Origin of the sequence: Paenibacillus elgii NBRC 100335 (assembly GCF_004000865.1) — a bacterium.
Lineage (GTDB): Bacteria > Bacillota > Bacilli > Paenibacillales > NBRC-103111 > Paenibacillus_G > Paenibacillus_G elgii.
This window is the reverse complement of the sequence record NZ_BIMB01000013.1, coordinates 57,672-146,857: the sequence shown is the minus strand read 5'-3', so window position 1 is coordinate 146,857 and position 89,186 is coordinate 57,672. Positions and strand designations below refer to the sequence as shown.

Annotated in this window: 68 protein-coding genes, 1 pseudogene and 2 riboswitches (1 of these 71 only partly in view); of the genes and pseudogenes, 47 read left to right on the top strand and 22 right to left on the bottom strand. The window is 55.2% G+C overall.

Annotation, left to right across the window (positions count from 1 at the left end):
• The first annotated feature begins 340 nt into the window (after positions 1–340).
• The gene (locus PEL01S_RS12710; protein WP_063186138.1) at positions 341–1,258 is read left to right on the top strand and encodes a PadR family transcriptional regulator; all 918 of its coding nucleotides are present in this window, start codon (positions 341–343) and stop codon (positions 1,256–1,258) included.
• A 331-nt stretch (positions 1,259–1,589) separates the two neighbouring features.
• Here PEL01S_RS12710 and PEL01S_RS35260 read toward each other — a convergent pair whose 3' ends face one another.
• From PEL01S_RS35260 to PEL01S_RS12695, 3 genes are all read right to left on the bottom strand, one after another.
• Entirely contained in the window at positions 1,590–2,969 is a 1,380-nt protein-coding gene (locus PEL01S_RS35260; RefSeq protein ID WP_239551578.1) for a sensor histidine kinase, read from the bottom strand.
• Positions 2,966–3,643, bottom strand: a complete 678-nt coding sequence (locus PEL01S_RS12700; protein ID WP_063186142.1) for a response regulator transcription factor — start codon at positions 3,641–3,643, stop codon at positions 2,966–2,968. The genes PEL01S_RS35260 and PEL01S_RS12700 overlap by 4 nt, the downstream gene beginning before the upstream one ends.
• An 85-nt stretch (positions 3,644–3,728) precedes the next feature.
• Positions 3,729–5,300 carry an MDR family MFS transporter gene (locus PEL01S_RS12695; RefSeq protein WP_063186144.1) on the bottom strand — a complete coding sequence of 524 codons (1,572 nt, stop codon included), beginning with the start codon at positions 5,298–5,300 and terminating at the stop codon, positions 3,729–3,731.
• 173 nt (positions 5,301–5,473) lie between these two features.
• On the opposite strand from PEL01S_RS12695, the gene PEL01S_RS35700 reads away from it, so the two are divergent.
• Entirely contained in the window at positions 5,474–5,722 is a 249-nt protein-coding gene (locus PEL01S_RS35700; RefSeq protein ID WP_082867172.1) for a heterocycloanthracin/sonorensin family bacteriocin, read from the top strand.
• A 142-nt stretch (positions 5,723–5,864) separates the two neighbouring features.
• Here the strand turns inward: PEL01S_RS35700 and PEL01S_RS12685 are convergent, their stop codons facing one another.
• Complete coding sequence (locus tag PEL01S_RS12685) at positions 5,865–6,200, bottom strand: hypothetical protein (protein WP_063186146.1); 336 nt, start codon at positions 6,198–6,200, stop codon at positions 5,865–5,867.
• Between the two features lie 224 nt (positions 6,201–6,424).
• Between PEL01S_RS12685 and PEL01S_RS12680 the strand changes: the two genes are divergently transcribed.
• From PEL01S_RS12680 to fba, 13 genes are all read left to right on the top strand, one after another.
• The gene (locus PEL01S_RS12680) at positions 6,425–8,107 is read left to right on the top strand and encodes a methyl-accepting chemotaxis protein (RefSeq protein WP_063186148.1); all 1,683 of its coding nucleotides are present in this window, start codon (positions 6,425–6,427) and stop codon (positions 8,105–8,107) included.
• A 324-nt stretch (positions 8,108–8,431) separates the two neighbouring features.
• On the top strand, positions 8,432–10,297 hold the full coding sequence (iolD, locus tag PEL01S_RS12675; protein WP_063186150.1) for a 3D-(3,5/4)-trihydroxycyclohexane-1,2-dione acylhydrolase (decyclizing): 1,866 nt from the start codon (positions 8,432–8,434) through the stop codon (positions 10,295–10,297).
• A gap of 24 nt (positions 10,298–10,321) precedes the next feature.
• Positions 10,322–11,242, top strand: a complete 921-nt coding sequence (gene iolE / locus PEL01S_RS12670; protein ID WP_063186152.1) for a myo-inosose-2 dehydratase — start codon at positions 10,322–10,324, stop codon at positions 11,240–11,242.
• A 22-nt stretch (positions 11,243–11,264) separates the two neighbouring features.
• Positions 11,265–12,080, top strand: a complete 816-nt coding sequence (iolB, locus tag PEL01S_RS12665; protein WP_063186154.1) for a 5-deoxy-glucuronate isomerase — start codon at positions 11,265–11,267, stop codon at positions 12,078–12,080.
• 36 nt (positions 12,081–12,116) lie between these two features.
• Positions 12,117–13,124, top strand: coding sequence for a 5-dehydro-2-deoxygluconokinase (gene iolC, locus PEL01S_RS12660; RefSeq protein ID WP_063186156.1), 1,008 nt, complete (start codon positions 12,117–12,119; stop codon positions 13,122–13,124).
• Positions 13,125–13,332: 208 nt separating this feature from the next.
• Positions 13,333–14,784, top strand: a complete 1,452-nt coding sequence (locus PEL01S_RS12655; RefSeq protein WP_063186158.1) for a CoA-acylating methylmalonate-semialdehyde dehydrogenase — start codon at positions 13,333–13,335, stop codon at positions 14,782–14,784.
• A gap of 336 nt (positions 14,785–15,120) precedes the next feature.
• Positions 15,121–16,623: a sugar ABC transporter ATP-binding protein gene (locus PEL01S_RS12650; protein WP_063186160.1), complete on the top strand. Its 1,503-nt coding sequence runs from the start codon at positions 15,121–15,123 to the stop codon at positions 16,621–16,623.
• A gap of 1 nt (position 16,624) precedes the next feature.
• Complete coding sequence (locus PEL01S_RS12645; protein WP_010492903.1) at positions 16,625–17,608, top strand: ABC transporter permease; 984 nt, start codon at positions 16,625–16,627, stop codon at positions 17,606–17,608.
• Positions 17,609–17,636: 28 nt separating this feature from the next.
• Positions 17,637–18,638 carry an inositol 2-dehydrogenase gene (iolG, locus tag PEL01S_RS12640; protein WP_127460542.1) on the top strand — a complete coding sequence of 334 codons (1,002 nt, stop codon included), beginning with the start codon at positions 17,637–17,639 and terminating at the stop codon, positions 18,636–18,638.
• 51 nt (positions 18,639–18,689) lie between these two features.
• Positions 18,690–19,688 (top strand): sugar ABC transporter substrate-binding protein, encoded by a 999-nt coding sequence (locus tag PEL01S_RS12635; protein WP_063186164.1) that lies wholly within the window; start codon positions 18,690–18,692, stop codon positions 19,686–19,688.
• A gap of 31 nt (positions 19,689–19,719) precedes the next feature.
• Positions 19,720–20,748: an inositol 2-dehydrogenase gene (iolG, locus tag PEL01S_RS12630; RefSeq protein ID WP_063186166.1), complete on the top strand. Its 1,029-nt coding sequence runs from the start codon at positions 19,720–19,722 to the stop codon at positions 20,746–20,748.
• A 39-nt stretch (positions 20,749–20,787) separates the two neighbouring features.
• Complete coding sequence (locus tag PEL01S_RS12625) at positions 20,788–21,807, top strand: LacI family DNA-binding transcriptional regulator (RefSeq protein ID WP_063186167.1); 1,020 nt, start codon at positions 20,788–20,790, stop codon at positions 21,805–21,807.
• Between the two features lie 21 nt (positions 21,808–21,828).
• Entirely contained in the window at positions 21,829–22,692 is an 864-nt protein-coding gene (fba, locus tag PEL01S_RS12620) for a class II fructose-1,6-bisphosphate aldolase (RefSeq protein WP_063186169.1), read from the top strand.
• A gap of 152 nt (positions 22,693–22,844) precedes the next feature.
• On the opposite strand, the gene PEL01S_RS12615 is transcribed toward fba, so the two are convergent.
• Together PEL01S_RS12615 and PEL01S_RS12610 are read right to left on the bottom strand one after the other, a co-directional pair.
• Positions 22,845–23,039 (bottom strand): tautomerase family protein, encoded by a 195-nt coding sequence (locus PEL01S_RS12615; RefSeq protein WP_007430441.1) that lies wholly within the window; start codon positions 23,037–23,039, stop codon positions 22,845–22,847.
• A gap of 22 nt (positions 23,040–23,061) precedes the next feature.
• The gene (locus PEL01S_RS12610; protein ID WP_082867174.1) at positions 23,062–23,559 is read right to left on the bottom strand and encodes an NAD(P)H-dependent oxidoreductase; all 498 of its coding nucleotides are present in this window, start codon (positions 23,557–23,559) and stop codon (positions 23,062–23,064) included.
• On the opposite strand from PEL01S_RS12610, the gene PEL01S_RS12605 reads away from it, so the two are divergent.
• Positions 23,505–23,810: a winged helix-turn-helix transcriptional regulator gene (locus tag PEL01S_RS12605; protein WP_082867175.1), complete on the top strand. Its 306-nt coding sequence runs from the start codon at positions 23,505–23,507 to the stop codon at positions 23,808–23,810. The genes PEL01S_RS12610 and PEL01S_RS12605 overlap by 55 nt on opposite strands.
• A gap of 171 nt (positions 23,811–23,981) precedes the next feature.
• Here the strand turns inward: PEL01S_RS12605 and PEL01S_RS12600 are convergent, their stop codons facing one another.
• On the bottom strand, positions 23,982–28,319 hold the full coding sequence (locus PEL01S_RS12600; protein ID WP_239551576.1) for a discoidin domain-containing protein: 4,338 nt from the start codon (positions 28,317–28,319) through the stop codon (positions 23,982–23,984).
• Between the two features lie 155 nt (positions 28,320–28,474).
• Positions 28,475–29,332: pseudogene (locus PEL01S_RS12595) on the bottom strand (AraC family transcriptional regulator).
• 476 nt (positions 29,333–29,808) lie between these two features.
• Between PEL01S_RS12595 and PEL01S_RS12590 the strand changes: the two are divergent.
• On the top strand, positions 29,809–31,167 hold the full coding sequence (locus PEL01S_RS12590; protein WP_063186174.1) for a S41 family peptidase: 1,359 nt from the start codon (positions 29,809–29,811) through the stop codon (positions 31,165–31,167).
• A gap of 19 nt (positions 31,168–31,186) precedes the next feature.
• Here PEL01S_RS12590 and PEL01S_RS12585 read toward each other — a convergent pair whose 3' ends face one another.
• A complete protein-coding gene (locus PEL01S_RS12585) occupies positions 31,187–32,533 on the bottom strand; it encodes a TrkH family potassium uptake protein (RefSeq protein WP_063186176.1) in 1,347 nt (448 codons plus the stop codon).
• Between the two features lie 219 nt (positions 32,534–32,752).
• Positions 32,753–33,673: a type I pantothenate kinase gene (gene coaA / locus PEL01S_RS12580; protein ID WP_063186178.1), complete on the bottom strand. Its 921-nt coding sequence runs from the start codon at positions 33,671–33,673 to the stop codon at positions 32,753–32,755.
• A 258-nt stretch (positions 33,674–33,931) separates the two neighbouring features.
• Between coaA and PEL01S_RS12575 the strand changes: the two genes are divergently transcribed.
• The 9 genes from PEL01S_RS12575 to PEL01S_RS12535 all read left to right on the top strand — a co-directional run bounded on the left by PEL01S_RS12575 (position 33,932) and on the right by PEL01S_RS12535 (position 45,337).
• Positions 33,932–34,504, top strand: a complete 573-nt coding sequence (locus tag PEL01S_RS12575) for a TetR/AcrR family transcriptional regulator (RefSeq protein WP_108532473.1) — start codon at positions 33,932–33,934, stop codon at positions 34,502–34,504.
• A 52-nt stretch (positions 34,505–34,556) separates the two neighbouring features.
• Positions 34,557–37,778 carry a bifunctional cytochrome P450/NADPH--P450 reductase gene (locus PEL01S_RS12570; protein WP_127460540.1) on the top strand — a complete coding sequence of 1,074 codons (3,222 nt, stop codon included), beginning with the start codon at positions 34,557–34,559 and terminating at the stop codon, positions 37,776–37,778.
• Positions 37,779–37,913: 135 nt separating this feature from the next.
• Entirely contained in the window at positions 37,914–38,456 is a 543-nt protein-coding gene (locus tag PEL01S_RS12565) for an AAA family ATPase (protein WP_127460539.1), read from the top strand.
• A 184-nt stretch (positions 38,457–38,640) separates the two neighbouring features.
• Positions 38,641–40,392: an ABC transporter ATP-binding protein gene (locus PEL01S_RS12560; RefSeq protein WP_127460538.1), complete on the top strand. Its 1,752-nt coding sequence runs from the start codon at positions 38,641–38,643 to the stop codon at positions 40,390–40,392.
• A 26-nt stretch (positions 40,393–40,418) separates the two neighbouring features.
• On the top strand, positions 40,419–41,519 hold the full coding sequence (locus PEL01S_RS12555) for a sensor histidine kinase (protein ID WP_127460537.1): 1,101 nt from the start codon (positions 40,419–40,421) through the stop codon (positions 41,517–41,519).
• 245 nt (positions 41,520–41,764) lie between these two features.
• Positions 41,765–42,769 (top strand): LacI family DNA-binding transcriptional regulator, encoded by a 1,005-nt coding sequence (locus PEL01S_RS12550; RefSeq protein WP_239551575.1) that lies wholly within the window; start codon positions 41,765–41,767, stop codon positions 42,767–42,769.
• Positions 42,770–42,820: 51 nt separating this feature from the next.
• On the top strand, positions 42,821–43,585 hold the full coding sequence (locus PEL01S_RS12545; protein ID WP_127460536.1) for a glucosamine-6-phosphate deaminase: 765 nt from the start codon (positions 42,821–42,823) through the stop codon (positions 43,583–43,585).
• Between the two features lie 19 nt (positions 43,586–43,604).
• The gene (locus PEL01S_RS12540) at positions 43,605–44,807 is read left to right on the top strand and encodes an N-acetylglucosamine-6-phosphate deacetylase (RefSeq protein WP_127460535.1); all 1,203 of its coding nucleotides are present in this window, start codon (positions 43,605–43,607) and stop codon (positions 44,805–44,807) included.
• Between the two features lie 125 nt (positions 44,808–44,932).
• Complete coding sequence (locus PEL01S_RS12535) at positions 44,933–45,337, top strand: hypothetical protein (RefSeq protein WP_127460534.1); 405 nt, start codon at positions 44,933–44,935, stop codon at positions 45,335–45,337.
• A 90-nt stretch (positions 45,338–45,427) separates the two neighbouring features.
• Here PEL01S_RS12535 and PEL01S_RS12530 read toward each other — a convergent pair whose 3' ends face one another.
• Together PEL01S_RS12530 and PEL01S_RS12525 are read right to left on the bottom strand one after the other, a co-directional pair.
• A complete protein-coding gene (locus tag PEL01S_RS12530; protein WP_063186194.1) occupies positions 45,428–45,790 on the bottom strand; it encodes a response regulator in 363 nt (120 codons plus the stop codon).
• 98 nt (positions 45,791–45,888) lie between these two features.
• Positions 45,889–47,022 (bottom strand): response regulator, encoded by a 1,134-nt coding sequence (locus tag PEL01S_RS12525; protein WP_127460533.1) that lies wholly within the window; start codon positions 47,020–47,022, stop codon positions 45,889–45,891.
• Between the two features lie 486 nt (positions 47,023–47,508).
• Between PEL01S_RS12525 and PEL01S_RS12520 the strand changes: the two genes are divergently transcribed.
• Entirely contained in the window at positions 47,509–51,990 is a 4,482-nt protein-coding gene (locus PEL01S_RS12520; protein WP_127460532.1) for an S-layer homology domain-containing protein, read from the top strand.
• 78 nt (positions 51,991–52,068) lie between these two features.
• Here the strand turns inward: PEL01S_RS12520 and PEL01S_RS12515 are convergent, their stop codons facing one another.
• From PEL01S_RS12515 to PEL01S_RS12490, 6 genes are all read right to left on the bottom strand, one after another.
• Positions 52,069–52,416: a DoxX family protein gene (locus tag PEL01S_RS12515; protein WP_127460531.1), complete on the bottom strand. Its 348-nt coding sequence runs from the start codon at positions 52,414–52,416 to the stop codon at positions 52,069–52,071.
• A 157-nt stretch (positions 52,417–52,573) separates the two neighbouring features.
• Complete coding sequence (locus tag PEL01S_RS35695) at positions 52,574–52,753, bottom strand: type II toxin-antitoxin system RelE/ParE family toxin (RefSeq protein WP_371860699.1); 180 nt, start codon at positions 52,751–52,753, stop codon at positions 52,574–52,576.
• A gap of 22 nt (positions 52,754–52,775) precedes the next feature.
• On the bottom strand, positions 52,776–52,958 hold the full coding sequence (locus PEL01S_RS12505) for a hypothetical protein (protein ID WP_063186202.1): 183 nt from the start codon (positions 52,956–52,958) through the stop codon (positions 52,776–52,778).
• Positions 52,959–53,121: 163 nt separating this feature from the next.
• Positions 53,122–54,264: a GNAT family N-acetyltransferase gene (locus PEL01S_RS12500; RefSeq protein ID WP_127460529.1), complete on the bottom strand. Its 1,143-nt coding sequence runs from the start codon at positions 54,262–54,264 to the stop codon at positions 53,122–53,124.
• A 33-nt stretch (positions 54,265–54,297) separates the two neighbouring features.
• Positions 54,298–55,209, bottom strand: a complete 912-nt coding sequence (gene murQ / locus PEL01S_RS12495) for an N-acetylmuramic acid 6-phosphate etherase (protein WP_127460528.1) — start codon at positions 55,207–55,209, stop codon at positions 54,298–54,300.
• Positions 55,210–55,223: 14 nt separating this feature from the next.
• A complete protein-coding gene (locus PEL01S_RS12490) occupies positions 55,224–56,165 on the bottom strand; it encodes a BadF/BadG/BcrA/BcrD ATPase family protein (RefSeq protein ID WP_127460527.1) in 942 nt (313 codons plus the stop codon).
• 209 nt (positions 56,166–56,374) lie between these two features.
• On the opposite strand from PEL01S_RS12490, the gene PEL01S_RS12485 reads away from it, so the two are divergent.
• The 13 genes from PEL01S_RS12485 (at position 56,375) to PEL01S_RS12425 (ending at position 71,222) form a co-directional block, all read left to right on the top strand.
• Positions 56,375–57,247, top strand: coding sequence for a MurR/RpiR family transcriptional regulator (locus PEL01S_RS12485; RefSeq protein WP_063186210.1), 873 nt, complete (start codon positions 56,375–56,377; stop codon positions 57,245–57,247).
• Positions 57,248–57,263: 16 nt separating this feature from the next.
• On the top strand, positions 57,264–58,640 hold the full coding sequence (locus PEL01S_RS12480; protein WP_127460526.1) for an ABC transporter substrate-binding protein: 1,377 nt from the start codon (positions 57,264–57,266) through the stop codon (positions 58,638–58,640).
• 97 nt (positions 58,641–58,737) lie between these two features.
• Complete coding sequence (locus tag PEL01S_RS12475) at positions 58,738–59,682, top strand: carbohydrate ABC transporter permease (protein ID WP_204343792.1); 945 nt, start codon at positions 58,738–58,740, stop codon at positions 59,680–59,682.
• Positions 59,683–59,694: 12 nt separating this feature from the next.
• On the top strand, positions 59,695–60,528 hold the full coding sequence (locus PEL01S_RS12470) for a carbohydrate ABC transporter permease (RefSeq protein ID WP_010498490.1): 834 nt from the start codon (positions 59,695–59,697) through the stop codon (positions 60,526–60,528).
• A gap of 17 nt (positions 60,529–60,545) precedes the next feature.
• Positions 60,546–61,658: an ABC transporter ATP-binding protein gene (locus PEL01S_RS12465; protein WP_127460525.1), complete on the top strand. Its 1,113-nt coding sequence runs from the start codon at positions 60,546–60,548 to the stop codon at positions 61,656–61,658.
• A 209-nt stretch (positions 61,659–61,867) separates the two neighbouring features.
• A complete protein-coding gene (locus PEL01S_RS12460; protein WP_127460524.1) occupies positions 61,868–62,587 on the top strand; it encodes a DUF2189 domain-containing protein in 720 nt (239 codons plus the stop codon).
• Between the two features lie 3 nt (positions 62,588–62,590).
• Entirely contained in the window at positions 62,591–63,766 is a 1,176-nt protein-coding gene (locus PEL01S_RS12455; RefSeq protein WP_127460523.1) for an exo-beta-N-acetylmuramidase NamZ family protein, read from the top strand.
• Positions 63,766–65,382 carry a beta-N-acetylhexosaminidase gene (nagZ, locus tag PEL01S_RS12450; RefSeq protein ID WP_127460544.1) on the top strand — a complete coding sequence of 539 codons (1,617 nt, stop codon included), beginning with the start codon at positions 63,766–63,768 and terminating at the stop codon, positions 65,380–65,382. Before PEL01S_RS12455 ends, nagZ begins: the two co-directional genes overlap by 1 nt.
• Positions 65,376–66,566: an anhydro-N-acetylmuramic acid kinase gene (locus PEL01S_RS12445; RefSeq protein WP_127460522.1), complete on the top strand. Its 1,191-nt coding sequence runs from the start codon at positions 65,376–65,378 to the stop codon at positions 66,564–66,566. The genes nagZ and PEL01S_RS12445 overlap by 7 nt, the downstream gene beginning before the upstream one ends.
• A 166-nt stretch (positions 66,567–66,732) precedes the next feature.
• Positions 66,733–67,833, top strand: a complete 1,101-nt coding sequence (locus PEL01S_RS12440) for a PAS domain-containing sensor histidine kinase (RefSeq protein WP_127460521.1) — start codon at positions 66,733–66,735, stop codon at positions 67,831–67,833.
• Positions 67,757–68,401, top strand: coding sequence for a response regulator (locus PEL01S_RS12435; RefSeq protein ID WP_127460520.1), 645 nt, complete (start codon positions 67,757–67,759; stop codon positions 68,399–68,401). The genes PEL01S_RS12440 and PEL01S_RS12435 overlap by 77 nt, the downstream gene beginning before the upstream one ends.
• Positions 68,402–68,534: 133 nt before the next feature.
• A complete protein-coding gene (locus PEL01S_RS12430; RefSeq protein ID WP_127460519.1) occupies positions 68,535–69,734 on the top strand; it encodes an NAD(P)/FAD-dependent oxidoreductase in 1,200 nt (399 codons plus the stop codon).
• Positions 69,735–69,776: 42 nt separating this feature from the next.
• Positions 69,777–71,222 carry an MBL fold metallo-hydrolase gene (locus PEL01S_RS12425; protein WP_063186234.1) on the top strand — a complete coding sequence of 482 codons (1,446 nt, stop codon included), beginning with the start codon at positions 69,777–69,779 and terminating at the stop codon, positions 71,220–71,222.
• 77 nt (positions 71,223–71,299) lie between these two features.
• Here PEL01S_RS12425 and PEL01S_RS12420 read toward each other — a convergent pair whose 3' ends face one another.
• The 4 genes from PEL01S_RS12420 to PEL01S_RS12405 all read right to left on the bottom strand — a co-directional run bounded on the left by PEL01S_RS12420 (position 71,300) and on the right by PEL01S_RS12405 (position 78,586).
• Positions 71,300–72,709, bottom strand: coding sequence for a hypothetical protein (locus PEL01S_RS12420; RefSeq protein WP_063186236.1), 1,410 nt, complete (start codon positions 72,707–72,709; stop codon positions 71,300–71,302).
• Positions 72,710–72,881: 172 nt separating this feature from the next.
• A complete protein-coding gene (locus PEL01S_RS12415; protein ID WP_063186238.1) occupies positions 72,882–73,679 on the bottom strand; it encodes a transglutaminase-like domain-containing protein in 798 nt (265 codons plus the stop codon).
• 14 nt (positions 73,680–73,693) lie between these two features.
• Positions 73,694–73,784, bottom strand: a riboswitch (cyclic di-GMP riboswitch).
• Between the two features lie 42 nt (positions 73,785–73,826).
• On the bottom strand, positions 73,827–74,507 hold the full coding sequence (locus PEL01S_RS12410; protein WP_127460518.1) for a class D sortase: 681 nt from the start codon (positions 74,505–74,507) through the stop codon (positions 73,827–73,829).
• Between the two features lie 71 nt (positions 74,508–74,578).
• On the bottom strand, positions 74,579–78,586 hold the full coding sequence (locus tag PEL01S_RS12405; protein ID WP_127460517.1) for a collagen binding domain-containing protein: 4,008 nt from the start codon (positions 78,584–78,586) through the stop codon (positions 74,579–74,581).
• A 56-nt stretch (positions 78,587–78,642) separates the two neighbouring features.
• A riboswitch (cyclic di-GMP riboswitch) is annotated at positions 78,643–78,726 on the bottom strand.
• 301 nt (positions 78,727–79,027) lie between these two features.
• Between PEL01S_RS12405 and PEL01S_RS12400 the strand changes: the two genes are divergently transcribed.
• The 7 genes from PEL01S_RS12400 to argH all read left to right on the top strand — a co-directional run.
• Positions 79,028–80,206, top strand: a complete 1,179-nt coding sequence (locus PEL01S_RS12400; RefSeq protein WP_127460516.1) for an ROK family transcriptional regulator — start codon at positions 79,028–79,030, stop codon at positions 80,204–80,206.
• Between the two features lie 77 nt (positions 80,207–80,283).
• Positions 80,284–81,378, top strand: a complete 1,095-nt coding sequence (locus tag PEL01S_RS12395) for an extracellular solute-binding protein (RefSeq protein WP_127460515.1) — start codon at positions 80,284–80,286, stop codon at positions 81,376–81,378.
• Between the two features lie 57 nt (positions 81,379–81,435).
• Positions 81,436–82,515, top strand: a complete 1,080-nt coding sequence (locus tag PEL01S_RS12390) for an ABC transporter ATP-binding protein (RefSeq protein WP_127460514.1) — start codon at positions 81,436–81,438, stop codon at positions 82,513–82,515.
• Between the two features lie 15 nt (positions 82,516–82,530).
• Positions 82,531–84,246 (top strand): ABC transporter permease, encoded by a 1,716-nt coding sequence (locus tag PEL01S_RS12385; RefSeq protein WP_010498458.1) that lies wholly within the window; start codon positions 82,531–82,533, stop codon positions 84,244–84,246.
• A gap of 328 nt (positions 84,247–84,574) precedes the next feature.
• Entirely contained in the window at positions 84,575–87,082 is a 2,508-nt protein-coding gene (locus PEL01S_RS12380) for an NEW3 domain-containing protein (protein WP_371860698.1), read from the top strand.
• An 89-nt stretch (positions 87,083–87,171) separates the two neighbouring features.
• Positions 87,172–87,936, top strand: coding sequence for a creatininase family protein (locus PEL01S_RS12375; protein ID WP_127460512.1), 765 nt, complete (start codon positions 87,172–87,174; stop codon positions 87,934–87,936).
• Between the two features lie 4 nt (positions 87,937–87,940).
• Positions 87,941–89,186, top strand: the 5' portion of a protein-coding gene (gene argH, locus PEL01S_RS12370; RefSeq protein ID WP_108533071.1) for an argininosuccinate lyase. Its footprint extends 263 nt past the window's final position; only the first 1,246 of its 1,509 coding nucleotides appear in the window; it begins with the start codon at positions 87,941–87,943; its stop codon lies off the right edge, out of view.

The following is an 89,186-nucleotide window of genomic DNA, read 5'->3' as shown; positions in this document are numbered from 1 at the left end:
CGCCATTAGCGCAGGTGGTGGGAGTGTTCAATGCCTTTCAATATTCGCTGCAGATGAAACGCGCGCTACAGCAAAAGTTCGTTCTGGAAAAAATAGCGTTCGTTCCGTGGAACGTGCCGCCGGCGTTCGTGTACGTATGCCGCAAAAAATAGACCGGAAGGTGACTTATGCGCGTATTCGCGACAGGCACCTGTCCTGATCATAACCAGTAATACGTAGAGCCGAAGCCGGCTCTATTTTTTTGTTTGTCGGGAGCGAGCCTTCGTCGTCCTAAGGTTGCAATATAGAATATCATATGTTACTGTTAACATATGATACTTAGTAAGGAGAAACAACTGCCATGTCCATTACGCACGCCATTCTGGGGATTTTAAGCTGGAAATCTGTCACAGGCTATGATTTGAAAAAAATCATCCAGGAATCCCCCTTCATGTACTGGTCGGCCAACAACAATCAGATTTACAAATCGCTGGTGCAGCTGCTGGACGAAGGCTTCGCTACATGCGAAGTTCAGCATCAGGAAAGCTCGCCCTCGAAGAAGATTTATACGATCACGGAAGAAGGGTTGGCCGAGCTGAAGAATTGGGTGATTTCCACGCCCGAACCACCGGATTTGAAAAAATCGTTTCTGATTCAGCTTGCTTGGGCCGATCAGCTGAACAGTGACGAATTGAACGCCCTGCTCACAAAATATGAAGAGGAAGTCCAGACACAGATTTTATTGCAGCAAGAACAAAAGCTCAGAGGCCCGTTTTCTCCTGGCAGAACCGCCAGAGAGATCTACTTATGGGATATGATCTACGACAATTTAATCCAATTCTACAAGCGCGAATGGGAATGGATTCAGAAGCTGCGCAGCGAATTGCGCATTCCCATAGAGAAGGAGGCAAATCAAATGAACGTTCAAATTATCGAAAGAGGTACGAAAAAATACGTGGAATGCGCTTCTGCCGAAACGCCGCTGAGCACAAGACAAGATGCGTTGGATCTTATTGCAAGATGCTTTGAACATGACACCAATCTGTTAGTGCTTCACGCGGAAGCCCTTTCCGGCGATTTCTTCAATCTTAAAACGGGACTGGCTGGAGAAATGCTGCAAAAATTCATAAACTATCGCGTAAAGGCAGCCCTTATCATAACGAACGAACAGGTGGTGAAGGGGAGATTTAAAGAGCTGCTGGCCGAAGCCAACAAAGGAAATGATTTCAGAGTATTCGGCAGCGTCGGGGAAGCGGAAGCGTGGCTTCTAGACTTGTAACGAAATGGGGCGCAGTCCGGTGAAAGTTAACGTTGCGTTTAAATCCGCAGAAGGGAAAAACGAGGTCTACAGCATGTACGATTCGCTGCTCCAGCAGTGGGCGTCGCCGCATGAAACAGGGTACGTTCCTACCCGTTATGGGGATACGTTCGTGATAGCGAGCGGCGAAAAGACCGCTCCGCCCCTGCTATTGCTTCACGGAGCCGGGATGAATTCGGCCATGTGGCTCGGAGAGGCGGGAGTATTCCCGCAGCTTCCGGGTATATGCCGTAGATATCCCCGGAGATCCGGGGAGAAGCGACGAGCGCCAACTGCCGTTAAAGGGCAGGCTCTAGGAGAGCGGCAGCGATACAGTGAAGGCCGCGCCTTTGCCGGGTTCGCTGTGTACGGTTATCGTGCCTTGATGCATATCGACGATCTTTTTGACGATGGATAATCCGAGTCCGCTGCCACCGCTTGAGCGGCTGCGTGATTTGTCGGCTTTGAAAAACCGGTCGAAGACAAAAGGAAGATCCTCTTCGGCGATGCCACAGCCGTTGTCCCGGACGGTAACTACGGCGCGGTCGTCCAACTGCTGCAGCCGGATGGCAATCACGCCGCCTTCCGGGGCGAATTTGATGCCGTTGCTCAGCAAGTTGAGCCACACCTGGCTCAAGGTGTCTTCGTCGGCTGTTACGGTGACGTGGTCCAATTCGACGTCCATCTCCAGATGTTTCGCGACCCACTGCGGCTCGCAGGCAAGAACGATCTTCCGCAGCTGATTGTCCAGCCGATAGCGTTTCGGTTCGAACGGATGATGGTCGGATTCGAGCGACGTCAGCTTGAGCAAGTTGTCGCTCAGCTTGGATAGCCGCCTGCTTTCCGTCTCGATAATCCCCAGTATTTCTATCCGCTCTTCCTTGCTGACGTTATCGTTCTGAAGCTCGCGCGAGAAACCGCTGATTGACGTCAGCGGCGACTGGATTTCGTGGGAGACGTTGGCGATAAACTCCTGCCGCATTCGCTCCATCTGACCGAGTTCTCCGGCCATCCGGTTAATACCAGACGCCAGCGGCTCGTATGGGCCGATCCGTTTCGGATCCGCGTCCAGCTTGATATTAAAATCCCCTTTAGCCATCCGGTTCAGGGTACCGACCATAAGGTGGAAAAACTCCCGGCGCGACGTCCGGCCGAGGCGGATGAAGGCGAGCAAAGCCGCCATCTGCAGCAGACCGCCGACGAGCAGCGCGAAGAGCTGCCAGCCGTAATGACGGAGCGGCGACGGCGTGTCCGTGCGGATAAACAAGGCCGCCTCCCGTCCATTCGCCGCAAACAGCTGCCCTATCGTCGCTTCGCCGGGACCGAGCAGGTCCGACCGTTCGAACGAACGGAGCGTACCGCCGTTGAACACGTTCGCCGCAGCCTCTCGGCTGATCTCCCCGGAGAACGACTCCGCCTGCTCACCGTAGGCGATATGCCGTCCGTCCGCCTCCACCAGCACGATGCGCGCCGGAAGAAGCAGAGCGAGCTGGCGCAGCACATCGTCTGCCCGGGCCGGGTCCTTCGCCATAAGCGCTGTGGTCGCTGCGCCGCTAGCGAGCATTCGTTCCCAGGTATGCTGCTTGGCATAGCTGCTCTCCAGCCCCGATGCGACCGCAAAGCCGATGCTCCAGAAAAATAAGATGGAGAGCGCGAATGCGGCGACTCGCCACGCTTTCGGCCAGAGCATCATGGCAGCAGCACCTCCAGCCGGTAACCGAGCCCGCGGAGCGTACGGATGCGGAATCCACAGCGTTCCGGGGGAAAACGATCCCGCAGCCGGTTCACATGCACGTCGACCGTCCGTTCGTTGCCTTCGAAATTGCAGCCCCAGATGAGCTCGATGAGCTGCTCCCGCGAGAACGTCTGGCCCGGATAGCTCGCCAGCCGGAACAGCAGCTCGAACTCCTTGAGCGGTAAGGTTTGCCCGATGCCGTCCTCTGTTACTTCATATGCTTTTTGGTTAAGCTGCACCCGTCCGACCTGCACGATCTGGGAAGCGGCGATCCGGTACCGCTTGAGCAGCGCCTTCACCCGGGCGACGAGCTCGCGGGACTCAAACGGCTTCACGAGGTAGTCGTCGGTGCCGAGGTCGAAGCCCTTCACTTTTTGCTCCGTATCCCCCAGAGCGGTAAGCATGAGCAGGGGAAGGTCGTAATGCTCCCGCAGCTCGCGGCACAGCTCCCAGCCGTCCATCCCCGGCATCATAATGTCCAGAATGACCAGATCAGCTTTTATCGCTTCGAGCGTTCGCATCGCTTTGGCGCCGTCGGCGGCTTCAAGCACCTCGAAGCCTTCGCCCCGCATGATCATCTTGATCAGCCTGCGGATATGCGGATCGTCGTCCACGACGAGAATTTTTGCCATGGGAACCGCAGCCTCCTTTTCGAATCTTGCTTCTATTATACAGCAGATGCCGTGACAGGACTGTACGGTTTTCGTTCAAACGCGCTTACGTTCGTTTCGCGTCGGCGGTTGCCGAGGCTGCGGGGGGAGCGGCCGGTTGGATCATTCTCGCATTGCCCATCAAGAGCGCGGCGACGAGCCCGATGGCGGCGATGACCGTTCCCGCAAGGAATACGCCGTCGACCGCATGGGTCAACACGTTCTGCAGCTCCGCGAGCAGATCAGCCGGAAGCAGCGTGCGGACTGCCGGATCAAGCAGCGCCTGCGGGTCGGTGAACTTGTCCAGTTGATCCGCAGGGAGGGAGGCGAAACGCTCGCCCAATCCCGCCGTGCCGGAAGCCATCCGGCCGGTCATCAGGGCGCCCAAGACGCTGACTCCGATCGTTCCGCCAATCGACCGGAAAAACTGTACCAGCGACGTGGCGGTACCGCGCCGTTCTCTGCCGATGGCGCCGATGACCGAAGTGTTGAGCGTCGGGATAATCAAGCCGATCCCGAACCCGGTGACAATCATATAGACAATGACCTGCAGCTTTGTGGTGTCCGCATCCATCGTGGCGAACAGACTGAAGCCCAGTCCCATCAGCACCATGCCGAGCACGTTGAACGTGCGGTAAGCGAATCGATCCATCAGACGTCCGCCGAGCGTCACGGCAGCGGCGACCGCCAGCATCAGCGGAGTCAAAATGTAGCCGGCAAGTAAAGGGCTTACCCCGATGACGCCCTGGACATACAGCGGAATATAGGTCACCGCGCCGAACATGCCCGCACTCATCAGGAAAGCGACGATAGAGGTGACGGAAATGATACGATTGCGGAACAGCGGCAAAGGGATGATTGGTTCTTTTGCCTTCGTTTCGATCCACAGGAACAAAGCGAGCAGCACAGCCCCGAGCAGAAACAAGCCTGCAACCTGCGGCGAGCTCCAAGAATTATGCTGCCCCGAGCCGAGTCCGGATTCCCCTCCGCCCAAGACGAGAGCAAGCAGGATCGCGACGACCGACCCGCACATCGTTAGCGCGCCGAGCCAGTCAATGGACGGCTTTCCATGGTTTTTGGTTTCCTTCAAAGCCGGGATGAGAATGAGGATTGCGGCAAGGCCGATGGGGAGGTTAATATAAAACACCCACTGCCAGCTCAAATATTCCACGAACATTCCGCCGATGGCGGGGCCGATGACGCTTGCCAGCGTCATGACGCCGGCGAACATTCCCTGCATCCTGCCCCGCTTCTCCAGCGGCACAAGATCGCCGATGATCGTCACGGCAAGCGGCATCAGCGCCCCGGCCCCAAGGCCTTGCAACCCGCGGAAAACGATCAATTCCATCATGCCCCCCGCTAAGCTGCAAAGTACCGAGCCGAGCATAAACAGCGTCATACCGGCAATGTAGAGCTTTTTTCGGCCGTACAAGTCGGCAAGCTTGCCGTAAATGGGCATGCTGGCGGTTGATGTCAGCATATAGATCGAGAAAATCCAGCTGTACAAAGACAGTCCGCCCAATTCTTGCACAACGGTAGGCATCGCCGTCGCCATAATCGTCTGGTCGAGAGCGCTGATCAGCATGCCAAGCAGCAGGCCGACGATGACCAAAGTCACATTCGTTTTTTCGTTCGTCATGGTGATTTCTCCTTTAGCTTCGGTTTGTCGATGCTGCTTAGCATAAGGGAGATTTATAAATCGAAAATAAACGGAGTGTAAGAAAAAGAAGCTTGCCAACCGTAACAAGAGCGGAGTTCAATTCATAAATTAAAGTATGTTTTATCGAGGTCTATAAAACGGAGGTAAAAAAAATGGACGATTTCAAACGAGAGCTTCAGGGATTGAGCGTTTCCGATTTTCAAGCAGGCCCGCCGGTGCCACTTCACTTTCAAGGCTCACCTAGTGAAGCTCGTCTATGCTTCTTCACCTGTTTCGGTTTCGGTTTCGGCTGCTTTGGTTGCGGTGGTTGCAGCTGCTTTGGTTGCGGTGGTTTCCGCTGCTTTGGCTGCGGTGGTTTCCGTTGCGGGTTCCGCTGTGGCCGTTGCGGTCGGTGCTTTTAACGTTTCAGTGATATAGAGATACGTTCTTAATTTTCTTCCCCGCTGCTATTGGTGGCGGGGATATTTTCGCGGAAAGCTGGCCCCGGAATAACAAAAAGGCTGACGCACGTTGGTTCATAGCGCCAGCCGCCGGTCCACAAGGTTACCCGTTCAATTGATACAGCGAAGCCATGCAGTCGACAAACATCTTGTTGTACTCCTCGCGGGACAAGTCCTTGCTGCAGTAAATATCCCGGCCTAAATAGTGATACCAGGTAATTTCGGTCCCGTCCTTTTTGTAAATAAAATTAGGGATACGCTCGTCAGAGATGTCGCCGTTATTCGCATGGCGGATCAAAAACGTCTCGTTCTCAAACGAGGGCACCTTCTCATAGTCCAGTTCCATCCCTTGCTGCTCGGCGACAAGATTCAGCAGCACGATCAGCATTTTGAACGGATCGCGGAACATTTCGAATTGAGCCGGTTCATTCGTCGTCATAATAGGTCGCTCCTTCATCACGCGGGAATGTTGAGATCATAATAAGACGTGCACAAAAGGATTGAAAATCGCGGGGGAATCCGTTATTTTAAAATTAATAAAGCGCTTAACCATCTGTCGAGCTTAATTATATCCAGTCAGCCTCAGAAAAGCAACGAGAAAATGGTAAACGCTTTCAAAAGAGATTTCAGCACAATGACAAAATGGGGGTCATCCGGGTGAGAATGAGCATCGGTAAAAAGTTGGCGGGCGGTTTTTTGGCTTTGGCGGTCATTTCCGGCATTTCCAGCGCTTTGTTTTACAGTTCGCTGCAGCAAATGAACCGGTCGTATGCCAACTTGATCGAAAGGCAGGGAGAGCTGAAGACGATCGCGGGCCAGATCAAGTTTCATACGGCCGTGCAGAACGGCAGCCTGAACACGTACCTTTTGACGCAGGATTCCGCTTATATTGCCGAGCTGAATCAGGCGAACGAGCTGATCGAGAAGGAGCTGACGCAGTCCAAGGCGCTGCTCGCCGATTCCGGCGAGGAAGAGAAGCTTGGTTACATCATGGAGCTGAACCGGCAGTACCGTACGAAAGCGGAACAAGTATTTCAGTTGGCCGGCAAAGATACCGAAAGTGCGCGCCAGGAAGCGAGAACCGGCATTGTTCCGTTGGGGGCGGTCATTACGAAGTTCGCGCAGGATTTGTCCGACCGGCAGGACAGGACAATGGCCGCAGAGATGGAAGCGAACCGGAGTCTCGTGCATAACATAACGATGTTCACCCTATGGGTGAGTCTTGGCAATTTTGCCGTGGCTGTCCTCATCGGCTTTGCTTTTGCGCGATACTTGTCAAGACCGCTCGTAACCCTCAGCAAAGCGGCCGATTGGATCGCCGAGGGGAATCTCGGGGTTAAGGATGTGCGTGTCCGGCGGCAGGATGAAATCGGGGATTTGGCGAATTCCTTTCACCGCATGGCCGACAGCTTGCGGCGACTGGTCCGGCAAATCAACGATAGCTCGGGCCAGGTCGTAGGAATTTCCAGGGAGCTGCGGTCAAGCTCGGAACAAACGGGGACCGCCGCCGAGCATATCACGGAAATTATGCAGCAGCTGGCGGATGGCTCGGAGAAGCAGGTGCAAGCTGTGGAGCGAAGCAGGGAGTCGATCGGTGGCATGCTGGAGGGGATTCGGCGCATTGCTGATAACGGCAGGCAGGCCGGTTCGTTGTCCGGGCTTGCGTTGGACAAGGCATCGGCCGGAGACAAGGAGATCGGCGTTGTCATCCGCCAGATGGATTCGATCCAGGCGACGATGAACAACTTGGACCACGTCATTGGGAACATGAGCCGGCGTTCCGCCGAAATCGGACAGTTGAACAAAGTGATATCGGATATCGCCACGCAGACCAATTTGCTGGCATTGAATGCGGCCGTGGAAGCGGCAAGAGCAGGCACGCACGGGCGGGGCTTTGCGGTCGTTGCGGCGGAAGTCCGCAAGCTGGCCGAACAGACCGGGCAGTCCGCCAAGCAAGTCGCGGCGCTGGTGCATAATATTCAAGCGGAGACGGGGCACGTCGTCGGCTCGGTTGCTGCGGCGTCCCATGAGGTGGCGGACGGAATCCGGGTGGCTGGCGCTGCGGGACGCATATTCGAAGGGATCAAGCAGCTGGTCGACGAGGCGACGCAGCAGGTGCAAGCCGTGTCTGCCGATGCCAGCCGATTGTCTGCCGGGGCTAACGAGATCGTCCGGTCAATGGAATCGATCGCCTCTTTATCCGAGACGATGGCGGCGGGGACCCAGCATGTGTCGGCAGCGACCGAGCAGCAATTGGCTTCGGTACAGGAGCTGTCGGCGAATACCTCGGTACTATCGACCATGGCCGAAGAGCTGCAGGGGACGGTTCAACGATTCAAATTATAGGGACTTTCGTCGCACATTTTAAATTGATTATTGCCAACGAAGGAAAGCGTGAGTTATAATAATCACACATGCAAGGTAAAGCGCTTACTCTAAGCTCGAAATAAAACACTCTGGTTTCAAACGGTCTGCTCAAAGCTTTTTGTTGAAATGTAAGCGGTTTTATTAACGAAACGGTGATTGCGAGACCATGTAAAATCCTAAATTCACCGGATAAAGGAAGCTGCTTCAAAGGAATCGCGAAAAAATGAAAACGTTTTTTTGCCAAGTATCGTTCTTTATTCATGAATATAGGGTAAGCGCATACTCATAAAAGGGAGGACCTGTATGAAAACGATTCGTTTAACGATGGCGCAGGCATTGCTGAAATTTTTGGATAACCAGTACATCCAGATCGATGGGGAAGAACGCAAATTTGTCAAAGGCGTCATGGGGATTTTCGGGCACGGGAACGTTACAGGTCTCGGCGAGGCGCTGGAGCAGGACAAAGGCGCACTCCAGTTCATCCAAGGCAAAAACGAGCAGGGCATGGCGCATGCGGCCATGGCTTACGCGAAGCAGAAAAACCGGCTTGAAATCTTCGCGTGCACCTCTTCCATCGGCCCGGGCGCGTTGAATATGGTAACGGCGGCGGGGACCGCGACGGTGAACCGCATTCCGGTGCTGTTCCTGCCCGGAGATATTTTCGCTTGCCGACAGCCGGACCCTGTATTGCAGCAAATCGAAGATCCGACCGATTACACGATTTCAGCCAACGATGCGTTTAAGCCGGTCAGCAAATATTGGGACCGCATCTCCCGGCCCGAGCAGTTGATCACGGCGGCGCTGAACGCGATGCGCGTGCTGACCGATCCTGTCGATACGGGCGCGGTGACGCTGTCGCTTCCGCAGGACGTGCAGTGCGAGGCGTACGATTATCCGGTCGAATTTTTCGCGAAGCGGGTCCATTACATCGAGCGCCGTACCTTGTCGCAGGGCGCGTTGGAACGGGCGGTTCAAGCGATTCACGGTAAGAAGCGGCCGCTGATCATCGCCGGGGGCGGCGTTCATTACTCGCTGGCGGTGAAGGAACTGATCGCCTTTGCTGAAACGTTCCAGATTCCGTTGACCGAGACGCAAGCCGGCAAAAGCGCAATGCCGTGGAATCACCCGCTGTATATGGGCGCGGTTGGCGTAACCGGATCGCTTGCCGCGAACCGGTTGGCGAAGGAAGCCGATCTGATCATTTCCGTGGGAACGCGTCTGGCCGATTTTCCGACCGCATCGAAGAGCGCGTTCCAGCATCCGGACGTATCGTTCCTGAACATTAATGTCAGCTCCTTCGACGCGATGAAGCTGAATGCGCACATGGTCGTCGCCGATGCGAAGGAAGCGCTCATCTCCTTGCAGGACGCCTTGGGGAAGGCCGGCTATGAAAGCGCATACGCTGCCGACGAGCTGAAGGCGGAGAAGCAGGCTTGGGACCAAGAGGTCGACCGCTTGTACGCTATGGAGCTGCCGGACGGTTTGTCGCAGACGAGAGTCATCGGCGAAATCAACGCATCGCTTGATCCGAACGATGTGGTCGTATGTGCTGCTGGCAGCCTGCCTGGCGACCTTCACCGGCTGTGGAGATGCGACCATCCGAACACGTACCATATGGAATACGGCTTTTCCTGCATGGGCTACGAGGTGTCGGGAGCGTTTGGGGTGAAGCTGGCCGATCCCGGGCGCGAGGTGTATGCGTTCGTCGGCGACGGCAGCTTCCTGATGCTTCATTCCGAGCTGCTAACCAGCATCCAGGAAGGGCGGAAAATCAACGTGCTGCTCCTGGATAACCATGGCTATCAGTGCATTCATAATCTCCAGCGCGGACACGGCAGCCAAGGCTTCGGCAACGAATTCCGCTACCGCTCCGCCGATACGAACAGGCTGACAGGCGACTATGTGCCGGTCGACTTCTCGCTCTATGCGCGGGCGCTCGGTGTGAAGACGTACTCGGTGCGCACGATTGACGAGCTGAAGGAAGCGCTCAAGAGCGCCAAGGAGCAAACCGTCTCCACCTTGATCGAAATCAAGGTGCTTCCGGGCACGAACACGGACGGCTACGAATCGTGGTGGCGCGTCGGCGTGGCGGAAGTATCGGAGAGCGGGAAGGTGCTTCAAGCCTACGATACGATGCGGCAAAAGCTCGAAGTTGTGAAGGAAATTTAATTTTTATTATGAAGGGGCCTGCATATGAACATCGATCGCTTGAAGCTGGGAATTTCCCCGATTAACTGGGTGAATGAAGATGTGCTTGAGCTAGGGGATCACTATACGTTCGAAGATCTGTTAGCCGATTTCTCGGCTCTCGGCTTCGCCGCAACGGAGAATTGCCGTAAATTCCCGAAAGATCCGGACGTGCTGCGGGAAGCTTTGGCGGAGAAAGGAATCCTGCTCACTTCGCAGTGGAAAGGCGTGCTTTTTTCGGACCCGAGCTATCGGGAAGCGGAGCTGGAGGCTTACCGCAAGCATGTGCAATTTTTGCAAAAAATGGGCAGCAAGCACGTCGTCACCTGCGAGCTCGGCGGGTCGATCATCGGCGATCCGAGGCGGTCGCCTGCGGAGCGGAACGTCATTCCTTTTACCGATGAAGAATGGAATCATATGGTGGACGGCCTGCATCAAGCCGGTGAAATTTGCCGCGAGCATGGCATGAAGCTGGTGTACCACTATCACATCGGCACAAATGTCGAGCGTCCGGAGGAAATCGACCGCTTGATGGCCACGACCGACCCGGAGCTGGTTCATATGCTGTACGATACGGGCCACGCCTACTACGGCGGCGCCGACCCGCTTGCGCTGCTGCAGCGGTACGCCGACCGGATCGCGTATGTGCATTTGAAAGACGTGCGTCAGGACGTGCTCGACCGGGTAAGGCGGGAAAATATCCCGTTCCAGTCGGCGGTGATTCAGGGCGTTTATACGGTGCCGGGGGACGGCTGCATCGATTTTGCGCCAATTTTCCGGGAACTGTTCGCCCGCGGATACGACGGCTGGATGATCATCGAAGCGGAGCAGGACCCGTCCGTGGCCAATCCGGTCGAATACGCGCGGAAGTCGAAGGAATACATTGCTGCCATCGTCAGCGATTTAACGACCAATATATCCGGATAACGGGGAAGGGGAATGGTTTCAGATGGCGGATCTTATTGTGCCGAGCCGTAAGACGGCGGACGAGCAAGGGAACGTACTCACGATTACGCCGGAATCGGCGGGTTGGACATATGTCGGCTTCGAAGTGTACCGGTTGAGCCAGGGACAGCGCTTGAAGAAGGAAACGGGCGACCAAGAGGTGTGTCTGGTGCTGCTGTCAGGCAAGGCGAATGTGGCGACCTCCGAGCTTAAGCTGGACAACATCGGGCAGCGCATGAGCGTCTTCGAGCAAATCCCTCCGTACAGCGTCTATGTCCCGAACGGCGACTTCTTCGAAGTGACGGCGACAACGGAGCTGGAGCTGGCCGTATGTGCGGCGCCGGGCTACGGCAGTCATCCGGCGAGACTGATCGCTCCCGATCAGGTCGGAGTGGAAACGAGAGGCTATGGGAATATCGAGCGGCATATCCATAACATTTTGCCGGAACAGTCACCTGCGGACAGCTTGCTGGTGGTCGAGGTGTTTACGCCGAACGGGCATTGGTCCAGCTACCCGCCGCATAAGCATGATCAGGACAATTTGCCGAACGAATCGTACCTGGAAGAAACGTATTACCATAAAATCAACCCGGCTGAAGGCTTTGCCGTGCAAAGGGTGTACACGCTCGACGGAGAGCTGGATGAAACGATGATCGTAAAAAACGGGGACGCCGTGCTGGTGCCCAAAGGCTTCCATCCTGTTTCCGCGCCGCCGGGGTATGATGTGTACTATTTGAACGTGATGGCGGGGCCGGTGCGCACCTGGCGGTTTTATAACGATCCGGCGCACGAATGGCTGATGACGAACGCGAAAAAATAAATTTTCCAATCGCATACGATGGAGGTGCGCCGAGAGATGAACCATATCACGTTTCAGCAGGACCGCGAGCTGGATTTTATCGGGCTTGGCCGGCTGTGCATTGACCTGAACGCCAACGAGATTAACCGACCGATGGAGGAAACGCTTACTTTTACGAAATATGTGGGGGGTTCGCCCGCCAACATTACGATTGCGTTAGCCAAATTAGGCGCGCGCACCGGATTTATCGGCAAAGTATCGGACGATCAATTCGGCCGTTTCATCAAAAGCTACCTGCACAAGCTAAACATCGATACGCGCAATGTGGTGACCGATCATACCGGTGCGGTGACGGGGCTTGCTTTTACCGAAATCAAGTCGCCGACCGATTGCAGCATTCTGATGTACCGTAACAACGTCGCCGATCTGAAGCTGGAAGCGGGTGAGGTGCAGGAGGATTTCATCAAGCGGGCGAAGGCGATCTTGATCTCCGGTACGGCGCTGGCGTCAAGCCCTTCCAGAGAAGCCGTATTCCAGGCGATCGAATATGCGCGGAAGCATCAAGTGGTCATTATTTTCGACGTCGATTACCGCCGCTGGACGTGGAAGTCGAAGGAAGAGACGGCCATTTACTGCAATCTGGTTGCGGAGCAGTGCGATGTCATTATTGCCGGCAGGGAAGAGTTCGATGTCATGGAAATCGTGACCGGGCCGGAAGTCAAAGACGATTCCGCCACGGCGCAGCGCTGGTTCGAGCGGCAGGCGAAAATCGTCGTCGTCAAGCACGGCGGAGACGGCTCCATCGTGTTTACGAAGGACGGGGGCAGCAGCCAGGGCGGCATTTTCCCGGCGAAGCAGGTGATCAAAACGTTCGGTGCGGGAGATTCGTTCGCAGGCGCGTTCATTTACGGCCTGCTGCAGGGCTGGCCGGTCGAGAAGTGCCAAGAGTTCGGAAGCGCATCGGCTTCCATCGTTGTTTCCAGCCATAGCTGTTCCGATGCGATGCCGACGGTGGAGCAGATTGAGAATTTGATTAGAGAGCACCGGGCGAATAGCAGCATTTAAAAGTACGGTGAATCCCAGCGGAGCGGGCGGAATCGTCTTGAAGAAGCGAAAGCGGTCGCCTTTGTCCCCGGGTTCTAACCGATAAAGAGTTTATAAAATGAAAAGAATCCGGGGGCAAGAGCGATCGGAAGGACGATCCGCACGCGCAGCGGTCTTATATTCACCGTACTTTTAACCACACAACACAAAGAAAAGGGGAACAGATAACATGTCGAACGAAAAGCTTCTGCAAAATTACATTGGCGGGCAATGGGTGGATGCCACTTCGGGCAAAGAAGATATCGTGACGAATCCGGCGACCGGCGAAGTGCTGGCGAGAGTGCCGCTGTCTTCGCGGGAAGATCTCGACCAAGCCGTCCGGACGGCGAAAGAAGCGTTCAAGCAGTGGAGCCGCGTGCCGGTGCCGAGAAGAGCGCGCATCATGTTCAAATACCAGCAGCTGCTCGTGGAGCATTGGGATGAGCTGGCCCGCCTGGTGACGCTGGAGAACGGCAAAAACTACGCCGAGGCTTACGGCGAAGTGCAGCGGGGCATCGAATGCGTCGAATTCGCAGCGGGTGCGCCGACCTTGATGATGGGAAGCGTGCTGCCGGATATCGCGACCGGTCTGGAATCGAACATGTACCGTTACCCGATCGGCGTGGTCGGCGGAATTACGCCGTTCAACTTCCCGATGATGGTGCCTTGCTGGATGTTCCCGCTGGCGATCGCTTGCGGCAACACCTTCGTCCTGAAGCCGTCGGAGAGAACGCCGATTCTGGCGTGCCGCTTGGCGGAATTGCTGCAGGAAGCGGGCCTGCCGGACGGCGTGTTCAATATCGTCCACGGGGCGCACGATGTCGTCAACGGCTTGCTGGAGCATCAGGACGTAGCGGCGATTTCCTTCGTCGGCTCGCAGCCGGTGGCGGAATACGTCTACAAGACGGCGGCTGCCCACGGCAAGCGCGTGCAGGCGCTTGGCGGCGCCAAGAACCACTCCATCGTGCTCCCGGATGCGGATATGGATCTGACCGTCAAAGAAATCATTAATGCGGCTTTCGGCTCGGCGGGCGAACGGTGCATGGCTTGCTCCGTTGTCGTGGCCGTAGGCGATACTGCCGATACGCTGGCCGAGCGTCTGGTTGCGGCGGCTAAGCAGCTCACGATCGGCAACGGCATCGAGAAAGGCAATTTCCTCGGCCCGGTCATCCGCCAATCGCATAAAGAAAGAACGGTCGGTTATATCGAAAAAGGAAGCGAAGAGGGAGCAGCGCTCCTGCTGGACGGACGCGAATGCGAAGCGGCTTCGGGAGACGGCTATTTCGTCGGGCCGACGATCTTCGACCACGCGAAGCCGGGCATGACGATCTGGAACGACGAAATTTTTGCGCCCGTGCTGCAGATCGTACGCGCCGACAGCTTAACGGAGGCGATTGACATCGCCAACCAGTCCGACTTCGCCAATGGCGCCTGCTTGTACACGGACAGCGCCAAGGCTGTGCGCCAGTTCCGCGAAACGATCGACGCCGGCATGCTCGGCATTAATGTAGGAGTACCTGCTCCGATGGCTTTTTTCCCGTTCTCCGGCTACAAAAAGTCGTTCTACGGTGATTTGCACGCCAACGGCAAAGACGGCGTCGAGTTCTACACGCGCAAAAAAATGGTCACCGCCCGTTATTAAGGCGGAAGCGGCTTCGCTTTTTTGGCAACGGCGGAGCCGCTCCGCTACAAAAAAAAGGTGTAAAGAAAATCACAGAAGCATATTGCAATTTCTCAAAACCCTAGATATAATCGCATTAAGGAAAGCGCTTTATTTATCTCGATTGGGGTAGCTCTTCCAAATGACAATGCCGATAAATAAAGGAAAGTCATGGAAAATGGATCGTTATCAAGGTCATGGTAAAGCGGCTGATACAGCGGAAAACGGATTATTTTTTTTAGATTTTGATTAAGCGCTTACTTTCATTCCTCGCGGTACACACGGAGAAAGGCTTTGCTTTTTGAAAGGGGTTACGACATGGGAGAACGCGATGCTTTATTGGAACTGAGGGGAATCAACAAAGGCTTCTCGGGCAACCAGGTGCTGAAGGAGATTCATCTGGACATCCGGCCGGGCGAGGTGCATGTCCTGCTGGGGGAGAACGGAGCGGGCAAATCGACGCTGATCAAGATTATGACCGGCGCGTATACGAAAGATTCCGGCGACATCTTCTGGGAGTCGAACAAGGTGGAAATCAACGGACCGGTCGACGCGATGAATCTCGGGATCGCCACGATCTACCAGGAGCTTAATCTCATTCCTGAGCTGACGGTATACGAGAACATCTTTTTGGGCCGGGAGCTGAAGAAGAACGGCAAATATTCGCTGCTCGACCGCAAGACGATGCGGCTTAAGGCCGAAGAATACTTGAAGCAGCTCGGGCAGGATATTTCCCCGGACGCCAAAGTTTCCACGCTTGGTATCGGACAGCAGCAGCTGGTCGAAATTGCGAAAGCGCTAACCATCAATGCGAAGCTGATCATCATGGACGAACCGTCCTCAAGTTTAAGCGAATCGGAAATCGAGCAACTGCTGACGACCGTGATGGAGCTGCGCAAGCAAGGGATTGCGATCGTCTACATCTCGCACAAGCTGGAAGAAAACAAGCGGATCGGCGACCGGATCTCGATCTTGCGGGACGGCCGGAAAATCGAAACGCTGAGCATGGCGGAGACGGATACCGAGAAGATGATCCAACTGATGGTCGGCCGGAGTCTGGACGAGAAATATCCGAAAATGAACTTCCAGCTCGGCGAAGAAGGCTTGCGAGTCGAAGGTCTGCGGCTGAAGAACTCGAGCAAGGAGATCAGCTTCACGGCGTATCAAGGACAAATTCTTGGTTTTTCCGGTCTTGTCGGCGCTGGGAGAACGGAGCTGGCCCGGGGCATCTTCGGGGTCGATCCGGTCGCTCAGGGCAAGGTGTACGTGTTCGGCAAAGAGGTCAAGATCAAATGCCCGGAGGACGCGATCAAAGCGGGACTCGCTTTTATTACCGAGGACCGAAAAGGCGAAGGCTTGATCCTCGATCAGACGCTCGAATTCAACATCACCATCGCCAACCTGAAGAAGTTGAAGAAAAATAAGTTTTTGTACAAAGACAAGATGAAAGCGCTTGCTAATGATTATTTGAAGGAGCTGCAAGTTCGTCCCGGAGATATTACCGCACAAGCGCGCAAGCTCAGTGGAGGCAATCAGCAGAAGGTTGTCATCGCGAAATGGCTTTGCACGAATGCCAAAGTATTCATCTTCGACGAACCGACAAGGGGGATTGACGTCGGCGCGAAGGTGGAGGTATACCGGCTGATCAATTCCTTGGTGCAGGACGGTGCGGTAGTGATCATTATTTCGTCGGAGCTGCCCGAGATACTGGGCATTTGCGACCGCATTTTGGTTATGAACGAAGGGCAGATCGTGGACGACATGCTCAGGGAACAGGCGGATCAGGAAAAAATCATGAAGTCCGCGACAAGGGGGAATTAAGATGTCTGCTGTCATCGTTGAAAAAAGCGAGGCAAGGAAAATCAAATCCAACGGGTTTATAAGCAAATTCGGCGCACTGATCGGCTTGATTATTTTATGCACGGTCTTGACCATCCTCAGCGATAATTTCTTGACCGTGGACAACGTGATGAACATTGCGCGCCAATCTTCCATCAACGCGCTGCTGGCGATTGGAATGCTGCTGCCGATTTTGACAGCGGGGATCGATTTGTCCGTCGGTTCGATTTTGGCGCTGTCCATCATGATGATGGGGATCGTCTCCGTCAATCACGGGCTTAACCCGTATCTCGGCATTGTCGTATGTCTTGGCGTCGGCGCGCTGCTCGGCTGGACGAACGGCATCATGCTGACGAAGCTGAAGCTGCCGCATCCGTTCATCTCCACGCTGGGTACGATGAATATCGCCCGCGGGATTGCCTTGATTATTACCGGAGCCGCACCGATTGCCGGCTTCGCCGCACCGATACAATTCGCAGGCAACCAGTTTGTCGGTCCCGTGCCGTTCAGTTTTATTTTGGTCATTGTCGTTTACATTCTCTTCGATATTTTCTTGAACCGCACCTCGACAGGACGCTACATCTACGCGATCGGCGGGAATAAGGAAACGGCCCGTTTGTCCGGGATTAACGTGAATAAAATTCTTGTCATCGTCTACACCTTGAGCGGCTTGATGGCCGGTTTGGCCGGGCTGGTTATGGTCGGACGCGTCAATTCGGCGTTTCCGCTGGCCGGGATGGGCTACGAGCTGGATGCGATCGCTGCAGTTATCATTGGCGGCGCAAGCTTCTTCGGCGGCGTCGGCACGGTCTGGGGCACGCTGATTGGCGCCACGATTATCGCGGTGCTCCGCAACGGCTTGAATCTGCTCAACGTCTCCGCCGATTTTCAGATGGCGATCATCGGTCTCGTTATCGTAGCGGCGGTCTATGTAGACGTGCTGCGCCAGCGCTCATTCAAGAAATAGACATCAACTCATACAAGGAGAGAACACAATGGAAAAACCGATTCGCTGCGCGGTACTGGGGCTTGGAAGACTGGGCTACTGGCACGCGGAAAATGTAGCCTCGAAGGTGAAGGGAGCCAAGCTGGTATGCGTGGCCGACCCGCAAGCCGGTCATGCGGCCAAGGTGGCCGGAGAGCTCGGCGTTGACCGGTACACGGGGAACTTGAACGAGGTGTTCGAGGACGACTCGATCGATGCGGTCGTTATCGCGTCCCCGACAAGCACGCATGCCGACATGATCACGCAGGCGGCGCGCAATGGCAAGCATATTTTTGTCGAGAAGCCCCTGACGGTGGATCTGCAGGAAGCTTCGGACGTTCTTCGCGTCCTTGAAGAAACGAAGGTCGTTTGCCAGGTCGGTTTCATGAGAAGATTTGACCCCGCCTATGCTGAGGCGAAGAAAAGAATCGCGCGCGGCGATATCGGCAAGCCGATCTATTACAAGGGCGTATCGCGCGACCCCGGCTCTCCGCCGGCCGAGTTCATCAAAAACAGCGGAGGCATCTTTCTCGACTTAGGTATCCACGACTACGATTTGGCGAGATTCTTGCTAGAGGCCGAGGTAACCTCCGTTGCGGCGCACGGTAGCGTGCTAGTTCACGGCTTTATGGAGGAATTCGGCGACGTGGATCAAGGGATCGCTTACGCCACGTTCGACTCCGGAGCGGCCGCCGATATCGAATGCAGCCGGAACGCTTACTACGGCTACGATATTCGCGGAGAAGTCATCGGCACCGAGGGAACGCTGCTAATCGGTTCTCTCCGACATCGAGACATTTCCGTACTTACGTTTAAAGGCAGCTCCCAAGACATCGTGCCGGACTTTCCGACCCGGTTCGAAAGCGCTTATGTGCTTGAAATGCAGCATTTTATCGATTGCCTGCTGAACGGCCAGAAACCGTCAGTCACAGCAGAGGACGGGAAAAAGGCGCTGGAGATCGCCGTAGCGGCCAAGAAGGCCTTTGAAACCGGAAGCCGGGTACCGTTGTAACGCCAAAAGCTTGACATAAGAAAAGCTTATAAAAAATCGGGAGGTCTTTTCATGAAAAAAAGCGCATTGATGTCTATCGTATTGGCTCTGTCTCTGGCAGTTGTAGCGGGGTGCGCCAGCCAAGGCGGAGGCAGCTCGGCTCCGGCGTCGTCGGACAAAGGGGATAAAGGCGGAAGCTCCGGCCAAAAGCCGAAAGTGCAGGTCGTGCTGAAAACGCTCAGCAGCCCTTACTGGAAATACGTCGAAGCGGGCGCGAAAAAGGCGTTTCAGGATTTGAACGTGGACGGGACCGTCACCGGGCCGGCTTCGGAATCGCAAATTTTGGAGCAGGTCAACATGCTGGAGGACGCGCTGAACAAGAAGCCGGATGCTCTGGTCGTTGCGCCGACGCAGCCTTCTACGGCGATTCCCGTGTTGAAAAAATATAAAGACAAGAACATCCCGGTGCTGCTCGTGGATACGGATACGGCAGACTGGGCGGATAAAACGTCCTTTATCGGCACGGATAACGCGACTGCGGGGAAAAAGGGCGGAGAATACTTGGCTTCACTGCTGAAATCCGGCGACAAAGTGGCGCTCATTGCAGGTGCGCTCGGCAACCCGGCGACCGACGAGCGGATCAAGGGCGCGAAGGAAGCGCTGGAGGCGAAAGGGATGAAAATCGCTGCTAACCAGCCGGCCGACAGCGATAAAGCGAAGGCGATGTCCGTCATGGAAAATATTTTGCAAAACAACCCGGATCTGAAGGGGGTCTTTGCCGCCAACGACGACATGGCGCTCGGCGCTTTGCGTGCGGCGGAAGCAAAAGGCCTGAAAATTCCGATTCTCGGCACGGATGGTACGGTGGAATCCATCGAATCGATTCTGGCCGACAAATTGGGCGGTACGGTCGCGCAGAACCCGTATGAAATGGGCTACAAAGGTGTAGAAAATGCCGTCAAAGCGATCAAAGGCGAAAAAGTGGAGAAGCGGATCGACAGCGGCGTGGAGGTCATCAACAAAGAAAACGCGCAGAAGAAGCTTGATTTCTTGAAAAGCTTGACGAAGTAAGAGGCACTTCATTATAGAGAGGAACATGGGTATGGAGAGAATAAAAATAGGCATTATCGGCGCCGGCCGCATCGGCAAGCTTCATGCGGAAAACTTGAAGCAGCTTCCGCAGGTGGAAATCAAGACGATTTCCGATATCTTCGCCGACAACATCCGCGATTGGGCGGTACAGAACGGCATTGCCAATGTCACGGCCGACTATCAGGACATTATGCGGGACCCGGAAATCGCAGCCGTCTTCATCTGCTCGCCGACGGATACGCACATTGCCATCATCGAAGAAGCGGCCAAGGCCGGGAAGCACATTTTCTGCGAGAAGCCGATCAGCTTCGCCTTGGATAAGACGGTGCAAGCGCTGGAGCTGGTCGAGAAATCGGGCGTCAAGTTCCAAACCGGCTTCAACCGCAGGTTCGACCATAACATGAGCCGGATTCAGGAGTTGGTCCGGGAGGGCAAAATCGGCGACACGCATATTTTGAAAATCACCTCCCGCGACCCGGCGCCGCCGCATAAGGAGTATATCCCCGCCTCCGGAGGCATGTTCATCGACATGACGATTCACGATTTCGACATCGCCCGGTTTATGGTCGGCAGCGATGTGGAAGAGGTGTTCGTGCAAGGTGCGGTTCTCGTCGATCCGGTGTTCGCCGAGTGCGGCGATATCGATACCGCCATCATTTCGCTCAAGTTCAAGAACGGCGCTCTGGGCGTCATCGATAACAGCCGTCAGGCGCATTTCTACGATCAACGGGTTGAAGTGTTCGGCTCGAAGGGCTGCCTGACGATTCAGAACGATTATCCGAGCAGCGCAGAGCTCTATACTGCGGACGGCGTGTACCGGGATAAGCCGCTTTACTTCTTCCTGGAACGGTACAACGAAGCTTATGTGAAGGAAGTCAAGGCGTTTATCGACGCTCTCGTGCACGATACGCCGGTGCCGGTCAGCGCGAACGACGGCTACCAGGCCGAATTGATCGCGCATGCGGCCAAATTGTCCTTGCAAGAAAAGCGTCCGGTCAAGGTGGAGGAAGTATTAACGCAATGGCATATTAGTGTATAATTGTTGATATGTCATTTCGTTGAAAGAAGTGGAAAAGCGATGAAGGCTACAATTTATGACGTTGCCAAGCAGGCAGGCGTATCCATTGCCACCGTCTCCAAAGTGATCAATCAAACGGGACGCATCAGCGAGGAAACGCGGGCCAAGGTCAATCGGATCATGCAGGAGTTGAATTACCAGCCAAGCGTCGTGGCTTCGGCTCTGACGGGAAAGCAAACCTTTACGCTCGGCTTGTTGTTGCCCGATTTGGCCAACCCGTTCTTTGCGGAAATCGCGAGAAGTGTGGAGGATCGTGCGCACGAGCTCGGCTTCAGCGTCATGATTTGCAGCACGGACAACAATCTTTTGAGAGAAGAACGAAATATTTCGTTGCTGAAGCAAAAAAGCGTGGACGGCATTATCATTGCCACCGGCGTACGCAACGATGCGATATTGAAGGACTTGAAAAAACAAAACTTTCCGGTTGCGCTCATTGCACGCGATATGCCTTCCATGGCGATCGATACCGTGCTGGTGGACGATTTCATCGGCGGGCATATGGCGGCCTCGCATCTCATTGAGCAGGGCCATCGGCAAATTGCCGTCATCGCCGAGGACACCTTGGTAATGAGCAGTCAGGAACGGATACGGGGGTACCGGTTCGCGCTGGAGGAAGCGGGCATTGCCTATAATCCGGAGCTGGTGCGGATCAGCGATTTTAAAGTAACGGACGCGAAGCAGGTCGCCGGGGAAATGCTGGACGCCCCGCAACCGCCGACGGCCATCTTTGCCTGTAACGATCTGCTGGCCACCGGCGTGATTCAAGCCGTTCGCGAGCGAGGCTTGTCCGTTCCTGGCGATTTATCCGTCGTCGGATTCGACAACACGCTGCTGGCAACGATCATCGATCCTCCGTTAACGACGGTTGCGCAGCCCATTCAGGAAATGGGGCAGACGGTCGTCGATCTGATCATTCGCATCATCAACGATAAAAATACCACCAAGCAGCGCATCGTAATGCTCCCCGAGTTGGTTATCCGTTCCTCTGTGTCCCGGCCTGGCGAATACCGGAATAAGTGAGGAACAAAGGAGCCGCTAGAAATGACGATTGTTTCCATGAAACACATGCTGGAGCGGGCGCTCGACGGGCGGTATGCAGTCGGACAGTTCAATCTCAATAATCTGGAGTTCACGCAGGCGATTCTGCAGGCGGCGCAAGAGGAGCGGTCGCCGGTCATCCTCGGTGTGAGTGAAGCGTATATCCCATATATGGGCGGTCTGCCGTTCATCGCGGGGATGGTCAAAGCGCTCGTTGCGGAATACGGCATTACGGTGCCGGTCGCGCTGCACTTGGATCACGGTTCCACCTATGAGGTGTGCATTCGGGCGATTCACGCCGGGTTTACTTCCGTCATGATCGATGCGTCGCATCATTCGCTGGAGCACAACATCGAAGTAACCCGCAGCGTGACGCAGGCCGCACATACGCTGGGCGTCAGCGTGGAAGCCGAGCTTGGCCGGATTACGGGCCGGGAGGACGATCTCGTGGTCGACGAGGCGGAAGCGATGTATGCCGTGCCCGAAGAATGCCTGCGGCTGGTCCGGGAAACCGGCATCGATTGTCTGGCGCCGGCGCTCGGCTCCGTGCACGGTCCGTATCGCGGCCAGCCCCAGCTCGGATTTGACCGCATGGTGGAAATTCAGCAGCTGACCGGGCTGCCTCTGGTTCTGCATGGAGGAAGCGGCCTGCCCGAGGAAGAGATTCGCAGGGCGATCTCGCTCGGCACGGCCAAAATCAATGTGAATACGGACAATCAAATGGCCTTCACGGCCACGATCCGAAGCTTCTTGAACGACCATCCGGAAGCATACGATCCGCGAAATTATTTGGTGCCTGCCCGTGAAGCGATTAAAGAGGCGGTCAAAGCTAAAATCCGTCTGTTCGGCAGCGGGAATCGAGCCTAATTGCATACAGAAGAGCGCCTCCGGCCCCGGAATGAGTATGAACTGCTCATTCCGCAAGGCCGGAGGCGCTTTTTTGTTGGGATGTAAGATCGGATCGCCTGACAAAATCGAGATAATAGAGGTATACGAGTGGGGATCTACTTCTTTTGCTTTTATTGCTTTCTAAAATCATCAGTCAAAATTCCTGAAAACCCCCAGTTTTCATCCTCAATTTCTTCGATGACAATATGAATATGTTCTGGTTTTTTGTCAAGAACCCGAACCAGAGTCTCTGTAAACTCTTTAACAACTTGGGCTTTCTGATCACGAGAAGCGCCCTTTGTTATTTGAAGATTAATATAAGGCATAGTTCTTCCCTCCATATATAGGTTACTGTTGATACTTAAAGATATAGCTGATATATTCTTTTGCACTGTGATTGATTTCCCCATTGCTAGCTTGAAATGAAGCTCCGAAGACAGCAAAATAGGGTAATGCCATTGCGCCCACATGTCCTGTACTGGCCTTGAAAGGCGCGATCACTTCATCCACGGTAAAAGAACTAGAGCCCTCTGGCAGATAATTTTCTTTTTTATCGCCGATGGACATGGCAAGCCCTACCTTTTTCCCTTTAAGCTTATCACCTTTTGATCCATATGCCCAGCCGTGAGCAAAAACATCGTCAAACCACTTTTTCAATAGAGGCGGATAACTGTACCAATACAACGGGAGTTGCAAGATAACATGGTTATATGCTTCTAATAGATTTTGCTCTCTAGGAACATCAATGTTCCAGTTAGGGTACTCTTTGTAAATCTCATGAATTGTAATTAATGTCCGGTGAAAGGAGAACAAGCGAATTACAGCGCAATATTCACGGCATTTCACAAAAGGTTCTGATCCAGCAGCTTCGCGAACTTGAAAAGGATGGTCTCGTAAGAAGATATGTGTACCAGCAGATGCCGCCAAAAGTCGAATATAGCCTCACGGAATATGGAGTTACAGCCAATAAGATCGTTGAAGTTATGTGTTCTTGGGGCAAAGAGAATATTAAAATAAGACAACAACAAGGAGAAGATATCGTCTTGCTGGAGGATAGGTCACCGGGGAACTTTGAAGACTCTCTAAATAAAGGATGACACATATGGAGTGTCTAATAGTTCAATGAAACAGCGGCAGTCTAGGACTTTACTTTCTCGTCCTTGACTGTCGCTGTTTCAATTTCTAGAGTCAGTCTAACACTTTATTTTCTGCTGACAGAAGCAGCTTAGTAGCGGGAAAAACACATTCTCGACGCTCTGATGCTTTTCTTACGCGGCCACGTCCTCGCTATCCGGAGAATCGTCGCCGACTTCGAGCTGATCGTCGGTGCTGTCGGTTGAATCCAGATCGTAGGAGTTCCCGGTCCAAGCTTGGATTAACGCGTTGGCATCGGCGATCAATGCGGCTTTTGCCGCTTCGGAAATCACATCCTTCTTGGTCGCCTTGTCGATTTTCTTCTTAAAATCGTTCATCGCTCTGGCGGCCTGTTTCAGCTTGCCTTTATTTTCATGCTTCTGGGCGGTCTTCAAGCTCGCGGACAGATTATTCTTGAGCGGTCCGCTTAACTCTCCGGCAGCATGATAAGATTCCAGCAGCCGCTGCATGGAAGCGATGTTAGTCTTAACGACCATCGAAATCACCGCCTGCGATACGTTGCCCGCCTGATCCGTCGCTGTGATTTGGACCGCGTGGGTTCCCAATTGGCCTGCTAAACGCAGCGGAGTTCCGGGGGCATACGGCTTGCCGTCTACCGTGATCGTTGTCCCGGCAATGCCTGACACCGGATCGGAGGCCTGCACATCCAGCACAAGCGTCTCGCTGTCCGTAAATTCGATCCCGTCCGCCAAGGGGACGCCGTTCGCCGTTGCAGCCAGGGTTGGAGCCGTTGTATCGACTTTGAGGAGGAGGGGCTTCGCCTTTTCCACATTGCCGGCTTTGTCCGTAGAGCGGTACCGCAGCCCGTACATTCCGTCTGTGCTGAATTGGATCGGTTCCACGTACAAAATCCAATTTTTCCCTAAGTCCAAGCTGTATTCCGTTCTGGCGACGCCGGACTGTTCGTCTTGTGCGGACAAGGTGACGGTTACCGGATGGACAAACCATCCATGCTGCCCGTCCGGCCGGGAAGGCGAGACGCTCGCCGTCGTCACCGGCGGCGTTTTATCGTTTTCCCATTCAATCGATTCCTTCAATCGGGCAATCAGCTCCTGAAGCGGGCTTATCGAGCTTTCGTAGTCGTACGGGAATTGGTTAAGCATCTCCTGCAGCTGGCTTCTCAGCCCGCTATCTCCTTTGCCCAAGGCCAGCAAGCCTTCCGCTTGTTTCACCAGCTCCAAATAGCTGTTCAACACCCCCGGTCCGTACACTTCGAACTCCAGAATGGAATAGCCGTATATCGTAGCTCTTTCGATCCCTTGAAGCTTGACGTATCTGGCCTTGACGACGGTGTCGAACTTGATCGTCTCGACTCCGCCTTTGCCGTCGATCACCGCATCGCCCGCTTTTACATTTTGCCATTGCTGGCCGTCGCCGGAAACGAGTATTTTGTACTTCTTGGCGTAAGCGCCTTCCCACTTGATCACGACGCTGTCGAGTTCCTGCTGTTCGCCGAGATCGACGCTGAACCAGTTATCGTCTGCAAAAGAACTCGACCATCTCGTGCCCGTATTTCCGTCGACAGCCTGATCCGGCGACAAATGAGGAGCCTCGCTGGTGGATGCTTCCGCATGCTTGTTTAACGCCAAGTTCATCCCGTCGAAGCTGACCGCCTTATTGTAAACGATCAGATTGTCGATGACGCCTTTAAAGGAATTGGTGGAGCTTCCGATTTTCTCAAGCGGCAGCACCAAGGTATCGATCTGGGGCGATGCGCCGTTCGTTACCCACAATTTTTCCACGTATTCGTTGCCGTTGACATACAGGGATACGCCTTTGTTGTCTCCGGTCAGCAGCAAATGCGTCCATTGTTCCGCCGGAACCTTGTATTGGAACGTGCTGTGATAGTGCTCCTTGGAAAAGCCTAGCAGCCCGGTCTTTCCTTCCTTGAGCTTCACTTGGCCGACAGGCGACTCCAGCAGCACCGCATCGTCCGGGTTGTCGGCATCGGGCTTGATCCACATGGAAACGGTCCATCCGAACCCTAACGCTTCTAGCGGCGTCTTGATGTAGCTTTCGCCGCCGCCGAACCGTACGCCATTGCCGTATTTGCCGTTCGCTGCCGCTACACTTTTGCCGATGCCATTGTAGCCGTTGCCGGAAGCGTCGGCGAACCCGTTTTCGAACGAATACTTGATGACGTTGCTGTCTTTATTCGGGACTTGCAGCTTGTGGGAGATGTTGGCGTTCGGCGCTTCGCCGATCCGTTCTGCTGCGGCTGCATAAGCGTTGTAGTCGCCGTCTTCCCGGCTTCCCGTCCACATTTTTTCGGACAGCACCTGCACGCCGGGGAACAGGCGGTCATGGGAATCGTCCATCGATAATCCGACGGAATCCGAAATGTCGTTCCACAGTGCCAGCATGGCGCCTTTCAGCTTCGGATGGCCGTAGGGCAGCGTCGTATCGCTAAATACGTTCGGTTCCCACATGTTATACATATACTTGGGGTCGATCCGGTCTTTGTACAATCTTGGCACAAGATACATATAGCTGTTCTCCGTGTTCAAGATATCGTATCCAAGATCGATCGCTTGTCGGGCATCGCCGTAAGGCACGTGCCACACATCCATCGTGGCCTCGGTGCTTACCGGGGTGACCCCGTTGTATTCCTTCATGCCGCCCCAAATATGGGGGTGCTTGCCTTTGCCGTTGATATGCTTGACGAGCGTATCCATATACCCACGAAAAACCTCGGTATTGCCCCAATATTCGTCCGTCCCGACATGGACGTCAGGACCGATAAAGGTCGGGTTGTCGCCATCGATATATTCGTCGAGCAGACTTTTGACGAAATCGACCGTTTTCGGCTTCGTAATGTCGAGATGAGGTCCGGTTCCCAGAGAAGGATCGAAGCTTGTAAAAGCTCTGGAATGCCCCGGCGTATCAATCTCCGGGATGACATTCACGCCATAGTCCATGCCGAGCCGCTGAAGATCGCGAAACTCCTCTTTGGTGTAAAAGCCGTTTTTGCTCGCAAGCCCGGGGTACTTCGTACTCTCCAGACGATAGGCCGCAGTCGTGCCGTCTTGGAACGGCGTTCCTACATCGTCGTTCAAATGAATCTGAAATTGATTCATCTTGTACCAAGACAGCAGCTTCACGTAGTCTCTCAGGAACTCAATCGTATAAAACTTTCTGGCAACGTCGATCATCAGCCCGCGCGTTTCATACTTCGGATAATCCCTTGCCGTCCCTTTGGGAATCAGGGTATGAGCTTCATCCTGCTTCAAAATTTGCAGCGCCGATCTCGTCCCGAAAAAGACGCCGGTCACATCGGCCGATGTAATCGCGACATAATCGTTAACGTCGAAGAGGTAGCCTTCTTTTCCGAGCCAGGCTAAGGAATCGTCGATGGACAAATAAAGGTCGCCCGCCTGCGGAGCGCCGTAAATGATGCTCGCGTTGATGCCGGTAATATCCCGCAGGTCTTCCTTCGTTTGCTCTGCGGCTTTTTTCAAAGTCGTTTTATGCGCCGGATTGACCACGATTCGCGAGGTCGGCTTCAAGGTGAAATTTCCGGTCCGGCCATACCATTCGCGCAGCGACGGGATGACCTTCGGCTCCTTGTTCAAATCGTCCGTTTGCGTATACTGCCCCGGTACCGCAGCAAGCACGTTTCCGGTGACAGCCTTCTGACCGGTGCCCGTATGTTCGACTTGAAACAGGAGATTCACTTTCGTGTCCACAAGAGGCGTGTGGATTTTCCCCGCTTGATCGATCACCGGCAGTCTGTCGCTGCCGTATACGGAAACCTTGTAGCCTTCAGGCACCTGAGGCAGAACGATCTCCGTCTGTCCTTTGGCAATAGGCGGGATTTGGGTAATGCCCTTCACGATTTTGGGCAGCTCACCGGCGTTATACACCTCGAATTCGAAGAAGGAATACCCGTAAAGGGTGCCTTCCACCGGGGCCCGCTGCACGCCTTGAAATTTCACGTACCTTGCTTTCACATCGTCAAAATCGGTCGATTCCGTCCCGCCTCTGCATGCGATTTCGCCGTCATTGCCGAGCACGTTCGTCCAATGCTGTGCATCGCTTGAAACCAGCAGCTTGTACTTGCTGGCGGGGGTCTGCCATTTTATGGTCACCCGGTTTATGGTGAACTCCTCGCCGAGGTCCACATAGAACCACTGATCGTCTTGCAGGGCGGACGACCATCGCGTGCTGCCATTGCCGTCAACAGCATTGGCCGGCCCAAGCCAGTCCACTTCGTTCCCCGAAGCGTACACCGCTTGATGTACCGCCAAATTAACGCCGACCGGGGTACTGACAACATTTGCGGGCATGGCTCTGCCGCCGTAAACGGTTTCATAAACAGACCGGGTAACGGGAAGCGTCGGAGAAACGTCGCCTGTCCGCCCCGCCTCAGCGGCTGCTTGCGGCAGGCCTGCGGGGACAAGCGTGGAGAGAAGCACCAGTGACAACAAACTAGAAAGCGTTTTCCTTTTCATGTTCTCCTCCTTGTGCATGTTTGAGAAAAGCACCTCAACTTTTATATTAAGAGGCCGGTTTTTCGATTCAAATAGACAACTTATTACTTTCCATATACATTTGATTACTTTTTACCAAAAAAAGAGAGCCTGCCGCTTGGCAAGCTCTTCGATAATTACTTCTTCACAATCGGTACCCAAGCTTCGCACCGGTAGTCCTCTGCCGTCGTATCGCCAGGCGGATAGACTTCCAGCTCCGGCGCTCCGGAAATTTCATAGCCCGTCGCCGGAAACCATTCTTGAAAGATGCGGCCAAATACGCTCTGGATCGCTCCAGGGAGCGGCCCGACCGAGGTGAAGATCGCCCAGGTGGAAGCAGGGATCGTCTTCACGGCGAATCCTTCCGTTGCGGCTTCGGGGCCGGCTATGCTTGCAATCGTATAAGTCATGGTCTCGTTGTCCGGCTGCATCTCGACGATGCCGAGCAAATCCTCGTCCGCTCCCAGAGAAGCAAGCTTGGCTATCGTGCCGTCACGATGACATTCCTGCCACAGCTTATGGATGTGTTGCGATTGCTCTCCGTTCTGACACGTCACTTGAATGGACTTGCCGACAACCGTAAAAGCCTCTTTTTCCACAATGCGGTAATCCATATCTTTGTCTCCCTTCAGTGATAGATGGAAGGAGATCCGGGGAAACGCTTTAAGGCTAACGCCCGGATTGCGGGCCTCCGACGGCGATATGCCGTGAATTTTGCGGAACGCCTTGGCGAACGACTCCGGAGAGTCGTACCCGTATTTCAGCGCAACGTCCAGCACCTTGGCGGAAGTCGTAGCCAGCTCCTGCGCGGCCAAGGTCAATTTGCGCTTGCGCATATACTCGGCCACGGTCATTCCCGCCAGCATGTGAAACATGCGTTGAAAATGGAACGGGGACACCTAAGCGGCTCTGGCGATTTCCTCGATATCCAGCCTTCCGTCCAACCGCTCTTCCATAAGATCGAGAGCTTCTTTCATCCGATCCAGCCCATCCAACAGTACCCGCCTCCTTCGTACCTTATCGTAACACCGAATAACCGATCGATCCTGTCATTGCGTGCTTTCCGCAGACCGGTTGCCTGTACGTTGATCTTAACAAAAAAACTCGCGGTATCCAAAAAGCGCAGGGTACACGAAACGAAGCTGCTGCTCATCCTGGATATTCTATCGCAAGCGCCCTAACGTCAGCCTTGGGGAAAAATGGGCGCCAACGCGACAGGGAGACGCTGTTCGTGCGCGTACAGTTTTGCATGTCATGGAATATTGTAAGATAAACGTCCGACTGTTTTTGCGATGCTTGAACTGAACGTAATGCTGCACCGATAGATCTCCCAGCTCCTCTCCCGGAGAATTGCCGATTTGCTCCTGGGAGTTTTTGTTTTGCCGGTGCGAAATGATGGTAAGGTATAGTTGTCACAAAAATATGGAGTAAATCCCAAAATTTCGGTTACAGGGAAAAAGGAGGAGAAACGATGTGGAAGAAAATTGCGGTTTCGGTGGGTGTCCTTGTCGTTCTATGCGTTGGAGGCGCGTTTGCCTATTTGAAGGTCAAGACGGGTACGCCTCCGCACATCGATGCATCGAAGCGCGAGCTGTGGCAATCGGAAGGATACAATTACATTCTTGAAATGGATGATAAGAATGTCATCGTTTATAACTTTACGAAGGATAGCTTGCTCCCCTTTGCCTACGGGCAAATCGAGAAGGATGGCGTCATCTATGTTGAGAAGTTTCATGGCAATCCGCTGCTGAATACCACGCTCTGGAAAAGGGCGCCGCTGGGTCATTTTCAGAACGGGATTTTAACGGAAGAAACCGGGGCGGTGAAACAGTATAAGAAAATCGACGAGCTGCCGAAAGTAAAAATCAACGCGTTTACGAAAGATCCGGTCCAAAACTTCGAAACACTCTGGCAAATTTTCGACGAACGCTTCAGTTTGTTCGAGCTGGCCCACGTGGATTGGAAGAAGGTGTACGAGGAGTATCGGCCTAAAGTAACGCAGCAGACGACGGAGGAGGAGCTTCGGCTTTTGTTCAAGGAAATGATCGGAAAGCTGAACGACGGACATACGATGATTCTTTCGGGCACAACAATCACGCCTTCCCGGGAGGAAGGCGAGCGGGAGAAGATTTATAACGAGAACGAAGAGACCATGCGGAAAAATATTCTCGGCTACCTCGGCGGGCCGCTGCAAAAGCGGTTGAACGACCAGCTTCAATACGGCAAAACGAAAGATGGCATCGGTTATATCGACATGAACGGGTTTGGTGAGTTCGACATGAAGAAGATTGACAAGGCACTGGCTGATGCGGCCAAAGAGCTTGCCGGGAATCGCGGGATCGTCATCGATTTGCGTTTTAACGGCGGCGGGTCGGACGCCTTTGCGGTGGCTTTTGCGAACCGGTTTGCCGACAAAAAGAAGCTGGCGTTCTCAAAGCAGGCGAGAAGCGGCGGCTATGAGCAATTTTTCGCGCCGACGCCGATTTATATCAAGCCGCAGGGGGAGAGTATCCCGGCCGACAAGATCGTCGTCATGACCAGTGAGGTCACCGCCAGCGCCGCAGAGATTGCAACGATGTCCCTGAAGGAGATCGACCGGGTGACGGTGATTGGCGAAACGACGAGAGGCATTCATTCCGATGTCTTGATGAATATTTTGCCGAACGAATGGATCGTCATGCTCTCCGCCGAGCAATATAAAGCCGCCGACGGCAACGTTTACGAGCGGGTCGGATTGAAGCCGGACGAAGAAGTGCTGATCCGCAACGAAGATATTCAAGCCGGGAAGGACCCGGTGCTGGCAAGAGCGGTCGAGCTGCTGAAAAAATAGCGAAAGGCGCCGTCCGCCTTCATCCGATGATGATTTTTCCTTCCGGGTACCGGTACAGCTCTTTTTTCGGATTCGGCTGCAAGGCGAACGCCAGCGTCACGAGTCCCACCCTGCCGATAAACATGACGCAAATCATCACAATTTTGCCGGCAAACGTCAAGTCGGCGGTCAACCCCATACTGAGGCCTACCGTGCCGAAGGCCGAGGTCGTCTCGAACAAGATTTTTAGAAAATCCTGGTCCTGTAAGGTGGACAGCAGCATCGTCGCGAAGGAGAGGAACACTACGGCGGTCAGCGTGAACGTGACGGCTTTGTAAATGTCCTTCGCGGGCAGCCGGTGGCGGAACAGCACGACGTCTTCCTTGCCGCGCAGCATCGCAATGAAAGCCCCGACCAGAATGGCGAACGTCGTGAGACGGATGCCTCCTCCGGTGGAGCCGGGGGCCGCGCCAATGAACATCATGACGATCATCAGAAACTGCGTCGCGGTCCGAAGCTCGGCGATGTCAAGCGTGTTGACGCCGGCGGAGCGCAAAGTCATCGACTGGAAGAAGGAGGCGACGAGTTTCGTGTCCCAAGGCATGCTGCCCAGCGTCTTCGCATTGGTGAATTCGAAGATCAGAATGAGCACGGCGCCCGCCAGCACCAGAATGCCGTTTGTCGACAAGACGACCTTGCTGTGTAGGGACAGCTTGCGGGTCTTGGGAAACTCGATCAGCTCCGAGATGACGACAAACCCGATTCCGCCGAAAAAGATCAGCATCATGGAAACGAGATTAATGCCGAGATCGTTGACGTACGGCGTTAAGCTGCGGAATCCGCCGAACAATTCGAAGCCCGCGTTGTTGAAGATCGAAACGGAATGGAAAAGGCCGAAATAGGCGGCCTTCCCGAGAGGCATCTCCTGCGACCAGCGCAGCATGAAATAGAGCGCCGCGATCCCTTCGATCGTTATCGAATACAGGAATACCCGGATGATCAGCCGGACGATGCCGTCAATGTTAGCGTGGTTCATCGACTCTTTCAATAAAAGACGGTCCCGCAGCGAGACTCGGCGCTTCAACGCCAATGTGAACCAGGTGGCCATCGTCATGAAGCCGAGTCCTCCCAATTGCACCATCAGCAGCAGAACGATCTGCCCGAACAATGAAAAATGAACGCCGGTATCGACAATAATCAGCCCCGTGACACAGGTGGCCGACGTTGCCGTAAACAAAGCGTCGATGTATCTCATGGACTGCCCGTCCGCAGAGGCGGCCGGAAGGTTCAGCAGAAAAGAGCCGATAATTATAATAAGAGCGAAGCCCCCCGCCAATACGCGCGGCGGGGTTACTTTGATCAATTTGGATTTGGCCGGAGCACGCACCGGATTCACCTCAAGGTCATATTCCCACGGTTGTTGTCATGGCTTTCCATATCATAGCACGGGATGATGCGAATTTCACTATGCGTAAGGGAAGGAGAATAGGACCCGGAAAGCCGAGCCGGCAGCGGGCCTATGGCCGCACGGCCGTCCGCTTCCTTGGCAGCTGCGTTTTAACGGCGTTGCAGCGCCGCCGCCGGGAAGGGGCGGCTTTTTGCCGTGTCACTTCCGCACGAATACACGCTGTACGGCGTGGCTCGCCCCTTTTTCCAAAATCATCTTCGCGCGTCCTTTGGTCGGCAAAATGTTCTCGTGCAGATTGACCGCGTTGATATCCCGCCAAATTCCGGAAGCGGTTGCGACGAGCTCCTCGCCATGCAGCTCGGCAAAACGGTGGAAGTACGACTTCGGATTGAGAAACGCCGTTTCGCGGAGCATCCGGAACCGTTCGACGTACCACTGCTCGATGTCTTCTTCCTTCGCGTCGACATAGATCGAATAATCGAAAAAGTCGCTGACGAACACTTGGGACTGCTTTCCGACTTGCAGGACGTTGATGCCTTCCACGATCAAAATATCGGGCTGGCGGATCGTCTCCACTTCGTCCGATACAATATCGTACGACAAGTGCGAGTAAACCGGCGCATGGACGACGGGCTTGCCCGCTTTAATATCGCGGATAAACCGCAGAAGCTTCTTGATGTCGTAGCTTTCGGGGAAGCCTTTGCGCTTCATAAGCCCTCGCTCCTCCAGCACGCGGTTCGGGAACAAGAAGCCGTCGGTCGTAATCAGCTCCACGTTCCGGTACTCCGAGCATCGCGACAGCAGCAGTTGCAGCAGCCTCGCCGTCGTACTTTTGCCTACGGCCACGCTCCCGGCGATGCCGATAATGAACGGAACCGGTTCGGCGCCGTTCTGCAGGAACGAAGCGGACGTGCGGTGAAGCGTTCTGGCGTTCTCCACCAGCAGATCGAGAAAACGCGTCAAGGGAAGATAAATTTCTTCGACCTCTTGAAACGGAACTTTATCGTTCAGGCCTTTGAGCTGCTCGAACTCTTCCATCGTAATGCGAAGCGGCGCGGTAGCGGGCAGCCCGGACCATGCCTGACGATCGAATTCATAATAGAGGGAGTACGGATTCATCGGGACCTCGCTGTCCATCAAATGGTTTAGTAGTAACGCATTTTCATATCATAGCATGACCCGGCGGCGATTTCACTAGTTTGTTGCTCCTAAAAAAGGGCCGGTTCAGAGCGAAAGCGGACAAACACCATATGTGGAGCGTGACCTCAGCCGTGAGCGGCACGGCTTTTTTTATTTGAATTTATGTATGTACTGGTTTATAATGGAACCAAATGATAGATTTTTCTATCAAAGTTTTATCGAAAGCGAGGCGGAGAGATGGGGACGGCCAGATCGGCAACAAAGGAGCTCAGGCTTCGTGCCATACTCGATGCGGCTACGGAGCTGCTGGTCGAGAAGCCTACGGCATCACTGAACGAGATTGCCGAATACGCGGGCATCGGCATCGCCACCCTGCATCGGTACGTGGCGAGCAGGGAGCAGCTGATGCTGCAGCTGGGGCTAAGAGCGGCGCAGGTCGTGGAAGAGACGATAAGCCGTATCCCGCTGGACGAGGAATCGAGCGAAACCTACATATCGCAGCTGGTGGAAGCGCTGATTCCGCTAGGAGACAAAATTTATTTTCTTGCACATGAAACCTCGCTGAATTACAACCCCGAGATGTCCGCGGCCGAGGAGAAGCTGAAGGAACCGATGCGCCACATGATCCAATTGCTGCAGCGCAAAGGCCATTTCCGGCAAGATATGAGCAGCGAATGGATTCTGAACGTGCTGTATTCGCTCCTCTTTGTCACCTGGCAGCAGGTTCATGAAGGCCACGTTGCCAAAAAATCTGCGGCGGCGCTAGTTCTGGAGACGCTGTACCACGGGTTTAAAGCAAGCAAGCCGTAAAGCAGGTTTAAAGCGGTTCGGCAAGGCTAATGGAATCGGGAGGATGGTTGTTATGAGTGAAGCGGGAGTCATTCCTCAACCTAAAACTTATGGTCCCCTTGGAAATTTACCTTTGATCGACAGCAAGAAACCGACCCTTTCGCTTTGTAAACTCGCAGAAGAGTACGGCCCTATATACCGGATCACGCTTCCGGGTTATTCCAGCATTATGGTGTCCGGACATGACCTCGTAGCGGAAGTTTGCGACGAATCGCGCTTCGATAAAAGCATAAAGGGCGACTTGGAGAACGTGCGCGCTTTTGGCGGAGACGGATTGTTTACAAGCCGCACGGATGAGCCGAATTGGCAAAAAGCGCACCGGATTCTTCTCCCCACCTTCAGCCAGCAGGCGATGAAAGGGTACCATGCGATGATGGTCGATATCGCTTTGCAGCTGATTCAAAAATGGGCCCGTCTCAACCCCAACGAAAGCATCGATGTTGCGGAAGACATGACCCGGCTTACGCTGGACACGATCGGCTTATGCGGATTCAATTACCGCTTTAACAGTTTTTATCGCGAAACGCCCAGCCCTTTTATTAACAGCATGGTCCGCGCTCTGAACGAAGCGATGCTGCAAGGCAGCCGCCTAAAGATCCAACACCTGCTCATGGTGCGAACGAGACAGCAGTTTAACGAAGACATTCAAACGATGTTTTCCTTGGTGGACAAAATGATCGAGGAACGAAAAGCAAACGGGGACCGGGGGGAAATCGACCTGCTTGCCCGGATGCTGAACGGGAAGGACCCGGAGACAGGCGAGACGCTGGATGACGAAAATATCCGGTATCAGATCATCACGTTCTTGATCGCCGGACATGAGACGACAAGCGGCTTGTTATCGTTTGCTTTATACTTTTTGCTGAAGCATCCGGATGTGCTGCAGAAGGCTTATCTGGAAGCAGACCGGGTGCTGACGGATTCGTTTCCGACGTATTCGCAGGTGCTGCAGCTTCATTACATTCGGATGATTTTAAACGAATCGCTGCGCTTATGGCCAACGGCCCCGGGATTCGAGCTCTATGCGAAGGAAGATACGGTCATTGGCGGCAAGTATCGCATTTGCAAGGGGGAAGGCATCGGAGTGATCCTGCCGCAGCTTCATCGGGACAAAGCCGCTTGGGGCGCGGACGCGGATGAATTCCGCCCCGAACGGTTCGAAGATCCTGGCAAAATTCCCAACCATGCCTACAAGCCGTTCGGCAACGGGCAGCGGGCTTGCATCGGCATGCAGTTTGCGCTTCACGAAGCGACGCTGGTTCTCGGCATGATTGTCCGGCATTTTGAGCTGGTGGATCATACGAACTATCAGTTGGACGTGAAGCAAACTTTGACGCTCAAGCCGGGCGATTTTCATATCCGCGTGCGGCTGCGGCATAAGACGGCTAGCCCGGCGGTTCATGAACAGGCAACAGCAGGCCATGCCAAAGCCGTTGCATCGGATCAAGGGCAGGCGCAGGCGAGCCGTCCGCTTGCAGGGGTGGAAAAGACGTCTCTGCTCGTGCTTTACGGTTCCAATTTGGGCACGGCGGAAGGGATTGCCCGCGAGCTGGCGGATGCCGCTCGGGCGTGGGGCTTCCGAAGCGAGGCTGCGCCGCTGAACGATTGGGTCGGAAGGCTGCCCAGTGACGGGGCGGTGATTATCGTCACCGCGTCCTATAACGGCAAGCCTCCGGGCAATGCGCGCGAGTTCGTGAAATGGCTTGAAGGCGTGCAGCCTGGTGAGCTTCAAGGGGTTCGTTACGCCGTATTCGGGTGCGGGGACCGCAACTGGTCCAATACGTATCAGGATGTGCCGCGGTGGATTGACGAAGAGCTGGCCCGGAAGGGAGCGGCGAGGCTTTCGGCGCGCGGCGAGGCGGATGCCGGCGGCGACTTCGAGAAGCAGCTCGACGAATGGCGGGTCCGCCTATGGTCCGAGCTTAGGCATGTTTTCGGACTGGAACGAAGCGACGCAGCAAAGATGAAAAGCAGTCTTCATATCCAAATGGTCAGCGGATTGGAAACACTTCCGCTTGCCCGGGCCTATGATGCTTTCTATGCTTCGGTGACGGATAACCGCGAGCTCCGAATGGCCGGGAGCGGCCGGAGCACACGGCATCTGGATTTTGCGCTGCCGGATGGGATTACCTACCGGGAGGGCGATCTTCTCGGCGTGCTGCCAAGCAACAGCCTGGCGAACGTCGGCCGGATTTTACGGCGGTACGGCTTGAAGGGGAACGACCAGTTGATTGTCACGGCGGCAAACGGTAATGGCCTCGCGCATCTCCCGCTGGATCGACCGGCCGGTATCCATGAGCTGCTGAGCCGGTGCGTAGAGCTGCAGGAGGTCGTCGCACGCGAGCAGCTTCGTGAGCTTGCGGCCTATACGGTGTGTCCTCCGCACAAGCGTGAAATGGAAGCGATGGCAGAGGAGGGCGTTTACGAAGAGCAGATCCTGAAGAAGCGCATAACCATGCTCGATCTGCTTGAAAAATATGAAGCTTGCCAGCTGCCGTTCGAAAGACTGATCGAGCTGCTGCCGCCTCTGCAACCGAGATATTATTTCATATCCAGCTCTCCGCGGACCAGCCCAAGGCATGTCAGCATTGCCGTAGACGTGGTGCAGGACCCGGCTTGGAACGGGCGCGGCGAATACCGCGGGACTGCTTCGAATCACTTGGCCGAATGCAGGCCCGGAGAAGAGGTCTTGATCTTCATCCGTACGCCCGAAGCCGGATTACGGCTCCCGGAAGATCCGGCGACGCCGATCATTATGGTCGGGACCGGGACGGGGGCGGCGCCTTTCCGGGGCTTTATGCAGGCGCGGGCCGCGATCCGGGAGAAGGGAGCCGCTTTGGGCGAGGCGCATCTTTATATCGGATGCCGGAGCGAAGCGGATTCGATTTATCGCGAGGAGCTTGAGCGCTACGATAGGGAGGATGTCGTTACGCTTCATCAAGCATTTTCCCGTGCGGAAGGGAAAAGCAGCATCCATATACAGCATTTGCTGGAACGCCATGCCTCGAATTTGATGGATATCCTTGATCGGGGAGGACGCATTTACGTATGTGGGGACGACGCAGAAATGTCCCTGGAGGTGGAGTCGGCCTTGCAAAAAGCATACCGGACCGTGCATGGAGCCGGGGAGCGGGAAGCGAAAGCTTGGCTGGATCGCCTTCGAACGGAGGGGCGTTACGCGAAAGCAGAATGGGTGCGCATGCATCCGGAAATTAGCGCCGCCATAGTCAAATAGCAGCTTACCGGCGCTGTTTTGACCTCGGACCGGACCGGAGGAGCAAACCGTTTTATCCAAACTGTCCCTAATGATGATTGCTGCGCGGATGTTACACTGAAAGCAACACGAAGTTCGCGGGAAAGGGGCATTCGCATGAAACACGATGAAGAAACTGCGATTTATCTCATCACCGGGGTGATGGCAAGCGGCAAATCGACGGTCGCGCAGCTGCTGGCCGAGCAATTCGGCCGGGGAGTTCATTTGCGCGGCGACGCGTTCCGCAGGATGATCGTCACAGGCCGGGAAGAGCTGCTTCCCGGCGCTTCCGAGGAAGCGACTCGTCAGCTGCTTTTGCGGCACCGACTGGCTGCCGCCACGGCCGATACGTATGCCGATGCCGGCTTCACCGTCGTCGTGCAGGACGTCGTCATCGGTCCGATGCTGGAAGAGTTCATCTCGTTCGTCCGGCATCGTCCGCTTTATGTCGTCGTGCTTGCGCCGGGCAGCGAGGTGGTTACCGCAAGAGAGGCGGCCCGGGCGAAGAAAGGCTACGGATTGTGGACGGTTGCCGGGTTGAACGGCATTTTGCATAACGAAACGCCGAAAATCGGCCTTTGGCTCGATACGTCCGAGCAGACTCCGGAAGAGACGGTAAGCGAAATCAAGAGACGGTCCGCGGAAGAAGCGGCTGTCTGACTTTTGTTGAGGCTGCGGCTGCGCAGCCGGCCTTGATCCGATGCTTTTGCGCGGATGAAGGCTTTTTTTCTTTTCCCGGAGTTCCAATCTTTTCCGTTAATATTCCGTTTAAAAAAGTATCGTAAAGTACAGATTGTCAAACGGAAGAGAGTTGTAGGAAAATAGAATGGGAGTTGGAACGTACATGTCAAAACCGAAAACATCGGCGAATTGGCGGCAATTGATCCGGCTGGTCCGGGAAACGAAGCCTTCCAAGGGTCTGCTTGCCGCCGCGCTGTTTCTAAGCATCATCTCGACCTTGGTCGGCTTGGCGATTCCGCTGTTTACGAAAAATATGGTCGACAGCTTCTCGCTGACCTCCTTAAGCCTGACGCAGATCGTGCTGATGGGGGTAGCTTTCATCGTTCAAGCGATTGCGGGCGGCGTCGGCGTTTATTTGCTCAACCGGGCGGGGCAGAAGGTCGTTGCGTCCCTGCGGGACCGGTTGTGGAAAAAGCTGCTCGTGCTGCCGGTCTCCTACTACGACAATCATGAGACGGGAGAGACGATCAGCCGGATGACCAACGATACCGGCGTCGTCAAAGGCTTGATCAGCGAGCACTTGACCGGCTTTTTCACCGGCATTCTGGGGGTCGTCGGATCGATCTCGGTACTGCTGTATCTCGATTGGAAAATGACGCTGATGATGCTAATCGTCGTGCCGCTGGCCATCTTGATTTTGGCTCCGCTCGGCAGGCAGATGCATAAGATTTCGGTTGGCCTTCAGGATGAAACGGCCGGCTTCACGGCGGTGATCAGCCGGGTATTGTCGGAGATCCGGCTTGTGAAAGCTTCGAATGCGGAGACGGTTGAATACCGGAACGGGCAGACGGGCATTGAGAAGCTGTTCCGGCTTGGCTTGAAGGAAGGTATCGTTTCGGCGTGGGTCGGGCCGCTTATCTTCTTCATCCTGATGCTGCTGCTTGTGATCATTATCGGGTATGGCGGCGCGCGGGTCGCTTCCGGCACGCTGACGGCGGGAGATCTGGTGGCGTTCATCCTGTATTTGTTCCAATTCGTACTGCCGATTACGCAAATTACGAACTTTTTCACGCAATTTCAAAAGGCGGTCGGCGCGACGGAACGAATTGCAGCGCTGCTGGAGCTCGGGGAAGAGAATCACGCCACCGGCAAGCCCCTTGATAACGCAGGCCGGCCGCTGACGCTCGAACGAGTAACCTTCGCCTATAAAGCTGGCGAAACGATACTGGACGATGTCAGCTTCACCATGCAGCCCGGCAAAGTCACAGCCATCGTCGGACCAAGCGGCAGTGGAAAAACGACGCTGTTTGCGCTGCTCGAGCGGTTCTACCCGCCGACCGGAGGCGCGATCAAGCTCGGGGACGAGCTGATCGACGAGTACTCGCTGCCGTCGTGGCGCAGCCGCATCGGCTATGTCTCCCAGGAAAGCCCGCTCATCGCCGGGACGATCCGGGACAACATCTGTTACGGCTTGCCGCACGACGTGACGGACCAAGAGCTGGAGCAGGCGGCACGCATGGCCTATGCCGATACGTTCATTCACGAGCTTCCGAACGGCTACGAAACGGAAGTCGGGGAACGGGGCGTCAAGCTGTCCGGAGGTCAGCGGCAGCGGATCGCGATTGCGCGGGCGCTGCTGCGCAACCCGCAAATTTTGATGCTGGACGAGGCGACCTCCAGTCTGGACAGCAAGTCGGAAATCGTCGTGCAGCAAGCGCTGAACAATTTGATGCAGGGACGGACGACGCTGGTTATTGCGCATCGGCTGTCGACCGTGGTGGATGCGGACCAAATCGTCTTTCTTGAGAAAGGCAAAGTAACGGGCATCGGCACGCATGAGCAGCTGTTCCAAACGCATGCGCTGTACCGCGAATTCGCCGCACAGCAGCTTCGCATTCAAGAGCAGCAGGTGTAACCTATCGCGGATAAGGAGGGACGGGAATGGAAGTACAGTATCAGGCGAACCGGAAAACGGCTCGCGGATGGAGATTTTTTAAAAGCGTTTGCGGGATTTGCCTATTACTTTTATTTTCGCTGGCGAGCTGGTCGGCCGCTTATTTCTTCATCCGCTATTTGCTGAATGCGCTTGGAAGTCGGCCTTCCGATTATGTCGGCCAGCTATTCACCCAATTGGTTGCCTTTGTTACCAGCATGGGGATTATGGGGACGATCGGAGTCATTTTTCGCGACAAGCGCATGGAAGTGTTCCGGCCGATGATCGATGCGATGAAGCGGATCGCCAAAGGCGATTTCACCGTCAGCATTCCTTCGGACGAGCGCGTCCCGGGGCAGTTCGGCGAGCTCGTCGAAAGCATCAATCATATGGCCGTCGAGCTCAATCAGATGGAAAAAATGCGCCAGGAGTTTATCTCCAACGTCTCCCATGAAATTCAGTCGCCGCTGACATCGATCGGCGGCTTTGCCCGCATTCTGCAAAGCGACGAGCTTAGCCGGGAGGAACGGATGCATTATCTCGGCATCATCGAAAAGGAAAGCGCCCGGCTGTCCAAGCTGAGCGAAAACCTGTTGAAGCTGACCTCCCTCGAATCCGACCATCATCCGTTTGAGCGGAGGCGGTACCGGCTTGACAAGCAGCTGCGCAGTGTGATTTTGGCGTGCGAGCCGCAGTGGAACGATAAAGGAATCGACATGGATGTGTCGTTGGAAGACGTCAGCATCGAGGCTGACGAAGATTTGCTGAGCCAAGTGTGGGTCAATCTTCTGCACAACAGCATCAAATTCACCCCGGCCGGCGGGACGATCGGCGTTCGGCTTAAGCGCAACGGGCAGCAGGCGGTCGTTTTCGTCACCGACACCGGGATCGGTATTCCCGAGAACGATGTGACGCATATATTCGAGCGGTTCTACAAGGCGGATAGGTCCCGCAATCGAAGCACGGGAGGGAGCGGGCTTGGGCTTGCGATCGTTAAGCGGATCGTAGAGATGCATACGGGCTCCGTCGCCGTGCAGAGCGTTCACGGCAAGGGAACGACGCTAACCGTCAGGCTTCCGGCTTTGCCTTCAGCAGTTGCGCCAAAATGAAGCGCGAGGAGAGTACCCATGTAAAATCGAGGGTGCCGCTTCGGCGCATGCTCGATTTTTTACGTCGATGTTCGCAGCGCTAGCCTTGCTGCAGCTTGACAGAACGAGCAAAGCGGGCATATAATACAGGAAAATTGAACCGGTTCAAATTAGTTATGGATCATGATGGGAATGTTTTTATCAAAGCATTTCCTTTTATTAAAAAATAAATTTGAACCGGTTCAAATCGAGGAGGCGCGGATCGATTGAAGCTCACCATTAGCGACTTGGCGAAAATGACCGGTCTCGCCAAAAGCACCATATCGGGCGTGCTGAACAACAAGGACGGATTTTCGGAGAAAACGAGACAGAAGGTGCTGAAGGCAGCCGAGCAGTACGGCTACGTTCCGAATGAGATTGCCCGGGGATTGTCCATGAAATATACGAAAACGCTCGGGCTTGTCATCAAGGACATCACGAATCCGTTTTACAGCAGGCTGACCAAGGGCGTCCAGGAGGTCGCAGGCGAATACGGCTATACGGTATTTCTATGCAGCAGCTTCGAGGATCATCGCACCGAAAAAGAGCAGATTCAAGCGATGCTAAGCAGACGGGTGGACGGCCTGATCGTTGCGCCGCTGCTTGAGGAGGTGACGTTCGACCATTTGTTCGATCTGAAAGCGAAGTCCGTCCCTTTCGTCCTGCTCGGAAGCGTGCCGGGGCTGGACAACTCGTATGTCGAGTTCGATGATTACAACGGCGGGCGGCAGGTGACGGAGCATTTGCTCGAACGGGGCCATCGCAGCATCGGCTTCGCTGCCGGGCTTCCCACGTCTAGGGCCTCGCGGGAGCGCCTTCGGGCATGCCGGGATGTTTTGTCGGCGCGCGGGCTTGCTTTGCGGACGGAGTTTACTTTCGAAGGAGCCCAAGAGCTGGCTGACGGGGTCGAGATCGGTCGGAAGCTGATTGCGATGAAAGAGCGGCCGTCGGCGTTCATATGCTTCGACGACGTGGTTGCGCTGGGGGTCGTCAAAGCTTTTCAAAGTGAAGGGCTTCGGATTCCGGAGGATATGTCCTTGATCGGTTTTGACGATATCGACCTGATGATTTTTCCGCTGACAACCGTCTCCATCCCAACCTATAAGGCGGGCAAAGCGCTGGCGCGTATGCTGTTCGGGCAGATCTTCGGCGGCCCGGACACACCGCCGCAGCGCATCGTCTTCGACGAGAAGCTCGTCGTGCGGCAGTCCGTCCGAACGGTGACGAACTGAAATGAGTCTTGAGACTTGAGCCGAAAACAAACGAATGGAGGATGACGGATAATGAAGCAATGGACGATCGAACAGGTGACCGCCGAAGCGTACGATACCCGGGAAGCCATGGGGCAAGCGGCGGCGCAGCGGCTGGCGGAAGCGATCCGGACGAAGCTGCAGGAGAAGGAGACGATCGCGGTCGTATTTGCTTCCGCTCCGTCGCAGAACGAATTTTTGCGTTCGCTGCGCACAATAGACTCGGTCGCATGGGAGCGCATCCGCTGCTATCATCTGGACGAATATGTCGGTCTGCCGACTGAGGCGCCGCAGAGCTTTGCGACGTATTTACGGTCGGAGCTGTTCGCATTCCGGACGCCGCTCGAATTTCATGCCTTGAACGGCTTGAACGATCCTGCTGAAGAGTGCATTCGCTACACGAAGCTGCTGGAACGGCACCCGATCGATATTGCCTGCATCGGAATCGGCGAGAACGGGCATATCGCCTTCAATGATCCTCATGTGGCGGACTTTGCCGATCCCGTCCGCATTAAGAAGGTCGGGCTGGACGAAACGAGCCGCAGGCAGCAGGTTAACGACGGCTGCTTCCCGCAGCTTGATGCGGTACCGCACGAGGCGCTGACGCTGACGATCCCGTCCATCGTATCGGCTTCGCATATTATTTGCACGGTGCCTGGCGAACGCAAAAGTGATGCGGTACACCGGACGTTGTTCGGCCCGGTCGACTTGTCCTGCCCGGCGTCTATCTTGAGACGCTCGGCCCGCTGCGATATGTTTCTGGATTTCGCCAGCGCTTCCCGCATTGCATCGCAATAACGGCGCATACAAAGGAGGGATGAAAGTGACCGATCCCAATACGACGGTAATTGAAGGACGGCGGGCAGATACGGGGAGCCGGGTTCGCTTGGTTGCATCCGGGGGTATCATTGCGTCGATGGAAGAGATGGAAAGCTTAGGCACTGAGGCGTCAGGACCTGACGAGCTCTGGATTGCTCCGGGCTTCGTCGATCTGCAGATCAACGGGTACGGGGGAGAGGACATCAACCTGACGGGGGCCGATATGCACCGGCGGGTGGAGACCGTGAAGCGGCTGGTCCGAGCGGTACTGACTTCCGGTACGACGTCCTTCTGCCCGACAGTTATTACGGCGAGCTTCGAGCAGATGAGAGACTGCATGACGGCGGTTCGGCTCGCTTGCGAGCAGGATGAGCTGACGGCTTCCGCTGTAGTAGGTATTCATATGGAAGGGCCTTATATATCGGACGAAAACGGACCTCGGGGCGCCCATCCGGCGGAGCATGTGCGGGACCCGGACTGGGCCGAGTTCAATGTATGGCAGGAAGCTTCGGGGGGCCGCATCCGGCTGGTTACGCTGGCGCCGGAACGCCCGGGCGCTGCGGCATTTATCCGCAAGCTGACGGAGGCGGGCATCGTTGCCAGCATCGGCCATACGGCCGCCGATCACGATTACATCGCGGCTGCTGCGGAAGCGGGAGCGCGGATGAGCACGCATCTCGGGAACGGAGCGCATCCGCAGCTTCCGCGCCATCCGCACTATATTTGGTCGCAGCTGGCGGAAGACCGGCTTGCCGCCAGCGTCATCTGCGACGGACATCATCTGCACTCTTCCGTCGTGAACGTGATGCACAAAGTGAAAGGCGACGCCCTGCTGCTTGTCAGCGATGCCGTACATTTGGCGGGCTTGCCGCCCGGCACTTACCGCACGCATGTCGGCGGTCAGGTCGAGCTGCTGCCGTCCGGCCGTCTGCACATGGTGGAGAATCCGAACCTGCTCGCCGGAGCGGCGGTCAGTCTGGCGGACTGCGTAGGACGATTCGCACAGATGACGGGCTCCTCGCTGGCTTCGGCCGTAGCGATGGCGACGGACAGACCGGCGCGCCTGCTTGGCTGCACGGGGATCGGTACGCTGGAAGCCGGGCAGGCTGCGGATATGGTGACATTCCGCTGGAACGCCGAGGCGGGCAAGCTGGCCGTACATAAGGTGTACAAGAGGGGCCGGCTTGTCGGGGCAGGATAGCATGGAGATCTGTTCTCGAGCACATAATTCATATATTTTGCTAAAATTAAGATAATATGATATATTTGGGATTAGATGGAAGTTGGCCAACTTTATATCTACTAAAAAATAGAAGAGGTGAAACCATGCAGAGATTTAAACAAGGTCGTCTTCTAGCTGCTTTTTTTATGGTACTTTTTTTGACTGTCGGGTTGGCCATCTCAGTTTCCGCCGACAGCAAAACTCAAATCGCTTTTCCGCGGAATGGCACTGGATATATTGGGACAATAACTACGGTTCAATGGTATCAGACACCTGACGTTAAAGGTGCTCAATTTACGCTTGCTGCGACGGACGGCAGTTGGTCTTATAATTCCGGCCCCATTTATATGGCGGAAGGCCGAACTTTCTATGAATATCATCTTCCAGCAGACGTTTACAATGCTATGCCAAAAGGAAAACAATATCGTTTGTCCGTTGAAAATTATCATTATTCCGGCGGCAGCTACACGGGATATAGTGGTGATGTGTCGTATTTTAACCTGCAATGACTTTTGTCATTTTCGCAAGGACACCCTATAGATCCACAAAACCCACTGACCTTTATTGTCGGTGGGTTTTGAATTTCATACAGCCTCTTATTAGACCTCAAGCAGCCTGTCCACGGCGTCCAGCACCCGCGAGCCTTGAAGCGGCTTGACGACAAAATCTTTCGCCCCGCTCCGGATCGCCTCAAGAATCATCTCCCGGTGCCCCATCGCCGAGCACATGATGACTTGCGCCGCAGGGTCGCGCTCCATAATCAATTTCAACGCCTCGATGCCGTCCATATCGGGCATGGTAATGTCCATCGTGACGAGGTCCGGACGAAAAGTAACATACTTCTCAATCGCTTCCCTTCCGTTGGCTGCCTCGCATATGACTTGATGCCCCGCAGTTTCCAATATATCCTTCATAAACATCCGCATAAATGCGGCATCGTCTACGACCATAATTTTGGCCAAATGGTATCACCGCCTCAAGAAACTACGGCTCTTGCACGTGCCTGCACCGCACGCGAAGAAGCCGTCTCCTGAGTATAGCCGAAGATTCTGAACATTTTTTAAACAACGCGCTCCCGGTACCACTGCTCAAGCGATCTCGCCGGCTTCGTACCGAATTCGTCGTGCAGCATTTGCGACAGCGTATCGTACTGCCGTTCCACAGACACCCGGTCCCCGATATACGTAAAGAGCTTGATCAGCGCCCAATACACCTCTTCCGTGAACGGGAACCGACGCTGGATGAGAAAATAGAGCTGGAACGCTTCCGCCGCATTGTCCCGTGTTTCCAGAAAAGCCGCGACGCGCATCGCATGCCGGTACCACAGCATACGCAGCCGCTCCCGCTCGTTCTCCGCCCACCAATAACCGCAATCCTCCAGATAGTCGCCGCGATACAGCTCCAGCAGCTGCAAATGCCGCGCGAGCGTATGCTCGCTGAGAGGCGGGACGGTTTGCAGTCCCTCCTCCCAAGTCACCACGTCAACGCCGACTCCGTTCAGCTCGAGCCGGTACCCTTTATCGCCGCTGACGATCCGGATGCCGGGATGGACGGCGTTTGCGGTTTTGCGGATTTGGTAAATGGTCGTGTAGAGTTGCGTGTAGCCTTTCTTCGGATCGATATCGGGCCAGAACATCTCCAGCAGCGCATCTTTGCGTACGGGCTGGTCCCGAAGGTGAACGAAGTAGGCGAACAACTCCTGCGCTTTGTTCGTTCGCCAATGCACGGGCCCGGATTCGCCGGTGTCGACCTCCAGCGTCTGAAAGCAGCGGATCGTAACCTGCTCCTTCGTCCTAGACGTCCCCGCGGGGTGGTCCGGTTCGGTTTTGGCGGCTTTGGCTTGCGACAGCCGGGCTAATGTTTTGGCAAGCCTTTGCGTGGAGACGGGCTTCAGCAAATAGTCGATCGCCGCCAGCTCGAAAGCCTTGAGCGCATATTCCTCGTAAGCCGTCGCGAAGATAATCTCGGTTTCCGGCAAGTGCGACATGATGATCTCGGCCGCTTCCAAGCCGCTGAGCTCCGGCATGTCGATGTCCAAAAAGACAGCTTCCGGCTTCTCGCGCAGCACCGCCTCGACGGCTTCCGCCCCATTCTGATAGGCGCCGACAATGACGCCGCCGTTCAGCTTCTCAAGCTGCTTTTGCAAGCTGAACAGAGCCAGCGCTTCGTCGTCTGCAAGAATGATCCGAATCATCGGCGCACCTCGCTTTGTGTAAACCGTGAAAACCCGACCCCATTGACGTGTTGTTGGGTGGCCAAATTCGCGCCCTCCTCTTTCTGTATACAAGAGTAATCTATTGGTTAAAAAACCTGTTTACCCGGCAAAATTGTTCGTTCCAGCGAACGGCTTAAAACCGCCGTTTTCCTATTCATGATCATATCAAAATTTCGTCCTCTTCTGCATTTTAAAACGAAAAAATGTTAATTATTTCACAAAATAAAAATATGGACGAATTGGGAAAAAGATACGAATTTGAGTTATCTCACCCTTTCCGGCAAGTTTTGCGGCCGGTGCGGACTCGAACGGCTGTTTTTTTCGAAAGGTGTTCAGATTTTGTTCAGAAGCGGTTGGTAAAGTGAACAAAAAATGTTCTTTAAAACGAAGGAGGGTGAGACGCGAAGATACAAAAACGAAAAGTAGAATTGCTATTTCAGGAGAGATGAAAAAGGAGCGGGAACGATGAAATTGCATCGATCGAAATGGATGTCATGGCTGCTCATGATTTCTATGGTGGTAACCCTGCTGCAGCCGGCTTTGCAGGCCCATGCGGCGGAAGACAGCGTGAGGTGGGTTACTTATAAGAATGACGATTTTTCCAATGCAAAACAACTCGCGCTGTTCTCGTTGAACGGCTCTGCCAAAGTAGAAACGGACAACAAAAACCGCCAGGTGTTGCGTTTAACCGAGGCATTAACCAACAAGTTCGGCACGGCTTTTAACAAAAAGCTTATTGCTCCGGGTGACAATTATTCGTTCAGCACGTTTTTTAAATTCCGGTTGAATGAGAATAAGTTAGGTAATCCGGCCGACGGCATTACCTTTACAATTCAAGCTGAATCCAACACTGCGGGATCGGTAGGGGTAGGTATCGGATACGGGGGAATCAAGCCCAGCTTTGCGGTGAAATACGATACGTATAAAAACACCGATATGTCCGATCCGTCGAACAATTACATCGGGCTGGCCGTAAACGGGGACGTTAAAAACTCGACCCCCGGTTGGTATACATCGGCGAACGAGCTTAATTCGCAAGGCATAATTCTTTCAAGCGGCACAGACTATTATTCGTGGATCGATTATGACGGGTCCGGCAATAACGTCAAAGTTTATATCAGCAGCACGGAAGCTCGGCCGATCGATCCTGTATTGAATGTCAACAATATCGATTTGGCCGACACATTCAAAGGGAAGCCGGGGGTTTATGCAGGATTTACTGCGGCAACAGGTGGCGCTTTCGAGAGACACGACATCATTTCGTGGTATTTCACGAACGAGCTGGCTCCGATCGATACGACGAAATATCAATACAAGCAGGCTCCGACGAACGTAACCGTCAATACCGTGCCGACAGGGCAGCCTGGACAATTCCAAGTCATTGCCACGCTCTATGATGTCGACGGAAATCCGGTTTCGGACGCTCCGGTCCGCTTTGCCTCGACACAGGGCAATTTGACGAACAAGGATGCGATTTCGGATGGTAGCGGCCGGGGAACGACGGTTCTGGATTTCGGAAGCGGTACGCCTTCGGGCGAAGTGACGGCCAAGGTGATGGTCGGAGGCGCTTATGCTACCGTTACGATTCCGCCTTCGCCGACGAACCTGAAAGCCGGAACGACGCCGGAGACGGCTAACAAGCTGACCTGGAATACCGTGACCGGCGCCACGTATTACAATCTGTATAAAGACGGGGCGTTGTATGCGACGAATGTCAGCAGCGCCACGTACCAGGTAACCGATCTTGCGCCGGGAGAGTTTGCGACATTCACCGTGACGGCGGTAGTCAAAGGCGAGAACGGCGTGATGGAATCCGCGCCGTCCAACAGCGTAACGCTTCCGACTTCGGCAAACCTTACGTTGGATAGCATCCGCTATACGCTGCCGGTAGGCTCTACACATCAAACGGTCGTTTCTTCCGTTTACTCGAACGGAACCAAAGTCGAAGTAACGAATCAATCCGTGTTCAGCTCCGCTAACAACGCTATAGTCACCATCAGTCCGAGCGGACTCGTTACGGCTGTCGGTGCAGGAACGACGGTGATCTATGCCGTTTATAATGGAACAACATTGCAAGCCTCGATTACGGTGCCTATTGCGGCTCCGACAGGGGTTGCAACGGACAATGTGACATCCACAAGCGCAACGTTGAACTGGAATGCGGTTCCGGGCGCGCAGTCCTATAATATTTACGATAACGGGAAATTGATTGCCTCCGGTATAACCGATACCCGTTATATGGTGACGGGACTTAAACCGGGAACGAACCACAACTTTACCGTAAGCGCGGTAAGCAACGGGATCGAATCGCCGGCTTCCGGCGCTACGGGAACGACTACATCGACGATGCGCGATCTGGTGGTAACTCCGGCTAACTATACGCTTGTACCGGGCGCCACTCATCAGACGCAGGCGATAGCCGTTTATTTGGACGAAAGCATTAAAGATGTAACGAAAAAAGCAACCTACGTTTCCTCGAATCCCGATATCGTGTCGGTCGATGCGAATGGTGTGATTACGGCCAAAGCTCCGGGAACGGCCGTCATTACCGTAACCTACGATGGAAAAACCGCGACGGAAACCATTGTAGTTCAAGAGCAGGTGCCGCCGTTCAACTTAACATTGAAAAAATCGCCTGACTCCATTCCGGGAGACGGCAGCTCCAAAGTGACGTTGAGCGCGGGCGTCGTGTCGACGGACGGAAGCCCGGTTGCCGGCGTGCCGGTGACGTTCCACTTCGGAAATAGTAAGAATGATGTAACGGCAATTACGAATGAGCAAGGGATTGCTTCCATCGAGTACACTGCACCGGCGCTTCAGGGCCTTACGCCTCTGAACGAAGTGGTCACGGTATCGGCGAAAGATCCGAAATCCGGATTGACGAAGCAGGAAAGCATAGAAGTGACTTACATGCCTGCAGCCGTTCGAGGGATCGTGATCGATCAGGTAACAGGAAAGCCGGCGGCGGGAGCCACGGTTTCGATTTCCGCCGATTTTAACGGGGACGGAATCGTCGATTTCATTTCGACTGTAACGACCGCACAAGACGGTTCCTACCAAATCGGGGTACCTCGGGGCAACTTCGCGTATACGATGAATATTCAAACGCCGGTACAGCTCGGAAACCGGACGGTAACCTTGAACAGCACGCAAACGGCAGTTGTGGGCCAATTGAATGCGGCAGGCCAAAAGATTGATTCCGCCAACAAAATCAGCGGTCAACTGTTTATCGCGCCGTCCGCTTCGAACGTGCAGCAGACGCCGGAAAGCTTGTTCGGAAGCGGCAATGTCAGCGCCGTCATCCAAGGCATCAACGGGACCGTTTTCCAATCGACCCTGGCGCTAAAAGCCGATGGAAGCTTCGAATTGGAGAAAGTACCAGGCGGCCAGTACAAAATTTCGTACCAGATTAAAGCGCCGAATGGCGTCGTGTTGGCCGGACCGCCGGCGATCGTGAACGTGAAGCAAAACGGAGAATTGGGCGTTGTCTACTCCTTGATCGATCCTTATGGCACGATTACTGACGAGGCTTCCGGCAAGCCGGTTGACGGGGTTAGCGTGAAGCTGTATTGGGCAGATACGGAGCTGAATAAACAAAACGGCCGTACGCCGCATACGCCTGTCGAACTGCCTGAATTGACCGCTTTTGCGCCAAATAAGAATCACAACCCGCAGCTGTCGGACGCTGCCGGACAGTACGCTTGGATGGTGTATCCGAATGCAGACTATTATATTGTCGCGACAAAAGCGGGGTACTACGATTACAGCACACTTACAGCGAAACCGAACATGCCTGCGGCAGATGGCTCGGACAGCTACATTAAAGACGGCATTATTCATGTCGGGCAAGATATCGTAGCCTTCGATTTCAAGATCCGGCAAATTCCTGCGAGTAACAATTCATCCACTTCGTACGGCGGCGGATTTTACTACGGATCTGCAACGTCCGATGTTACTTTGAATCTGTCTGTGGATAAAAACCTTGTAAAAGAAGGCGAGCAATCGACGATTACGGTCGACTATAAGAACCAGTCGGTCTTCTCGATCGATGCTGGAGTCGTCACCGTCACGATCCCGGCCGGAGCGGAAGTGATCGATGCGGACGGCGGTACCGTGAGCGGAAACACGGTGACGTGGAAAGTCGGCAAGCTGTCGGCCGGTCAAGCGGGAAGCTACAAGCTCAAGCTGAAATGGAAAACGGTCGCCGCAGCGGATGCGGAATTCGACATTCAAGCAAAGTTCACGGTGGAAGGAAATACATCGAGCTCTGCGAAGGCCGACTCTGCGGTCAAGATGAAAGTGTTTTCCGACCGCTTCGGAAATCTGAAGCATCAACGCTATATTTTAGGATATCCGGATGGCAAGTTTCACCCGGAGAACGCTCTGACCCGTGCAGAGCTGGCAGCGATTGTTGCGAGAATGAAGGAAAATGCAAAGGTAACCGACGCTCTTGCTTATAACGATGTTCAAGAGAGCCATTGGGCGGCGAATTACATCAAGATTGCAACGAAATACGGCTACTTTAACGGCTTCGAAGACGGCAGCTTCCGTCCGGAAGCGAAGGTATCCAGAGGTGAGCTGGCCTCCGTTATGGCGCGTTTCCTGAGCCTGAATGTCAGCGCATCCGGCGAGAATCATTTTAAGGATGTCAGCGAACATTGGGCAGGGAATGCGATTGAAGAACTGTACCGCGGCAAATTTCTTGCCGGTTACGAGGACGGAACCTTCAAGCCTGCGGACAGCATCCGCAGGGTCGAAGCGGTAACGATGATTAACCGGATGCTGTATCGCGGTCCGCTGAAAGGGGTTGCCCCTCAGTTCCCGGATGTCGCGGAAAGCCACTGGGGTTTTGGCGACGTGCAGGAAGCTACCGTTTCACACGAATCCGTAAGGAACGCCGACGGAAGCGAAGCTTGGAAGAGCAGCATGACAGACGATGTGCAATAATTGAAACTTAAAAGATAGACCGCTCCGTCCCTAGTGGGATGGGCGGTCTATTTTTTGTTCCGCGAAAGGCGAAGGAGTTTACCGCGCGGTAGCGATCAAGACAACGGACAGCGCAAGCATCAAAGCGGCGTTAGTGGCCATGACAGGCCGGTGCTTCGCCCGGAACAGATGCGCGTGAATCGCTCCCAGCATCAAAGCGACGAAGAACAAACCGACATAAGGCAGCAGCACGGGAAACCGGAAACCGACGAGAAGCGCGACGACGCCTGCAAGCTCTCCGAGGCCCGTAAGGGTCAAAAACCACATTGGGTAACGGTATTCGTTCCAATGCTGAACCATCGACGGCGTCCTCTTGAGTTTCATAAATGAGGACAGCGAAAACATCCCGGCCAGTATAATTTGAATGGCGATAACGAGGGTGGACAAGATAACCGCTCCTTCACACAAATATATTACTTTTAAGTAATGTTACTATAAAGTAATATAAATCTGATGTGAGCGTTTGTCAACGCAAAAAAAAGCGGGCCGAAGCCCGCTTAGAGTGTTGAGATAAAAAAATAACACCCACATCAAATATGGGGAGTTATTGGCCATTCCAATTTGTAGCTCCATGTATGAAGCTTAAAATAATGACTTGATCTTCTTCGATTTTGTAGATCATCCTATATCGGTGTAAAAAAATCTCTCTTACATCCGGGTTGCTGATTTCAGGTACGATTCTCCCTCTATTGGGGAAAAGACTCAACGTCTTGGCTCTTTCCATTGACTTGCGGTTTTTGTCCATACTACTGATTTAGCCATTTAGACATCCGCTTCTCGATTTCTTCATGAGATATAACGTCGCCTTTGTCTATATCATCAAGTCCTTGTTGAATCTTCTTGCGAACATATAATGTATATTGAATATCCTCAAGTGAGCAATCGTCAGGCAAATTGTCAATGATTTGTTTTACTTCGTCTTTAAGCATAATTATCACCTCAGAAGAAGTATAACATATTTTTTAAGTCGACAACTATGAATGGGGGCTTTGAGACACGGAAAACAATAAAAAAATGAGCAGTATTTCTCTGCTCATTATCGAGTTTAGCTTATCTAATCATTTTAGTTATCAACGGAAGGCTAACGCCCGCTCACACATAATTCAACCCCGCCGTAAACGGAAACGGCACCGGGAACAGCTCTTTCAGCCCGCTGCGAAGCACGGAGTGCTCCGCCATACCTTCGTCTCCGCCGAAGACGAGCGAGATGAACGCCTGCGGGTCCAGCTCCGCCGACAAGCCGTCGTATTCGAGCTTGACCCGTCCGTCGCCCGCGGATTGCACGCGAAGCGCTTCATGGCGGCCCGGAGCCGCTTCCGCCCAGAACGGCCGGAGCTGCTCGATCAAGCGCTCGGGCCGGAGCACGTTGACGGTGCCTTGATTCGGCTCCTCTTGGTACGGCACCGATTCGAGCGCATCCAGCCAATCGCTTTCGTGCACGGAAACCGGGAGCTGGATCTGCTCCAGCTCCAGCCGCGTGAGCGCATGCGCGGCCAGCAGCGCAATGGCCGGGCCGTCCCCGGCGGCTTCGATCAGGAACGGAACGCGCTTCGGAACGAGCGGCGGATTCGGCACGGCGGCGACAAGAAACGCCGCTGGCTTCCCGTCCCGCTCGGCGATGAGCACCCGGTGCTTCATCTTAATGCAGCTGACGAGCGCCTCGTTATGGACCAGATTCGCCAGGTCGGTGACGCTGTGCTCGAAGCGGGCCACTCTTGCGCCCGCCAATTCCCGCATATACAGCCAATCGGTCGGTTCCAGATCGCGCACCTGTATTCCTTCCGAAGCGTGTCGGCTTTGCAGCGCCTGCGCCGCAGCGGCATCCACCGTATACCTTCGGACAACACCGAACGGCAGGCAATTGACCCGCGTATACAAGGAACGGCCGCCCGAAATGAGCAGCAGGGACGCGCCCGCCTTGTCGATATGATCAAAAATGCGCTGTAGAATCAGGCTGGCGTAGCCTTTGCCCCGGGCATCCGGATCGGTGCCGACGGAGCCAAGCTGATACGTGCCGAGTGCTGCTTTTCCGATGCGGATCGTAACAGGCACGAGTCCCATAAACGAGACCAGCTTGCCGTCCTCGAACGCCCCGTAAGACTGGCCCAAGGCCGTTGAAAACACGTCGGGAAACGCAGGTTGCATCGAAATCTGCTGCGCATCGCGAAAAATCGAATCCGAAAGCTTAACCGCTTCGGCCATCTCGTCCGGCCGGACGAGCCGTATGTCTGCCACCGTAAATTCTCCTCCTTGGTCCTCGATCCCGTGTTAATTGCCGTTTGCCAGCGCCACCGCCTGGCGTACAAAACCGCCCGAGCGCTCCAGCAGCTCGCGCGCGCCGTCCCGGTCCGTTTTCGCCAAAATCATGACGATCGCGGTTTTGACGTGTCTTCCGGACGCGGTATACGCTTCGCTAATCACATCCTCCGGCGCACCGGTCGCCATGCCGATAATCCGTTTGGCACGGTAGACGAGCTTCTCGTTGGAAGGAAGGACATCCACCATAAGATTCTCGTATACTTTGCCGATGCGGATCATGGAGGCGGTCGTCAGCATGTTCAGGATCAGCTTTTGTGCGGTGCCCGATTTCATCCGGGTCGAGCCTAGCACGGCCTCTGGACCGGCGACGGCTTCCAGCATCAGATCGGCGATGCCGGCCATCGGGGTGTTCTCGTTATTGCAAAGACCGATCACGGTCGCTTGCTTTTCCTTCGCGCGCTTCATGGCGCCGAGCACATATGGGGTGCGGCCGCTGGCGGCGATGCCGACGACTACGTCGCGGTCCGTTACGCCGTGCTCGTCAATATCCTTCGCGCCAAGCTCCTCGCTGTCTTCCGCACCTTCGACCGGGTCTTTGACCGCTTGAAAGCCCCCCGCAATGATGCCCTGCACCATGGACGGGTCCGTTCCATAGGTCGGCGGACATTCGGACGCATCGAGAATGCCGAGCCGCCCGCTGGTGCCGGCGCCGATGTAGAACAGCCGGCCCTGCCGCTGAAAAGCAGCGACGATCCGGTCGACGGCCTGCGCAACTTGCGGCAGGATGCGGCCCACCGCTTCGGTGACCAGACGGTCCTCTGCGTGGATGAGCCGTACGATTTCCTCGGAACTGAGCCGGTCGATTTGCGTCGTATTCGGATTGCGCTGTTCGGTAGTTAATTCGTTCAGCAGGTTATACATAGGGACTGCTCCTTTTATCGCATTCTTTGAAAGAGCTCGAAGCCGAGCAAGGCGGCGCCGTAAGCAGCGGGCTGCTCGGAAGCCGGGTGCAGGCGCAGCCCGGGGAACGTTTCGGAGATCGTCTGCCGGAACGTATCGGCGAACAAAGGAGAATGCTTGAACACCGAGCCCGTCGTTACAAGGTCCGAACCTGAGAACCAGGCGTCCTTGCGGACCAAGGCTGCCACGGCGACGGCTAGCTCCGCAGCCGCGCTTTCAATAATGCGCACGGCAACGGCATCCCCTTGCTTGCTTGCGTTGATGCACAGCTCGGCGAAGGCGGCGACGTCTTTTTTGCGAATGTCCGGTCCGTAGATGTACGTTTTCAGTTCGGTAATTGCGTCAAAGCTATACGTGTGCCGGATCATATCCGTTAAGGCCGTTGCCGGACTGATGTCATCATGACTGCGCATCACGGCTTGCAGCGCGTGAAGTCCGATTTGGTAACCGCTTCCTTCATCGCCCAGCAGATGCCCCCAGCCGCCGACCCGGTAGCGCCGGCCTTCCGGTGTGCAGCCGAAGACGATCGAGCCGGTGCCGGAGACGACGGCGATGCCGTATTCGCGGCGAAGCGAAGCCATCAGGACGATTTCGGCATCGTTGCGCACGAAAATCTCGAACGCGGTACCGGTTCGGGTCTGGTAAGCCCGGAGGACGGCTTCGACCGCTTGCTTTTCCTCCGGCGTATCGGTACCGGCCATGCCGATGCAGACGGCAAGACAGCGTCCGTTTGCGCAGGCTTCATGTTGAAGCACTTCGTCCAACACGGCTTCCAGATGACGGGAGGCCAGCTCGAAGCCAATCGCCTTCGAATTTGTCGATTCGCCCGTACAACCGAAGAGCCGGTTGCCTGAAGTGTCGATGACGAGCGCTTCCGTCTTGGTTCCGCCGCCGTCGATTCCAACGATATAGTCCATCCTTTTCACCCTCTTTGCATAATTCGAGTATAAGACAACGAGGCTTGGTTTGTAAAACAAAATTTCACGTTATAAAAATAATATTGATTTAAAATTTCAAATGAGATATAATGAGTTTGATCATTGGAAACGGTATCAATAACATGAATTTGTTTTAATTAATAACTTTATATGTGATAATATCTTACATATAGGAGGGGGTGAGCGCAATGCATGGAGGTTTGGTTCGGTTAAGAGAGATTTTAGAAGGGCTGAATCCTTCGGAGAAAAAGGTCGCGGAATACGTGCTCGCGCATCCCGAGCGGATGATCGAGCTGTCGGTCGCCCAGTTGGCCGAAGCGAGCGGAGCCAGTCAGGCCGCTATCATCCGGTTGTGCAAATCGATGGGCGTGAAGGGTTACCAGGATTTGAAGCTGAAGGTGGCGGGAGACCTCCGGGAAACGGGGGGCGTGCAGGGCTACCAGGAAATCCGGCCGCAGGATTCGATTGCGACGATCGTGCAGCACGTTTCCAACAATAATATTCAAGCGATCCACGACACCGTGAAAATTCTCGATTTGGAGCAGGTGTCCAAGGCGGTGGAGGCGCTTCATCAGGCGAAGCGGATTTATTTCTTCGGCATCGGCGCTTCCAATCTGATCGGCCAGGACGCGCAGCAGAAGTTTTTGCGCATCAACCGGACGTGCTTCTGCTTCGCCGATCCGCATGTGCAGCTGGCGTCGGCAGTTACCTTGACCGAGGAGGATGTCGCCGTCGGCATCTCGTACTCCGGTGAAACAAAGGAAGTCATCGCCGCCCTGAAGGCCGCTCAGCAGAACGGTGCCGTGACCATCGGCATCACAAAGTACGGCAGCACAACGCTCGCCCAGTACACGGACATTCCGCTCTGCATCTCCTCGACGGAGAACGAGATTCGAAGCGGAGCGATGTCGTCCAGGATTACCCAGCTTAACGTGATCGATATTTTATATCTCGGGGTCGCCAGCAACAACTACGAGCAGTCCGTCATGTACCTCGACCGGAGCCGTCAGGCGATCCGGGAACTTGCGAACGGCATGGCCAAACTTAATCATAAAAGCTAACTAGGGGGATGGATGTATGAAGGTCAGCAAACTGCTTGCCATGACGGTAGCTTTAAGTCTCGTATTTGTTTCCGCCTGCTCCAAAAAAGAGGGGGGAGCCAACGCCCCGGCCGGCGAAGCCGCAAAAGACGACAAGAAGCCCGATACCGTCAGGGTATGGGCCTACCCGGTTCATGGGGATTACGAGAAGGACATCAAGGAACTGATCGCCGATTTCAACAAGCAGTACCCGCATATTAAAGTAGAGTACGAAGTGCTGTCCTGGGCCGAAGGCCCGAAGAAATTCGACATTGCTCTGAACGCGGGCGACCCGCCGGATTTGTATTACCATGCGGTGTCGGGGCACTATGTCAACACGGGGCTTGCTATCCAGCTCGACCAGTTCCTGACCCCGGAAATCAAGGACGATTACTTGCCGGGTATGCTTGATCTGGGCAAAATTCAAGGCAAGCAATACGGGCTGCCGCTGACCGCGGGACAATGGAATTGGGGCGGCAACAAGCGCATTTTGGAAGAAGCGGGTGTCGACTGGAAGAAGATTCAGGAGAAGGGCTGGACCTGGTCCGAATTCAGCGACATCGCCAAGAAGATGACGAAGAAGCTGCCTGACGGCTCGATGCAGTACGGTCTCGCGACGGACGGCACCAGCCTCGATTTCAGCCAGTTGATTGCGCAAAACGCCGGTCTGGTCGACGTATTGGACGAGAAGGGCAAGTTCATTTGGAACGACGACAAAATTCTCGACTCCCTCAAATTCATCGACGGTCTGATGAAGGATGGCGTGATGCCGAAGGAAACGGGCGGGCTCAACCCGCAGCAAAGAACGCAAATGTTCTACGATAGCAAAGCCGCCGTCATCAGCAAAGCGCTGCCTTATTACGATACGATTATCGCCAACCGCAACAAGGATATCGACGCGGGCAAAGTGAAGGGCGAGAAAATCGAATTCGTCCTGCTTCCGGTTCCGCATCATGAGAATGCGCCGGGCAAGACGTACGTGATGGGTGAAGGCTACGTCATGTTCAAGCAGAAGAACGACAAGGGCGAGCAGCACGCGAAGAACGCTTTCCTCGTGATGGAAGCGCTGAGCGGTGCGAAAGCGGGGAACTCCTCCAACGAGCTGAACCTGCCGTTCGTCCGCAAGTCCCAGGCAACAATGTACGAAGGCAAAGGCAAAGCCCAGAAGTACAACTGGGAAGCCGCACAAAATTTCATGAAGAGCACCACGAGATCGGTCGAGAGCAATCTGGACGTCGACAAGTCGACGAAGCTGAAGCAGTTCCAGGAGCAAGTGCAGAAACCGGCCATTCAGGCGCTGTTCGCCGGGGAGAAAACACCGGAGAAAATCGCCGAAGAATTCAAAGCCAAAGGCAAGCAAATGTTCGGCCAGTAATGCAGCAACAAGCCGCGCGAAAAGGTGCCCTGTATGGAGTCATATGGGGCCTTTTTTTTCGGACTCGCCGGCATAGGCATGATGAAGGAGGATCGCCATGAACCATTTACACAACGGGCCGGGCGTGCCGGGCCCAGCCATCCGGCAGAGGAAGGCGAACACTTCCGTCAAGCAGTTCATCCGGGATTACGGCTGGTCGTACTTGTTTATCCTCGTTCCGGTGCTGCTCTTTCTGGTGTTCACCCTGTATCCGGTCATCTCGGCGTTTCTGATGAGCTTTCAGAAGTACACCGTCATGAAAACGGACTGGGTCGGCCTGGATAACTACAAGTTTATGTTTCAGGACGAAGTGTTCTGGAAGTCGATGAAAAATACCGTGATTTTCACCATCGGCACGGTGCCGGTCAACATTATTTTGACATTCGTGCTCGCTTTTCTCATCTTTCAGATGCGCCAGTCGTGGCAGACGTTTTTTAAAGCGGCCTTGTACTTGCCGGGCGTCGTCTCGGGTGTGACGATCTCGCTCGTCTGGCTGGCGATCTTCGATCCGACCCCTTGGGGACCGATGAACACGGTGCTCGGCTGGTTCGGCATCGATCCGGTCATCTGGCTCGGCAAATCGAACAGCGCGTTGTTTTCGCTGATGTTGATGACGTACCTCGGCTCGCACGGGGGCGGCATCATCCTGTACCTTGCGGCGATGGGCGGCATTCCGAAATCGCTGTACGAGGCGGCGGACATCGACCATGCGAGCGGCTGGACGAAGTTCACGAAAATTACGTGGCCGCTGCTCAAGCCGACGACGCTGTACTTGCTGGTGACGGGGGTCATCACCTCGTTTCAGGTGTTCATCAGCGTGTACCTGATGACGCAGGGCGGCCCGAACTTCGCCACGACGACGATTGCCTATCTCATTTACCAGACGGCGTTCGTATTTTACGATTTCGGCCTGGCCTCCGCGCAATCGTTCGTGCTCGCGATCGTCATTATTCTCATCTCGATCATTCAATTCAAATATTTCTCATCGGACATCGAATATTAAGGGGTGAACGCGTTGAGCAACCAATCGAAAGTAATCTTCATCGGAGTTGCAGCGATCATTCTTGCTTTCTGGGCGGTCATCACGGTCATCCCCTTGTACTGGATGATTATCGGCTCGTTCCAAGATTCGCTGGCCTCGGCCGTCTTTAGGCCGCAGATGATTCCGGACATTTGGTCCGTCGCGCCGTACGAGCGCTTTTTCACGAAAAATAACGCCGTCCAATGGCTGTTGAACTCGCTGTTCGTCTCTTCGGTGCTGACCGTCACGAACCTGCTCTTCGCTTCCATGGCAGGCTATGCGTTCGCGAAGCTGAAGTTTCCCGGGAGCAATTCGATCTTCTGGGTGCTGCTTGGCACGATGATGATTCCGGCGCAGGTCACGCTGATTCCGCTGTACGTGCTGGTGATCAACGTTTTCGACCTGGCAGATACGTATACGGCGATGATCGTGCCGACCTTGGTCAGCGTCGGGAATATTTTTCTCATGAAGCAGTATATGTCCACGTTACCGACATCGCTTATTCATGCCGCACGCATCGATGCCTGCAGCGAATTCGGCATTTTTTATAAAATCATCCTGCCGATGGCCAAGCCCGGGCTCGCCGTTCTGGCGATCTTCACGTTCGTGGCGAACTGGAACGATTTTTTCTGGCCGTTCCTCGTGACGCGCTCGAGTGAGATGCGGACGATTCAGGTCGGTCTCGCCAGCTTCAAATTTGCCGAGTCCACGGACTACGGCGCGATCATGGCGGGCGCGACCATCGGGGCTCTGCCGATGATCATCCTGTTCTTCTCGCTGCAAAAATATTTCCTGCAAGGGATCACCATAGGAGCCGTGAAAGGCTAGAAGGAGGAAGCGAAGCGATGGCACGCGTGGTGTTTCAAAATATACGCAAAGAGTATGTGGACGACAAAAAAGGGACTTTCACCGCGGTCGAAAGCTCCAATTTTGTGATCGAAGACCGGGAATTCGTCGTGTTCGTCGGTCCCTCGGGCTGCGGCAAAACGACCTCCCTGCGCATGATCGCGGGGCTGGAGCGGCAGACAAGCGGCGATATTTACATCGGAGACCGCCTCGTCAATCAGATGCACCCAAAGGACCGCGATATTGCAATGGTGTTTCAGGATTATGCCTTGTACCCGCATATGACCATTGAAGAAAACTTGTCCTTCGGCCTCAAAAACCTGAAGCGCCCGAAGGAGGAGATCCAGCGCAAGGTGAAGGAGGCGTCGGCGATTCTGGGGCTGACCGACATGCTGGAACGCAAGCCGCGGGAGCTCAGCGGCGGGCAGCGCCAGCGGGTGGCGGTCGGACGCGCGATCGTGCGCGATCCGCAGGTGTTCCTGTTCGACGAGCCACTCTCGAACCTCGACGCGAAGCTGCGCATTCAGATGCGGGTGGAGCTGGCGGAGCTGCACAAGCGGCTCGGCGCGACCATCGTCTACGTAACCCACGATCAGGTCGAAGCGATGACGCTAGGCGAACGGATCGTCGTCATGAACCAGGGGCGCATTCAGCAGATTGCGTCGCCGACGGAGCTGTACAACCGGCCGAGCAATATGTTCGTCGCCGGATTTATCGGGTCGCCGGCCATGAACTTTATGGACGCGCGCATCGAGCGGGGACACGTGCATGTGGAAGGGGCCTCCTTCGCCCTGACGGATGTCGCTGTCCGGGGATTGAAGGCGTACGAAGGCAAAAGCATCATTCTGGGCGTGCGTCCGGAGCATATATACGGCGAGGAGTTCATGCCGCCGGCCGCATCGGCGTACCGGCTGAATGCCGTCGTGCAAGTCGTGGAAAATCTGGGCGCGGAGAACCTTGTCTACTTCCGAGTCGGCCAGCGGATGGTGACGGCCCGCGTCCATCCGGAGACGGCGGCGCAGGTGGGGCAGTCGAAGCTGTTCGCCTTCGACGGAGGCAAGCTGAGTTTCTTCGATCCGGCTACGGAAGAGCGCATCGTGCTGGAGGCGTAAGCGTAAAAGAAGCCGGAAAGCCCGGTGAATAGCAAACGCTGCGCATCCGAAGCGCTCTTCCGATCGCTCTTGTTCCCGGATTTCATGATCATATAACCCCTTAAAAGGTTGAAATCCGGAAACAAAGGCGAACACTTCGTTTCTACAGAGCGCTTTCGGCTGCTTCGCTCATATTCACCGGACTTTTCTAGAAAAAGGAGGTATGTCCGATGCGAAAGCTTAGTGAAATCATGGTGCGGTCCGGATTGCAAACGTACCGCGAAATCATACATGTCGCCTTGTTCAGCATCGTCAGCTCGCTCGTTTTGTTTCCGGTGCTGCTCTTCCTGCCTGTGCCGCTGGCCCTGCTATTGCTGGTGCTGCTGAACGTGCCTTTGGCGGCGGGTGCGCTCTACGCGTGTCACCGCATCCTGCAAGGGGAGAAGGGGAGCGTACGGACCATGCTCAAAGGAACGTTGGCCCATTACGGCTCTTCGTTCGTCTTTGGGCTCGTCTGCGCTTTGTTTGTGCTGATCCTCGTTTCCTCCTGGTGGTACTACGGCAGCCGGAGTGGGATGATGTCTTTGGCGCTGGCCGTGTTTCAGACTTACTTCGTAGCCCTCTTTTTCATATCGCAAACCTATACGCTGTCTTTGGTCGTTCAGGAGCGGCTCGGCATCTTCAGCGCCATGGGCCGCAGCGTCAAGCTGTTCGTCGCCCGTCCGATGTATACGATCGGCGCTTGCTTTCAGATGCTGTGCTTTGCCGTTCTGCTGGGCGTGACGGTTATCGGCTTCGCCTGCTTGTATATGGGCATGATCGGATTTTTTGCGAACCTGGTGACGGCGAACGTGCTGCGGAAGGATGAGGAGGCATCCCCGTCCGGCAGCGGGGCGGACGAATCGACCGCCGTATCCGGCGACTTTCATCTTGCAGGCAGGGAGAGCTGAACGATGGAGAGGATGGTACAGACCGGAGCAGATCGTCTTTCGCTGCTGGAATCTGAGCTTCATGGATTGCGTTTCGGGCTGCTGACGAACCCGACGGGCATCAACCGGCGGTTCGAATCCGTGATCGACCGGTGCGCCGGGTTCAAGTCGGCGGCTTTGACGGCGCTGTTCGCTTGCGAGCACGGCATTCGCGGCGAGCGGCAGGCGGGGGTACGCTTTGGCGACGAGAAGGACGACAAGACGGGGATTCCCGTCTTTAGTTTATATGGGGACCATAAACGGCCCACGGAAGAAATGATGGCCGGTGTGGACGCCGTCGTTTTCGACATTCAGGATTTGGGCGTGCGCTTTTACACCTATTTAAGCACGCTGGTGTACATGATGGAAGCGTGCGCGGCCTACGGAAAACGGCTAATCGTGCTCGACCGGCCGAATCCGCTCGGCGGGATCGTCAGCGAGGGCGGGATGCTGGAGGCGGGTTACGAATCGATGGTCGGCGCGTGGGTGGTGCCGTTCCGCACGGGGCTGACCATCGGCGAGTTTGCAGAGTACGTGAACAGCCACATGCCTGTGCGGTGCAGCTTGCAGGTCGTGCCGCTGCTCGGCTGGAGGCGGGACATGGAGTATCCCGCGACGGGGCTGCCATGGATCATGCCTTCGCCCAATATACCGACGATGGACACGGTGCGGGTATATGCGGGAAACTGCCTGTTCGAAGGCACGAACGTGTCCGAAGGACGGGGGACGACGCGGCCGTTCGAGCTGCTCGGCGCGCCCTGGATGGACGGACGCGCGGTCGGCGAAGCGGTGAACCGTCTGGGACTGTCGGGCGTGCACGCGCAGCCGGTTCATTTTACGCCGACGTTCTCGAAGTATCAGGGCGAGCTGTGCAGCGGCGTGCAGTTATTCGTGACCGATCCGGCGGCATACCGTTCCGTCGCGACGGCGCTGCATCTGCTGCATACGGTTGCGGTGCTCTACCCGGCGCAGTTCCAATGGACGCCGCCGTTTAAGGAAGGGCGGAAGCCTTTTATCGACTATTTGTCCGGCAGCGATCTGGTCCGGACTTCGATTCATACGGAGACGGGGCTGAACCGGATTTTATCGTTATGGGACGCGCAGGCGAAGGCATGGAACGACGCGAGGCGGCCTTATTTGTTGTACGGAGGGGAAGCGTGATGGAGCTTGCAGGCATGACGTTGGAGGAAAAGGTCGGACAGCTTATCCAGGCAGGCTTCCACAGTTTGGAGCCGGACGAGCATATTTTGGACCTGATCGAACGGCGGCGGATCGGCGGCGTTATTTTGTTCGCGCGCAATGTGCAGAGCACGGCGCAGGTCGCGGCTTTGACCGGGAAGCTGCAGGAGGCGGCGCAGCGGGCGGGGACGGCTCCGCTGTGGATTTCCATCGATCAGGAAGGCGGCATGGTGGCGCGTATAACGGAAGGCGTCGCACTGATGCCGGGAGCGATGGCGATTGCCGCCGGGGGCTCGGTGGAAGCGGCGTACGAAGCGGCACTCGTTGCCGGGCGCGAGCTGCATGCGCTTGGCGTCAACATGAATTTCGCGCCGGATCTGGATATCAACAATAATCCGGCCAATCCGGTGATCGGGGTGCGCTCCTTCGGTGAATCCCCGAAGGCCGTTGCGGAGTACGGAGCGGCTTCGATCCGTGGCTTTCAGGACGCGGGCGTGTCGGCGACGGCGAAGCATTTTCCGGGACATGGCGACACCGCGACGGATTCACATCTCGACCTGCCGACGATCCCGCATTCGCGCGAGCGCATCGAAGCGGTCGAACTGGTGCCGTTCCGGCGTGCCGTTGCCGCAGGCGTCGATGCGGTCATGTCGTCGCACATCGTGTTTGCGGCGTTCGAGCCGGAGCGGCTGCCCGCGACCTTATCCCGCCGCGTGCTGACGGGACTGCTGCGAGAGGAGCTTGGCTTCGACGGCGTCATCGTGACGGATTGCATGGAGATGCAGGCGATTGTCGCTCACTACGGCACGGTTGAAGCGGCAGTCATGGCCGTGGAAGCGGGCGCGGACATCGTCTTGATCAGCCACAGCCGCGAGCTGCAGGAAGGCGCCCTCGACGCGCTGCTGGAGGCGGTCCGCTCCGGGCGGATCAGTGAGGAGCGGATCGACGCGTCGGTTCGCAGGCTGCTTGCGCTGAAGCGGAAGCGGCTGGCCGCCGGGACGGAGCCGCATGAAGCGGCGCTCCGCCTCGTCGGCTGCGAGGCGCACCGGCAGACGGCCCAGCGGATCAGCGAGGCCAGCGTGACGCTGGTCAAAGACGAGGAGCGGCTGCTGCCGCTGCGGCGCGTTCCGACGCTGGTGATCCATACGTCGGCGGTCGCGACCTCGATTGCCGACGAAGCCGTCGATATGCCGCATACGCTCGGAAAAGCGCTGGCCGCGCAAGGGCTGGACGTTATCGAGCGGATCATTCCTGTATCTCCGGACGACGAGGCGCTACAAGCGCTGTTGACGCAGGCCGAGCCGTTCGGGCAGGTCGTCGTGGGCACGTACAACGCATCCTTTTATCCCGGGCAGGTCCGGTTGATCGAAGCGTTGCAATCGCTGGGCAATCGTCCGGTAGTGGTTGCGCTGCGCAATCCGTACGATCTGCGCGAATTTCCAGCCGTATCGGCCTATGTGGCCGTGTACGAATCGAGGTCGCTTGCGCTGGAGAGCGCGGCCAAGGGGCTAACAGGCGCGACTCCGATGAGGGGCAGGCTGCCGGTTACGATCAGCGAAGCTTACCCGGTCGGATGGGGGGCGGACGGATCATGCTAGCGTCCTACTTCCGCAAGCCGCAGCGACTGGTCGTCGGGCTGATGTCCGGCACGTCGCTCGATGGCGTCGATGCCGCGATCGTCCGCATCGAAGGGCAGGGACTCGATACGAAGGTCGAGCTCGTTCATTATACCGCGGTTCCTTACGACGACACGCTGCGCGAGAAGCTGAAGGAGCTGTGCAGCCTGGACCGGTCGAACGTGGCGATGGTGTGCGGCATGAACTTTTACCTCGGCCGCATCTTCGCGGAGGCGGTGCGGCTGGCCGCTGCGGAAGCGGGGCTGCCGATGGACGAGATCGACCTCGTCAGCTCGCACGGCCAGACGGTGTGGCACATTCCCGAAGCCGACCCGAGCGAGTGGCATCAGGTCCGCTCGACGCTGCAAATCGGCGATCTGTCGGTGATCGCCAAGCTTACCGGCAAGCCGGTCGTCGGCGACTACCGGACCGCCGATATGGCGGTTGGCGGGCAAGGCGCGCCACTCGTACCGTACGCCGATTTCATCCTGTTCCGGCAGGCGGACAAGGGCCGCATCGCGCAAAATATCGGCGGCATCGGCAACTGCACCGCCATCCCGGCGGGCGGTCTGCCGGAGGATGTCATCGCCTTCGATACGGGACCGGGCAACATGCTGATCGATGAAGCCGTGTATCAGTTGTCCGGCGGGTCGAAGAGCTATGACGACGGAGGCGCTTGGGCGGCGCAAGGGCGGGCGGACAACTCGCTCGTAGAACGGATGCTGAGCCATCCGTACTTCGCGCTGAAGCCCGTGAAGACGACGGGCCGCGAAATGTTCGGCAAGCCGTACGCCGCAGAATGGATCGGTGAAGCACGGCGTCTGGGGCTCGCAGACGCGGACATCGTCGCCACATTCACGGCCTTCACCGCGCGCTCCATTGCCGCAGGCTACCGCGACTTCGTCTTCCCCGCCTGCCGGGCGGACGAAGTGATCGTGTCTGGCGGCGGGGCGCACAACCGGACGCTGCTGCGCACGCTTGCCGGGCTGCTGCTGGAGCAGCGGGTGCTCACGTCGGATGCGTTCGGCATCTCCGGCGATGCCAAGGAAGCGATCGCGTTCGCCTTGTTCGCGAACAATTTCCTGCACGGTATCCCGAACCAACTGCCGTCTGCGACCGGCGCTTCGCGTCCTGCCGTTATGGGCAAGCTCGCTTTGCCGGAATGACCGGATATTTACCCAAAAATGTACCGCTTGACTTATGCAGCAAACCTTTCTCAAGAGAACGTTCTTGGAAAGGCTTGCTGCTTTTTTTTTTGCCGCCAATTTGACGCATCGCACATAAAAAAGGAAAATAAATAATATTATTTCCATATTTTGCGAGGTTGCTCTTATGGATCAAAACGATTATTTAAAGCAAATTTACACACATTTGCAGGACGGGATCATTGTGATGGATCAAGAGCGAAGAATTCTGATGATGAATCCGTCGGCCGAACGAATTACCGGCTGGAGCGAAGGCGGGCACGTGCCGTACTGCTCCTACTGTCAAACCAGAGCGCTTGAGCCGGGGGAAGAGCGCTGCTATTTGCTGGCCAAACGGGAGGTTCCGTACTTTCTGTCCTCGATGCCGACGTATGAAGGCGGTCTGGTGGAAATGGAAATGAGCACGGCCGTCATTTACGAGAATGCGGCGCAGAAACGGCAGGAAGTGCTGCTGGTTCTGAAGGACTTGACCGCCAAGCGGAAGGAGGAAGAAGCGAGACTATCCAAAATGGTGCTGCAAAAGACGCTGGAAGCCCAGGAAAACGAGCGCAAACGGCTCGCTCAGGAGCTGCACGACGGCGTGGGGCAATCGCTATATTCCGTGTCGGTGGGCCTTCAGGCGATCCGCTCCCGGACGAAGCACCAGGAGGAGGCATGGGGGAATTATATGCAGGAGATCGTGGACGAACTGGAAAAGGTCATCCGGGACGTCAAGCTTTATTCGCTCCAGCTTCGTCCCCACAGTCTGGACCGGCTCGGCCTCATTCCGACGGTGAACCATCTCGTCTCCACCTTGAATAAAGCGCATCCCGACCGGCAGCTGACGTTCAGCTACAGCCAAGTCAGCCACCGGCTGAAGCCGGCTCTGGAAATCCATCTGTACCGGATTATTCAAGAGGCGCTGCACAATGCTTTGAAGTATTCGCAAGCCGCACTCATGGAAGTGATTCTGTACCGCGAAGGGGCCGATCTCGTCTTAACCGTACAGGATAACGGCATCGGATTTATCCGCGACCGGGTGGAGGAAGGACTCGGACTCAAGCATATGGAAGAGCGGGCCGGCCAAATGGAAGGGCGGCTGCACATCCGGTCCTTCCCCGGCGAAGGAACTGTCATTCAAGTGAGAGTACCGTACAAGGAGGCGGAAGAGCATGATACGCGTACTGTTGGTCGACGACCACACGATGGTCCGGAAGGGACTTCGCATGCTGCTGGAAGGCTACCCTGAGCTGGAAATCGTCGGCGAAAGCCAAGACGGCTATGAAGCCGTCGACATGACCGACCGGCTGCTACCGGATGTCGTCGTGATGGACTTGTCGATGCCCAGCGGGCTGGATGGCTTCGCCGCTTGCCGGGAAATCCGCAGGCGGCATCCTTCCGTCAAGACGGTCATGCTGACCATGCATGACGAAGAAATTTTCGTCCGGCAGTCCGTTCAGGTGGAGGCTGACGGGTACATTTTGAAGAACAGTCATGGTGAACTGCTGCATCAGGCGATTGTCGAAGTTGTTCAGGGCAAACGCTTTTATAAAACCTCCGTTTCGGACGATGTCATCAGGCAGTGGATTAATGCTGATGAGGAGCGGCAGCCGTCTCCTCTGACGGCCCGCCAGAAGCAGATCGTCCGCCTGACCGTGCTGGGTTACGCCAACAAAGAAATAGCCGAACAATTGTCCATCAGCGTCAAAACGGTGGAAAACCACAAAACGAACATCATGCAAAAGCTGGAGCTGGATACGAAGCACGAATTAATCCAATATGCGATCAAAAACAACTATCTGGAGCTGGCGCTTTGAACGGCGGCCATAGGGGAGTTCCCCTATGGCGCAAGGAGCGGCACGGCAGTACACTGGCGTTGACGGAAATCGCACCGCAAGAACAGCAGTCAGTATTCGGGGGCAACCCTAACACGTAAGCGGGAGGATGATTATGACAGCTCCAGAGCATTATTCCGTTGTGATCGCAGGGGGCGGAACCGCCGGGATTTCTGTGGCGGCGCGTCTAGCCCGGGCTTCCCGGGCGCTCCGGGGACGAATCGCGCTGATCGATCCGGCGGCGAAGCATTATTATCAGCCTTTGTGGACCTTAGTCGGCGCAGGCGCGGCGAAGAAGGAGGAGACGGAGCGGGACATGGCCTCGCTCATCCCCGAGGGCGTCGACTGGATTCAAGAGGCGGTCGCGTCGTTTGCCCCGGAGGACAACCGGCTCCTGACGCAGCCGGGAAGGGTCGTCAGCTACGATTGCCTTGTGGTGGCGGCAGGGCTGGAAATCGACTGGGGACGGATCAAAGGCTTGAAGGAAGCGCTGGGCCTTGACGGCGTATGCAGCAACTATGCGTACGAGACGGTAGACAGCACGTGGGACGCGATCCGGAATTTTCAAGGCGGGACCGCGATCTTCACGCATCCGAATACGCCGGTCAAATGCGGCGGGGCGCCACAAAAAATCATGTATTTGGCGGACGACTATTTCCGGAAATCGGGGGTGCGCGACCGGTCGAACGTGATTTTTGCCTCGGCCAAGGACGTCATTTTCGACGTTCCCAAATACGCGCGCACGCTGGAGCAAGTCATCCGGCGGAAAAAGATCGAGACGAAGTACCGGACCCATCTGATCGAGCTGCGTCCGGGGGCCAAGCAAGCGGTGTTCGAGCATCTGGGGACGAAAGAGCAGGAAGTCCTCTCCTACGACATGATTCACGTTACGCCGCCAATGCAAGCGCCGGCGTTTATCCGCGAAAGTCCGCTTGCCGACAAGGGAGGCTGGGTCGACGTCGATCCCTCCACTTTGCAGCATAAGGCGTACCCGAATGTGTTCGGTCTGGGGGATTGCTCGAATTTGCCGACGTCCAAAACCGGCGCCGCCATCCGCAAGCAGGCTCCGGTCGTCGAACGAAACGTGCTGGCGTTCCTGCAAGGCGGGCCGCTGACCGCGAGCTATGACGGCTACACGTCCTGCCCGCTGGTTACCGGGTACAACCGGCTGGTGCTGGCCGAGTTCGATTATAAGCTGACTCCGCAGGAAACGTTCCCGTTCGATCAATCGAAGGAACGGCTCAGCATGTACTTGCTGAAGAAAAACGTGCTGCCCGTTATGTACTGGAACGGCATGCTAAAAGGACGGATGTAACGAGGCAAATCCCAATAAGCAAATTTTAAAGGGGGAAGAACTATGCTGCTGCGGTATTTTTACGACGAAAAACTGGCTCACGCCTCTTATCTGGTCGGCTGCCAAAGGACGGGCGAAGCGATCGTGATCGATCCCGGCCGCCATCCGGCACCTTACTTGCGGACCGCTGAAGCGGAAGGGCTACGCATTGTTGCCGCTACGGAAACCCATATTCACGCGGACTTCGTCTCGGGTGCGCGTGAGCTTGGCGTCGCGCATGGCGCAAAGCTGTATCTGTCGGACGAGGGCGGCGACGATTGGCGTTACCGGTACGCGGAAGAGGCGGAGTGCCAGCTTGTAAAGCACGGAGACCGGTTTACGGTTGGCAACCTGTCGTTCGAGGTTTTGCATACGCCGGGCCATACCCCGGAAAGTATCTCGTTGCTGCTAACGGATCTCGGCGGGGGCGCCGACGAACCGATGGGCATTTTCACAGGGGACTTCGTCTTTGTAGGGGATGTCGGTAGGCCGGACCTGCTGGAAAAAGCGGCCGGACTTCGCGGCACGTCCGAGGCCGGAGCCCGGGCGATGTTCCGCTCGCTCCAGCAATTCAAGCGGCTGCCGGATTACCTGCAGGTGTGGCCGGCACACGGAGCAGGCAGCGCGTGCGGCAAGTCGCTCGGAGCGGTACCGTCCTCGACCGTCGGCTACGAGAAGCGGTTTAACCCGGCGCTGTCCTATACGGACGAAGAGGCGTTCGTTCAGGCGCTGCTTGACGGCCAGCCCGAGCCGCCGCGCTATTTTGCCGTGATGAAGCAGGTGAACCGAGAGGGGCCGGAGCTGCTGATCCGCCTTCCGGCGGCGGCGGAATTGGCGTCGCTGGAAGCGTTAACCGCCTTGCGTGAGGCGGGTGCTGCGGTGATGGATACCCGTCCTGCCCAGGAGTTCGCCAAAGGACATTTGGAAGGGACGATCAATATTCCGTATAACAAATCGTTCCCGAACTGGGCCGGCTGGCTGGTGGATTATGAGCGTCCGCTGGCGGTATTGGCGAAGCCGGATCAATGGCCGGACATTTTGACCGCGCTCCGGTCCATCGGCATCGACAACGTGGCCGGCTATATGGATGCGGGCAAGCTTCACGCGGACGGTTCCTTGCACCTGGAGTCGTATGCCGAAGCGACCCCGTCCGCGATAGCCGGGAAGGTGGAAGCAGGGGATGTGCATCTGGTGGATGTGCGAAGCTTAAGCGAATGGCAGGAGGGACGCATTCCCGGGGCGCAGCATCTCATGCTGGGCACTTTGCCCGGCCGCTTGAGCGAAATTCCGCGGGATAAGCCGGTCTTGCTGCAGTGCCGTTCGGGCGCGCGTTCAGCCATTGCCGCAAGCGTGCTGCAAGCCGGCGGGATCAAAGAGGTGATCAACTTGAGCGGCGGGTATATCCGCTGGCGGGAAGAGGGACTGCCGCACGAAGACGGCGCGAAGCCGCAGACAGCCGGAAACAGGTAATGCGTAATAAAAAGGGGCATGGCGGGGCTGCGAAGGCCCTCCATGCCTCTTCCTTGTAAAGCGCGATTAACACTGATTTATTTATAGCCGCCGAGCAAATAGTTGTAGAACGGCTCATCGACCCAGAAGCGGTAAGACTCCACTTTGGCGTCGGGACGAATCTTTTGCAGGCCGGATGCGATCTCTGCGGTTTTATCCGGCAAGGAGAACGTCTGCGCATAATAATGGCCTTCGGTCAGCTTATTGTTCGAGATTTCCTTGTACACGTCGATCGGGGTGAGCGAATAGTAGAGCGGCTGCCACCAAGAGCTGGCGATCAGGCCTTTGGCGTCCTCGCTATTCTTTTTGGCGTATTGGGAAACAACGTCCTGAAACTTCGCTTTTTGCTCCGCCGTATCGAATTCGAAGGCAATGTCATATTCCTTCGCATAGGCGATGTAGTTGCCGTTCTCGATCTGCACGACTTTGTAGCTGTCCGTTTGCTTCGGCTCGCCCCATTCCTTCAGGTAGACGAAGGCCGACGTTTTCGGCTCCAGCTGAACTTTGGCGTTCAGGCCCTCGCTCCGCAGCAGTCCGATCAGCTGCACGGCGTGCGTAATATCGTCGTGCCCGTAGGTGAGCGACAGCTTCGGATCGAAGTTCGCGCTATAGCGGGAGTCCTTGAGATTGTAGCCGGTGATCAAGTTCTGCTTCAACGCTTCGTCCACGACGGCCTGCAGCTCTTTCACCTGAATCAGATCCTGCGTTTGATAAGCTTGGTACAGCTTGGCGAAAATATCCGCGTCGGCCACGGAGCCGATCGTGTGCTTGTAAGCGCCTTTGAATGACAGGACGCTGCCGAGCAGGTCGGCGGCAAAATCGCCGGATGCCACGTCTCCGAATCCGAACGAGCTGTGCCATGCGGCAGGGAGCAGGCCCGTATCCACGGCCGCCGCCAGCTCCTGCGCCGCTTGCAGCGACAGCTTCGGATTGCCCGGATAGTCGATGCCGAGCTTGTGCAGCGCCGGTTTGATTTTTGCTTCGGGGTATGTATAGGCAAGCTCCTTCAAATCGGCGGCTTTCAGCGCGATGTAGACGGCTGCATCTTCCGTAAGGGGAGCCTCCACCTGCAGCGTTCCGCCGGACAAAACGCCCTTCTCGGCCAACGCCTGAGCGGCCGCATACGCTGGGTCTTCGGGCTTCAGATCGTTAAACCGGTTACCCCCGGTGGAGGAGCCGCCGAGCTTTAGCGTCTTCGCCACGTCCTGAATAAATTCGCCCTTCGTAGGCGCTGCCGGCAGCTCGATCTTGTACTGGTTCTGCAAAAAGGCTTTATAGGCCGCCGCAGAGGGAGACGACACTGTCGCCGAAGACGATACCGCAGGAACGGTGGCCGCTTCCGCACGAACTGCGGTACCGCCGTACAGTCCGGAGTAGAGCAGAGCCGCCGATAAGCTGACGGCTGCGAGCGGGAATAACGTTTTCTTTTTGTTAACGGAACGATGCATGGCGAAAGCCTCCTCTATGTTGTTAATTCCAATAGAAAAACTTGTATTTGGATCATACCTCCTCGGGTTACTGCTGTCAATATCGGTTTACAAAAATGAAAAAAGAAAAACCGTATTCTGGCGAATACGGTTAACGTTCGTAATAGCGTTCAGTTTTGTTCTTAATAACGAACTAATAGACCTGAGTAATCGTGTAATCGGCCGCATTTTTGATCATCGGGGTATTCTCGCCGTTTTGCACGCGGGCTGCGTCGTACGTCGTGTCGATCGTGACCCATTGCCCATTTAAGAAAACTTGATTCCACGCATGGTATGTTGTCGGAGCCGAGACTTCATATCCCATGATCAGGCGGGTCGGGATATTTTGACTTCTGGCCATCGCCGCGAACAATGCCGCGTAGTCGTAGCAAATGCCTTTCGCCGAATCGTAAATGGCATCCAGATCAGGAACATAACCGGGTTTGACCGATTGAGCCTTCTCGTAATCGTACTGGATGTTTTGCGTGATGTAAGCATAAATGGCGGCCGTTTTTTCCATATCCGTCATGGCGGCGCTCGTCAGCTTGTTCATCTGGACGACGGCTTTCGTATTGCTGTTCCAGTTAATAAGCGGAATCGATTGGACGAAAACCGCATTTTCGTTATCCAATTTCAGCTCGATGCTTTCTTTCGAAACGACTTTATATTTATTATCGCTCATTAACTGCGCGATCAGGACGCTGTATGTGCCATTGCCTCGCTGCAATGGATAGTGCGCCCCGTTCGTCAGGGTATAGTCGTAGTTATCATTGCCCTTCGAGATTCGAACAATCGTTTTCGTATCGGTATCTTGCGCATAATTTACCGCGATGAGACCTTTATCCAGAGCGGTTCGGTCGATTTGGTAGTTTTCGGTTGCGGCATATGTTCCTTTTGGTGCTGCCAGCAGCAAAGTTGTGATGAATGTCATCGCCAAAAGCTTTTTGAACATAAAAAAGCTCTCCTTTCGGTAACTGGCTGCCATCTTAGTTACCAAACTAAGGAAGGCCCTGTAGCTTTGCGTCCCCAACTTTCGTTAGGTTTGCCTTTATCGGTTGAAAGCACCGAAAATATTTTTTTATGCTTCTAGCATACCATATTATTGCTTCTCTATCAATTTCCCTTTCACTATGAGACGGTGGGTCGGGTTCTCCATAGGATGACAGGTAATTAGCGTAATTTCCTTGTCTTTGCCGTTACCTTTCAACACCCAGACGTCCTCGGGGAGAACGTACTGCTTCTCTTGGACCTCATACTGGAACTGCTGCTTTCCCGTATCGACTTCGACGATATCTCCTTTGTCGACCTCATCCAGCCGGTTGAAATTTTTGCCGTACGCAAAGTTGCGATGTCCGGCAATGGCGTAATTCCCCACGGCGCCGGCCTTCCCGGTGCCTGCGATGCTCGCGACGGAAAGCTTCAGATTGTTCACGGTCGCGTCCGTTATAATCGGCAGCTTCAGTTTAATCTTGTCGATGATTAAAATTCCCTCGATGGGCTTTCCCTGCAAAGGGTCCGGTGCGGCTTCCGACCCGGCATTCGAAGGACTGTCCGCAGGAGCGGGATCGGGAGCGACGACTGCCGATACCGGAACGGGATTCAGCGTATTCTGCTTTGGAACCGCGGTTTCGGTCGCTTGATCGATACGCTTCAAGGTTTCCGTCCACTGGTCCATCATTTGCTGCTGCCGGTAGATCTCATAGCGATCCATGATCGTAGGGTAAAGAAAAATCGCAATTCCCAGTAAAATACACAGGATCGGCAGCGTTCTTTTGATCATTCGAGCTCCCTCCTTCGTCCTGGCAAGCGCCTAACGCGCGCCGGAAGTGGCGCGCGTTAGGATGAGTTTTTTTAGGTATTCTTCATAAATTTACGACGCAGCATAAATCCAAGAACGACCAAGGCAGCGCCAGCCAGTTGGATGTAAACAGGGCTGGATTCTCCCGTTTTCGGCAGTGTTTCTTTTTTGGTTTTGTCGCTCGGCGGGTTACCAAGCGGCACTTCCCGATTCACGAGGTCGATCGTTTCGTTACCGTCCGGTTTTTCCGGGATTTTTGGCTGATCCGGCGGAGTTGTTTTATCCCCATTCTGCGGACGGTCGACCGTTGGCGGGCCTAACGGCACCTGCGTGTTGCTATCGATCGTTTCTTGCCCGTTCGGTTTGTTGCCGTCCGGTTGAACTCCCCCAGGAGTCGGGTTATTCGGCGTCGTTGTCGATGTATTTGTCGTCGGCGTTGTTGGTGTTGTCGGCGATGTAGAACCCGACGAACCTGACGAATCCGAATCCGACGAAGACGAAGACGACGATTTCGCGTTAGTTACCGTTAACGAATAGCCTTCCGTGGTTACAATCGAAACCGGATGCTCCTTGGAATCGAGCACATAGCCTGTCGGAGCCGCCGTTTCCTTCACCACATAGTCTCCTGCAGGCAGCTTATCGAATACGACTGTTCCGCGTGCATCCGTCGTTTTTGTGCCAATCAGGTTCAAGCTTGCGTCTTTCTTCTCATACAGCTCGAAGGTCGCGCCGCTGAGCAGCAGATCGTTTTGCGCCGAATCTACCTTTTTCACCGTCAACGAGCCTTGGATGGTGACCGGCGGAATTGGCGGCTTAGGCGTGGTGGTCTTATCGTTTGTGACGGTGAGCTTCACGCTGTCCGCGGTCACAATCGAAACCGGATGCTCTTTGGAATCGAGCACATAGCCGTCCGGCGCCGCTGTTTCCTTCACCACGTAGTCTCCTACGGGGAGCTTATCGAAAGAAACCGTTCCGCTCGCATCCGTCGTTTTCGTGCTGATCAGTGTCAAGCTTGCGCCTTTCTTTTCATACAGTTCGAAGGTCGCGCCGCTGAGCAGCAGATCGGTTTTCGCCGAATCTACCTTTTTCACTGTCAACGAGCCTTTGATGACCGGAGGCTTCGGTGTGGCAGGCTTGGCGTTGGCGACCGTTAACTGAAAGCCGTCTGCGCTATTGATCGAGACCGGATATTCTTTGGAATCGAGCACATAGCTGTCCGGAGCCGCCGTTTCCTTCACGAAGTATTCCCCGGCGAGCAATTTCTTGAATAATGCAGTCCCGCTCGCATCGGTTGTTAGCGTGCCGACAAGCACCTTATCCGAGCCGGATTTCCGGTAAAGATCGAAGGTTGCCCCGCCAAGACGGGTCTTATTGTCCGCTGCGTCCACTTTCACGACGGTAAGCGAGCCTCTGACCCCGCCGATCGTACCGGAGCCGCTGCTGACTCCAACGACGATGCTGGTGGATGTATCCTTGGTTACCGTAGTTTCGTTATTGCCTGTAAATGCGATTTTGTTGGAGACCTTATCCTGATCTTTCGCAACGATTAAAGATTGATATTCCAGAATCGCTGAGGTAGACAGTTTTTTCAGGAAGCTTAATTCAAAGCTCTGCTTCCCGTCGTCGTCCGTCTTGATTTCCAGTGAATAATCTACGTCCTTGACCAGTTCGGTTCCCTTGGTGACCTTACCGCCAGCGTCTACTTTAGTTGTAAACAATTTGAACGTACCTGGCAGCAGAAGCTGGTTCTCGGACGGCGTATCGACGATTTTGGCATTGGTTACCGTGGATTGTCCGCGGTTGATGAGAATCGTCCAATTGATTTTATCGCCGTTTTGGGTACCACTCTTGTTCAAGTATTCGCCACCGAAAGGTATGTTGACGGAAGCCGTCAAATTTTTCGATACCGGCGTTGTTCCATCGAAGAGGGTTGCCGTGTTGTTTACTTTATTGTCAATCAGCTTTCCTTCAAGACTTGTCTTAAAGACAATAGTGTATGGAGCCGAAATAGGCTTCAGGAAAGTCACGGTCAACTTGTTGTCTTTGTCGACCGTATAATTGTAATACGTGCTGTCGACAACGGTCCCCAGCGACGGAGTGCCGTTGGCTGCAATGTTCATGTTGTATACGGTCAGCGAATTGTCGATCAGCTTCTGCCCGGACTCGAGCGTATCTTGAACGACTGCCCCGGCAAGTGTTTTGCCGTTATAGTTCACGCCAACCGTCCATGTAATCTGCTTCAGCGAAGCGTCATAGACGCCGTTCTTAAACCCATTGTTTTTCACTTCGATCCGTGGATCGAACGTGGCGGACACCGTCTTCGTCTGCGCCTTGGAGTTACCGTCGACCCATGCGACCGTTGCTTGGTTCAGAAAATTCGTCGCGTTGTTGCCGAGCCAATCCATGTTGAACTCGGTGCTGTAAGTAATCGTCACCTGTCCGTACAACGCCCGGTTAAACGTAATTTTAAAGCCTTGATCCGCCGGTACGGAAGCGTCCACGGTATAATCCGTCGCGTCCATCGGCTTGTTGCCTTCCTTAACGGTCAGCGATCCCGGGATAAGACGCATACCCTTGTTCGGGAAGCTGTCCGTCACGACCACGTTGGTCATTGGCGCGCTGTCCCGGTTTAGCGTAATGCTCCAAGCTGCCGTTTTGGCTTGGTAGTCCACCGCCCCGGCGCTCTTGGTAATAATCACCTGGTTGATGTCGCGTGTAGCCGTATCGCTGTCTCCGCTCCCGGAAGTTACCTTGTTCGTGATCTTCGTGCCGTCAAACACGCGGTTATTGGCTTTGGTTTGATATTTGATTTTGTAAGCGGACGAGATGTCCTGCAGGAACTGCAGTTTAAAGCCGTTGCTTTTTGCCGCAGTCTCCGGGGTTACCTTGTAGCTTGCTGCAGGCAGCTCCGCTCCGAGGATCTCGCTTCCCTTCGAGTCGATCGTCACTTGATAGACATGGAGGGAGCCCGCTACCAAATCCTGTGTATCGTTGAACAAATCCGTCAAGAAAGCGTTGGCCTGGGTGATCGCCTTCTCGTTGTAATTGTACTTAATCTCCCAGTCGATCGTTTGCGTATTGGAATCGTACTTCGTCGACGATTTGTCCAGAGCCGTGCCGCGCTGTACCGTAACGGTAGCCGTAGCGCTGGCTGGCGGCTTGTTGCTTCCTTCAAATGTCGCCTTGTTCACGAAGGAAGTTTGGTCCTCGTTGGTCACCGGCGTTGTGTACTGAATACGGTATGCCGTCCGAATCGGACTTTCATTAAAGCTGAGCTTCAATACGTTGCCGTCCGTGCTCATGCTGTACTTGCTGCCGTCCACCGGCGCACCCTGAACGACCTTGCCGTCCAAGCTTACGTTCAGCTCGTATACGGCGACGGTGACCGGAGCGCCCAGCCAAGCTGGAATCGGATCGGTCACGACCGCGTTCTGCACAGCGGCCAGCTCTTTGTTCACATCGACCGTCCAGTCGATGCTTTTCGCATTGTAGCCTTTTGGCACGCCGCTTTTCCCGATGGTCGAAGTCACGTTCGGCTTAAAGTGCAGCGTAAAGACCTGCTCGCCGCCTTTCACCGGAACTTTAATAATCTGCGTCGTACTGCCATTGATCACCTGCATATCGAACGCCGTCTGGAAAGTCAAAGTCCCTTTGACATCCGCCAGGTTCTCAATCGCCTCCAAGGTCATGACAACCTCGTGGCTGTCTTTGTAGACCTTGAATTTCCCTATCGCTTCGCCGCCTGAGACAAGCGGTTGGTCAGGGATATCGTTGTAAAGCTTGAATTGCTCCGGCAGCTTGAACGTGTACGTATCTCCGTTCTTGTAACCGTGGCCGTTAGGCAGGGACCAAGTGTAGTCCAATTTCACCTTCGAGCCCGGCTCGTAAACGTCATCCGTCACCACGTTCCCGGACTTGTCGTACACTGCCATCGTTACGCTATCGATAATGCTGTTGGAAATCGGGGCTGCGTTGACTTGCGGCGATAAGCCGAATGCATACAGCCACTGCATCATGATCAATAGAGCAACGAGCAGCGTACTGATTTTCTTCTTTGCCATTACCTCTTTACCACCTCCATCAGTTTCTGTTGGAACGGCAAAAAACACCTTCCAACTGAAAGGTGGTCCGGTTGCACTACTAGCTCCGTCGAATCCAAGTGCCCAGATACAGATTCGAAATCATCGCTTACCATGTGTTTAATAATAATGGATAATGTCTGGGATTTCTGTGTTGTTCTACACCAAATTTCGAAAATTTTTATAAATTTTTTTTGGAAACGCTTAATGGCCGAGTTAGCAGGGGAGGGGCGGTACCAAAGTCCGTAAAACCGCACGGGAAGCGATAAAAAGCGGTTTCTGCCGAGGATTCCTAAGATCGAAAAGATGTAGAAAGATGTAGAAATTTGTAGTTGACAATTTGTAAGCGAATACAATAAAATGATGACAAGAAAACTTTGTTAGTCATTTTAACTAACTTAATCGGAGAGGGGGGACAGCATATTGATTGGCAGAGGCCAAACGGGAAACGCCAAGCTGGTGAAGCACATTAACCGCGAAGGCATTCTTCATCAATTGAAAGAAAACCCCCGGGTATCGAGAGCCGATTTGGCGAAATTAACGGAGCTCAGCCGTCCGTGCGTATCGGCCTTGGTGGACGAGATGATCGTGGAAGGCTTGATCAGCGAAGTCGGGTTCGGAGAATCGAAGGGCGGCAGGAAGCCCATCCTTCTGGAATATAATTTTCAAGCTTACGGCGTCATCGGCGCGGTATTCGAAGGCAGTACCCTGCAGCTGGCCATCGCCAATCTGAAGGGGGAGCTGCTGGTTCAGCGCACGACGTGCCTGCCGCATCCGATGAACGGAGAGACGGCCATTCAGAGCATCGAGCAAGGGCTTGCGGCGCTGCTGAATGAAAGCGGATTCGATAAAGCAAGGCTGCTTGGCATGGGGCTCGGCTTGCCGGGGATTACCCAGCGAAGCGAAGGTACGGTCAGCTACGCCCCCAGTACGGGGTGGATGGGGCTGCCCGTGCGGAAGGAGATCGAAGCGGCCTTGGGGCTGCCTGTGGTCATCGAGAACGACGTTAACTTGATGACGCTCGGCGAATTTCACAAGGGCATCGGCGTCGGGCATTCCAATCTCGTGTATATGTATGCGGGAACAGGGATTGGCGCCGGCATTATGATCGACGGGCAATTATACCGCGGAGCCAAAGAGGCGAGCGGGGAGATCGGTTATATGGTAATCGGTCCGGTCGGGAACCAGACCAAGGGAGAATACGGCGTATTCGAGCGCAACTATTCCGTACGGGCCATTCGCGAGAAGGCCAAAGCCGTCCTCCCTTCGATGGACGAGGAATCGAGCATCGTCAAGCAAATCGCCGATCAAGCGAAAAGCGGGGGCGAAGCGGCGCAGACGCTTCTCGACGACATCTGCCGGCACTGGACCTACGGCATCGCCAATTTAACGAGCGTGATGGACCCGGCGCTTCTGATCCTCAGCGGAGAAATGCTGCATATCGGGGACGAAGGGGTTCATAAAATACAACAATGGTTAACCGACTGGGTTCCTTCCGTTCCCCGAATCGAGATGGCCTCGCTCGGCGATCAGGCGGGACTTATCGGGGCCATTCATTGCGCGCTGGAGGCTTTTCCGTCCACTTCCAAGCTGCAGCGGTAAGCGGCTTTATCGCTACCGATGCCGTTTGGTTCAAGTGAAGACGCTTACATTTTGTATAAAGTACAGGAGGTCAAAACATGACAAAGAAAAAAGCAACGACTTGGTTAACGGGGGCCGTGCTCAGCATGGCGATGCTGACGGTTACGGCCTGCGGAGGAAGCGCTTCCGACGGCGGTCAGAAGCCGGGAGACAAATCATCCGAGGGATCGAAGTCCGAGAAGCAGAAGCTGGTCATTTATACGGCGAGAGACAAAAACGTCGTCGAAGAAATTATCCCGAAATTCAAAGAGCAAAACCCGGGGATGGACGTTGAGGTTCTTACCATGGGGGCGCAGCAGGTGCTGGAGCGCGTGCGCGGGGAGAAAGCGAACCCGCAGGCAGACTTCTGGTGGGGTGGCACGCAATCGGCGCTGATGACGGCGGCGGACGAAGGGCTGCTCGAAAGCGTCAAGCCGAGCTTCGCCGACAAAATCCCGGCGATGTACAAAGACAGCAAAGACCGCTGGTACGGCGAAATGCTGCTGCCGGAAGTCATCATGTACAACTCGAAAGCGCTGAAAAAAGAAGACGCTCCCAAAGATTGGGACGACCTGCTGGATGCCAAGTACAAGGGCAAAATCATCATTCGCGGCGTGCTCGCTTCCGGCACGATGAGAACGATTTATTCTTCCTTGATTTACCGTCAAGACGCGGGCGATCCGAAGAAAGGGTACGACTGGCTGAAAAAGCTTGACGCCAACACGAAGGAATACGCCCAAGATCCGACCAACCTGTACCTGAAGCTGGCGCGCGAGGAAGGCACGCTGTCGCTGTGGAACCTGCAGGATATTATGATCCAGAAGGAGCTGCAAAAGCAGCCGTTCGACTTCATTTACCCTGCGAGCGGAGCGCCGATTCTGGTTGACGGCGTCGGGGTGGTCAAAGGCGCGAAAAACATGGAAGCGGCGAAGAAATTTTACGAGTTCCTCTTCGATTCGAAGCTGCGTGTCGAGCTTGCGGAGAAGCTGTACCAGATTCCAACGCGTACGGACATTAACAAGGATACGCTTCCGGCATGGCTGAAAGGGCTGGAACTGAAACCGCTTAATATCGATTGGGCTGTTATGGCGCAAAAAGAGAAAGAATGGATGCAGCATTGGGATGAGAACATCAAAGGGAAAGGTTCCAAATAATGCATTCGGGCGGAGGAGCTCCTCCGCCTGATCATTTTACCAAAGGAGGAAACCTGCTTGATAGAGGTCGTACTGGATCACGTAAGCAAACAATTCGGAAACGTCAAGGGAGTTACAGATGTCAATATTCGGATTCAACCGGGGGAATTCTTCACCTTTCTCGGGCCGAGCGGCTGCGGCAAAACAACGACGCTGCGGATGATTGCTGGGTTTTACTATCCGAGCGAGGGCCGTATCGTATTCGGCGATCAAGATGTTACAAACCTTCCCCCAAACAAAAGAAACACGGGAATGGTGTTCCAAAACTATGCTTTGTTTCCGCACATGACGGTGTTTGAAAATATCGCCTTCGGTCTGCAAGTAAGAAAGGTTTCGAAATCCGAAATCGTTCAGCGCGTCGAACGCGCACAGAAGCAGGTTCATTTGGAAGGCTACGGCAACCGCCGTATCGATCAATTGTCCGGCGGCCAGCAGCAGCGGGTTGCCTTGGCTCGCGCGCTGGTTATCGAGCCGCAAATTTTGCTCTTGGATGAGCCGTTATCGAACCTCGATGCGAAGCTCAGAGAAGAAACGAGAATCGAAATCAAGAGACTTCAGCTGGAGCTGGGAATTACGACGATCTACGTCACGCACGATCAGGCCGAGGCGATGGCGATGTCCGACCGGATTATGGTCATGCAGGGCGGGGTCGTCCAGCAGATCGGAAGTCCAGAAGAAATATATAACCGCCCGGTCAACCGGTTTGTCGCTTCCTTTATCGGAGAGTCCAATCTGTGGGAAGGAACCGTGGAACGGGTCGAGGGCGGCGAAGCGGTCATACGTTTTGCTCCGGGCCTCAGCCTGAGAGGCTTGACCGCCAACGCATCGCCGGATTGCAAGCTGGAAGCGGGCAAGACCGTGACGATGTCCATCCGTCCGGAAGCGGTCCGCGAAGCGCTGCAAGGCGAGCAGCAGGACAATGTGGTCAAAGGAAACGTGGTCATCTCCGAATTTACGGGAGTCAGCGTGAACTATGTATCGCAGGTGGCAGGCCAGCAATTGAAAGCAATGTTCGTCAATCAAGGACATCGGGTGCGCGGACGCGGGGAAGAGATCGCCCTGTTCATTCCAAAAGAAAGCATCTATTTCTTGGGATAGCGAGGGGATGAATCTATGAGATCTAAACCGGGAACAAGTTCATCCAAGCTGGGCTCCTTTACGCACTCGCCTTATTTCGTCTATGTCCTGGTCGCACCTCTGTTTTTGGTGCTTCTGGCTTATGTCGTGTATCCGTTGTTTCAGACGTTCGTGCAAAGTATCCGGGTAGAGGATCAGATGTCGCTGAAAAACTATGCCAAGTTTTTTAGCCTGGAGCATACGTCCAACCTGGAGGCGCTCTGGACCAGCATTTATATTTCCGTCTTAAGCGTCATCACCTGCGCGATCGTCGGGGTCGCCATGGCGTTCCTGCTGGAGCGCTACGAGTTCCCCGGCCGGAAAATTTTGGCCGTCCTCGTGCTTGTGCCGATGGCTTTGCCGCCTCTTGTCGGCGTGCTGTCGTTTACGTTCTTGTACGGCGAAAGCGGCATTATTCCAAGGGCGCTCAAAGCGCTGCTTCATCTCGATCAGGTGCCGTTTTCCTTGAAGGGCATTTGGGGCGTGCTCGTGGTGCATACGTTCACGATGTACACCTACTTTTATATGACGGCCTCCTCGGCGATCCGCGGTCTCGATCCGTCGCTGGAAGAGGCGGCGGCGAGTCTCGGCGCTGGACGGCTCTATATATGGCGGCGCGTCATTTTGCCGATGCTGACGCCGGCGCTGGTCGCTTCTTCGCTGCTCGTCTTCATGATCGCGATGGCGTCCTATACGGCCCCGCTGATCTTCGGGATCGAGCGGACGATGACGATGCAGATTTATTTGTCCCGGACGAACGGCAATCTGGATATGGCTGCGGCGCAGTCCACGATCCTGTCCGTCGTGTCGATCCTTTTCCTGCTCGTGATGCGCTGGTACCAAGGGCTGCGCAATTACCAGAACATGAGCAAAGGCGTCAGCGTGCACCGCACGGAAGTGAAGAGCGCCGCAGGCAAATATATCGCGATGATCCTGTCAATTATCGGCGTCATCATCCTGCTGCTGCCGATTCTCGTGCTGGTCTTGATCTCGTTCTCGACGGACGGCACATGGACGACGCAGATTCTTCCTCCGGAATATACGGCGAAGCACTATGTGAAGCTGTTTACGGACAGCAAAACGTGGCGGCCGATTGCGAACAGCTTCCAGATGAGCTTTGTCGCGACGATCGGCAATATCATCTTCGGCGTGGCGGCGGCGTATGCGATGGTCCGCTTGAAATTTAAAGGCAAAACGCTGCTGGACGTGCTGATCATGCTGCCGTGGGCGCTGCCGGGAACGGTCGTCGCGGTCAACCTGATCGCCGCCTTCAGCGAGCCGACCGTATTCAGCTTCAATCAAGTGCTGATCGGCAGCTTCTGGATTTTGCCTTTGGCGTATTTCGTCCGCCATTTGCCGCTTGTGTTCCGCTCCACGTCGGCGACGCTGGTGCAGATGGACGCTTCGGTCGAGGAAGCGGCGCGCAACCTGGGCGCCTCCTGGTGGTACAGCTTCAGGCGGGTCGTCTTTCCGATGGCGCTGAGCGGGATACTTGCGGGCACATTGCTTGCATTCGTGCAGGGCATCGGGGAATTCGTGTCCTCCATTCTGCTCTTCACCGCGAAAAGCACGCCGCTTTCCGTGGAGATTTTCCAGCGGATGTACTCGTTTGAATTCGGTACGGCGTGCGCATACGGCGTGCTGCAAATTACGTTGATCATCATCGTGCTGTTCGTTTCGCGCAAAATGACGGGCGACAGCACGGCCGTGTAAATGACGGTCATCTCGTGGGGGAACACTTGAAAGTCCGGTGAATAAGAAGCGGAGGGAGCGGAATCGTTCTGGAGAAGCGCAAGCGGTCGCCTTTGTCCCCGGATACTCACCACTTCATGGGTTAAATAATCAAAGAATCCGGGGACAAGAGCGATCGGAAGAATGATCCGCTCACGCAGCGTCTATGATTCATCGGACTTCAAAGTTCATCATCCACGTTATGATATACAGCGGGAAAATGGCCATTTCCGGCTGAGGAACATTCCACCATCAGAGGAGGAGTTAGATGATCAAGGGTAAGTCGACCTCAAAGTTTTGTTCCATTGTCATGAGCGCCATACTGGCGGGCGGCATGCTGCTGCCCGCTCAAGCTCAGCCCGCGTATGCGGACCGGGGCGTCGTCGATTTGTGGAAGTCGATTAAACCGCTGACCACGATTGCCAGCGCGATGAACACAGGGGCTCACCCGGATGATGAACACAGCGCGACCTTAGCGTATCTTTCCTTGGGGAGAGGGGTTAACACCTCCAGCGTTATTGCTGTCCGGGGAGAAGGGGGACAGAACGAAATCGGGAGCGAGCTGGGGCAAGCCCTCGGCATCATTCGGACCCGCGAGCTGCAAGAGGCGTCCAAAATTACCAATGTAACGTTGGGCATGCTGGGCGAGCAGTTGGACGATCCGATCTACGATTTCGGTTTTTCCAAGAGCGTAGAGGAAACGCTGGAGAAATGGGGCGACTCGGTCGCTTACGAACGATTGATCCGTAAAATTCGCGAGCTGCGTCCGGATGTAATCATTCCTTCGTTTTTGAATGAAGCCTCCACGCACGGGCATCACCGAACGATCAATGTCCTTACCGTTCGGGCGTTCAAAGATGCCGCGAATCCGGAGATTTTCCCTGAACATCTGAAACAAGGGCTTCAGCCTTGGCAGATCAAGAAGCTGTATCTGCCGGCCAGCTCCAAGGACTACACCGTGAACGCGCCGATCGGGGATTACAACGAAATCTATGGGGCGTCTTATCTCCAGCTCGGGGAAGAATCCCGCTTCATGCACAAGAGCCAGGGCATGGGGAAGGTGTATGACGAAGGTCCCGTACAAGGCGATCTGTTCAGCAATTACTACAAGCTGGATCAAAGCACGGTGAAATCGGCGGACAAAGAAAAAGACTTCTTCGACGGGATTTCTTTCACCTTCGAGGATTTGGCGAAAGAAATCGACGCGAAGGGCAAAGACAACAAGATCGTCAAGCATCTGCGCGATCTGCAAAAGGATGCGGACGAAGTCGTTGCCGCTTACCCGAGCTTTGCCAAGGTGTTGAAGGAAGTCCATGAAATGAAAGCAGACGTCCAGACGGCGCTGGCCGACGTCAAAGCATCCGGCCTGGAGGCGGCGACCAAGGAGGATCTGCTCCACCGGCTTCATGTCAAAGAAGAGCAGTTGAATAAAGCGAGCATGGAATCGGCGTCCGTCGTGGCGAAGGTCAAGCCGGCCACAAGCGAGCTGGTTGCCGGTCAGACGACGAAGGTCACCGTGTCGGCCTTCAACGGCGGTTCCGTGAAATTGAACAAAATCAACCTGAGCCTAAACGTGCCCGCCGGTTGGACGGCGAAGCCGGCCGGAGCGACCAGCTTCGAGCAATTAGGCTACAACGAGACGGCATCGGCCACCTTCGAGGTGACGATTCCGGCGGACGCACCGCTGTTCAAGCCTTACGATCCTTCGGTATTCAACGCGAAGGTTGAGTATCAGGCGTACGATACGGCAACGACGCTGAAGGTTACGCCGCAGAACGCCGTAGCCGTGCTGCCTCCGTATTCGATGTCGCTCAGCCCGAGCGCAACAATTTTGAACACGCTCAAATCGCAAGAGCCGATTCCGGTGAAGGTCACCGTGCGCAACTATACGCCGGGCGCTTCCAAAGCGACGGTGTCGCTGAACGTGCCGGAAGGCTGGACGGCGGAGCCGGCAGCCGAAGAGCTGAGCTTTGCGACGAAAGGCGAAACGAAGTCCGTCGCGTTCACGGTCAAGGCCGCTTCGAACGTCGTTCCGGGTAAATTCACCGTGACGGCTGTCGCGAAAAATGGCGATGTGCAAAGTACGCAGGGCGCGCAGGTCATCGAGTATCCGCATATCGGCAAGACGTACATGGTGCAGCCGGCCGAGCTCAAAATCCAGGCCTTCGACCTGAAGGTTCCGGACAAATTGAAGGTAGGCTACGTCTCCAGCGGCTTCGACAACATAGATCAATACTTGCGTCAAGTGGGCGTCGATGTCGTGAAGCTGGAAGCGAAGGATATCCAATACGGGGATCTTTCCCAATATGACACGATCGTGCTGGGCATTCGCGCTTACGCGTTCCGTCCGGAACTGATTCCGAGCAACCAGCGCTTGCTGAGCTACGTTCAAAATGGCGGCAATCTCGTCGTCCAATATCATAAGCCGGAAGACAAATGGTCGCCGGAGCTTGCTCCGTACCCGATCAAAATCGGCTCCCCGCTCATCCAGTGGCGCGTAACGGACGAGAATTCCAAAGTTACGATGCTGGCTCCGGATCATCCGATGTTCAATTCGCCGAACAAGATTACGGACCAGGATTGGAACAACTGGATTCAAGACCGCTCCGCCTACAATCCGTCGGAATGGGGCAAGGAGTATACGGCGCTCATTTCGAACGGGGACCCGGGCGAGAAGGAGTTTACCGGTACATTCCTCACGGCGCATTACGGCAAAGGGGTATATACTTACAGCTCGTTAGTGTGGTACCGCGAGATTCCGGCTTTGGTTCCGGGCTCGATCCGCATGTTTGTGAATATGATTAGTCAAAAGCAGTAATTGCGTCGCGCAAGTAAACTTACAGCAGTGGGCGGGGACCCTTCGGGGTCCTCCCCCATACGATGAAGAAGCGGAGGTTTAAGGAGCATATGAATGTAATCGGAGTTCACGGGCGGGAAATCGGTCAAGTGACGGAGCGCGCGCAATTCGCCGTCGTCCCTCTGGGTTCGGTGGAATACCACGGTCCGCATTCCCCACTCGGGACCGATACGATCTTGGCGGACGGCTTCGCGGAACGGATCGATGCCTCGCTGCATCCTTTGATCTATCCGACGGTACCGTACTCGGCCTGCCCGGGCAAAACACAGCATTACCCCGGAACGATATCGGTGCGGCCCTCGATTTTTATCGACTATCTCACTGATGTGGTCGAAGGGATCTGCCGGTTCGGCATCCGCAATATCGTGCTGCTGAACGCCCACGACGCCAATATGGGCCCGTCCCGGACCGTTGCCGAGGCGGTGACCGGCAGCTACCCCGACGCCAGCTTTCTGCTGATCAACTGGTGGCAGATGGCGACCGTCGATTTTACGCAGCGGTTGGGGCTGTTCCAAGGGATGGCGGGAAGAGGGCACGGCGGTCCGTATGAGATGTCGGCCGTGAAGGCGTTTCGCCCGGAAATGGTGATCGTGCAGGAATCGGACTTGGAATTAGATTCATGTCCTCCTTTATCTCCTTTGCCTTACGTATTGGTGGAAGGAACCCCCCAAGGCTGGGACGGCTATACGGGCCGCATCCGGCAGTGCTCCTTGGAGGCGGGACAGAGTATCGTAGAAGAAGCAAGCCGCAATATGAACTTGCTCATTAAAGAATGGCTGGATATGAGAACAGGAAACAATGGGGAGGCCAAGTAACGCTATGGGATATCGCGAACAATGGATGGAGACCGAAGGGACGACGTTTCCCGGCAAAACGTATACGGAGGTTGTGCTGGAGCCGGCTTTTAACGAAGCCAAGACTCACTTGCTGGGTCCGATGATGGCTATCAACAAGGCTCACTTGATCATGTTGGAGAAGCAAAAGCTGGTGACGACCGACGAAGCGAAGCAGATCGCCAAAGCGATCCGGTCGATCGATCCGGAGGCGCTCCGCCAAGCGAGCTACACGGGGCAGTTCGAGGATTTGTTCTTCCAGGTCGAGCATCAAATGCTGGAGCATGCGGGCGATATCGCCGGCAATTTGCATCTGGCGCGGAGCCGCAACGACATGGGCATTTCCATCTACCGGATGGTGCTGCGGGAGAAGCTGATCGTGACGCTGACCTCCGCGCTGAAGCTCAATGAACAGCTGCTGCTGTTCGCCAGAGACCATGCCGACACGCTCATGATCGGCTACACGCATACGCAGCAGGCTCAGCCCACGACGCTTGCGCACTATTTTATGGCGGTCGTCGATTCGCTGAACCGGGATATCCGCCGGATTATGGCGTCGTACACGAACTGCAACCGGAGCAGCATGGGGGCGGCGGCGCTCACGACATCGGGCTTTGCGATCAGCCGGGAGCATATGATGGAGCTGCTTGCCTTCGACGAGCTGATCGACAATTCGTACGACGCGATCGGCGGGGCCGATTACTTGGGCGAAGTGGCGACGGCCGTGCAATTGGCGGCGATCAATCTGGGCCGGGTCGTGCAAGACATGCTGCTGTGGTGCACGCAGGAGTTCGGCGCGCTGAAAGTGGCGGCTCCATACGTGCAGATCAGCTCGATCATGCCGCAGAAGCGCAATCCCGTCTCGTTCGAGCACATGCGCGCGTTGCTGTCGAGCTGCGTAGGCAATACGAACACGGTGCTGTCGATGATTCATAATACGCCGTTCGGCGACATTGTGGACACCGAAGACGATATGCAGCCATACGCTTGGCGAAGCCTTGACATTATGGACAAAATGTACCGTTTGTTCGCTGCCGTCGTCGGTACGATGGAAGTGAACAAGGAGGTGCTGCGAGAGCGGACGAAGGGAAGCTTCGCCACGGTGACCGAGCTGGCGGACACGCTGGTGCGGACGGACGGCTTGTCGTTCAGAAAAGCCCATCATATCGTCAGCGACGTCGTTAAGCTGTCCCTGGCGCAAGGTCTGGCGGCCAACGAAATTACGCTGTCCA

What these genes read in the sequence shown, in the direction of transcription:
- PEL01S_RS12445 (WP_127460522.1), top strand. Translation starts at nt 65,376, where the DNA reads ATGCTAGCGTCCTACTTCCGCAAGCCGCAGCGACTGGTCGTCGGGCTG.
- PEL01S_RS12475 (WP_204343792.1), top strand. Translation starts at nt 58,738, where the DNA reads ATGAACCATTTACACAACGGGCCGGGCGTGCCGGGCCCAGCCATCCGG.
- PEL01S_RS12410 (WP_127460518.1), bottom strand. Translation starts at nt 74,507, where the DNA reads ATGATCAAAAGAACGCTGCCGATCCTGTGTATTTTACTGGGAATTGCG.
- PEL01S_RS12590 (WP_063186174.1), top strand. Translation starts at nt 29,809, where the DNA reads ATGTGGAAGAAAATTGCGGTTTCGGTGGGTGTCCTTGTCGTTCTATGC.
- iolB (WP_063186154.1), top strand. Translation starts at nt 11,265, where the DNA reads ATGGCGGATCTTATTGTGCCGAGCCGTAAGACGGCGGACGAGCAAGGG.
- PEL01S_RS12525 (WP_127460533.1), bottom strand. Translation starts at nt 47,022, where the DNA reads ATGATTCGGATCATTCTTGCAGACGACGAAGCGCTGGCTCTGTTCAGC.
- PEL01S_RS12560 (WP_127460538.1), top strand. Translation starts at nt 38,641, where the DNA reads ATGTCAAAACCGAAAACATCGGCGAATTGGCGGCAATTGATCCGGCTG.
- PEL01S_RS12395 (WP_127460515.1), top strand. Translation starts at nt 80,284, where the DNA reads ATGACAAAGAAAAAAGCAACGACTTGGTTAACGGGGGCCGTGCTCAGC.
- PEL01S_RS12700 (WP_063186142.1), bottom strand. Translation starts at nt 3,643, where the DNA reads ATGGCAAAAATTCTCGTCGTGGACGACGATCCGCATATCCGCAGGCTG.
- coaA (WP_063186178.1), bottom strand. Translation starts at nt 33,673, where the DNA reads ATGAATCCGTACTCCCTCTATTATGAATTCGATCGTCAGGCATGGTCC.
- murQ (WP_127460528.1), bottom strand. Translation starts at nt 55,209, where the DNA reads ATGTATAACCTGCTGAACGAATTAACTACCGAACAGCGCAATCCGAAT.
- PEL01S_RS12485 (WP_063186210.1), top strand. Translation starts at nt 56,375, where the DNA reads ATGCATGGAGGTTTGGTTCGGTTAAGAGAGATTTTAGAAGGGCTGAAT.
- PEL01S_RS12575 (WP_108532473.1), top strand. Translation starts at nt 33,932, where the DNA reads ATGGGGACGGCCAGATCGGCAACAAAGGAGCTCAGGCTTCGTGCCATA.
- PEL01S_RS12695 (WP_063186144.1), bottom strand. Translation starts at nt 5,300, where the DNA reads ATGACGAACGAAAAAACGAATGTGACTTTGGTCATCGTCGGCCTGCTG.
- PEL01S_RS12465 (WP_127460525.1), top strand. Translation starts at nt 60,546, where the DNA reads ATGGCACGCGTGGTGTTTCAAAATATACGCAAAGAGTATGTGGACGAC.
- PEL01S_RS12455 (WP_127460523.1), top strand. Translation starts at nt 62,591, where the DNA reads ATGGAGAGGATGGTACAGACCGGAGCAGATCGTCTTTCGCTGCTGGAA.
- PEL01S_RS35260 (WP_239551578.1), bottom strand. Translation starts at nt 2,969, where the DNA reads ATGATGCTCTGGCCGAAAGCGTGGCGAGTCGCCGCATTCGCGCTCTCC.
- PEL01S_RS12605 (WP_082867175.1), top strand. Translation starts at nt 23,505, where the DNA reads ATGTCCGGTGAAAGGAGAACAAGCGAATTACAGCGCAATATTCACGGC.
- PEL01S_RS12420 (WP_063186236.1), bottom strand. Translation starts at nt 72,709, where the DNA reads ATGCATCGTTCCGTTAACAAAAAGAAAACGTTATTCCCGCTCGCAGCC.
- PEL01S_RS12645 (WP_010492903.1), top strand. Translation starts at nt 16,625, where the DNA reads ATGTCTGCTGTCATCGTTGAAAAAAGCGAGGCAAGGAAAATCAAATCC.
- PEL01S_RS12535 (WP_127460534.1), top strand. Translation starts at nt 44,933, where the DNA reads ATGCAGAGATTTAAACAAGGTCGTCTTCTAGCTGCTTTTTTTATGGTA.
- PEL01S_RS12685 (WP_063186146.1), bottom strand. Translation starts at nt 6,200, where the DNA reads ATGACGACGAATGAACCGGCTCAATTCGAAATGTTCCGCGATCCGTTC.
- PEL01S_RS12635 (WP_063186164.1), top strand. Translation starts at nt 18,690, where the DNA reads ATGAAAAAAAGCGCATTGATGTCTATCGTATTGGCTCTGTCTCTGGCA.
- PEL01S_RS12480 (WP_127460526.1), top strand. Translation starts at nt 57,264, where the DNA reads ATGAAGGTCAGCAAACTGCTTGCCATGACGGTAGCTTTAAGTCTCGTA.
- iolD (WP_063186150.1), top strand. Translation starts at nt 8,432, where the DNA reads ATGAAAACGATTCGTTTAACGATGGCGCAGGCATTGCTGAAATTTTTG.
- PEL01S_RS12565 (WP_127460539.1), top strand. Translation starts at nt 37,914, where the DNA reads ATGAAACACGATGAAGAAACTGCGATTTATCTCATCACCGGGGTGATG.
- PEL01S_RS12375 (WP_127460512.1), top strand. Translation starts at nt 87,172, where the DNA reads ATGAATGTAATCGGAGTTCACGGGCGGGAAATCGGTCAAGTGACGGAG.
- PEL01S_RS12680 (WP_063186148.1), top strand. Translation starts at nt 6,425, where the DNA reads ATGAGCATCGGTAAAAAGTTGGCGGGCGGTTTTTTGGCTTTGGCGGTC.
- PEL01S_RS12460 (WP_127460524.1), top strand. Translation starts at nt 61,868, where the DNA reads ATGCGAAAGCTTAGTGAAATCATGGTGCGGTCCGGATTGCAAACGTAC.
- PEL01S_RS12545 (WP_127460536.1), top strand. Translation starts at nt 42,821, where the DNA reads ATGAAGCAATGGACGATCGAACAGGTGACCGCCGAAGCGTACGATACC.
- PEL01S_RS12615 (WP_007430441.1), bottom strand. Translation starts at nt 23,039, where the DNA reads ATGCCTTATATTAATCTTCAAATAACAAAGGGCGCTTCTCGTGATCAG.
- PEL01S_RS12540 (WP_127460535.1), top strand. Translation starts at nt 43,605, where the DNA reads ATGAAAGTGACCGATCCCAATACGACGGTAATTGAAGGACGGCGGGCA.
- iolG (WP_127460542.1), top strand. Translation starts at nt 17,637, where the DNA reads ATGGAAAAACCGATTCGCTGCGCGGTACTGGGGCTTGGAAGACTGGGC.
- fba (WP_063186169.1), top strand. Translation starts at nt 21,829, where the DNA reads ATGACGATTGTTTCCATGAAACACATGCTGGAGCGGGCGCTCGACGGG.
- PEL01S_RS12655 (WP_063186158.1), top strand. Translation starts at nt 13,333, where the DNA reads ATGTCGAACGAAAAGCTTCTGCAAAATTACATTGGCGGGCAATGGGTG.
- PEL01S_RS12625 (WP_063186167.1), top strand. Translation starts at nt 20,788, where the DNA reads ATGAAGGCTACAATTTATGACGTTGCCAAGCAGGCAGGCGTATCCATT.
- PEL01S_RS12505 (WP_063186202.1), bottom strand. Translation starts at nt 52,958, where the DNA reads ATGCTTAAAGACGAAGTAAAACAAATCATTGACAATTTGCCTGACGAT.
- PEL01S_RS12520 (WP_127460532.1), top strand. Translation starts at nt 47,509, where the DNA reads ATGAAATTGCATCGATCGAAATGGATGTCATGGCTGCTCATGATTTCT.
- PEL01S_RS12385 (WP_010498458.1), top strand. Translation starts at nt 82,531, where the DNA reads ATGAGATCTAAACCGGGAACAAGTTCATCCAAGCTGGGCTCCTTTACG.
- PEL01S_RS12380 (WP_371860698.1), top strand. Translation starts at nt 84,575, where the DNA reads ATGAGCGCCATACTGGCGGGCGGCATGCTGCTGCCCGCTCAAGCTCAG.
- PEL01S_RS12600 (WP_239551576.1), bottom strand. Translation starts at nt 28,319, where the DNA reads ATGAAAAGGAAAACGCTTTCTAGTTTGTTGTCACTGGTGCTTCTCTCC.
- PEL01S_RS12555 (WP_127460537.1), top strand. Translation starts at nt 40,419, where the DNA reads ATGGAAGTACAGTATCAGGCGAACCGGAAAACGGCTCGCGGATGGAGA.
- PEL01S_RS12405 (WP_127460517.1), bottom strand. Translation starts at nt 78,586, where the DNA reads ATGGCAAAGAAGAAAATCAGTACGCTGCTCGTTGCTCTATTGATCATG.
- PEL01S_RS12415 (WP_063186238.1), bottom strand. Translation starts at nt 73,679, where the DNA reads ATGTTCAAAAAGCTTTTGGCGATGACATTCATCACAACTTTGCTGCTG.
- PEL01S_RS35700 (WP_082867172.1), top strand. Translation starts at nt 5,474, where the DNA reads ATGGACGATTTCAAACGAGAGCTTCAGGGATTGAGCGTTTCCGATTTT.
- PEL01S_RS12430 (WP_127460519.1), top strand. Translation starts at nt 68,535, where the DNA reads ATGACAGCTCCAGAGCATTATTCCGTTGTGATCGCAGGGGGCGGAACC.
- nagZ (WP_127460544.1), top strand. Translation starts at nt 63,766, where the DNA reads ATGGAGCTTGCAGGCATGACGTTGGAGGAAAAGGTCGGACAGCTTATC.
- iolG (WP_063186166.1), top strand. Translation starts at nt 19,720, where the DNA reads ATGGAGAGAATAAAAATAGGCATTATCGGCGCCGGCCGCATCGGCAAG.
- PEL01S_RS12490 (WP_127460527.1), bottom strand. Translation starts at nt 56,165, where the DNA reads ATGGACTATATCGTTGGAATCGACGGCGGCGGAACCAAGACGGAAGCG.
- PEL01S_RS12435 (WP_127460520.1), top strand. Translation starts at nt 67,757, where the DNA reads ATGATACGCGTACTGTTGGTCGACGACCACACGATGGTCCGGAAGGGA.
- PEL01S_RS12650 (WP_063186160.1), top strand. Translation starts at nt 15,121, where the DNA reads ATGGGAGAACGCGATGCTTTATTGGAACTGAGGGGAATCAACAAAGGC.
- PEL01S_RS12425 (WP_063186234.1), top strand. Translation starts at nt 69,777, where the DNA reads ATGCTGCTGCGGTATTTTTACGACGAAAAACTGGCTCACGCCTCTTAT.
- PEL01S_RS12710 (WP_063186138.1), top strand. Translation starts at nt 341, where the DNA reads ATGTCCATTACGCACGCCATTCTGGGGATTTTAAGCTGGAAATCTGTC.
- iolE (WP_063186152.1), top strand. Translation starts at nt 10,322, where the DNA reads ATGAACATCGATCGCTTGAAGCTGGGAATTTCCCCGATTAACTGGGTG.
- PEL01S_RS35695 (WP_371860699.1), bottom strand. Translation starts at nt 52,753, where the DNA reads ATGGAAAGAGCCAAGACGTTGAGTCTTTTCCCCAATAGAGGGAGAATC.
- iolC (WP_063186156.1), top strand. Translation starts at nt 12,117, where the DNA reads ATGAACCATATCACGTTTCAGCAGGACCGCGAGCTGGATTTTATCGGG.
- PEL01S_RS12440 (WP_127460521.1), top strand. Translation starts at nt 66,733, where the DNA reads ATGGATCAAAACGATTATTTAAAGCAAATTTACACACATTTGCAGGAC.
- PEL01S_RS12570 (WP_127460540.1), top strand. Translation starts at nt 34,557, where the DNA reads ATGAGTGAAGCGGGAGTCATTCCTCAACCTAAAACTTATGGTCCCCTT.